This window comes from Rickettsia akari str. Hartford (genome assembly GCF_000018205.1).
GTDB lineage: Bacteria > Pseudomonadota > Alphaproteobacteria > Rickettsiales > Rickettsiaceae > Rickettsia > Rickettsia akari.
On record NC_009881.1, the window covers coordinates 1 to 115,343 of the forward strand.

A 115,343-nucleotide genomic window follows, 5' to 3' on the forward strand; every position below is an offset into this window, starting at 1 on the left:
ATGACAAAGCTAATTATTCACTTGGTTTCGGACTCTTCTGTGCAAACTGCAAAATATGCAGCAAATTCTGCTCTTGCACAATTTACTTCCGTAAAACCAAAATTATATCATTGGCCAATGATTAGAAATTTGGAATTGCTAAATGAAGTATTAAGTAAAATAGAATCTAAACACGGGATAGTATTATACACGATTGCTGATCAAGAACTTCGAAAAGCTTTAACAAAATTTTGCTATGAATTAAAAATTCCATGTATTTCCGTAATAGGTAAAATTATTAAAGAAATGTCTGTTTTTTCATGTATTGAAATAGAAAAAGAACAGAATTACAATTATAAATTCGATAAAACTTATTTTGACACGCTCAATGCTATAGATTACGCCATAAGACATGATGATGGACAAATGCTTAATGAGTTGTCGGAGGCCGATATAATATTAATAGGTCCTTCTAGAACTTCTAAGACACCGACTTCCGTATTTTTAGCGTATAACGGTCTAAAAGCTGCAAATATTCCTTATGTTTATAATTGTCCATCTCCTGATTTTATAGAAAAAGACATAGATCAATTAGTAGTAGGGCTCGTAATTAATCCAAATAGATTAATAGAGATAAGAGAAGCTAGGTTAAATTTATTGCAAATTAACGACAATAAAAGCTATACAGATTTTAATATAGTACAAAAAGAGTGTCTAGAAGTCAGAAAAATTTGTGATCAAAAAAACTGGCCGGTGATTGATGTGTCAACTAGATCAATAGAGGAAACAGCAGCTTTAATAATGCGGATATATTATAATAGAAAAAATAAATATAATAAATAAAAAGATTTTCATTATTTACAAGTAGAGGTGAGTAATTTATAATCTCTTATATTACTTCGTCATTGCAAGGAAAAATTGAAAATTTTGACGAAGCAAAATGTGCTCTAGGTTATACCGTGGCTTGACCACGGTATCCAAAAAATGATTTATAGTATTAATTATTTTAATATGTTTATTGGATCCCGGGATCAAGTTGCTGGATTACAACAGAAAAGCATCATCACGCAACACATAGAGGATAAAATGGCAAATAACGTAACGGATAGCTCTTTTAAAAAGGAAGTATTAGAATCGGATTTACCGGTATTGGTTGATTTTTGGGCAGAATGGTGTGGACCGTGCAAAATGTTAACACCGATAATAGATGAAATCAGTAAAGAATTAAAAGGCAAAGTAAAAGTACTTAAAATGAATATTGATGAAAATCCTAACATTTCTTCAGAATACGGTATTCGTAGTATTCCAACGATAATGTTATTTAAAAACGGTGAACAAAAAGATACTAAAATAGGTTTGCAGCAAAAAAACTCTCTTTTAGATTGGATTAATAAATCTGTTTAATAGTTATGTCACTTAGCCATTCAAAAGTATTTATAGAAATAACAAATGGTTATGTAGAAGGTGTAGATACTCATAAAAGAGCTCAAGGTTTAAAGGCTTTTTTCTTGAAAAAAGGGGTTTGTCTTTCTCCAAATATACCTATATTAAACGATATTAACTTTTCTTGCCAAGAAGGAGAAAAAATAGCTTTTATAGGAAGTAACGGTTCCGGAAAAAGCTCTCTTTTGAAGCTAATCGCTGGAATATATCCGTTAAAATCTGGTACAGTTAAGGTTCATGGAGATATTGCTGCAATTATAGATATGGGAGTCGGTTTTGAGCCGGAACAAACTGGCCGTGAAAATATAAAAATGTTGATGCTATATAATAATATGTTAGATAAATATAGCAGAAAAATTGAAAATGAGATTATAGATTTTTCGGAACTAGGTAATAAAATCGACTTACCGATAAAAAATTATAGTTCAGGAATGTTATCACGACTTGCTTTTTCTGTATCAATATTTCAAAATCCCCAAATTCTATTACTTGATGAAATTTTTGCAGCAGGAGATAGCTGTTTTGTAGAGAAATCTATTAATTTAATGAAAAGTAAATTTAAAAATACCCCTATTTCAATAATAGTAAGTCATCAAGAAGAAATTATAAAAGATAATTGCGAGAGATGTATTTTATTGAAAGACGGAAATATTATAGGTGATGGTACACCATCGGAAATGTTTAAAATCTATAATCAACAACAAGGGAATTCATAAATGATAAGGTATTTTTTTTCTAAAAAATACTGGCGGGCAATAGCATTACTAGTTAAAGCTTCTATAATTAGGCAAAATAAGGATTCTTTTTTAGGTTCTTTATGGGGTTTGATTCAGCCTTTTATCCACATAATTGTAATTTCATATTTTTTCGGTTTTTTATTAAGACAACCGAGAGAATTTATGGTAATGAACTTAGTCGGCGGTATTCCTTTATGGAGTTTTATAGTAAGCAGCCTAACGATTTGTTCAAGTTCTTTAGTTACACGTGATCAAATAATAAAAAAAGTTAGAATTTCTAAGACTTTTTTTCCTGTTGCGGATAGTTTAGGGCAATTATATACTTTAATTTGTTCATTTTCGGCAATGTATTTTGCTTTTATTTTATTATTTCCAGAAAAATTTTCTTGGCAAATAGTATTTATGCCGATATTACTTTTGCCATTAATAATATGTGTGATTAGCGGTTCTATCGCAGTAGCATTTTTAACGCCGTATATTCGAGATATACCACAAATGTTGAGTGTTATTCTTGGAGTTATTTATTGGAGTATACCGATAGTTTATCCTTATTCACTAATTCCGGAATCTAAAAAAATATATTTTGAATTTAATCCGTTCTTCTTAGTTATAAGACCCGTACAAGCGTTGGTGATTGACGGAACATTACCGGATATGATGTTAATAGTTAAGTCCGTTATAGTCGCATTCATTACTGTTTGTATCAGTTATTTAATTTATAGACAATTTTCTAAAAAAGTTATTTATTATTTATGAAACTTGGTTTTAATCTAGATTTTAATGAATTAGATTTAACCGGACTTAAAAAATTAGATCAAATATTTTTAGATTATCTCTTTAAAGCCGATAAATCTCTGCATAAAGATTTAATGTTATTTAGATCAACTCCTCTCTATATTATTCCACAAGATTATTCCGAATTTTTGCTAAAAATTTCTCCTCAGTTAGACGATTTTTTAGCAGAGTTATTTTGTATTTCAAAAGAAATAACGATATCAAGACTGAAACATAAAGATTTTGATATTATTTATGAATGTAAAAGAAAATTTGTTCAGCGTGTTGCCATAAAAAAATATCCACCGGAAAAAATAAAAGATATTGATTTTGAAGATGTGTATTTAAAGCTAACTAATTTAATAGGTACGAATTTCACTTCTAGAGAATTTGCGAAGCAAATTATTATATGGCAACAGGATGAAGAGAATTTTGCAGAAGAATTAGACATAGCAACTAGGTATGCAGCGTGCAGGGTTTATGATCACTGTCATTCCTCTTCATTGTGCCATTCACGCGAAAGCTGGAATCTAGAAAAATTAAGTCTGGATCCACGTTTTCACAGGGATGACATAAGAAACGATGACATCCTATTCAACATCCACCAAAAACTAGATAAAGAAAATCTAATAGATGATAATAAAATATTAAGATATCAAAAAAATGAGAGAGTAGATTTTGACTATACAGATTCTTTTTTAAATCTAGATGAAGCATTAAACGATTCTCATTATTGTATTTATTGTCATAAGCAGGGTAAGGATTCTTGCTCCAAAGGGATAAGTGTCATTCCGCGACTTGATCACGGGATGATAACCGGTGGCTGCCCGTTAAAACAAAAAATTTCTGAAATGAATTATGTTAAAGCACAGGGTTTTAATCTAAGTGCTCTTGCAATCATTGTTATTGATAATCCGATGGTAGCGGCAACGGGTCATAGAATTTGTAATGATTGCTCTAAAGCTTGTATTTATCAAAAGCAAGATCCGGTAAATATTCCATTAATAGAAACAAATATTTTAGAAGAAACGCTTAAATTACCTTACGGTTTAGAGATATATCTACTTCTTACTCGTTGGAATCCGCTTAATATTTATGCACCTCTACCACAAGAATCTACTAATTATAATATTTTAGTTACCGGTCTTGGTCCTGCAGGTTTTAGCCTTAGCTATTATTTATTACGATCAGGTCACAATGTCACGGCTATTGACGGTCTTAAAATTACCCCTTTATCTTTTGATGTTTATAAGCCTATAAAATTTTGGCATGAATATAAAAATTTGTTATCGGAAAGAATACCGAGAGGATTTGGTGGGGTAGCAGAATATGGGATTACAGTTCGATGGGATAAAAACAATCTTGATATATTGCGGTTAATATTAGAGAGAAATAATAATTTCAAATATTATGACGGAGTAGCTTTAGATTTTAATATAACGAAAAAACAAGTTCTAGATTTAGGTTTTGACCATATAGCTTTTTGCATTGGAGCAGGTCAGCCGAAAGTCTTAGATATAGAAAATTTTGAAGCTAAAGGCGTAAAAACGGCTTCTGATTTCTTAATGACTTTGCAAAGCGGAGGGGCATTTTTGAAAAATTCTAATACTAATATGCTAATTAGGATGCCGATTGCGATAATAGGCGGTGGTCTTACTTCCTTAGATGCAGCAACGGAAAGTTTATATTACTATAAAAAGCAAGTAGAGGAATTTGCTAAATATTATATAGAAAAAGATTTAGAGGAAGAAGATAAAGAAATAGCTGAGGAATTTATTGCTCATGCAAGATTATTTAAAGAAGCTAAGAATAATGAAGAATTAAGAAAGGTTTTTAAAAAGATTGGAGGAGCTACTGTTTATTATCGTGGAAAACTACAAGATTCGCCAGCGTATAAATTAAATCACAAGGAGTTAATATATACATTAGCACTTGGTGTTGATTTTAAAGAAAATATGCAACCTTTAAGGATTAATGTTGATAAATACGGTCATGTGGAAGGGGTGGAATTCAGTGTTATCCAGTGGCTTGACCACAGGATCCATCAAGAAGCACATTGTAATAATGATTTTCTAGATCCCATGGTCAAGCCACTGGATGACACTGTGGTACTTAAAGCCAAAACCGTGATTATGGCAATCGGTATAGAAAATAACACTCAATTCGATGAAAATAAATATAGTTATTTCGGTGATTGTAATCCTCAATATTCGGGTAGTGTAGTGAAAGCTATTGCCAGTAGCAAAGAAGGGTATGATGCTATTAACAAAAGGCTTATAAATAATAATCCTAGCTTTAAAGGTAGTTACAAAGACTTTATAACGCAGCTTGATTATTTGCTCACTTCTAGGGTTAATAAAATAAATATTCTAGATGATAAAGCTTTTGAGTTGATAATTCACTCGCCGCTTGCTGCTAAAAATTTTAAGTTTGGACAGTTTTTTCGCTTACAAAATTATTCTGAAGATGCTTCTAAGTTAATAGAGCCGGTAGCCTTAAGCCCTGTAGATATTGATGTAGAAAAAGGTTTAATTAGATTTGTAATTTATGAAGTCGGTAATTCTACTAGCTTATGTAAAACATTATCCGAAAATGAGAAAGTAGTATTAATGGGACCGACAGGCTTGCCGCTAGAAATACCTCAAAATAAAAAAATAATTATTGTTGATTCTGAAGCCGGTAATATAGGCTTATTAAAAGTTCTAAAAGAAAATAATAATGAAGTTATATTTGTTACCTATCCTGATATAAAGAATCGTAAGTTAACTTCTGTAGATATAGTAATAATTAATGATTCACCTGAAGTAGCTGAAGAGTTACAAGAGTTAAAAATATTTGATGAGAATACGGAGCTAATAGTTAGCGTTAATGCATCGATGCAATGTATGATGAAAGGGATTTGCGGACAATGTATTCAAAAAGTCAAAGGAGAGCAGGAATATATTTTTGCATGTAGCAGGCATAATCAAAATGCAGAAATAGTGGATTTTAAGAGCTTGAAAACTCGTTTACGCCAAAATTCTTTACAAGAGAAAATGTTTCGTCATTGAGAGGAAAAACTGTAAGTTTTGACGAAGCAATCTAAAGTTACTTCTCAAAACGACAAAATGCTCTACTACTATCTTGATTAAGAAAATCGATAATTTGCATTACTATAGAATTATTTTTATATTTCTCGGCAACTTGTTTTATACGCTCAGCAAAATTACCTTCACCTGAGAAGATTTCTTTGATAGCTTTTAAAGCACTTAAAGACTCTGCTTTATCAAATCCTTTTCTATTCATACCGATTAGGTTTAAACCCTCAAGCACAGCACGTTTGCTACTTACAAGCCCAAACGGTATTACATCTGCTCCGACCGGTGATAGCCCGCCAATCATCGAATATTTGCCGATTTTAGCATATTGATGAACTGCCGATAATCCACCGATTATTGCATAATCACCTACCTCAATATGACCTGCTAGGCTTACGTAATTAGCAAATACTACGTTATTGCCGATTTTACAATCATGACCGATATGAACACCGACCATGAATAAATTATTATTTTCTATTCTTGTTATCATTCCGCCGCCTTGGCTTCCTGCTTGTACCGTAACATATTCTCTAATAGTATTATTAGAGCCGATTATCGTGCTTGATCGCTCATTAGTATATTTTAAGATTTGCGGAGGTTGACCGATTGATGCAAAAGGATATATTACGGTATTTTTGCCGATTTCGGTAATCCCTTCAATCACTACATGGGATTTTAGCTCGATATTATCATGAAGTACAACTTCAGGACCTATAACACACAATACGGTCCGATTTTTACGTTTTCACCGAGCTTTGCACCTTCTGCAATTATAGCTGTAGTATGGATGTTATTTGCCACTACTTTTTCCTATGATTTATCTTTAATCATTGCAGTAAACTTACTTTCTGCAGCCATTTCACCTTCAACCGTAACAGTACTTGAAAATTTCCATACGTTAGTTCTTTGCTGATCAATAACAGCGTGGATATGCATAGTATCCCCGGGCTGAACGATTCTACGAAATTTTGCATTTTCAATAGCCATCAAAAACACATCTTTATTTTTAGTAGAACCTAAAGATTTAGCAACTAATATAGCAGCAATTTGTGCCATAGCCTCAACCATTAGAACACCAGGCATAACAGGTCTTGTCGGAAAATGCCCTGTAAATTGCGGTTCGTTAACAGTAACGTTTTTAATACCTAATATTGATTTATTAAGGTCAATTTCAAGTACCCTATCTACCAGTAAAAATGGATAGCGATGAGGTATTAAATCCATGATTTCGGTAATATCTATGATCATTTATTTAGGTCTCTTCTTTAATGTAAATTTTCTATCATTGCGAGCGGGTATTATTGCGTGGAACGGTTTTTTCATCATTGCGAGAAGAATTACGCAGTAACTCGACGAAGCAACCCAGTTAAAAAATTCTGATTTAAAGAATTTTTTTATTATTTTCTAGATTGCCACGTCGGCTACGCATCATCGCAACGATGACTCAGTATTTTTTCAATAGCAAACTACTTTTTTAATTTGCTATTAGATGTCTTGACTAATTGTTTCATAATAACAGATTGTCTATGCCAGTCCATAATAGGAACTGCAGGGCTACCACCAACAATTTTACATGCTTCTATATTTTGTAGGACACCGCCTTGTGCCGCCACCTGTACCCCGTCGCATATATTTAGATGTCCAGCGATGCCTACTTGTCCTCCAAGAGCACAATACTTACCGATCGTGCTACTTCCTGCTATACCTGCCTGTGCTACGATAATAGAGCCTTTACCTATTTTTACGCCATGCCCGATTTGGACTAAATTATCTATGCGGCATAAATCTTCTATAATAGTATCTTGAAGCGAACCTCTATCAATAGTAGTATTGCTACCAATTTCAACATTATTGCCGATTTTAACTACTCCTATATGAAATATTTTATGATGTACGCCTTTTTCGGTAGAAAACCCAAACCCCTCTTGTCCAATTTTTGCCCCTGCGAGTATTAAGGCGTCGTCGCCTATAATTGCATAATTTATTGAAACGTGTTGCTCTATTCTAGCATTTTTGCCGATATTTACGCCTCTACCTATAAAACTTCCGGATTCTATAATACTATCATCACCTATAATAACATCGTCTTCAATAACTACATTATGACCTATATAACAATTTTTTCCGATAGTTGCCGAATCTGCAACAATAGCGGATTTCATTATTTTAGCATGGTATGATTTAATAGGAGCATAGAAAAAATCTATTAATTTGCCGTAAGCAAAATATGAATTCTCAGCACGTATTAAAACAGTATTTGGATTTGCTTCTCCAGTAAAATTTTTCGGCACTATACAAGCAGCAGCTTTAGTAGTTTTTAAAAATTCGGAGTATTTATGATTACTTAAAAAGCTAATGTCGTTTGAAGATGCTTCTTGTAGAATCTTAATATCATGAATAACTATATCTTCATGAACCTTAGGAGGTTCTATAATATCGTGTAAAAAATCTATAATTGCCATTAGTTTTCGTGGTCCTAGATTTTTATAAAAATTACTACTTACCATATTAAACTTTAAGCAAATTAATCATTAGCTACAGTATATAAGTGATAGTTTTATTATGCAACAAAATTTACAGGTTGCATAAAAGGTATTGCTAAGTAGAGAATGATATCGTCATTGCGAGGAGGCGTTGTTGCGTGGACCGGTAAAACCCACTGTGTCACCACGTAGCTTGAACACGGGGTCTATAAAAACAATAAAAAATACTAATAATTTTAGCATTTTTAACTGGATCCCGTGGTTAAGTCACGGGATGATAGAGGTAAAATTGACCAACGCAACTATTAGTAGTGTAGTTTATAAAAGTCACAAATATTAATTTACGTTTTATTAAGAAGAATTAAATTAATATATTCTATTTTAGTACAAATTATTATCAATTTTTACAAAATATTCATAATCTAATTTTTCTTAATAAAGCCTAAATTATATTAACTAAATCAAGGTATTGAAAATGTTAGAAATAAATAACTTAGCCTTTGCAGGTGGTGGAGTAAAAGTCATAGCATATGCATGGGCTCTAAAGGTATTAAAAGACAAAGATTGTTTAAAAAATATCCAAAAAGTAGTTGGAGCTTCTGGTGGTGCAATAGCTGCTTTCTCAATAGTACTAGGATATCAATCGGAAAAAATTGAGGATATACTTAAGAAAATTAAATTTTTAGATCGTACTAGTAAATGGGACCAAGTGTATAATCTTGTATTCTATGGATGGTTAAATTCTGAGAAATATCTAGAAGAATTTTTAGGGCAATTATTAAAAGACAATGGATTTGACCCCGATATTACTTTTAAACAGCTACATGATAGTCAAAAAACAAATATAGATTTATATGTAGTGATACTAATCTCAGTACTCAATTTCCAGAAATTATATCTTATAAAAATGCTCCTGATGAGAAAGTCATAAAATTGATATCAACTTGTGAAGTATCGAATACTAATGTATAAATTTCCATGTATCAATATGATTTGCATGTTTCTCATACTAATACATAGTGTACGATAATCATCGTACTTAATGTTAGTTATTTCAAACTTAGTATTTGGCAATACTACTATTTCCTTTTCTCCATCGTGTAATATAGCAGAGATATAAGCTACCTACTAGAGGGGAATTCATTTCAATTTCATATTAATTTGATTCGGTTTTAATTCACCTGAAATATGATTATTAATAATACTATGCTCAGAAGTTGTAGACATAAACCGCTCCGTATAATATTCATTTCCTATGTTAAATATACCCACCTCTGATTTTTCTCTTGTTTCTCCACGCCAAGTAGTAAGCTTTTAAACTTGCCTTTGACTCATTTGGTATTGATCATTAATTAGTATTATTAAAGCACATTGCATTTCATAAGATTCTTTTGTTTTATCATACAACATCATATATACGGTTTCTTTGAAATCTTTACAATGCAAAATTCTCTAAAAGTTATACTGTTATTATCATCTAATTCTGCTTCATTGTAAGCATCGACATATTCCTCAAGCTCGACTCCATATTGTTCTTTTAATTCTTCCAGCTCATTTTAGAAGTAGATTGCTTCAATATCTCTGCTGCTGTTTCGTAATCTATTGCATCGTCATTATACATAATGCTTTACACCTCAGTTCATTAGATTTTATTATATCTAACTTACTTATTTATCAAAGTTAGAAGGATATTTATAATAAAGTAATAGACTAGACTCAAGAAAAATTAATTAACATTATGAATTATGCAATAATTTAGTTTTCGTACGCAGAGCTTAATCAATTATCTTTATCCTTAGCTCTTCCTTTTCTCTACCTATTTTCACGATATTACCGCTACTTATTTCGCCTGCTAAAATCATCTTGGCTAAATTATTTTGTATTTCCCTCTGGATAAGGCGTTTTAAGGGTCTTGCTCCAAAACTTCGATCATAGCCTTTTTCGGCTAAATAATTTAAAGCAGATTCATCAAATTCAAGAATAATATTTTGTTGTAGCAAAATTTTTTTTAAGCTTCCAAGCTGTATCTTAACTATATCATGAATATCATTATGATTTAGCCGATGGAATAATATAATTTCATCTAACCTATTAAGAAACTCCGGCTTAAATACTTCTTTTACATATTCCATAACCTCATCTTTTACTTTATATGTATCTTCGTCCTCTTTCTGATTAATGAGTATCTCAGCACCTAAATTAGAAGTTAAAACTATAATAGTATTTTTAAAATCAACTGTGATACCCTGACTATCGGTTAATCTTCCTTCATCAAGTATTTGCAGCATAATATTAAATATATCGTGGTGGGCTTTTTCAACCTCATCAAATAATATTACCTGATATGGGCGGCGTCTTACTGCCTCTGTTAGCACTCCACCTTGATCATATCCTATATAGCCTGGAGGAGCTCCTATCAGACGAGAAATAGCGTGCTTCTCCATATATTCCGACATATCTATACGAAGTATCGCGTTACGGTCATCAAAAAGAAAACCGGCTAAGGCTTTGGTAAGCTCAGTTTTACCAACTCCTGTCTGTCCTAAGAATAAAAATGAACCAAGAGGGCGGTTAATATCCTGAATACCTGCACGTGATCTTCTAACTGCATCACTGACCCCTTTAATTGCTTCATCTTGTCCTATGACCGATTCACGTAGTTTCTTCTCCATCACAAGTAGACGCTCACGCTCACTTGATAGCATCGTATCAATTGGAATACCAGTGATACGAGAGATAATACTTGCTATATCGCTTTCCGATACAATTTCTTTTAATAGCCCTTTATTATCCATACTTTCGGCTTCCTGAATCTTTTTCATAATCTCAGGTATAATTCCATATTTTAGCTCACTAGCTTTAGCGAGATTAGAGTCACGCTCGGCACGCTCTAGATTGATTCTTGCTCGTTCTAACTCTTCTTTAAGTTTTTGGGCTTGCTGTAGTTTAGACTTTTCTGCATGCCATTTAGCGTTCATATCATATGATTTAGATTCTAATTTTTCGAGTTCCTCGGTTAAATGTGTAATTTTCTTTTTAGAATGCTCGTCATTTTCTTTTTTAAGTGCTGCAAGCTCAATTTTTATCTGAATAATACGGCGATCTAGCTCGTCCAGCTCTTCAGGCTTACTTGACAATTCTATTTTCATACGGCTACAAGCTTCATCAATCAAATCGATAGCTTTATCAGGTAAATAACGATCGGTAATATAACGGTTTGATAACGTCGCTGCTGAAACTATCGCACTATCGGAAATTCGCACTGCATGATGCAGCTCGTATTTTTCTTTAATGCCTCTAAGTATTGATATAGTATCCTCAACCGTCGGCTCACTCACGTAAACAGGCTGGAAACGGCGAGCAAGTGCTGCATCTTTCTCGATATATTTACGATATTCGTCTAGAGTAGTAGCACCGATACAGTGCAGCTCACCACGAGCAAGCATTGGCTTTAGTAAATTCGAGGCATCCATAGCACCGTCGGTTTTTCCCGTACCGACTAATAGATGCAATTCATCGATAAATAAAATAATTTCACCGCTTGAGTCTTTGATTTCACTAAGTACTGCTTTAAGACGCTCCTCAAATTCACCTCGATATTTAGCACCTGCTATTAATGCTCCAATATCAAGCTCAATAATACGGCAATTCATAAGCGACTCAGGTACGTCCTTACTAAATATACGTTGTGCAAGCCCCTCTATTATAGCAGTTTTACCGACTCCGGGCTCGCCGATCAATACAGGGTTATTTTTCATACGTCGTGATAGTACCTGCACTGTTCTTCTTATTTCTTCATCACGTCCGATTATCGGGTCAAGCTTACCGCTTTCGGCAAGCTCTGTCACATCTCTGCCATATTTCTTTAGAGCATCGTAACTATTTTCTGCTGATTCGGTATCTGCTTTTTTGCCTTTACGAAGCTGTAAAATAACTGCTGCTAATTTTTTACTATTAATTCCATTATTCGTTAAAATTTTACCGGCTATAGTATTATCATAAGTTAATGCTTCAAATATACGCTCTATGGTTACAAAGCTATCCCCACTGTCTTTAGCAATGTTACTAGCTTTTTCTAAAACTTTAAGAGCTTCAGCAGAAGAATAAACTTGTCCCACTCCCTCAACCTGAACTTTTGGGATTTTATTTAGTGCTAGCTGCACTTGATCTTCTAATAAGTTTATATTACCGCCGGTATTATTAATAATGGTTCGAATTATACCTGTTTCTTCACTTAAAAGACTAGATAATAAATGCAAAGATAATATTTGCTGATGATCGTTTTTAGCAGCAATCGATTGGCTACGAGCTATCACTGATTTAGCATGTGCAGTAAATTTATCAATATTCATATAAATAACATATTTTGATTAATAAAGTTAAATATTTTTAACTAGACTATTTTCATATAATAATTTTTAATTAAAATAACAAGAGATGAACAAATACATATAGTTTTATAATGCTTTCATCATTAAAAAACAATTTGATAACGATAAGGCGTTTTTATTAAATCATACACAAGAATTTTTAACTATATCCGGAGTAGGCGTTCATTTAGACACAAATAGATCTAAAATTGAAGCAGCTGTTGAAAAAGGAAGCTTTACCGAGGCATTACATGTTTTAGAAATTTTACGTCATAAGAAAACCGGTATAAAGCTTACTAAAATTTAAGGAAAAAATGGCGACACTTCAATATTCATACATGACGGTCGTAACAATCCTAATGAAAAAATTGTTTTAGGCACTGAAACTTTTGAAATGCAATATTTAAACGCTATCAGAGGAGCTATAAACATAGCAAAAACTGAAAATCAACCTGGGCTTGTGCTGAAATTAAATAAAGAAGCAGTAAAATTTATTAATAGTTTTAATGCTTTGAATATGGAAAAATCACAAGCAAATATCTCAAAAAATATGAAAGCTGAAATTGACAAGGTTGCTGAATTGCTAGGAAAAAATGGTATTAACAATGTTTGTAAATAAATGTTGCTAAATATTTTCAAAATTTCAATGATGATGGAAAAGAGCATATTGTAGTCGAAGCGGAAGTAGCTTTTAAAGGCTTAACAGAAGAACAAAAGTAAGAATATCAAAATAGAGAAAGTAAAAACTGGTATCAATAAACAAAATTAGAGAGCTTTGTTATTACTTTAGTATTGCCATTGAAGAAGTAATAACAAAGCTCTCTAATTTTGTTTATTGTTTTAAAATGTAATACCTGAATGGGAGAGGAAGCGTGTTGATCAGTACGTAGATACAATTCAAAACGGTAAGCATGTTATCCAAATCCAGTTACGACAAATTGTTGGCATGAAAAATGCCTTTGAGAAAATTTGGGAAATAACTGATAGAGATGGTAAAAATTTTGAAACATTGCTTACATCTAAACATTCAGGTACATTAGCCTTGATTTCAAATGATATAGATTCTAGACAAAAAATTACAGACTTAAATGCACGCCAATCCCAAGAATTGCTTGAAGACGGCGTTACTATTCATACTAATACATTAAACTCAGGTCCTATAGGAGCTGGCAATGATCCAACAATTGTTGATCAGACAAAAGCAGCTATGGAAAATATCGGGTGGAAAAATACTAATACTCCTCTTAATTTTATTTAGGCTTATAGGAGTAATAAATAATTTTTCAGGAGTGAGGGATATTTTAAACAAAATCGCAGAAAATTTACCAACTGAAAAAGGAAGTGATGAATTAAAAGCACATATTAAACCTAGAAGCAAATTTGAACGTTTTTTTTAGTATAAATAAACCTAAAGAAGATGCAGCAGAAATAATTAACAATGCAAATTTAACGGATCAGGAAAAAGAAATATTAAAAAAAAGCTGTAACATTAAGAGAAAATATTGAGCAAGCAGGTAGTATTTATGAAGGCGGTGCAACAATAGGTTTTACGGCACTAAAAAAGAAAATAAAAAAGCCATTCCAAAAAGTAGAAAAGAAACACTTTCTGGTATAATGGAGGTAACGGCTAAAACAAATAAAATGGAAGATAAAAAAATGGATGCAAAGATAGATGCAGAATATGAAAAAAATCATCATAAAGAACCTACAATGATACGCAGTGATAAGAAAGTTGTTAAACCGTTAACTAAATCTGTGTCACAGCTTAAACCAAGTATAACCCCACCGGTTAAATCTAATAAAAGTCACAATATAGGTATGGAGAAATAATGTCAGAAATTGCAATTGTAACAGGCGGTACTAGAGGAATAGGTAAAGCTACCGCTTTAAAATTAAAAAATAATGGTATTACGGTAGTTGCTAATTTTTTCAGTAATTACGATGCTGCTAAAGAGATGGAAGAAAAATACGGTATCAAAACTAAACGCTGGAATGTTGCGGATTTTGAAGAATGCAGGCAAGCAGTAAAGGAAATTGAAGAGGAATTTAAAAAACCGGTAAGTATTCTTGTTAACAATGCCGGTATTACCAAAGATACAATGCTACATAGAATGATTCATCAAGATTGGCATGAGGTCATTAACGTTAATCTCAATTCTTGCTTTAATATGTCTAGCAGCGTAATTGAGCAGATGCGAAACCAAGATTACGGTCGTATAGTAAATATCAGTTCAATTAATGCTCAAACAGGACAAATCGGACAGACTAATTATTCTGCCGCTAAAGCCGGAATCATCGGTTTTACTAAGGCTCTTGCACGTGAAACTGCTTCTAAAAATATCACTGTTAACTGTATAGCTCCAGGATATATTGCAACCGAAATGGTAGGAGCAGTACCTGAAGACGTGCTTGCTAAAATCGTTAATAGTATCCCCAAAAAAAGACTAGGACAGCCTGAAGAAATAGCTAGAGCCGTAGCATTTTTAGTTGATGAAAATGCCGGCTTTATAACAGGCGAGACTATTTCCATCAATGGCGGCCATAATATGATTTAAACAATTAACTAACTACTATAGAAGAGAGGAAATCATGGGATGATATAAAGAAAACTACTCCAGGTAATGTAGAATATGATTTATGGCAAATAGAAAAGCAATTAGCTGAATCTGAAATAATAACCGAGAAAGTAAAAACCGGACAATTAACAAGTATAAATATACATTACTTTTTATTTGATTTCTTAAAATCATATTTTTCGATGATTTCTTTATCAGGCATCAGAAGAGGAATTAAAGCTTTTTTTAATAAAGAATATTCTGAAGATACACTTACGATAGAAGAGCAAAGCTGCTTCTTCTTATTCTTGGCATATAAAATATTTAGATACTGCAATGAGGCATGCCTCAAATATTTTGGTGATAATGATAAATATAGAGAGCTGATAAAACAAGTTCTCAAGGATTATCATCATTTATTTTTGAGAGAAGAGGCAATGAATGTTTGTATTAAAAATGGAACTGATAGAAACAAAGCGTTAGATGCAATAGAGTTAGAGTCATCTGATAAATTTTTTGTAGATTGCTTTCAAAAAGTATTTCCTAATTTAAATCTAATTAAAGTTATGGTAAAACTTAAACCTAAACCGCAATTTAAACATGGGGCTGTGTTTAAATCTGACGCAATAGATGTATTATTTCTAGATATAGATGAAAATGGTGTTATAACGATAGTAGGTGATATTAAACAATAAATTTATTTAAAAAATGACTAGCATATACCACATTCTTGACCGTGTTCCTGCTATTTATAAGCAGGATATAGAAATAGAGTATGAGAATTTAGCGATGCAGTTAATCAAATCCGGTAAATTACGGATAGATACCGATGATTGCTGCAATTTTGCAAGATTTATCGAACCTGCTCTTAATATAAGCTTGATGGTTAGTAAAGAAGAGCTAACAAGCCCGAATTTAATCCATGAAACTACCAAGCTTTTTCAAAATGTATATAGAAATGCTGCTTCAGATCAGAAAATAAAATCAATTTTTGACAATTTAAAAAATCAAATACAAAAATTGCAGCCGGTTAAGAAAGAAGTAACCGAAATGTTGGCACGTCTTTTTGTTCAGTCGGCTCATCCGATCGTAATAAGATGGCTTCTTCTTAATAAGACGGAAGTATTTCTCACCTATTCGCATAATATCGGCGATATGATGGATATGGTTAGCTGGCAACGAGTGGGCGGTAATAGCGGTATGCAAAGCACTAACGGCAAGGACGTAGCTATTTTTGTTTCATGCGGTGGTAATCCTTTTGCTGAAAACAATAAAGAGCATCAGACTTACGGTAATGGCTGGCCTGCCATTGCTAGGCTTCAGATTATCGCAGCTCAAGAACTTGGGCATTTTGCCGATATAAAAAGAGATGATAAAGGCAGACAAATAACGCGCCATTCGGCTAATTTCTCCTGTACTAAAGCTACCGATAAAGTACGAATTGCTAGAAAAAGTGATATAATAAATTGTCATAATTTGCTGAGTAAGCTCCTTAAAGCAGGTATGAAAAAACAGCTAGATTATGAAACGAAACTTAAATTTTATAATGCAAATAAAGTCGGCGGTTTAAAAGTTTATACTATAAAATTCATGATTTTTATATATAAATTTCGGCTTTTAAATTATAGTCGTAGGAATAATCTAATATTTGTAAGAAAATTTAAAACCGATAAATATATGGCATTAATGATTGATGCTATGTTTAAAGATATGCAAGCTAATTTGTCACCAAACGCTGAAGTGTATAAAAATAAAAACCCTGAAATTCAAGAAGCTGTAGCCTGTATTGAGGCACTCGCTAGAGTACCGCAACAAGTTGTAAAATGGGGATATTTAACTACCAAAGAAACTATGCATGACCTCTATAAAATATATTATAACGAGGTTATACCTTCTTTAATTACTAGCTATAATGCTGTCACCGGTGAAAATTATAAACGTTATTTTAAAAAACCAAAAAGTAGCTTCTTTTCTAAAATCAATATCTTTAGTAACAAAAAGCTAATACTAAAACCGGTTAGGGAATTATGATTATACAGATGTGAAACGCAGAATAGTAGACGAAGATACACTTCAAAAAGAGCAAGGAATTCACAATGAGAGGAACGTAGCGTATACTTAAATACATGAATACTGCAGCTCTTATAGAATGACATAGCACATTTTTGAAGTTTATCATCGAGTATATATTGTTTTTATAAGAATTTAGTATTACATTTAATATAAACATTATATATAAAAATGATATGACAAGCCTATCTATGACTCTACCAAATAATATAGCTAAAGCTAGTAATATTGCTAAAAAGCTAGAATTATCTAGAACGGCATTTATTCGTCAAGCCATTATACATGAACTAAATAATCTTCAGTCTCAATTTGAACAAGATGATATCATAAAAAGCTTTAATGCAATGAAAAAATCTAAAAAATATCTAGAAGAAATGACAGAAATGACAGAAATCACTGAAAACTTAAATTCATAATTACTAGGTCCTGTGGAGGAAAAATGGTGTGGCAAAAAGAAATATTAACACGTGGCGGTATTTATTTGGCTAGGCTTGATCCTGCTAAAATAAATGAAGTTGGGAAAATACGTCCTGTCATAATATTAAAGTCATAAACAATATTAGACTTTATTCCTCCTATAATTTTTATTTGTCCTCTTAGCGGCCAATCACAACCGGAATTTAGTAATCTTCATTAGATTTCTTGTATAACGCAGCTAATAAGGAGGAATTTATAGGAGCCACGGAACGCAGAACCGCAGTGTACACTTGGTACATGAGGATTCGAGTACCCGGTCGACGCACAAATTATCCTTAGAAGTAAGTGATGCACTAATAGAACATTGCAGGTCAATAAGCATAACAAGAATTATCTATCCAAGATTAGCACAGGCTACTGCTTATACAGTAAATCGTATTTTACGTATTATACAACAATGGGTTGGTGCATAAAACTACGGTATCGTACAATTTTTTAATGTCATTTCTGTGAAAGTAGGAATCTAGAAATAACTTCAATATTGATATATACATATTTTAATAAAATAAACAGATACAAAACAAGTTTTTTATCTGTTTTACTAGATTCACACCATTGTTGCATGGATCAATTTTACCTATGTCATCCTGTGGCTTGACCACAGGATCCAGTTAAAAATACTAAAATTATTAGTATTTTTTATTGTTTTTATGTACCCCGTTGTCAAGTCACTAGGTGACACAGTGGGTTTACCGAGCCACACAACAATTGGGGTCAAGCTACCAGATGACACTAATGCTATTAGAACAATATCTTTAACTTTAATGAACCTTGATGGCTAGTATATTTGCTACGTGAATTACAGTTATACGTTGCAAGTAGCTCAATATTCTTATGAGCCGTCAGTAAACTTGCACCTACATTTATAACCGACTTTCTGTGTGCTACTGCTTGTAGTGTGCTCACAGTAACTATCTGCCCAAATAAATCTAGCTTTCACCTTAGGTTGCTTATTGCTAAAGCTATTTACTATGGAAGCATGCAATCCCGGTACTATTTGAGTATCATTTGATAATCTCGTAGGATCAGTTAATTTTATGTCCGCAATACCAGTAGTTAAGTTACCAGATTTACCTGCAACATACATATTATTCACCCCTGTACCGGTTTCGGTATAAGCATTATCTTTATCTGTATTATATCTAATACAGATATTAGGCATTAAATTTATACCGTCCATGATAGAGAATTGATAACCGACATTACCATCAAAACCGTAAGCTTTGCTTGTATATTTACCGATAGCCGTTTTATAGCTATTAGGTCCGACCGGTCTTAAATCCTTCTTGTTGATGTGACTGTTACTTGCTGAAAATATTTCTTGTAATATAAGACAATTAATAAATTGTTGTTGACTGTATAGAGAAATCATATCGCTTTCTGCTGATAATTTATCACCGGTGCTTGAACCTTTAAACTTAAAGTGAAAGTTGAGCTTGGTGTTGCTAAAAAGTCACAGTTCATTCAGCTATATGCAATATCAACGAGGCTATTTTCCCCGATGTAAAGATCACAATTGATAGTACCGCCGGATACCGTGCCTTTATAGCTAGGATTACCTTTATATGCATCTTGATTACTTGAAACGAAACTACCGGGCAACCCATAATCCTTTTTTAGTCATTATATGGTTTTCTTCATAACCTGCTGCAACGGATATCATAGTACCGCTTGATAAGTGATTCTTAATATTAGCAGTTGCTGCTTCAGCCGTAACATTTGCTACACTAACCGATCTTGTTCCTTGCGCAGTTAAATGCTCTACTACTTTTTTTGCATTATCATGTACAACTTGAGCTCAGTTTACTACAAATAATAAAAATTGCTCTTGCTTTATTTTCCTCACTACGATGTTATCACCATTAGCAACTTTAGCCACTTCGTTAAGCTCAGCTTTATTATTTATTAATTCTTTAGCAAGTTCTACAGCGTGCTTTTCAGGATTTTGCATAACAAGTACAGATTTGTCTCTAATCACTTCTTTTTGTGCTCCCGCTACAAAAGTATTTTTCGTATAAACAACGATAGTATTATTGATTGCCTCAGCTAATGTTTGCGGCTCAGATTTTTTAACATATTCCTCAGCTACTCTTATTTCATTAGCTTGACGTTGCTGATACTCTGCTTGCAGTCTTTGCTGCTCAGCCCTTTCGTTAGCTTCACGCTGAGCTTGAGCTGCACGCACCTGACATTGTACTAGTTCCTGTGCTAATATTTGAGCATAAGCATTTTTGACTTGTTGCTCCGCTGCTGCATCATCCTGAACTTTTTGTTGTTGCTCTGTGCTAATCCTTGAAACTGTCTATTGGCTTGGACTTGTTGCTGTTCAAATCCTCCAGCCTAATTTTGTACTTGTAGCCGCTGTTGATTTAATGCGTCAGCTGGAGCTTGAAGTGCATCTTGTTGTCGTTGTAACGGTTCAGCTTGAGCTCGTGCTTGCTGCTTTGCTAAATCAGTTGAATGTGGATTGTTTATTATTTGTTCGAATAGTACTATCTACGGACGTAATCTCTCAGTCTCAACTTGTACTCTTGCACATTCTACCGCTCATCACTGAGTGAATGCTTGAACTTGTTATGCTTGAGCCTGCATTGCTTGTGTTTGTGCATTAACTCTTGCTCGCTGCTGTACTACTTCTTGATCCACTGCTGGCCCTGCTTGCTGCACTTGTAGTCCGTTCCTAAAGTTCATAGTGCCTATAGCAGGATTATAATTATGCCATTCATGAATAAATGCACCGCCATTAATCCTAAAAATAGATAATGCTGATACTGCATCTACAGGCTGAGCACCGTTAATATTAATTATAATATTCGTACCAGCTATTACGCTAGGGAGGTTATTTTGAAAAAATACACTATATCCTACGGTTACATTAAATGTAATATTACCGGAAAATTCTACATCACCGTTAAAAATTAAGTCACATTTAAGATCAAATGTTGAACCGTTAATTTTAGCATTTCCATTGATTGTAAAAGGATTAGCATGAACATTATAAGTTCCAGCATCAAAGTTAACTTGAGCAACATAAATATTTTTACGTAGGTTATGAACATGATTACCAATAAATGCTAACTTCTCAATCCTTTTATTTACTGCACCAACTTCATAAATATTTGGAAAATTATTTCATTAGTTCAGCCGCTCATTACTATAGAATCAATAGCACTAATATCATTGCCGGTAATAATTAATTTAACATCATTTAACGATTCTAAAAGATCGATTTGCACTTTCGCGTTTTTATTGCCATATACTAATTCTTCTCCTAAAACCGCCTTGCCTGTAATACGGTAATTATTAGCATCACGATTAATAATATTATTAATCATGACATTAATGTTACCCTCAAACCCAGGAGTAATTATAATTCGTCCAATTCCTTTTCGATCGCTAATACCGTTATGCCAATTGTCAATAAGGGGACTTGCACTATAACCGTAAATATTAATATCATTAATATTTATGTTTTTATTAAAATTAATTAAATGAGCTCTTCTTAAAATAAATAATCCCAGTTTTGCGGTTGATGCTGAGCTCCATTATTACTTCTCCAATCTTGAGACATGTCTCCTCCTCGAATTGGATCCATTACATTATGTAAGTAAGTATTATTCTCGTGCGGAACAGCAACAACAACCGATTCAAAGCTTGCCATGCTTGCAAGTAGCACGATACTGCTGGTTGCTAGTAAAAGCTTATTAAAAAGTTTTTTTCATATTAGTCATAATTTCCCCTATAACTTATTGTTTTTAATGTTTTTACCACTTAACTTAGCGGTCATTATACACTATTTATTTATGATGCACAATAATTAATAAATAAATTTACTACTAGTTAATATTAATTATGATTAAGTTATTTATAAAATTTAAAGATAATAAATCGGTTTAATGAAATGGTATGGGGCTATGGTGTTTGTTTGATAGGTAATCGTTATGAGCTACGCAAGCATTGCCTGCGTGGCTCGGTAAAATCCACTGTGTCACCTAGTGACTTGACCACGGGGTCTATAAAAACAATAAAAAATACTAATAATTTTAGTATTTTTAACCGTATCCAGTGCAAGCCACGTGATAATATTAAAGGTTACTGGATGCCACCCGCATACGCATGAAGACATAATAGCTATGAAGTAACATCTTATTCATCATCTATATTAGAAAACTCATCTTGTAACTCTTGCGAAAATATATCCTCATCACCGTTAGAATCATTTGATTTCTTAATGGAGTTTTTGAAATTATTTAAGTCTTTATTTTCAAATATTTTGATAGATTTTAAAGTCTCGTTTGGAATTATAACTATAATATTTTTACTTAATTCATCTAAATAATCAGTGGTAACGGACACTTTCAGTACTCCTCCATATTTGCTCTGCTTGCTACTTACTACAAAATCTTTTAAAGATTTACTTTTAAAATAGTTTTCAGAAGTAAAGACCATTGTGATAAAAAATAATACTAACGAGATAGTAGTACCTACAGCAAATCCTGCTAATGACCCTAAGAATCTGTCAATAAAACCGTTTCTCATAAACGAAATTATAGCAAGAAATTTATAAACTATAAAAACACATAAAATTAAAGAAACAAGATAAGATATAATACAGGCAATAATTATTCTTATAACCTCATTCTCCATATATTTCCCGATTAGTTCAGAAATATATGGATATAAGAAATATCCTAACATTATATAAGTAATAAAACCGAGTATTCTAGTTGAAAACCCAATTATACCTTGATATAATCCGAAAAATGAGAAAAGAGTAATAATAGAAAAAATAGTAATATCAAAAAATGTGATCATTATTGTTAACTTCTATTGAATAATAGGATTTAAATCTTATATACTTTAAGATGTGATCTATAAAGATATTTTAAAGCTAGTTAAATTCTTTCTTGGCGCAAATTGTAAGGTTTTTTTGAAATAGGAAATACTATTACTGCAAGAATCTTATTCATTTTCGCTAAAACAGCTCTTTAATTATCAGTTACAATATTTTTATAGATCACCTCTAACATTATAATTAAAGTTTTATTTATGGGCGATAAAATTTTTCATAACTTATCCAGTAAAACACTCGTTGCTACACCGCATGTAATTACAAAAGGCATTTACCATAAATCCTTAATTTATATGCTATCACACACGGAAGAAGGAGCAATAGGGTTAATATTTAACCGCTTAGTAAATCATATAGATTTAAAATCATTTTTTAAAATAAAAAATGACGACATAACAACCCCAGTTATGGTTCCTATATATCTTGGCGGACCCGTAGAACATGAAAAAGGTTTTTTTCTTCATTCTAGCGATTATAATAAAAATTTGTTATTGGATTTCCAGAATGATTTAGCAGTAAGCTCTAATTTAGAAATTTCAGAAGATATCGCTTTCGGTAAAGGACCTAAAAATAGCTTATTCATTGTCGGGTATACAGCATGGAAACCAGGGCAGCTTGAAGAAGAATTAGAAAGAAACCTATGGTTGGTTATGGATTGTAATAAAGAATTTATTTTTGCCGATAATCCCGAAGATAAATGGCATAGTGCATTAAAACATTTAGGCATTGATGAAATATATTTCTCAGCACAAATAGGAAATGCTTAAAGGTTATCTGTTAACCATTTTTCGGTAAGCCTAAGCAATAATGCTTTAAAAATTTTCCATGGCTGCTAATTAAATACACAAAATTAGAATGTTGTAATTCATATTCGTTTGTTTCTACATCAAGTATTTTAGATGCATAGAAGACCTTAAATTGATCTGCTAATTGTTTAATATCTGCTACTTTCCCCGTTAAACCTATAAAATTACCATCTATTTTTTCTAAATATTTTTTTAATACCTCACTTGTATCATGCTCAGGATCTAGAGTAATAAAAACTACTTGTACTGAAATACTCTCTTGCTTCAAAATCTTAATAATATCTTCTACTCTTTTTAGTGCTTGATTGTCATGCAATGAATAGGTAGTACCAAAATAAATAAAACTTAAATGACCGTGCAAATGGGTACTATCAAATTTCTTTCCTACTTGATCTATAAGAGTAAACTTAATTTTAGGCGAATCGTCTATATTACTAGTTTTTGCACCAATCTGAAACTTAGACGGAGTTAATGAAGAATAAAATAAACATAAAAATAGTATGCAAGTAATCATAGATAAGGCTATAAAAATTTTTATAATATACATTTGGTTTTTATTATGTCGCATAATCTAAGTAATTATTAATATTTATTTATAATAAAACTTATTCTTATCATATATGCAATAAAAATCATCTTTTATTATATTAAAGATCGTAATATCCAAATTGTGATATTTTTATCATATACATATTTTTAGTTAAAATCAGTTGGTTCATTTATTAACTAGGTTGAAATTTTTTGAGTTAATCTTAAAGTTAAGATTATTAAATAAAACACAACTAGGAAACAGATTAATCATGTACAATTATACCGTTTATGTAAAACATTTAAATTATAAATTTAAAAAATAAGATAATATGGCAATAGTAGATAGCACTATTGCTGAAAAGCATTTATTGCAAATACTAAATGACAACCACAATGAAACTCAACCGACACAAACACTCCTCAATCAAAATTCGTTTGAAATAACAGAGAGTATTGAACACAATAAAGCAGAAAAGCAATACAATGATGTTGAAAAAAGAAGAAGTAAAAGAGGCATAAGAAGCAGAAATGGACAATTTTATATACGATATGCTAGAGGATAAAAATTTTATCGACTTAATTAATAAAGATAGTGAGAAATATGAATCTATTATTGATATGAGTAATAAAGCTATAATTATATTAGGACGAGAGAAAGCAGATTGAAATCTCATAGCTAATATTCTTAAAGACGGTGAATTAATATTAGCAATTAATGAGTATGGAGATTGGGACTTCTCAAAAAAAAAGTCTAACAGACAGTTCAAATATTTTAGATAGTTTTTATATAAAAAACGACAGGTATTTAACATATAAAAGTTCTTATTTGGATGCTTCTAATTCATTCTCTGAATCTACTATTGATAAATTTTTGCTACAAAAATCTAAGTACGACTCCTACTAAATTTATATAAAAATATTGAAACCAAAATATAGAAAGTAATATAAGTTTTGAAGACAATGCCAAAACTATAGGAATTTTCTTAGAAATCGTTAAAAAATTAAATCAACTTTTAGAAACGCCGAAATCAGAAAATAAATTAGAGAACCGTCTAAATTATCTTAAATATTTATCTGACATCAAATTTTCTGAAAAAGAAAATTTAGTTACAATTAATTCTGCAAAATGGTTTAACGATTTATTTAGTAACCTTGGGGCACTAATAAAAAAGAAAAGTTATTAGAATCATTTAAGCATACAATATGCAAAGATAAAGATTCATTCTATAACAAATTAAATGAGACTATTGAAAAATTTTATGAAGATATTAAAAATAACGATGTTTTAGCTTTAAAAGCAATCAAGCATATATTTAACTTAAAAAACTTTTTACAGCATATTAATAATTCTAACCCTAATGTTGAAAATCTAGATAATATTAAATTATTTTAAACAAAGAGCTTTAAGAATTTTAATAATGTATTAGGATAAATCATAGCATTAGTAATTTAGAAAAACTAATAGGCTTAGCCGGTAAGCAAGAAGCTAAATCTCTTGGGAAGTATATTACAGCCTCTAAATCTATTACAGAAATACCTCAAAATCTCGATAAAGTAATATATGATACGCTTTTACATAATCCTGTGTTACCTGATCAAGAGCTACATATTTACAATTTATTAGAAAAATTACTAAAAGAATCTCATAAATCTATTATTGATTGTTATAAAAACGAAAACTTATATAAACATCAATTAGCAGAAATTTATTGTCAACAAGCACAAAGCTATACAGCTAATGGCTCAACAAAACTATCTGAAGGATCAATAGAATTATATGAAAACGCTTCTAACCTTGGTTCTGAAGAGGCACATATAACACTTGGGACGATTGAATTTAAGAGCGGAAATTATGTAAAAGCTTTAGAATATTTTAAAAATACTACTCGTATATCTTATGCACAAGAAGATTTTAGTAAATCATTACATCTCAAAGAATCAGAACTAAAAAAGAACATACAGCAAAAGAATTCACAAGATACAGCTAAATTAACATCAGAAATAATTGAATTATACTCAAAACAAGTTGATTCTTTATAACCAATATAATCTAGATATACAAGTACAAAGTCTGCAAGATTCACTAAAAGTATGTTGCCTTAATACAAAAGCCCTCATAGAAGAACAATGAAGACCTAAACCTTATGGAATATTATATGAGTTGTCTAGAGAGTGAACATCAATGATTTCTGCACCGTGTAGTCAACTTAAATTTATACAAGAAGCTGAAAAATACAAAAATTTAGCAGAAAAATTTAAAGAAGAAAAACTAGAAACTTATTATACGCATATTACGACAAGTCAGTTACATGATTCATACTTTAAAGAATCTTTACTTAAATGCGATGATTTAAAAACCTTAATTCTTCATTTAGACCATATTATGATAATAATGAAGATTCTAGCAATATGTTAGGTGCTTGTTATAATTTCTCATAGTATCCTCAATGAGAAAAATTTAATATCTCTTAATACTATTTTTATAGACAAGTAGAAATGTGGTGCTAGTATAAAAATAGCTATATTTAACGATGAATTAGGTTATGACAAATAATCAATTTTCTGAAGATACCAAAAAAATTGCTGATCAAATAAAAGATGCATTAATGGGTATTAGTGATGATCTTGTACTTGAGAGTAAAGAGGTAGAAGAAATTTTTGAAGAATTAAGCCAAAATGAAGAATTTGAGTATGAGATAGAACGAATGCTTGCTATCTTAAACGAGCACGCTATGGATTTAACTCAACTGCAAAGCCGAATTATCTTATTAATCCGTAAATATTTAGGTAAAACTAAAAACTTAAAGCTTAAAATGCTTAAAATGGATGAGAAGCTCATTAACAAGAATGTTGCTGAAGTCAGTAATTATTTAATGCATCAGCATTCTAAAATAGTTAGAGATGCTAATAAAAACCTTGCAAACCCAAAAGACAAATTACAAGGTTTAACCAAACAAGCTAGAATAGACTTAAAGCGTTTAATAAAGAGCTTTGCCGTTTATCAAGTTTATATGTTTATGAACCCAAAAAGAATAGCAGGTGAAACAAAGCTAATGAACTTCGCCTATAACATGATAAGAGGAGGAATGAAGCTCGCTAAAAAATATGAAGGCGGCAAGGAAAAAGACATTAAATCATATTCACCTAGACTTATTAAAAAACTTGAAAAAGCTCATGCCGGCTTTAAAAAAAGTGGCGATATCTCAATTTAACTATTGTATCTTTTTATAAAGAGCGTACACTCAATGAACATTATGGTAGGGATCAAGCTTTCAACTTAAATTATCAATGTAAACTTAATATTTCAGAACTAATAACTTGAGTACATCTTGGCTGCAGTACTCAAGAAAAACACCACGCTCAACCTGTAAAACTTAACATACAACTCTTCCGCTTTGCTACTGTAATGGATAATATCAACGATACTGTTTGTTATGCAGAAATCGTACGGCTAGTACAAAAACTTTCTCAAGAAAATCACTTTAATCTTATCGATATCGAGCATTTAGCCACACAAATATATGATATTATTTATCAAAATTTATATATATATTACCACATATTAAAAAATTTAAAAAATCTAGGATGTGCGATATTGGTAGGACACCCACGAAAATCTTATATTTCTGCTTTTTATAATTCCAAAGCATCGGAAAGAGATTTAGAAACAATAACAATATCAACATCTTTAACAGAGCATGGAGCTGATTATTTATGATTGCATAATGTTATAGAGCATCAAAGATTTTTTGTAGCAAACCATATGCTTAAACAGTCATCTCATGAAAAATAGAAAAATCATCGGTATAATGGCATGTGACCCACAAGGAGTGATATGTAATAAATGTCAGATGTATTAGTCTTATACTCAGGAGTTTGAATATTTTTATCAGACTGTAAAAAATAATATTATAGTTATGGGACGAAACACCTTTAACTCTATACCTGCAAAGATTTTAAAAAATTGTATTTGTATTGTTTTTTCAAAGAATGTACCACCACAACTTTATAGTCACAATATATTTTTTATTAAATCTTTAGATGAGTTTGGCGGGTAATAAAACCTTTGACTGATAAGAAAATTTTTATTGTTGGAGGGGCAGAAATAGCAATTCTTTGCCTAGAGCAAAATCTTATTGATGAATTTTTACTTACCAAAATAAATAAAAATTATGATGGAGATACTTTTTTCCCTCTTAATCTTTAGCAGAATGGCATCCTGTAATAATAGATAAAACAAATGATTATCAAATTTACAAATTTATTAAAAAAGAGGTAACATGAAATTTTTAGAACAGCTTAATATTGATCTTGAAGAATATAACCTTTTAAATCATCCATTTTATCAATTATGGAATATGGGAAAATTTACTCATTCCACTTTACAAATTTGCGCAAAAGAATATTATCATCACGTTACAGCTTTCCCACGTTATATTAAGTGCAATACATTCCAAATGTAGTGATATACAAGCTAGGCAAATATTACTTGGTAATCTTATAGAAGAAGAACAAGGTGAAGAAAATCACCATGAACTATGGAAATGTTTTGCGGAAGGACTTAGATGTTTAAGAAACCAGCTCACTCCAGAACCTAAATTAGACTCAACTCAAAAACTTGTTCAAGGTTATTTGAAATTAACAGAGAAATCTTTTTCTATAGGTCTTGTAGCACTTTATGCTTATGAGCGTCAGATTCACGAAGTATCTGACTATAAAATTCAAGGGTTGCAAAAATTTTATAGGATTTCAGATTACAGAACTTTACAATTTTTCATCGTGCATAGTAAAGTTGATCAATGGCACACACAAGAATGTGTAAATGTGATTAATAATTTAAGCTCACAAGAACAAAAATTATTATATCAAGGAGCGATAAAAGGTATAAAACTACTATGGCAATTTCTAGACGATATACCTCGAGTAAATGAAGAGTTGGTATACGAATGTCAATTTTAAAAAGAGCAAGGAGTTCACAAGGAGAGGAGCGGAACATATACTTAATACGTGAACCACAGCTCTTTAAGAACGACATAGCCAATTTTTGAAATTCACCTAGTATACAACGTATCAATAATTTAACTATTATTCTCTTTCATAAAATGAAAAATATCTTCCTACATTCCTTAAGCCTCGCAAATTATCGTAACTTTAAAAATCTTGAATTAAAAACAGATAATACACCAATAATTTTAATAGGTGAAAACGGTAGTGGTAAAACTAATATTTTAGAAGCTATATCGTTGTTTTATCCAGGTAGAGGACTGCGGTCGGCTAAACTTGACGATATATGCAAAGCTTCAGAAGATTATTGCATCGTTAAAGCTTTATTACAAAGTCAATTAGGACTAGCAGAGTTTAGTACGCATATCAAACGCAACTCAAATAGGCGAATAACCGAATATAATGAAAGTAAAATAGCTAATAATGAGTTAAGTAAATTCACTAGTATGGTATGGCTGACTCCACAAATGGAAGGAATCTTTACAAGCGGTAGCAGTGATAGAAGAAAATTTCTCGATAGAATAGTTTATAATTTTTATCCAAAGCATGCAGAGTTAGTTAGTAAATACGAATATTACATGCATGAGAGAAATAAAATTCTAGCAGAAGACATAAGAGATGATAATTGGCTTAAAATTATTGAAGGAAAGATGGCTGATATGTCTAGTCACATTGCTAATAATCGCTTAAAAACCTTAGAATTTATGCAGCAAGCAATAGATGAACTTGAAAATGAGTTTCCAAAAGCCGATTTATCGATTGACGGCATTGTTGAACAAAGAATATTAGATGGCGAAGAAAATCTTGTTAATTTTATTACTGCAGAACTTTATCAAACAAGAAGCAAAGATAAACTACTTGGTCGTACTAGCTTTGGAGTTCATAAAAGCGACTTTTTAGTAAAGCATCAAAAGAAAAATATCTTAGCGAAATTTTGTTCTACTGGTGAACAAAAAGCTATACTAATTGCAATAATCCTTGCTGAAATGAATTATGTTATAAAGCTAACTAAAATAGCACCAATTTTACTTTTAGATGAGGTCTTTGTGCATCTAGACGATACAAGACGTCAATATTTAATCGAATTTTTTACCACTTTAAGCATGCAACTATGGGTTACAGATACAAATCTAGAGGGAATAGAAAATTTTGCAAGTAAAGCACAATTGATTAAGTTATAGGTTATATAATAATGTCATTCCTACTTAGAACAATCCACCGCTTTCGTCCTACGATTTGATCGCGGGATCCAGTTAAAAATACTAATGATTTTAGTATTTTTTATTGTTTTTTTTAGATACCGTGGTCAAGACACGGTATGACGACATTGTAGCATTTTTCTAGAGGCCATACAACAACGCTTTATAAAATATATTGCTTAATCTTTTAAAACTTCTTAGAATCATTTTTTTATTTAAGAAAATATATGACAAAACAAGCTAATAAAATATCCTATGATGAAGTACCTTATCCTCCATTTACTTTCAGCTATACCTCCCCGCCGTATTTAAGAACTATCGGCAAACTATTCCGGCTAAACCCTTCACCTCTTGAAACTGCTAAAGTACTTGAGATCGGTTGCGGAATCGGCGTTAATCTTTTTAACTTTGCTGAAACATATCCTAAATCACAGTCTCTAGGTGTTGACTTATCCAAAACGCAAATAGAATTAGGTCAAAAAATTATCAGCGATTTGAAAATAAAAAATATCGAACTAAAGGCATTATCTATATTGGACCTTGATGAGTCATACGGTAAGTTTGATTATATAGTTTGTCATGGCGTATATTCATGGGTTCCTCAAGAAGTACAAGATAAAATACTCGAAGTCTGTAATACACTGCTAAATCCAAACGGTATAGCATTTGTAAGCTATAATACGCTGCCTGGCTGGAATATGCAGAGAACAATACGCGAAATGATGATGTTTCATTCAGAGTTGTTTAATACTAGCCATGATAAATTACAGCAAGCTAGATTACTTTTAAAGTTCATAAATGACTCATTAGAAAGTTCTGCAACTCCTTATGCTAATTTCCTCCGAGATGAAGCAAAATTATTATCTGAATATACTGATTCATACGTACTACATGAATATTTAGGTGAAATTAATACAGGTATATATTTTCATCAATTCATAGCAAAAGCTCAAAAAAATCATTTAAATTACTTAGGTGATACATCCATTACGGCAATGTTTATCGGTAATTTACCTACTAAGGCAGCAGAAAAGCTACAAGCCGTTAATGATATTGTGCGTACTGAGCAATATATGGATTTTATCACTAATAGAAAATTTCGCTCGACATTATTATGTCATCAAAACATACATATAAACAGAAAAATTGAATTTAACAATTTAAAAGAGTTTTACACTACCATGAATATTAGACCGGTAACTCCGGAAAAAGAAGTGGATTTAACTAACGAACAGGAAAATATTAGCTTCTATTATGAAAATTTACCTGAGCCTTTTATTTCAACCACTTCGTCGATTGTGAAAGCTATTTTATATGTATATACTGAAAATATTAGCAATCCGATAAGCTTAGAACAAGTAGCAAAAGAAGCTTTTAAAAAGCTTGGTAAATATCAACTACAAGATTTCTTAGCAGCATTAGAACAGCATTTTATCACATTCATTTTTCAAGGTTATCTCAAAATATTTGAAACCAAGCCGCATGCTATAGCTACTATCACTGCAAAACCTAAAACTAGCGAATTTGCAAGATACCAAGCAAAGCAAGCACATTCCAATAATTCAACTCACGTGTTGAGTGTTACTAATAGAATTAACGATATGATAGGTATACCTATACACGAAAAATATATTTTGGAAATGCTAGACGGTACGCATAATATTGATGATATTAGGAAAGTAGTTCTTGAAAAAATTAATTCAAAACTTTTAACTGCTCGTGACGATAAAGGACAAGAAGTAACTGATCCAAAATTGTTAAAAGAATTTGTTGACTATATAGTTACTGTGTCTCTTGAGAAATTCCGGATGAACTATCTGTTAGTAGGGTAAGTGAGCATGACCCTGTCGTCATTGCGAGCGACTAAAAGGAGCATGGCAATCCAGAAGAAATATACTTCGAGTAATGAAGAGCCACTATACGAAGTTCAACTTGAAAAAGAGCAAGGAGTCTTCCGAGAAGCTGAGCATATACTTAATACGTGAGTATCCTAGGATTTACAAATACAACGTAGCCAATTTTTCAAGTTCAACGAGTATATCTATGCTACTAATTTTTCACGTAATACTTCAACTAACTTATTAATTGCTTCGGTTGGGTGGATGTTTTCAAGGATAGCAAGTTCGCCTGCAAGTCTATTTAAAGCTGATTCGTATAGTGTTCTTTCACTGTAAGAACGATCATTATCAACATTTTTATGTAAGTCCCGTAATACTTCGGCTATGGCTACAATATTACCAGAGTTAATTTTGCCTTCATATTCTTGGGCTCTTCTACTCCACATTCTATTTCCTTGTTTTGGTTTACCTTGAAGAGTTGAGTATATGAGATCTAAATCTTTTCTGCTTGCAACAGCTCTAAGACCAACAACCGCAGCCCTACTAACAGGCACTTTTAATGTCATTTTATCCTGTGAAAAGGAAATTACATATACCTTAATTTCAGTACCTGCAATAGTATTATATTCAATATTCGTTATTTCACCAACTCCATGTGCAGGATAGACAATTCTTTGCCCTATTTTAAACCCGGATTTTTGTTCAGTTTTATTTTCGGATTGTGTTGTATTTGCCATTATGAATTCCTCCGTAGTGGTTTTAGTGCCTAAGAACTTAATGTTAGACTACTATTTCTGTAGCATAGCACATTTTGCTTCTATTATAAAGTAGATATTTTTATTGAAATAAAATTGATACGCTTTTATTGTATAGAAAGTTAATAGTTAAGGGAAAATTATGCGAAGTATTTTTATCGTGCCGATATTTTTATTATTTTTGAGTAGTTGTTCAGAAGAAAAAACACAACATAAGCACCAAGAAGAGAAACAAATGATAGAGCAAGAGAATCTGCAAAACAACGACACTTCTCAAGAAATGAATCAAGGAGCAGTAAATTCTGAAAATGCAGCTGAATCGATAGTACCTGCTAACGATAATAATCAGACTGATGAAGTATCAACGCCGGCTTCACAAGCACAAAAAAATCCTGAAATAAAACCTGTTAAAGTTACTTTTGAAGTTGATGTTAATGATATGGTTCTCGGTAACAAAAAATCAAATGTTATAGATGAAGTATCAACGCCGGCTTCACAAGCACAAAAAAATCCTGAAATAAAACCTGTTAAAGTTACTTTTGAAGTTGATGTTAATGATATGGTTCTCGGTAACAAAAAATCAAATGTTATAGTAGTCGAGTATTTTTCTCCTACCTGTCCGCATTGTGCTTATTATCATCAAACAATTTTTCCGGAACTTAAGAAAAAATATATAGATACTAATAAAATTGCATATGTGGTTCGTGAATTTATTGCTACAAAACAAGATTTAGATGCTGCAATTTTAGCCCGCTGCAAGGGTGATATAAATAGTTTTGTACAGTTTCATAATATCATATTACAACAACAAGATAAATGGGCATATAGCAATAAATACAGAGAATTATTAACTGATATAGGTCAGCTTGGCGGTGTTCCTCCGGAAGAATATAAGCAATGTTTAAATAGTGATAAAATTACTGAAACGCTCATTGCTAACACTAATTTTGTAGCAAAAGCACCAAAATTTATAGGTACTCCTTCTTTCTTCGTTAACGGAGTACAAACCGGAAATTACAGTATAGATAGTATTTCTACGGCAGTCGATAAAGCTTTAGAGGAACAGAAAGAAAAAGCAAAAAATGAGATGAGTTTGTAATTTAATACTACGAGTAATTAAAGAATTACTAGATGAAGTTTAATTTGGAAAAAAGCAAGTAGTATATAGAGCGAGGAGCGGAGCATAGATAAACTACGTGTGCACCGCGGATCTTAGTAATATGACGTAGCCAATTTTTCAAATTAGACGAGTATAGTATGAATACGGAAAAACTAAAAGATATCAAAGCAAGAATTAAAGACTTAAAAACTTCTAAGATTTCTAATTCTAAGGTTCAGCAAGAAATTAGCCCATTCACTATCTCTGTAGATTTAGTTTCAGGTACAATGGTAGGGGTCGTGATTGGAATATTTACGGATAAGTTTTTTAATTCTAAACCATTATTTCTTATTGTATTTACAATAATAGGAATGATTGCCGGCTTTAACATTATAATACAGAAAATAAGGAAATGACTCACAGCCCTTTAGCACAATTTGATATCAAAAAATTGATAGACATCAAAATGTTCGGTTTTGACATCAGCTTTACTAATTCGAGTATCTATATGTTACTTGCTAGCATCTTGGCTCTAACTTATTTTTACTTAGCTTTTTATAACCGAAAATTAGTACCTTCTAGACTACAAGTAAGTGCTGAAATAGTTTATAATCTTGTAGCTGATATGTTAAATCAGAACATAGGAGTAAAGGGACACAAGTTTATTCCGTTAGTTTTTAGTTTGTTCATTTTTGTTTTATTTTCTAATTTGCTTGGTATGACACCTTATAGCTTTACTGCTACTAGTCATATTATCGTTACTTTTACCTTAGCAATTATAGTATTTTTAACGGTCACTATAGTTGGTTTCGTAAAACACGGCTTACGTTTTTTAACTCTTTTTTTACCATACGGTACTCCTTTATGGTTAGCACCATTGATGATAGTAATTGAACTGTTTACATATTTAGCAAAACCGGTTAGTTTATCATTGCGACTTGCTGCTAATATGATGGCGGGACATGTTTTATTAAAAGTAATAGCCGGTTTTACCGTTTCATTAATGATTTACTTGAAATTTCTACCAATCCCTATTATAGTGATACTAATTGGGTTTGAAATTTTTGTTGCAATACTTCAAGCTTATATTTTTACTATTTTATCTTGTATGTATCTTAATGATGCTATTAATTTACACTAGGCCTGTCACACAACTTGCTTCTAAAGGTAATTTGTACGTCAATCCGATGCTAAAATCCTCACGTACTTTTTTGTACGCTGCGGTTCTGTGCTTGGTATTTCCTTCAAAGTCCTCTTTATCAGCTTCGTTGTGCAAAAAGCCTATTATACAGATAATTAGATAAAATTTTTGATTAATTAAAAGTTAGGTTTTTTATGGACATGGTTTCTTTAAAGTTTATTGGTATAGGGCTTATGGCTATCGGAATCTACGGTGCGGCTCTAGGTGTTAGTAATATATTTAGCTCTCTACTTAGTTCAATAGCACGAAACCCTTCAGCTGCAGAAAATTTACAAAGAATGGCTCTGATTGGTGCAGGGCTTGCTGAGGCAATGGGACTTTTTTCCTTTGTAATTGCTATGTTACTTATTTTTTCTTAAAATTCATTTTAAATAAGATGCCTCAATTTGATGTTGCTACCTATTATTCACAAATTTTTTGGCTTATTGCTACTTTCGGCTTATTATATATCTTTGTTTATAAATTTATAACTCCAAAAGCCGAAGAAATTTTTAATAATAGACAGACAAATATTCAATGTAATATTACACAAGCCGATATGCTAACCCAAGAAGTAGAAAAGTTAAATAAATATTACAACGTGGAAATAGACAAAACAAATACCGAAATAGATAGGCTTAAAAAAGAAAAAATAGACTCTTTAGAATCAGAATTTTTAATTACAAGAAAGAATCTAGAGCAAGATTTAAAAAACTCTATAAATCAAAATATTGAAGGTATAAATTTAGCTGCTCAGCAATTTAGAACTAATAAAAGCGAAGCAATAATAAAGCTTGCAGTTAATATTATTGAAAAAATAACCGGAACTAAAGCAGATATGAATTTACTGCAAAGTATAAAAGTAAAATAATGAATTTCCTAGATGAAAGCTTTTGGCTCGCCGTTAGTTTTGTAATTTTTGTATATTTAATTTATAGACCGGCAAAAAAAGCCATTTTAAATTCTTTAGATGCTAAGATTTTAGAAGTACAAGAAAAAGTTCTAAAATCTGAAAAGTTAAAAGAAGATGCTGCTTTGCTCTTTGAACAAACCAACGCACAAATACAAAAATTAGAAGCTTTACGCTCTCAAATGATAGAAGAAAGTAATGAGGTTACCAAGAAACTCATTCAAGAAAAAACTAAAGAAATTGAAGAATTTTTAGAGCATAAAAGATCTGATGCTATACAGTTAATTCAAAACCAAAAATCAACTGCAAGCAAAGAGCTACAAGATGAATTTTGTGATGAAGTGATAACACTTGTTTCCAAATATTTCCAATCAGCTAGGCTTTCAGAAAGTAATATTGCTAAAAATTTAATGGATAAATCTGATTCTTCTTGTGATGACAGTAAAACTACATAGTCATACTAACCACGACCTAACAATTTCTTTAGCATCGCTTTATCATCAACACATATCCGTAATATCGAGCCGTCAATAAAATATTCTGGATGCTCGGTTGCTATTTTTTTTTTATTAATGCATGGTAGAATATAGCAAATTCTTTTACACAAGTGCAATTTTTATTAGTATTATAAATAGCTATTAAACAAATTGCTTCAAAATATAACATTTTTGCTATTTCTATATTCTTATCATTTCCTAAAATTGAGAACTTACTATTCTATTTATCTTTAACAGCATTAATAAATATTTTATTTAAGACTCTTTTTTGTATTTTTTGTTTAATTTATAATAAGCAGTTCCAATTTTATTAAGAAAGCCAGCAATATCATGGTGATTACTGTGATACCATTATTGTCTTATCTTTAATGCTGCTTTATGGTATTTTAGTGCTTTTTCAGTATCACCTAGTTTATCAGTTTATCGTAAACTGCTCCAACATTATTAAGAGAAATTGCAATATCCATATGATTTCCTTTAAATCATACTTTATATATTTTAAAAGTTTCTTTATGATATTTTAATGACTCCTCAAATTTATATAATATATAGTCTTGATAACAACCTATTTTTTGATATAAATTTGCCTTTCTAAATTTATCAATTTCAATATTATAATTTAATATTTTAATCACATGAGGATAAAGTATTTTTGCACTATTCAAGTCTTCATTTGGAATATTAGTTAATTGGGGTAATAAATCATCTAAGGCTTCTATTAGTTTAGCATGAATTTCTTTTTTATTTATTATATGATCTAAGTTGTCGCTTATATAATTTTTTATTGAGATTTGTACTAACCTATGTAATTGCAAATTATTTTGTCCATTTTGGCATATCACGTTTACTATAGGTAATGGTTCTAATCTTTTTATAGATTCTTGCAATTTCTCTTCATCTATTAGAAACAATTCTTTAAAAAAATCTATGTTAATAAAATCAGAGTCTAAGTACACTAAACTTTGCGTTTTCAACCAAACTTTTTGAAGCAAAATAAATTAAAAGTTATTACTTTCAATTATTATTTTTATTAAAATTAGATTGTTTGAGATAATGAGTTTATAGGAAAACATAGAATGGTGACCCCTACGGGACTCGAACCCGTGTTCCCACCGTGAAAGGGTGGTGTCCTAACCGCTAGACGAAGGGGCCTTCACTTTGAAAGTAGGCAAATAGATATATTAGTCATACCGTGGCCATGACCAGCTAAGTTTTTTTGTTGTCATTCCGTGATTTATTCACGGAATCCAGTTAAAAATACTAACATTAGTTTTTTTCTGGATACCGTGGACAAGCCACGGGATGACAGTGATGGAATTAATCTACGGCATGACGGTAAGTTAGGAGTTTTATACAGCAACTTTGCAAATATTGCAAGTATAAAAATTATAGGTTGACCTTAAGCTTAACACTACCTTGATGACTTCTATAATGTTTATTTAGATAATAATTATAATCCAACGAAATAGTAGTATTCTTGATACTACCTATAATACCCGTTCCTAAATTATAGGATGTTTTCGGTTGCTTCGGTATTAGATAATCCTGTTTGAATTTATGATCAAATATTTTAACAACTCTATTTATTCTTTGGGTTTTCTCTTTAAAAGTATGTTCTACCGCTCCTTGGAACGTTATACCTAAATTATTAAATTTTAGAACATCTTTTAAAGGTACTTTGACTTTAGTACCGACAATTCCGGACAATATATTATTCTCTTTCATTGTAAGAGCTATTTCTTGTACGTTAATACCAGTTTCATTATATACCCCATCTCGTGACTTCCCATATCTTAAGCCGATATTTGGGGTAATAACACACTTGTTCTGCAAAAGATAATTATAATTCAGTAATGCTTCCGCGTTATAACTATGATTACGATGTCTTACATTACTTCCAATTTTAGTATCACCATATGAATAAGTTGTCTTATCTTTAATAAAGTTTTTAGAAGCAGATACTAAAGCTTGTAGTGCAAAATTCCTCGGTAATTCTTTTTGTCCGTAAATAGAAATCACATGACTATCAATAAGTTCTTTGTCATTATCTTTACTATTTTTAAATTTAAATACTGAATGAACATTACTGTAAGCTATACCTAAAATATTATTGTCGATTTCAACGTCAAACCCAATAGTAGCACCTTTGTTAGTACCTCTATAACCATTCATATTTTCTACGCGTCCATGATTATTAGTGCCGTACATACCACGCATCCACAAACCTCTTGTTATACGAGACTCTTCTTCATCACCGGCTCCTACCGCTACAATATTATTAGCAATATTCATAGATGTATCTAATCTGTTACGAATCATATTATTTACAATAGTATTAACAACTTTCGCTTGATTTAAAGTAGGTGCATTTTCTGAAATTTGCGTTTGCATTTCTTGTTTTGCTTTCTGTTCAAGAGGAATAGCCATATCAACTTCCGTTATTTTAATGTTACCCCCATCGGAATCGGATAATTGCTCTATTATTTCTTCTTCCTCTTCAAATCCTGAATCATACCTTTCTTCATCTTCGCTACCACCGCCTAATTCTAAAGATTCCTTTTCTCTATCGTCATCTAATGCCAATGCACACTCATTACTTGATACATGTAGTGCAAGTAACTCTTTATCTCCTGCTTTTTGAATACCAGATTCTGTTACTTCTGTGTCTTCTTTTTCTTCATGGCCTGCAGGTAAGGTAGATTCTGATTCACAATCTGACACTAACATTTCTTGTAACAATGACTGAGCAAAAATATCTTCAGCTTCCTCGCTCGTATACTTCTCTAGAAGTAACGAAGAAATTTTTTTATCATGTTCTTGTAATCGTGCATTTATTGCTAAAAGCATTCTTTCATCTAATTCCTCTACATCCTGTATACTATTACTTATATAAGCCATTGCTTCTTTAATATGAGTAAGTTCTTCACTTCTAGAACTTGAACCAAGCAATTCTTCCATTGTTTGTATTTTGTTGTTTAATACTTTTATATAGGTATATACAGAACCTTTATTAGACTCCGTATCTAGATGCTTTATCTCACCTTCTAACAAAATCTTTTCTTTCGACATCTCAAATACTTCGAGCATTAACTTCTTAAATTTTGGATCATCGTGATTTAAAGTATCTAACTCCAATTCCTTAGCTTTATAATCTGGTGATGATACAGATCCAGCTAAATCAAGAGCTTCTAGACTGTTTGATCTAGGTTCTTTTAACTGCTGCGATTCTTCAAGAACTACCAAATCCAAACTATTAATGGAATCAGTCACTTTTTTAGGCGTCTTATAATATTTCCTTCTATGCTCATCACGAATGTCTTGCATTAATTTAAAGCTATTATTATGTTGCCCAAATAACCTAGCTGCATTTTCTACTGCCTCTTTTGCCTTAGTACTATTTGGAGTTTTTATCGCCTTTTGAATAACTTGGTTATGTGCCGTTTCAGCTTCTACTAGTTTAGCTTCTTTCTCTTTACGCCTATTATATGTTAATATAGGTCGTATTTTAGGATGAACTTCATTTGCCACTGCTCTAAATTCATCATCACTTAATGCTGATGCTTCTGATAATAACAAATTTGTTACTATCAGGGACTTTTCTTGCTGTATTTGGTTTAGTGAATGAAATGACGCTAGGTTATTTAATTCCTCTACATATTGAGGTATTACCGAAGCACTGGTTGGCAAGATCCCAAGTGCTAAATCAATGCTTTTAAGCCCCTCTTCTTCCGGATATAAGTCTAAATATGTTGTAGAGTTAGGATTTGAACCTTCGTTTGAACGATTTGCTTGTATTTGCTGCTGAACTTTTATTGGCATTAAGTACCCATATCCATCCTCCGGCAAAGTTCTCTGAAGCTCATGACTTAATTGCATGGTTGACTTTGCTGTTAACAACTGCTTAGAAATAGTAGCAGTAGAAGAAGTTGTTGACGAAGTAAGAACTAGTCCCTCTAGTTTTTTTATACTTTCTTCAATCTTATCATTTGTTACCATTGCAACATGATTGCCAATTTGCTCTTGCAGTTTTTTTAGTTTTGTTCTACTTGCTGCCTTCTTTGCATCATTCAATATTTTTTGAGCTTCATCTGCCGCCGCTTTTATAGCTTTTTCTTGCTTCTTTATTTTCGATAATTGTTTTTGTGCTTCTTTTTTTTGATTTTTATCCTCTATAGCTCCTACTGTTAATTCTAATTCTTGCAACCTGTTCGATGTTGTATTAGCATTTGATATTTGCTGCATTTTTTTTGCAATATCTTCCCTTATTTCTACTATATCTCTTGCTTTTTCTTTTTGATAATTTTCTTCTTTTCTTTTCTTTTCTCTTTCAGTTCTTTGCTTATCCACCACTTGTTGCTGTTTTTTTGTTTTTTCTACAGCAATATGTCGTTGATTTCGCTCTAATTGAACTTCCTCTCTTTCACTTACTGGATCTTTGTATTCTGCACTATTTCTTTTTACTTCATTTGCTTCCGCTCTCCTTTTATCGACTACAGCTTGTCTAGCAGCATTGACTTTTTGCTGTTGAGTAAGCAGCTCTAGTTGTTGCTGTTGATTTAAGAATGGCCCAGCAAGCGGCATCTCCGTAACCGTAGCTTTTCCTTGGAGTTTTGTTAAAACTACCCCACCTACTTCTCTAGATAAACTATTTGCTTCATCATTTTTATTTGTTAATTTTTGTTGAAGGTCATCTATTTTTTTATTATTTTCTTTTATTTTTGCACTATCTTTATCCAATTCATACTTATCTTTTACTCCTCCTTTCTTTTTGTTCCAACTGGCTAGACTCTTATTTTCTTCATCTAATTCTTTTATTTTTATTCCTATCGCTGCAGCTTCTAACTTTAGTGCTTTTGTTTTTTTCTGTGATAAAAATATCTGTTTTTGTAGCCGTTGTAACGGTTTTTTATTTTTTTTGCCTTTGGTATTTTTAATTGTTGATTGTACTTCAGCTAACTTGATTCCTAATATCTCATTAACTCGTAATATATTACTTACCATTCCTGCTGCAATTTCAGTACTGCTTTTTGTTATAGGCAACGGATGTGCTGTCGGTATCGGAGAAACCGTTGATTTACTAGGCTGCACTGTCTGTTGCGATTCGCTACTGCTAAACGATAATCTTCGTACTGCCTTTGAGTTTGTATTTGGTGGTGTAGATTCTAAATTATCATTTGGTTTAGAATCTGAAGTAGGCTGCGGAGTCGTCGGTGTTGATGATGGAGTACTAAGTTCCGTAGTATAATGTTCCGGTGATGCCAGAGAATCTGAAGTAGGCTGCGGAGTCGTCGGTGTTGATGATGGAGTACTAAGTGCCGTAGTATAATGTTCCGGTGATGCCAGAGAAGTATTTGGTGTATTAGGTGCAGTGACAAAGTCATTTGAAGCTGGGCTAACAGTAGGCGACGATGCTGTTATCATCATTTCTGGTTTTTTAGGCGTTTGCTCTGTTAGTGCATGAGTATAATCATCTTGATTTTGCACTACTTTTTCAGCATCTCCAAGTGTTTTTCTTCTACTAATTGGTCGTGCTTTTCTTGCTTTCCCGACATCAGACTTACTACGTGCTACCACTCTATAATGATCATCTATAGGAATATCTTTTAATGGATTAAATGTTTTAGATTGCTTAGATATTGCCATTTCTCTTATTTCAGATGCAGTATATGTGTTTACTTCCGGTTCCGGTACAATTACTGTTCCTATTTGTGGCGAGGTACTTGTCGTATCTTTATTTAGTGATAATCTCCTACTGAGTTCGGTCCGAAATGCTTCTTTACTCATCGCCATTCCTTCAATAGGCATTGCCATTACCGCTCCTACTGAAATAGAGGCAAGCATAGAATATTTTAAAAATCTTGATTTTTTTAGTAAATTTTGTTCTGTTAACTTATTCATTACAAATATCTCAATTTAAATTAAAATTAATATACGTAAACATTAGGAATGATTAGGAATGATAATAAATGAGTTAATAAAAAGCAATATATAAGTTAATTTATCTTAACTTATTAATTACAAGAGAATTTTATTCTAATGATTGAAAATATAATAGATATAACGTACAATGTATTTTTAACTGTTGATTGGAAATGCCACAATATTTTAAAAAACTTTGTCAGCAGAGTATAATTTTAAATATTTGGTATTTTGTTAGTTTTATTTACATCATTATTGTTTATTTTTTACTTGATTTTAAGCTTTCATTTATAACAACTTTTTTCATTTTTTGTGCTTGTCTAATATCAATCTTTACTAGAATATCTAATATATTTTTACAGTTTGCTTACGGAGTGATTATTGCTTTTATTTTTTGCGTATTTATCTCTAAATATTGTGTGACAAATTTACACGGCGTAACACTTCATAAACCAATAATAACAAAAATTAGCTGTAAAATATAATCAATAACACCGACTATTATAGGAGGACCAGTAGTATTAGGTAGTATAAAGATATAAAAAATTAATCGTGATTTACGAAAAGTAAAGATTGGCATACCGAAGAAATATATACAAGAAATTATGGTAAATGGCAGAATTATTTTGCTTTTTAAACTCTATAAGCCGCAAAATAGTATACTCCCCGGGGATATGATTTTGGTTTTTATGCTTATCTATCGGATATAGGTGGCAAACTGCTATGCCATGTCGCAGCTACAAATTATAGAACGTAACGATACAAATTTTGATAGCTTTATTTATAGAGTGCGTTCTTATATTTATAATAATTTAATAAAAAAGCTAGGAAATGATAAAGGAAATTTTGCAGCTGCGATATTACTCGGTAATACGAAAGGTTTAAACATGCAAATAACGCAGGATATAAGACAAAGCGGTATATCACACGTGCTTTGCGTTTCAGGTTTGCATTTATCTTTAGTTGTGATGATTATTTTCCTTATTACAAGATTTTTATTAAATCTCTCAAATTATTTTGCATATCATTTCAATATAAAATTAATCTCTGCTTATTGTTCACTAATAGGAAGTTTTGGTTATTTAGAGCTAAGCGGTATGCAAATTGCAGCAACTAGAGCCTTTATTACTGCTGCAATCTTTATTTACTGTATTATTATCGAACGTTCTTGCTTTCCTCTTCGTTCACTTACAATTGCAGCTTTTATAATATTATCGTTAAATCCAGAATATATTTTTCATCCAAGTTTCCAATTATCTTTTATCGCCGTATTATCACCTATTACAGGTTACGAGTTTTACTGAAAAAATTCGTGGTTAATTAGGGAAAATAAAGGCATTTTTGGAGCAGTAAATTATTATATGGCTTCAAATATTTATTCAAGCTTCTTAGACAGTATTATCACAGCTCCGGTGGTAATTAATCAATTCTTCATATTTTCCACCTACTCAGTACCGGCTAACCTCATTGTTGTTCCAATAACATCAATAGATTAATTATCATAGGATTTTTTATTGAAATAATCATAAAATCAGCTGCCTATTTTAATAGCTTACCGGGAGCTGTATGGTATTTCGGTTATATTACCAATTTCAGCATACTACTTTTTTATTCGTTTTTTTTGATTTGTATATGGAAAACCTCGTGGCGTTTGCTTGCTCTTGTAATTATGATAATATCTTTTATATTTATGTTCTACTCTCCAAAGCCAAATTAATATTTGACACGAGTAATATGGCAGTAGGCATTAAAGACAAAGACGAAAAGCTTGTAATTTATGCCGATAAAATTCCTACATTTAATAGCACTTATTGGGCTACTTGATTTGGACAAAAAGAGAGTATAGTGTTACCTTTAAAAGATAATATTTTCATAGCTAATCACGGACAGAAAATTGTCATTAATAATAATCATCATTGTAAAAAAGCCGAAATTCATATCAATCTCAATTACAAAGCTAAATGCCACGGGAGCTTAATAACGATTAATCACGATTTAAAAAAGCCCTGTTATACTTATCTTTTGCAATAAAAAGGAATGTACGGTAAAATCTACTCGAGGTCATCACCGCGTAAGCTGGGATCCCTAGGCTAAAGCGAGATAAATCGAGTATTTTAAAAGCTTTAAAATACTGGATTCCCGCCTACGCGGGAATGACATAAAGGAACGAGTTGATAACCCTAGAGTCTTTTTAAAAACTACCAGATACTATAGGTAAAATCAAATAATGCAAGTTATACATACAACTTTAAAAATCCCTTCAAAAGGATATAAAAAAATCTTGAGCCTTTTAAATAAAAAAGGACAAGCAAGACTTATTGGAGGCTGCGTACGAGATGCGTTACTTGAAAAAAGCAGTTATGATATCGATATAGCTACTAATTTAATACCGGATGAAGTAACAAATATTTTATTGAAAGCTAATATCAAAACTATCCAGACCGGTTTAAAATTTGGTACGATTACGGCTATTTTAAATAATGAGCAATTTGAGATTACAACTCTTAGAAAAGATATCGAATGCAACGGTAGACATGCCAAAGTAGTATTCACCGACGATTTTGCCGAAGATGCTGCAAGACGAGATTTTACTATTAATGCTTTAAGCTATTGCCCATTTAAGAACGAGATATATGATTATTTTGAAGGCTTTAAGGATTTGCGGCAGGAAAAGGTTGTATTTATAGGGGAAGCTCTAGATAGAATTAAAGAAGATTACTTACGAATCCTACGCTTTTTTCGGTTTTCTAGCTATTATACGAATCAGCTTGATGACGGCATCTTTAAAGCATGTAAAGCTTTAAAAGACGGCTTAAAAACTTTATCACGAGAGCGAATTAAAAGCGAAATGGATAAAATTATCGTTTCAAAAAGAGCGGAACAAATTTTAAAAGCTATGTTTGAAATAGGAATATTAGAACTAATATTCTCTATCCAAAATTATGAAATAAAATTTTTTGAGCAATCTAAAGCATTAGAATTAGCAACTAATTATGCTTTATTACTATATAATTTAAAAAACATAAATTCAAAGCTTCTTCTCGATTGGAAATTCACAAAACAGGAAGTAATACAAATATTATCAATAATAAACTTTTTGAATAACGCTGAATGTGATATAAAAAAAATTTGGTTTGAAAAGAAGAACTATAAGGAATATTTATTGGCAGCTAGCATAATCGGTAAATTAAACCATTCACAAGTAAAAGAATTTATCCATAAATATGATCCATTATTACGTCCGAAATTCCAAGTAAACGGTAATGACTTATTAAATATGAATATAGAAAAAAAAGAGATAGGAGCAAAACTAGAATATCTAAAAAATTTTTGGATAGACCAGGATTTCAAGCCTAGTAAATCTGAGTTGTTGGAAAAGTTATGAAGATTAAGATTTATAATATACTTCTAATGTCATCATGCGACTTGATCGCGGGATCCAAAAAAATGGATACCGTGGTCAAGCCACGGTATAACACCGGAAAGATTCTAACTTTACTATTCCTTACATTCTTCAGCCTTACTAGCTACGCTAAGCCTAAGATAGTTGTAAGTATTACGCCAATTGCTAGTATTGTTTCGATACTTGTTAAGGATAAAGCTGATATCGAGAGTTTAGCAGTAAACAATGATTGCCCTCATCACCATAATATAAAGCCAAGTGATCTTGCTAAAGTTAAAAATGCCGATATAGCAATTTATATTAATGAACAATTTGACAGTTTTGCCGAGAAATTAATTGATAATCATAGCAAAAATATTATTAAAATCAGTAATATTAAATCTTTAACCACTATAAAAGATAATTGGCATATTTGGCTTGATCTTAATAATACTGCAATTTTACTACAGGAATTTGCACGAATATTTAGTAAAAATTTTCCTGAGCTACAAGAAGATATTAATAATAACCTTTCAGCAGCGCTTAAAGAATTAAGCAAGCTACAAGAAATTAGAAATAATGAATTTGCAACGATAAAAGACGTAGTTTTATTAAGTGATAGTAGCGAGTATTTTTTTCTTAATACTAATATTAAAACTGCAAAATTATATAGTAAAAGTCAAAAAAGCCTACGATATATAAGCAAGCTAGAAGATTTAATTAAAGAGTCTAATAACAAATGTCTTATTTTAAGTAACGAACAAAATTCACGATTATACGACAAATTAAACGCTAAAATAATAATATTAAATAGCGAAAACTGGAATGTTCAGAATATTCATTCAAACACTTTTCAGAACCAATATTTACAAATGATTAATCAAGTTAAAAAATGCATACGCTAAATAACGAGGCAGAGACAAAAAAACTTGCAAAACTCTTTGCACAAAGCTTAAAGCCAAATGATATAGTTTTACTTAACGGTAACCTTGGAGCAGGTAAAACATTTTTTTGTCGTGAAATTATTAAACATTTTTGCGGTGAAACTACGAGCATTATAAGTCCGACTTTTAACTTACTGCAAACATATAAAGCATCCAACTTTACTATCTATCACTATGACCTGTATCGTCTTAAATCACCTGAAGAAATTTATGAACTTGGACTTGAAGAGGCATTAAACTGCAATTTAATTTTAATAGAATGGTCTGAAATTATTAAGCATTTACTCTCGCAGCCTTTAATCGAAGTCAATCTAGAAGTATTAGACGAAAACAAACGTTTGTGTAGCATTATAACAAATTCGTCAGAATATTCCAGTATTGATTTTTTACAAGCTTCTCTGTTATTTGGTACAAAACTTGATATTCAATTAGATAAAAGCCATACTAGAAAAGTTAAGTTATAGTCTATTACTTTACACAGTCTAATATATTATTTAAAAAATCTTTACTCTCTTTCTCTGATAAAAAACCGCTTTTACTTTCATTTTTTGCCTGCATTTTCCAATACATATCTTCAAGCTGATTAAATTGCTCATATTCTTCGGGTGATATAAGAAGTTTGCCGTATTTATTTATAATTACTTGTGATTTTACTGCTTGAGTCATTGATGATCCAATTTTAATATCTAGCTAATCAATTAGCATGTAATAAAAACCCATTTGCAATAGGCAGTAACTTTAATTCCGGTAACATCGGCATAATTAAATCTATTCCCGCTTTTTCGTTACTATTACCGTGTACTAATATAAAAGAGCCATCTTGAACTTTTTCGCCTTTAGCAAGCCATGCATTGCTGCCAAGCGGAATAAATCCTAAATCTTTTAGCTTTTCTATTAATGTTTGATCAGAAACTAATCCTGGAAAACGAAAGAAAGGCGACGGAGCAATATTATAACGTACTAATATTTTCCCTACTTCTAATACTTCATTTTCAAAATCATCTTTATTGGACAGAAGAAAATTATCTTCAAGAGGTTTATCTTTAAAGTGAGGATGGCTAAATGAATGATTAACCCATGTTATTTGTAAATAACCATTTTCTTGTTGTTTTAATAACCATAAGAACTCTTCTGTATGATTATTAATCCATAAGCCTGAAACACATATAGCAATCGGAATAGGTTTATTCAGTTTGCTCGATAATGCTACGATCTTTTTAAAAAAATCTTCTTCAAAGCTTTTGGAAGAAGGACACATATCAATCGTCAAGAACTGCCCTTTTACTTTATACATGCTACTCGTAGCACCGTAATTTTGTAACATATAAGGTGCAGAGTTATATTTATTTAAAGCCTTAATATACGGCGTTTCATTTAATTTTTTTAGAAGATTTTCTTTTTCTGTTTTATTCGTAGGTAAAATTACTAGCTCTTGTAAGGTTAGCTCAGTTTTAAAAGAATGTGGATCTACTAAAACGAAATATAATTTTTCATTATTTAAATAAGAACGAATAGCGATTTTTATTTTTTTATTCTCAGAAATTACAGGCAAAAATACCGGTTTATAATCAGTTATAATCGCTGCTTTTTCATCCGCATAACTTAAATTAAAAAACAATATTATAAAAATAAAACTTAAAATTCTTTTCATTTATTCGTATCCATAATGCTCGTATAAAATTCTGCAATTTTCTCTTTTAACTCTGCGGGGTCATGCATCAAATTAACGGCACCTCTAAACTCTGCTGAACTTGGTAAACCGCTACTATACCAACTAATATGCTTACGAGCAATAGGTATGCCAACAGATTTGCCATAATAATCAAGTATTGCCTCACAATGCTCGGTTACGATATCTAGCTGCTCTGCTATAGATGGATCAGGTTTTCTTTCACCGGTTTTAAGGTAATGATCAATTTGTGAAATAATCCAAGGTTTGCCGTATGCTCCTCTACCGACCATAATACCATCTGCACCGGATTTCTGCAGGGCTTCTTTTGCTTTAGCAAAATTAGTGATGTCACCGTTAGCAATAACCGGAATTTTTACTGCTTCTTTAACTGATCTTATAAAATTCCAATCGGCATTACCGGAGTAAAACTGACATCTCGTTCTACCGTGAACGGTGACCATTTGAATCCCTGAGTTTTCAGCAATTTTAGATAAAGTCGGAGCGTTTTTCGTATTATCATCCCACCCCATACGCATTTTAACCGTTATTGGAATCTTCACCGCTTTAACGGTAGCTTCAAAAATCTTAGATGCCAGCTGTTCATCACTCATTAGAGCCGCACCTGCATAACCGCCTACTACTTTTTTCGCTGGACAGCCGAAATTAAGATCGATAATTTTCGCTCCCATATCCTCGTTCATTTTAGCAGCTTCAGCTATTACATTAGGCTCACAGCCTGCTAGCTGCACGCATGCACTTGTCGGATCGTCATGCATGATAGCACATTTTTGCATTGACTGCCTAGATTTCACAACCATTGCACGACTTGCTATCATCTCAGAAACTACAAGCCCTGCCCCAAATCTTTTTACCAATTTTCTAAATTCTAAGTCCGTAATATCAGACATTGGAGCAAGCATTACATTTGAAGAAAGTTCTATATTACCGATTTTGATCATAAAAAACCGTTATAAAAATAAACACTCATGATATCATAATTAAGTATTTTTGTCTAATATTACTAATTAAGAATAGACAAAAGCCGATTAATCTATTATAAGCTTATCGTTGTATTTGGTTTTTTAGTCATTGCGAGGAAGTGTTGTTGCGTAGATACCAAGTCGTCATTGCGAAGAACAAAGCGAAGCGTCAATCCAGAAAAAGATTAAAAAATTCTGTAAATCAGAATTTTTTAACTGGCTTGCTTCGTCGAATTACTACGTAATTCTTCTCGCAATGACGGAACACGGAAAAACAATTCAACTCAACAATATCCGCGTGCAATGATGATTTAGGCATCCTCTGGATAAATGAAGAGTAGATGAAGTTTTATTTGGAAGATAGAAAGGAATTCACAAGACTAGGAACATAGCGTGCTTATACGTGAGTACCGCAGTGCTTGTAGAACCAACGTAGCAAATTTTTCAAATAAAACTAGTATATATGGCCACGTAGCTCAGTCGGTAGAGCAAAGGACTGAAAATCCTTGTGTCGTTGGTTCAATTCCAACCGTGGCCACCACCACTCTTTACTTTAAATCACGTTTTTATATCCTCGATTAAATATCTATTGTATTTTTAAACTTATTTTTATAATGTTAATTATGTTTAATAAGAGTACATTATGTTTGCTAGGTATAAAAGAATTTTTTGAAATAGAGTCTGATGAAGTATTATATGATAAACTAAACAACTCTCGGCTATAAGCTGAGATGTTATAAATAGAAGTGTAATCGATTAGAAATAGGTCATCATTAATAGTTGCACCTTCTTGCTCATCAATATACTGCTGTATCATTTCATCAGTAATATTACCCAAACTAACTGCCATATAACCTCTAGCCCAAAAATGATTGCCCCAATACTGCTTTCTCAAATAAGTAAATTCTTGCAATAATATTCTTGAGCTACTGCATTTTCAATACTGCACAAGTTTGCTAGGTGTTATTTGCGGTCTATACTAGATAAACATATGAACATGATCACAAGCTACTTTGCCTGAAATTATCTGTACTTCATGTTCCATACAAATACTCCTAAATAAATCTCTAGATCTCTCTTCGCTACCTTTCACGTTAATACACTCTTGCTATACTTTGGTACCCACATATTGTGTACTTTTAAATCATACTGGATATGGCTATTTTTTTCTATAACTTCTCATATCTCTTTATAAATTCGTCGCCAAGGCAACTTCATTATATCTTACATTCGACTAAAGGCGATTGATTGTTCATCCCAAATCGGCATATTAAGATATTTTTTACTGTAAATTATAAGATTTTTTGAGATAGGAACAAACTATTACTGCAAAAATCTTATTAATTTTCGTTAAAAAATATCTAAAAATAGAAATAATTTAATTCTCCTTCACATAACCTAACATATTTATAAAGAGATATGAGAAGTTATAGAAAAAAAATAGCCATATCCAGTATGATTTAAAAGTACACAATATGTGGGTACCAAAGTATAGCAAGAGTGTATTAACGTGAAAGGTAGCGAAGAGAGATCTAGAGATTTATTTAGGAGTATTTGTATGGAACATGAAGTACAGATAATTTCAGGCAAAGTAGCTTGTGATCATGTTCATATGTTTATCTAGTATAGACCGCAAATAACACCTAGCAAACTTGTGCAGTATTGAAAATGCAGTAGCTCAAGAATATTATTGCAAGAATTTGCTTATTTGAGAAAGCAGTATTGGGGCAATCATTTTTGGGCTAGAGGTTATATGGCAGTTAATTTGGGTAATATTACTGATGAAATGATACAGCAGTATATTGATGAGCAAGAAGGTGAAACTATTAATGATGACCTATTTCTAATCGATTACACTTCTATTTATAACATCTCAGCTTATAGCCGAGAGTTATGTGCTCCTTCATAGAGCCTAATCGTTATCCTTATTTAAACAATAACCGATAAAACGAACGGTTTTAATAATTAAATTGTCTTTCCCTAAGACTCTCTAACTTCTATTTATATGAACATCTATAAGATGTTCATTAAAAGTCTCTTCGCTTTCCAATAAGTATTTTATTATTTCTTGACGCGAAAATACTTTATTTGGAAACTGAAAAAAATCGTAAGATTTTAAACTTAGTAGGACATAGATGAATATTCAGTCCGTCTTTGTATAATTTTTCAGTCTTTAAATCAATATTTATTAATAATATTATCCTGTAAAACTGACTTAGAACGTCTCAATAAGCTCTTTAAAGTACCTACTATTTGCTCAGATAAAAGGGGCTTATAAATATAAAAATTAGTACATTATCATCTATTTTTGTTAAATTTAATTGCTTGTTTTGTAATAATAAATATTATGGGCGTTTTAGAAAATTTATTAATTTTTCTAACGTTATTTTTTGTTATTAAAGGATTTTCTTGTAATTCTGCACTAATAATCATGATAGCAAGCGGATAACTAAAAAATAAGTTAATGCTTTTTCTAGAGTTGAAGCCATAATTATATTAAATCATGCTCTCTCATTACTTCAAGAAATATTAATACTTTTTTATTTTTTCTTCTATAATAAAACCTTCAGGTAATACCTTATCAAACACTGAATTAATCTCCATTAATATTTAGGAAATAATTAAAAACTTTTGTAATGATTTTCTGATTTTATTGGGTTTTATGGCAAATTTTTTATAAAAAGAAACAAAGGAATAATAATTTTTAAAGATAACACTTGAATTTAATGGTTTTAGTTGCTATAAGTAGCTTTATTTTAAAGTTTGTTTGTTGGAGATTTTTATATATCATGAGCTTTTATGAATCAGTTTTTATTATACGCCAAGACGTATCATTAAACGATATAGATAAAATCGTTGATGATTTTGTTAAAATTATTAAAGATAATAATGGCACTATCATAAAAAAAGAATATTGGGGGATAAGAACTTTGGCTTACAAAATTGGTAATAATAAAAAGGGACATTATTATTTTTTAGGTATAGATGTTACTTGTAATGTAAAAGAAGAGCTAGAAAGAAAAATGAAGCTTAACGAAAATATCATTAGATTTCTTACAATTAAAACAGATTCAATTAGTAGTGAACCTTCACCAATATTAAAAAATCAGAGTACGGAGAATACTCCGGTAATTGATGTAACGATTAATAATTAAATTTGTCAGAATTAAGGTTAAAGAATGTTAAAAAGTAATAATGCTAGTGAAACAGTTACTCACAAGGTAGGAGATAAAACTGCTAAAAAAGTGTTTTTTAGAAGACGTAAAGGATGCCCCCTTTCTGTGCATAATGCCCCTGTTATTGATTATAAAAATCCTGAGCTTTTAATAAAATTTGTCTCTGAAGGCGGTAGAATGCTACCAAGTAGGATCACAAATGTTTGTGCAAAGAAACAAAGAAAGCTAAATAATGCTATTAAAATTGCAAGAATTTTAGCGTTATTACCTTTTGTATTTCAAGCTAAATAAAGGCATAATACATGGAAATTATATTAATAAAACCCGTAAGAAAATTAGGTAAAATTGGCGACATGCTCAAGGTAGCAGACGGATTTGGTCGTAATTATCTTTTGCCGCAAAAATTAGCTATTAGAGCTACTGAGCCTAATAAAGAGCTAATAGTGAAACAAAAGCACGAATTTGAAGCAAAAGATAAGCAAATAAGAGAAGAAGTAGAAAAAATTAATGCTCTTATTAAAGATCAAAAATTAGTTTTCATCCGTCAAGCATCAGATGACGGTAAACTTTTTGGTTCAGTCACTAATAAGGAAATAGCCGATAAATTATCTAAAAATGTATCTTATAATATCTCTCATTCAAATATTATTCTTGATAAACAAATTAAATCTACTGGAGTTTATACAGTTGAAATAAGACTCCATGCGGAGCTTAATGATATAGTTACGGTTATTGTTGCAAGATCAGAATCAGAAGCACAAGATTATTTGCGCGAAAAAAAGACTGAAACTTCAGAAGATTTAGCTGAGTCAGCATAAATTTTTTCTATCGTCATTGTGAACGAACGAAGTGAATGCGGCAATCTAGTTAAAAATTCTGATTTATAGAATGTTTTTAGTTGTTTTTCTGTATTGTCACATCCCTTTCCTCCTCGTGATGATGATTCGGTATCAATACAGCAACGTCCCACCTATGCTGGAATAATATAATTCGTACAGTACCGAATTAGCTACGATATCCTTAAAAATAACTTTCAACAATACTAACATTTTTCAACCATGCTATACGAAAAATTTGAGTATAATATCAATAATCTAATAGGTAATTTTGGTTTATCTAAAATAGCGGTTGCAGTCTCCGGTGGTAGCGATTCGGTAGCACTTCTTTATCTTGCTAATATTTGGGCAGAAAAAAATAATATAGAATTATCTGTTATATCGGTTGATCATAACTTACGGGAACAGTCGAAGCAAGAGACTTATTATGTCCAAAATATCAGTAATAGTCTAAATCGCAAGCATTATAGTTTATCTTTTGATCATCAAAATAATTTTTCCAATTTACAAGAAAGAGCAAGAGCAGGACGTTATGATTTGATGACAAATCTATGTCTAGAATTCGATATATTAGTACTTTTAACTGCTCACCATGAAGATGATTACGTAGAAAATTTTTGTTTAAGATTAGAACGTAATAGCGGTATATTTGGGCTTAGTAGCAGTAATATTAATTGGTATAATAATATACAAATAATTAGACCGCTATATAATATTCCAAAAAGTGAATTAGTAGAGTATTTAGTCAGTCATAATATAAAGTGGTTTGAAGATGAGTCAAATTCATCTGATAAATATAGACGCAATATTATTAGGCAAAAATTAGCTAAAGGCGCAGGCTATATTAAAGCCGAGATAATCTTACAACAGCTTAAAATTAATGATTTACTGGATAATAAATTTAAACCAGAGTTAATATCAGCAATAGCTGAAGCAGTCAAAATTTTCGAATATGGATTTGCTTTTCTTGATTTAGTTAAATTTGATAAGTTTTCAAATGAGGTAAAAGTACAAATAATTAATTTTTTACTGATAATAATTAGCGGACAATTTAGAGCAGCTCGTTTTTACTCAGTAGAACCTATTTTAAAATTAATTACTCAAGACGTAAACTTTAAGAATACACTTCATGGCTGTGTAGTTAAGCGTATACAAAACGAGTTGCTTATATACAGGGAATTCGGCAAAAAATTACCTGAGAGTAAAATATTACTAGATAAATCCATTATTTGGGATAATAGATTTTGTATCACGAAAAATCAAGAAAATCCTGATTGTGTTATAACTTATTTATCATTAGAAGATTATAAAACGATAAAGAAACAATTAGATTTAGCACATTTGAAAGATCTATCCTGCAAAAACCACAATGCAATTTTATTTACCTTGCCTATAATTAAAATACTTGAAAAAGTTATAGCAATACCACATATATCATATTATGATAACGACATGCAGAACTTTGAAGTATCGTTTGCTCCAAATTTTGTATCTCGTTTCACCCATTTTTGCTAACACCGGTATTAAATTATAGTACCGGTAAAAGTTTTTATTAGGTTTTATATCGATGAATAATCAAGGTAGAAGTGTTTTAGCTTGGGCAGCACTTTTTGTTTTTGTAATATTACTTTTTAATGTATTCCAATCTGACGGTTTACTTGGCGGAAGAAATAATATAACTTTCTCGGATTTTTTAACACGAGTTGATGAAAAGACCGTTAATTCGGTAAAAATTCAAGGTAGAGTAATTGAAGGCACTTCAAATGACGGCTCTACTTTTAACACTTATGCTCCTGATTATCCTGATTTAGTAAATCGTCTTACTAGTAATGACGTTAATATTGAAGTTGTGCCTCTTGAAACAAGAATGAATACCTTTTTAGGCTTTTTAATGTCTTGGTTTCCTATGCTTTTATTGATAGGTGTTTGGGTTTTTTTCATGCGTCAAATGCATGGAGGTGGGAAAGCCATGGGGTTTGGAAAATCTAAAGCTAGGTTGCTATCAGATAAAGGACCAAAAATTACCTTTAAAGATGTTGCAGGTATCGATGAAGCAAAAGAAGAATTAACTGAAATAGTAGATTTTTTAAGAGATCCAAGCAAGTTTCAAAAGCTTGGCGGTAAAATACCGAAAGGCTGCTTACTTATAGGGCCTCCTGGAACAGGAAAGACCCTTCTTGCTAAAGCAATTGCAGGTGAGGCTAATGTTCCATTTTTTAGTATATCCGGCTCTGATTTTGTTGAAATGTTTGTGGGTGTTGGTGCAAGCCGTGTGCGCGATATGTTTGAACAGGGTAAACGTAATGCTCCTTGTATTATCTTTATCGATGAGATTGATGCCGTAGGTCGCCATAGAGGTATAGGTATGGGTGGCGGCAATGATGAGCGTGAGCAAACCTTAAACCAAATGTTAGTCGAAATGGATGGATTTGAAGCAAATGAAGGAGTTGTGATCATTGCAGCTACAAACCGTCCTGATGTTCTTGATCGTGCATTACTACGTCCCGGGAGGTTTGATCGTCAAATTGCCGTTGCAAACCCTGATATAAACGGTCGTGAGCAAATTCTAAAAGTACATTTAAAGAAAATTAAATATAATAGTACGGTATTAGCACGAATTATTGCTCGTGGAACTCCGGGTTTTTCCGGTGCTGAACTTGCTAATTTAGTTAATGAAGCTGCTCTTATTGCTGCAAGGCTTGGTAAAAAAGAAGTAGACATGCACGACATGGAAGAGGCAAAAGATAAGGTGCTAATGGGAGTTGCACGTCGTTCTATTGCAATGTCGGAAAAAGAAAAAAAAATGACTGCATATCATGAAGGAGGACATGCATTAGTCGGGCTTTATTGTCCTGCAGCATCCCCTATTCATAAGGCTACGATTATACCGCGTGGTAATGCTCTTGGGATGGTACAAAGACTTCCCGAAACTGATGAATATTCTCAGAATCGTGAACAGATGGAATCATCTATAGCAGTTTATATGGCAGGAAGAGTAGCAGAGGAAATTATTTTCGGTAGAAATAAAGTTACCTCAGGAGCTTCATCGGATATAAAAGGTGCAACTAATATTGCAAGAGCGATGGTTACAAAAGCAGGTTTAAGTGATTTAATAGGACCGATATTCCATGGTTCAAGCGGTGATGATATGTATGGTAGACAACCTAATAATGAAACTTCAGAAGCTACTGCAGAGTTAATTGATGCTGAAGTTAAAAGAATTATTACGCAAGGATATGAATTTGCGAAAGATATTTTGACAAAACATATAGATCAATTGCATACCTTAGCTAATGCTTTAATTGAATATGAGACATTGTCCGGTCAGCAAATTAAAAACTTACTTAGCGGTAGAGCTTTAGATTCAGAAGAGGAGAATAAATTTCCTTTTAATGATTCATCTACTATAAAAACAGATAAAGAAAAATTACCTGAAAAAGTAAAAACAAGTAAGGCTAAAAAAGAGAGTACTAATATATAGTTTAATTTGTTAAATAACTTACTTTATGTATAAGTTTATAGATTTATTTTGCGGTATCCGTGGTTTTGGAAAAGCCTTGGAAACAAAAGGGCTTGAATGTGTTTTTCTTCTGATATAGGCAAAGACGTACAAGAAGCATATAAAAGAAATTTGGGTGATAAGCTATACGGTAATATTACGGAAATATCAGCACACAAAATCCCTAAACATGATATTTTATGTGCCGGTTTTCCTTACCAATCTTTTAGCATTTTAGATAAGAGGCTTGGTATAGGAGATAATAATTATAGACTCTTTTATGAAATAATCAGAATAGCACAATATCACAAACCTTATATATCATTACTTGATAATGTTAAAAATAATTCTGACTATTAATAATGGTAGCGTAATTGAAACTATAGACCAAAAATTAGATGTACAACGTATATAGAAATGTGTTACATGCTTCATTATGGGGTACCGCAAGCAAGAGAAATAGTTTCTTTTGTTTATTTACGAAAAGACTTGAACAGTGAATTATAAACTCAAATATGTAAAACCGGAGGAGTCTCTTATGGAAGGATTTTTCTGAATGATATTTTAGCAAAGGATGTTGATAAAAGGTTATATATTAATAGAGATGATGTTATTTTAGATAAAACGCCAATTTAAAAGCAATTAAAGCAAATTAGGATTGGTCAAGTGAATAAAGACAGTCAAGGTGAAAGGATTTACAGCTCTTTCGGTCTCATTCGATAACTTTACCAGCTTTTGGTTGTGGTGTTGGTGCTAGAACCGGTCTTTATTATATAAATGATAAGATAAGAAGACTATCAATCAATGTATGTAAATATTTAATTGGTTTTCCACAAGATCATTATGTTGCAGATGGATTAAAGGGCTATAGGCAATTAGGTAATTCAGTAATTACACAAATAATAGCAAATATATATGACGTAATACGAGCAGCTTAATGGATAATGGAAACGCATCTATAGGTCAAAATGTAGATACTTTTTTAAAAAATAGTATCAGTGAACATATTGATATAATAGATAAGATTGGAGATCTTTTTAAGATAGAAGGCAATTTTTTACATACTATAATACAGTAATATATGCAGAAAACTCTGATGTTCAAATGAACTTTAGCTGCTGTCATAACATAGATGTTAGTATTAAGGCATATAAGAAAGAATCGCGTATAATCAGCTTACGAGAGCATCTCTATAAATAATTTTTGCAAAACATTTAACTTAAATTGTTTAGATTACCTACAGAACTTGATCATTAACAAATCAAGCAATGTTAAATTAAATTTTATTCCACTTGAAGAGCAAAAAATGGTATTTTTAATTTTTTAGCCTATTGCAAAAGAAATTGTTAAATGGTCATTCTCAGATGAAACTGCAAGAGAGTTATTAGTTTTATATCAAAGAGAAGAAAAATTAATAAGTATATATGTAATGAAAGATATTCTAAAAGCTCTAAATTGTGGTATTATTTTTACAAATAATGGTAATATTTATAATAGGTAATTATATTGTAATTCAACGAAAAGGAGGTAATGGCTCTTTAAGTAAAACAATCCTTAAAGATTCAATCAGACGTCCTGGCAATAACATGCAACTAAAATTAAAAATCAAAGATTTTGTGAATGGTATGCAAGATTGTGAATTAGCTAATTATTTTGTATAGTCCTAAAAATAAATTTTAAGAGAGTACTTAAATGGCAGAGTTAAGATTACCGCCAAATTCAGTAGTAAAAAAAGGAAAAGAGTATAAAGAACAAGAGGAAATGTTTAAACCTAGAAAGGTAAAAATTTATAGGTATGATCCTGATCTTGATGAGAATCCTACTATCGATAGTTTTGAGATAGATTTAAGCAAAACCGGACCGATGGTTTTAGATGCTTTAATTAAAATCAAAAATGAAATCGATTCTACTTTAGCTTTTAGGCGTTCTTGTCGGGAAGGAATTTGCGGTAGCTGTTCCATGAACATTGATGGTACAAATACTTTAGCATGTATAAAACCAATAGAAGATATATCAGGCGATATTAAAATCTATCCGCTTCCTCATATGAAAGTAGTAAAAGATTTAGTACCTGATATGTCGCATTTTTACGCACAATACGAATCTATAGAACCTTGGCTTAAAACCGATAGCCATACCCCTTCAAATTCTGAAAGGTTACAGTCGATTAAAGACCGAGAAAAGCTTGACGGTTTATATGAGTGCATATTATGTGCTTGCTGTTCTACTTCCTGTCCTAGCTATTGGTGGAACAGTGATAAATATTTAGGTCCTGCGATTTTACTACAAGCATATAGATGGATTGCCGATTCAAGGGATGATAATACCTGTGAACGTCTTGAAGCTTTAGAAGACCCATTTAAGCTTTACCGTTGTCATACGATTATGAATTGTACTAAGACCTGCCCAAAAAGCTTAAATCCTGCTAAAGCTATAGGTAAAATAAAAAATTTAATTGCAGAACGCCGCGGCGTATGATGTTTAATAATTATTTTCTGTTGGATATTTCTTAGTTCGATATCTTGCGCTTTTGCTGTTGATTGTAATAATGCCATGATACAAGGCGACATGAATTATTGTGCCGGCGCAGAATATAAGAAAGTTGATAAGAAACTAAATCAAATATATCAAGAAATATTAAAGCATCTTTCGAACAAGAAAAAGTTAATTTACTTAAAAAATTCTAAAATTGATGGATTAAGTACCGAGATGCTGATTGTGAATTTTGGAGTTCTGGGGTTTATGGTGGTTCTGTATCTCCAATGATACTGGTTATGGGTCTTATACCGAAGAGCGTATAAAAGAATTTGAATCTATTCTGAAATGTGAATAAGGGGGCCCAAGTTGTCCATTTATAACCAAGACGAAGAACTTAGGTTCTGTAAAAGAGCTAAAATAGATTAATGCATAATTTGTAATACTTTAAATAATGTTCCCATTTGTTTTGGGGATATTAGCCTCTCTACCTGTTTTTCTATTATTCCTGCTTGCTTAGACACTTTTTCAAACTCTACTTCTAGAGGTAATTTGGAAAGATGTCTATTGTTCAGCTTGTTTTGCAATGTTTGCTTGCGCAATAAGATACCGTTTTCTATTAAAAAATCTCGTTGAGCTATTGTATCTATTACGTTTATTTTATTATTTTTAGCTACTGTTTTTAATGTATAAAAATCCACATGTGCCGATAAATCAGCTTCTCCAAGATTTTCAAGGATGGGGCAATATTGATGGTTTTTGACCGCTTGTAATGTTGGATTATATTGATATCCAGTTCTATCATTCGGAGCTATATCATAGCCATAATCTATTATTAAGCAACTACCGCTTAGTGTTTTTAGATGCTGTGCTATAAATTTTATAATTTCTATCGATTTATAAGATTCTTCAAGTACTGCTCCGTCTTTTGCTTCAATATGAGTTCTTAGTAGATATTCTTGTAATGGTTTATTAATGCTTATTTTATCGTATTTAATTCTGCCGTCTACCGGTTGCACTACAAATATTCTTTCATACCATAATTCCTTGACTTTAATATATTGTTTTATCGTCATAGCATCAAAGAATTCATTAGCTATTATTATAGTAGGTTTTTTTGGTATATCTTCTACAAATGATCGATGGCTAATCGGTAAATTAATATCTTGTAAATTAGCCTTCTGATGAGCAATAAAATTTTGATTAATTTCTATTAGTTCAATTGATAAAGCTTTGTAAAATTCCGGTACTAATTTTGCAGTGCGTAGTAAATCACGCATTAATAGACCACGACCAGGACCAAGCTCTACTAAACTAAGACTTTTTGGGCAACCGATTCTTTGCCACTCTTTGATACACCATAAGCCGATAATTTCACCGAATAGCTGTGAAATTTCAGGAGCTGTAACAAAGTCCCCTTCGCCAGCCAATGATTTTACTTTCTTATAATAGGAAGTAGGATTTAAGTTTAATACCTCCTGCATGAGGACATCGCAAGTAATATAACCGTTTTGTTTAATTAATTGTCTTATTTTGGATTCGATTGACATATTAAATAACTTCCTAAAATTAACATAGGTACAGATAAAATTTGTCCCATAGTTAAGTTATCTAAAATAAACCCGATTTGTATGTCTGGTTCTCTAAATATTTCAATAGCGATTCGGAAAAGAGCGTAAAAGGTTAAAAAGAGTCCTGAGTTTAAACCGCAGTTTTTAAGAGTTTTATTCTTAAATGTTGCATACGCTAAGATACAAAATAATACTAAACCTTCAAAAAAAGCTTCATATAACTGACTAGGATGTCTTGGCATCAAATCACTATTCGGAAAAATCATACCAAAAGAAGCATTTGTAATACGTCCGTATAGTTCGCCGTTAATAAAATTAGCGATTCTACCTAAAAATAATCCGATGGGTACTACAGCGGCTATTATATCCGTGAGACTTAAAAAATTAACTTTATATTTGCGACAAAACAAATAAGCAGCAATAATCACCCCTAAAGCTCCGCCATGGAAAGACATACCGCCTTCATAAGTTTTTAAGATATCTATTGGATGTAAAAAATATCTAGAAGGGTTATATAATAAAACAAATCCTAGTCTGCCTCCGACTATTATGCCTATAACGGCATAAGTAATGAAATCTTCTAGAGTTTTTTTGTTAATTTGAGGTTTAAATTTTTCTATAATTTTGTTTGCATAGAACCAGCTGAGCAAAATTCCTACTACATATGAAAGAGAATACCAAGAGATAGCAAGTGGACCTAGATAGAAAATAATTGGATTGATATTAGGAAATGTCATAGATCAATAAGTTATTTAATTCATTTAACATCTGAGTTACGGGAAATTATGTAAGTCATTGATGAAGCAATCGAGTTTTTTATTATTTTTATGGATTGTCACAGCCACTTCGTGGCTTCGCAATGACAGTATCTATATTTGTTTAGTAATACCAAATTCTTTTGAGTTAAAATTATTGATAAAAATAAAATGCTTAGTCATAATAAAAAAGATTTATATTTATAATAATAATGATAGGTAAAATATGCAATATTTAATGGATCTATATCATACCGCAAGTACTGAGTTAGTATTATTGTTTGTTATGTTAGTATCTCTTATACCGGTGATATTTCTAATTAAAAGATTAATTTTTATCCCTGTACAAAATTATTTAACTAGACATCATGATTATAAGTATGAAAGGATACTAAAAAAATATCCTATATTTCGTTATTTATTACATACTTTATTAGCACTTTACTTTGTAGGTTGGGGAAATATTTTCCATATTACTTCTTTTAAAGCACATGTATTACTTGGAATCAAAGATATTATAGTAATCTTATATACTAGTATATCAGTGACGATGTTATTATTAACGCTTATAGATGCTTTTGCAGATCTGTATCACGATAGGATCAAAGTTGTTGCAAAAAATGCACCGCTTAGCTTATATTTTCAAATATTGAAAATTATTGTTGTAGTTATTGCAGTAATGGTAACTATTTCATATATGTTAAATATTTCGCTTAGTACATTCTTAACAAGTTTAGGTGCAGCCGCAGCTCTTTTAACATTTGTTTTCAAAGATACCGTTTTAGGGTTACTTGCAAGTTTGCAATTAACTACTCAAGAAATTATTAATATTGGAGACTGGGTACGTATAGGAAAAATTGAGGGAACAGTTGAAAAAATTACTATTTCCGTAGTAACAATTAGGAATTTTGATCAATCTATTTCTACAGTTCCTACTTACAGCATTTTAAATTCTAATGTAACTAATTATAGAGGAATTAGTGAATCAGGAGCACGAAGGGTAAAGAGAGTATTTAATATTAATATGGCAACTATTAACTTCTGTGATGCGACTATTTTAAAAGAACTAAAAAAATCTCCTCATATATCAAAGGATGTAATAGATAAAATCACTATTGATAAAGAACAGAAAGATTTAACAAACATTAAGCTGTTCAAATTATATATTCAGGAATATCTAAAAAATAATCCGGCAGTTTATACTGAAGGATTTACTTTTTTAGTAAGACAACTTGAACCTACAATTACCGGGTTGCCTATAGAAATATATATATTCATTAAAGAAGTGAATTTAGTAGGTTATGAAAATATACAAGACAATATTTCTGAACATTTAATTTCTATACTTCCTGAATTTAAATTAAAAATATTTCAGAATATAGGAGTGGTATAATATCCCTGAAGTTAAATTTGTATACAAGATGGAAGCCGCACTTCATCTTGTATATATACTACTTGATTATTTTCTCTAAATGCTTTAGAACTTAAGGCTTTAAAAATATGAAAATTTAAGACCTAGGAATGAATAATAATATCATTAATTTAATAGCCGCTATTGTACTGTCTTTAAGTATAATTTTCGGTTGGCAGTATTTTGTTATAAAACCTGAACAAAAAAAACAGCAACAGCAAATAGCAGTGCAGAAAGCAGCAAATTTAAAGAAACAACAGTTAAAAGCTTTGGTAGAGCCTGCAACTGATATTGTTGTGCAAGAAGAAAGTCAAGTACAGCGTATTAAAATAGAATCTGAATCACTCACCGGTTCTATTTCACTCAAAGGACTTAGATTTGATGATTTGATATTAAAAAAATATAAGCAAGATTTATCTAAAAATAGCTCTGATGTTGTATTATTTTCACCTACTAATACAGAGCATTCTTATTTTGCCGAAATTGGATTAGTTAGTAATTTATCTAGTGTAAAACTTCCTAATAACGATACAATATGGAGTAGTGACGGTGAAATATTAAGTCCTGAAAAACCCGTTAATTTATTTTGGGTCAATGAAGACGGAGTTAAGTTTTTAGTTACTATTACCGTTGATAAAAACTATTTATTTACTATAGAACAAACCATAGTTAATAATAGCGATAAAGAGCTTCCAATTCAATCATATGGCTTAATAAATCGTAAATATACTGCCGTAGAAAAAGCCGTAAATATACTACATCAAGGACCTATCGGTTGTATAGACGAGAATCTTAAAGAATATTCGTATGATGATATTAAAGATAAGAAAAGCGAAAAATTTGCAGCAAGCAAAGTTGACTGGATAGGCATTACTGATAAATATTGGCTATCTGCTTTAATTCCCGATAAATCAAGTAATTATAGCTCAAATTTTAATTACGCTGTTAAACAAGGTATTGAAAAATATCAGGTAGATTTTATTTCACCGGTGCAAATAATAAAACCCGGTGAAAATTTTGCCATTAAAAGCAGAATTTTTGCCGGAGCAAAAAAAGTAGACTTACTGGATCAATATGAAAAACAATATGATATTAAATTATTTGATAGAGCTATTGATTTCGGTTGGTTTTATATAATTACTAAGCCGGTCTTCTACGCCATGAATTTTTTCTATGGCTATGTCGGTAATTTCGGTGTGAGTATATTAATTGTTACGGTCATAATTAAGCTCTTAATGTTTACTTTAGCCAATAAATCTTATCGTTCGATGAAAAAAATAAAAAATTTACAACCGGAAATCGATAGGATAAAAAATTTATACAGTGATGATAAAGCACGTTTAAATCAAGAAATTATGGCTTTATATAAAAAAGAAAAAGTAAATCCGGTAGCGGGTTGTTTGCCTATACTTGTTCAAATTCCGGTATTTTTCTCTATCTATAAAGTATTATATGTAACTATTGAAATGCGGCAAGCACAGTTCTATGGTTGGATTAAAGATTTATCCGCACCTGACCCTACTACTATTTTTAATTTATTCGGCTTATTACCGTTTTCACCACCGTCATTTTTAATGATTGGAGCATGGCCTATTTTAATGGCTATTACTATGTTCTTACAGCAAAAAATGAGTCCTGAACCTGCGGATCCGATGCAAGCTCAAGTAATGAAATTTATGCCGCTAATTTTTTTATTTATGTTTAGTAGTTTTCCTGTTGGGCTTTTAATATACTGGTCTTGGAATAATATTCTATCCATAATTCAACAATATTATATTAATAAATTTAATTAATGAGAATAGATAAAAATTTACCTAATTATCTAACTATTGCTCGAATAATGGTAATTCCGGTTATTATACTGGCATTTTATATAAATAATTCACTTGCACGTAAAATTGGAGCATTATTATTTGTTTTAGCTAGTATTACGGATTTTTTTGACGGTTATATTGCAAGAAAATATAATTTAGTTACGAGTTTTGGCAAGATGTTTGATCCTATAGCAGATAAGATACTAGTGGGTTGCGTTATTATAATGCTACTAAAAAAAGGTAACATAGATGAGATACCTTGTCTATTAATTTTAGCACGAGAATTTTTAGTTAGCGGTCTTCGGGAATTTTTAGCTTTGGTAAAGGTGAGTGTGCCTGTATCGAGACTCGCTAAGGTAAAAACGTTTTTACAAATGTTTGCTTTATCGATATTGATACTAGGATCCAAAGGTGCAGGCATTATTTATTTAGATATAGTAGGGGAAATAATTTTATGGATTGCCGCTTTTTTAACAATCATTACAGGTTATTCTTATTTTAAAGCATGTAAGAAATATTTTTAACATAGGAGACTTTTATGATATATGTAAAATATACAATTTTAGTGTTTATTATGGTGTTTAGTGTAAATCTTTACGCTACTCACAATGATATAATTGCCAATAAGAAAATTGTAAAGGTAGAAGTAAGTAATGAACATTTAAAAACATTAAATGAAGCTTCGACTCTTTTAATTAGTTGTGTAGATTTTAGATTAATAGATGAAACAGATAAATTAATGAAGCAATTAGGGTTAGAAGATAATTTTGATAAAGTATCACTGCCCGGTGCATCGCTTGCCCTCGTTAATGACAAATATACTTATTGGGGGAAAACAATAGAAGATACTATCGAGATTTTACAAGAATTACATAACATCAAACAAGTTGTTTTTCTTGATCATCGCGAATGTGGAGCTTACAAAATACTTATAGGTCAGGAACAGCTAAATACCAAGGAAAGAGAAACGGCAGCCCATGCAGAAATTTTAAACAAAGCACGTGATATAATAAAAGAAAAATTCCCCCAATTAAAAGTTTATACTTTTCTGATGGATCTTGATGGTGTAGTAGAGCAGATTTATGAAATACCTAGCTAAAAGTGGCGTTGTTGTATGGCTCTTATGTCATTACTGCGACAGCAGGAATCTAGGCTTCATAACCGTTACCATGTGGCTTGACTATAGTACCGGATAGTTTAAAAAAAAACTCTCGATGTTATGCCCGTGAAAGCGTGGATCCAGGCTAAGAAATCTTAAGTTTAAAGATTTTTTATTATATTATTTTTTTCAAGGTAAAATTTTTAAAAAGCTTTAAAGTACTGGACTCCCGATGTTGCAGGCGCGACATAGGAACAGGTTTTCTCTACCAATACCATACATCTACAAGTTCAGAAAAAGATTTTATTTTGTATCGCTATCCTTATTGTTATTAGAATCATCAGTATTATTTTTTGGTTCGTCTTCTGCCGTTAGTTTAGAAATAGATAGTTTTTGTTTATATTTTTGTTGCACTGCTAAAAAATTTTGAGCCTCTTTGGAAAGGCTCTTATATAGTTCACGTTTCTTCTTATTAATAGCAACTATTTCTACTCTATATTTTTGTATTTCTTCCCGTACTTCCGGTTTTATAGTACCGGCATAAGCAGAAAAATCATCTATAATTTTTTGTGTTGTAGCGTCGTTGCTTTTTGTTGCATCTTTTTTTGAGCCGTTGGACGTTGTACTATTGGCAAAGCAGCTTGTACTAAGTAAAATAGCTATTCCAAATATTATTTTTTTTATCATATAAACCTTAAGCCTTATTCTTAATAAGTGGTATTGTTGTGTGGATATCTATGTCACTCCCACAAGGCATTGTTGCATAGACTGGTAAAACCTACTGTGTCACACCGTGGCTTGCTAACCAGGTCCATAAAAACAATAAAAATACTAATAATTTTAGTATTTTTAACTGGATCCCGTGGTCAAACCACGGGATGACGGAGGTAAAACTGATCCACGCAAGAACACCTTTCCGCTTTCGCGGAAATAACATAAGAACCACGCCTATGCTTGTATGCAATGATGACTACGGTATCTACGCGAAAACTTCTTAATAAGTAAACCATTTTTAAGTCTAACAGTCAATGAAAAGATATAATAGAAATTATTTGTATTTTGTTGTTTGGTGAGTATAACTATACTAATAGTTGAGAATAAATATAAAGTTATGAAAAATATATAATATTATAAATCATGCTCAAGAGTTTTACGATAGAACGATTAATGCAGATTTATCCGGTAATTATAAAGTATTGACTAGCTATTTAGCTAAAAAAGCCCATATTTTAGATGCCGGTTACGGAGTCGGTCGTGATACAAAGTATTTTTTAGGTCAAGGTTATCAAGTGAGCGCTTTTGATGGCTCAAGTGAAATTGTTAAATTAGCCACGAAAGAAACCGGAATAGATGTACTGCACTCAACTTTTCAGGATATCGATTTTAAGGAGTCGTTTGGTGTGGTTTGGGCTCAAGCAACTCTCTTGCATAGATCTTATAATGAAACAATCAATGTGTATAAAAAATTTACGCTGAATTAAAGTTGGAATGGATTTTTTATGCTTCTTACGGGTACGGTTCTGATATTATATGCAAACTGATGGTCGTGATGTTTATAATATGAATAAAGATACAATAAAACTGTAAAAGACCTTATAGCTTGTAGATTACATGTGAAGCCTTAGATGCAAAGCGGCAATTAACCTAGACGGTGCCGGTTCTGCTACATTCTTTATGGACAGAAAAATTATAAATAATGTTACAGGAAATGAGTATGAAGCTTTAGGTGAACTACAATACGTCCCGTATCTGATGCAATAGTTATTATACTAAATTAATATGGACTAAATTTATGTTGCCTTAGCATGGAATGATATAATTCCTGCTAGGCATTGCCAGCGTGGATCAAGTTTACCGCTGTCATCCCGTGGCTTGACCACTGGATCTAGTTAAAAATACTAAAATTATTAGTATTTTTATTATTTTTATGGACCATGTGGTCAAGCGAACTAGGTGACACAGTAGGTTTTACCGGTCCACGCAACAATACTTGCCTGCGAAGAAGGCCAGGAATCCAATAACTAAAAATATAATTTTTATATTAAAAGCGCGCATAATTTTGTTTTTTTGAGATTCCCGTTTTTGCGGCAATGACATCGTTTCATACAATAACGCAGCTTTTAGTGAGGCATGACATACTAAAATTTAGCTAGAATGATATTTGAAATTTGGATGAATCTAAGATTTTATATTTTCCTGCTACATAGCTTTTTTACGTTTTTCTAAATATTTTTCTTTTGTCATTATTTTTTCGGGAGCTACATAATCTAAAAATACTTTTCCGTTTAGATGATCGATTTCATGCTGGATAACTCTTGCTAAAAATCCTTCTGTGATGCCTTGGATTTGATGTCCATTTATATCATATGCGTGACAATGAATCTTTTTGAATCTTGCAACTGGACCTGTAGCATTTTCAACCGAAAAAAATCCTTCATAATCTTCATGTTTATCAATATCTACCTGTTTATATGATGGATTAATCCATATAGTTTTAGGCATTGTATCCTTAAGATCAGGACGTCATTTTTTTAACTCTTCATTTTCATTTACTGCAAATATTATTATATATTTTGAGATATCTATTTGCGGTGCAGCAAGCCTTGCACCATTTTCTTCTTGATAATATTTGTTTCTAGATATAGATATATCGCGTAAATCTTCTGCAGATAAAGGGAAGTTTAACGTTTTTGCCTTTATTCTAATAGTTTTATCCTAAGAATTATTTAGAGTCTCTAAGTTTAAGGTTACATATTCCAGTAATGAAATATTTGTTTTCATTTTTCATATTACTTTTAGAACCTGTTATGCAAATTATAGCAGTTAATAATAGAGTTATTTTTAATTTGGACATATATTTTATTGTGATAATTTATAAATAGAAAATTATAGATAGAAATTAAAATCAAGTAAATAAATTATCATATTTCTTTTATACATCTCAGAGTTAGACATTTTATTTAATTTACTTTGAGAAAAAATCAATAAGGTTTGACTTCTCTAACATATTCTAGTATAGTGCTTATTTTCAAAATAAATAGAAAAATTTAATTTATGAGTACTCCTAAAAGTGACAATTGTCTCTCGGAACTAAGAAAGGTAATTTGGCCTATAGAACGATATGAAAATAAGAAGTTTCTTCCTATGGCGTTTATGATGTTCTGTATTTTATTAAACTACTCAACGCTTCGTTCAATTAAAGATGGGTTTGTAGTAACGGATATAGGGGCGGAAGCAATAAGTTTCTTAAAAACATATATAGTACTACCTTCTGCCGTAGTCGCTATGGTAATTTATGTTAAGCTCTGCGATATTTTAAAGCAAGAAAACGTATTTTATGTTATTGCTTCATTTTTCTTAGGGTATTTTGCGTTATTTGCTTTTGTGCTTTACCCTTATCCTGATTTAGTTCATCCTGATCCTGAAACCATAGAATCTTTAAGTTTAGCTTACCCTAATTTTAAATGGTTTATAAGAATAGTTGGTCAATGGAGTTTTGCATCTTTTTATACTATGGCAGAGCTTTGGGGAACAATGATGCTTAGTTTATTATTTTGGCAGTTTGCTAACCAAATTACCAAAACCGATGAAGCTAAACGTTTTTACTCAATGTTTGGTTTACTTGCTAATTTAGCATTGCCTGTAACATCAGTGATTATTGGATATTTCTTGCATGAAAAGACTCAAATAGTTGCAGAACATCTAAAATTTGTGCCTTTATTTGTTATAATGATGACAAGTAGCTTGTTGGTAATATTAACATATAGATGGATGAATAAAAATGTTCTAACCGATCCTGGACTTTATGATCCGGCATTAGTAAAAGAAAAGAAAGCTAAAGCTAAAATGTCATTAATAGACAGTTTTAAAATGATCTTCACCTCTAAGTATGTAGGTTATATTGCGTTGTTACTTATTGCTTACGGTGTTTCAGTAAATTTAGTTGAAGGTGTTTGGAAATCCAAAGTAAAAGAATTGTATCCGACGAAAGAGGCGTATACTATATATATGGGTAAGTTCCAATTTTATCAAGGTTGGGTTGCAATTGCTTTCATGCTTATAGGTAGTAATATTTTAAGAAAAGTATCATGGCTAACTGCAGCTATGATAACTCCATTAATGATGTTAATTACCGGTGCAGCATTTTTTACATTTATCTTTTTTGATAGTGTTATTGCTATGCATTTAACAGGTATTCTTGCTTCAGGTCCTTTAGCACTTGCTGTTATGATTGGTATGATTCAAAATGTTTTAAGTAAAGGTGTAAAATATTCCTTATTTGATGCCACTAAAAACATGGCATATATCCCGCTTGATAAGGATTTACGAGTAAAAGGGCAAGCTGCTGTTGAAGTTATCGGAGGAAGATTCGGTAAATCAGGCGGTGCTATTATTCAATCTACATTCTTTATTTTATTTCCTGCATTTGGTTTTGTAGAGGCGACTCCTTATTTTGCTTCTATATTCTTTGTAATAGTAATATTATGGATATATGCTGTTAAAGGTTTAAATAAAGAGTATCAAGTTTTGGTAAATAAAACTGAAAAATAGAATGTGTTAAAATTTAATATTATAACAAAAGTAAGCTGCTCGACTCTGAAACTTGCTTTTTTTATAGTCGTGGAGTTTATAATATGACAGATACAAAACCCAAAATTAAAACTCCAAGATCGCCATATGTAAAAAAATATAATAGTTGGCGAGTAAGGATTTTATATTCTATTATTATAGGTTATGCGACTTTTTATTTGTGTCGTCAGAATTTTAATATAGCAACTCCTGCTATAAGAGAATATTTTGGGGTTACTAAAACGCAAATTGGTTGGATATTAACTGCTTCATCTATTATGTATGGAGTGAGTAAAGCTTGTAATGGGTTTATTAGCGACAAAGTTAATGCTCGGATATTTATGGTTTTGGGTCTTTTAGTTGTCGGAATCATTACTATTCTAATAGGTTTTTCATATTCTTTGTGGTTTATAGGAATTTTATGGATATCCAGTAACTGGTTTCAATCGATGGGGTGGCCCCCTGCAACAAAAATGCTTACTCACTGGTTTGCTTCAAAAGAACTTGGCACTAAATGGGCTATGGGTACAACCTCTAATCAAATAGGTGGTGCCATTGCTATGATAAGCTGCGGTTATTTAATCGATAAATTTGATTGGAGAGCTGCTTTTTTCGTTCCTGGTGTAGTCGCTTGTGTAGTATCGCTTTTTTTATATAATAGGCTTCGTAATTCCCCAAAAGAAGTAGGTTTATCTACCGTAGAGGAATATAAAGAATATCCGCCTGAATCTATAGGAGATTATGAGAAGCTATTAACTCCACAATTACTTAGAATGGTCTTTTGTAATAGGCTAATATGGTATGTTTGTTTAGCAAATATGTTTGTTTATATAATACGTTCCGGAGTAATTTATTGGGCTCCAACATTTTTAAAAGATTTACGTAATATAAGCCTTGCAAATGCAGGATTACAAATTGGTTTATATGAAATGATAGGTATTCCCGGGGCGTTGATAGCTGGCTTTTTATCGGATAAATTATTTCAAGGACGTCGCGGTCCTATTGGAGCGATATGTATGGTATTGCTTAGCTTATTGTTAGTCTTGTTTTGGACAATTCCTATTCAAAGTGAATTATTAAGTATAGTAATTCTATCTTTAATAGGCTTTTTTGTTGCAGGACCTCAGCTCCTTGTAGGTATAGCAGCTGCTGATTTCAGTACTCGTCAAGCTGTCGGTACGGCTAATGGATTATCAGGGTTATTTGGTTATTTAGGAGCCTCTATTGCAGGAATCGGCGTAGGATGGATTAGCGATCATTATGGTTGGAATGGAGTATTTATATTTTTCAGTATTTCTGCTCTTTTAGGAGGAGGGTTGTTTGCTTTAACATGGAATCGTTCAGCTAAAAAATAAATTTAATCATTATATAAAGGTTACAAAATGACAATACAATATACTTTTTCAATGATTAAGCCTGATGCTATCAAGAGGAATAAAATAGGACAAGTTAATGCTTATTTAGAAAATGGAGGCTTAAAGATAGTGGCTCAGAAAATGAGATTTTTAACTAAATATGAAGCTGAGTGTTTCTACGATGAACATAGAGCAAGAACGTTTTTTAATAGCTTAGTTGAATATATTACTTCAGGAGCGGTAGTACTTCAAGTTCTTAAGGGAGAAGATGCTATAATTTTAAACCGTACCATTATGGGTGCAACTAATCCTGCTGAAGCTGAAGCAGGAACTATTAGAAAAGATTTAGGCGAATCAATTGAGGCTAATAGTATTCATGGTTCAGATAGTGAAAACAGTGCGAAAAGAGAAATCGCATTTTTCTTTAACAAATCTGAAATTATAGAATAATTAATGCTAAAATATGACGTAATAGTTATAGGTGGCGGACATGCAGGCGTGGAAGCAGCAGCAGCTTCTGCACGTCTTGGAGTTTCTACTCTCTTAATTACGTTAAAACCGGACAATTTAGGCGAAATGTCTTGCAATCCAGCAATTGGTGGCATTGCAAAGGGTACATTAGTTAAAGAAATCGATGCCCTTGATGGGTTAATGGGTTATGTTATAGATCAAGCAGGTATACATTATAAAATGCTGAATGAGACTAGAGGACCGGCAGTTTGGGGACCTAGAGCTCAAGCTGATCGAAAGCTTTATAAAAAAGCGATGTATCAAATATTAACAAATTACCCTAATCTGGATATACTATATGGGAAAGTAGAAGATATAGAAATTAAATCTTCTAAAGTTGCAGCGATTGTTTTAAATAATGATAGCAAAATTCCTTGTCAAAAAATTATATTAACTACGGGTACTTTTCTATCAGGTCTTATTCATATTGGAAAAAAAAAAATTCCTGCCGGTAGAGTAGATGAAGAGCCTTCGTATGGATTATCAAAGACATTAAAAAAAGTAGGATTTAAAATTGCCCGTTTAAAAACAGGTACACCACCAAGAATTGACGGGCGTACTATTGATTATAGTAAAACAGCTTTACAGCCTGGAGATAAAGCTCCTCGTCCTTTTTCTGAATTAACAAATGTTGTCAATGTTCCTCAGATAAATTGTTTTATTACAAAAACAACCTCAGAAACTCATGATATTATACGTGAGAACCTTAATAAATCCGCAATGTATTCGGGGCAGATAGAAGGAATAGGACCGCGATATTGTCCTTCTATTGAAGATAAAATAGTCAGATTTAGTACAAAATCAGAACATCGTATATTTTTAGAACCTGAGGGGTTAGATGATTATACGATTTATCCAAATGGTATTTCTACTTCTTTGCCTGAAGATGTACAACATAAATTAATCAAAACAATACCAGGATTAGAAAATGTAAAGGTTTTACGTCTAGGTTATGCTATAGAATATGATTATGTTGATCCACGTGAAATAAGTGTTACGCTAGAGACAAAAAAAATAGCTGGATTGTATTTTGCTGGGCAAATTAACGGTACTACAGGATATGAAGAGGCCGCAGGGCAAGGTATAATAGCCGGTATAAATGCTGCTTTAGCAGTAAAAGATCAAGCACAATTTATATTAACAAGAGCAAACAGTTATATTGGAGTAATGATTGATGATTTAACAACATTTGGTACTATAGAACCTTATCGTATGTTTACTTCTCGTTCAGAATATAGATTATCTTTAAGAGCAGATAATGCTGATTTACGTTTAACGGAATTAGGGATCAACATTGGCGTTATATCAGAAAAACGTAAAAAAATATTTACAAAAAAATATGAAGATATAGAAAAAACAAAATCATTATTAAATACCTTATCTTTCACTACTAGTAAACTTGCTAAAATGGACATACAAGTTGCACAGGATGGTACATATAAAACAGTATTAGACTTATTTAAAATACCTAGTTTTAATATTGAACAAGCTATTAAAATTTTTCCTATGCTTAAAGAAATGCAAAATAATAATATTTTGCAATTACTCTATATTGAAGCAAAATATGCTTCATATTTAACTAGACAACAAGCAGATATTAATTTATTTCAAAGTGAAGAGGCACAGTTAATACCTAAAAATATTGACTATTTTAAAATACCAAGTATATCATTAGAGATACAGGAAAAACTTTCTTCCCATAAACCTACTACTATTGGTTTAGCACGTCGAATTCCAGGGATTACACCTGCAGCAATTACGTCTATTATAATTTATTTAAAAACTAAATATAGTGATGGAAGTTTCACGTGAAATAATTGAAAAATTAGAAATTTTTCAAAAGTTAGTTAAAAAATGGAATAAATCAATCAATCTTGTATCGGGTAATACTATACATAATTTTTGGCAACGTCATATATTAGACTCATTACAATTAATGCAATATATTGATAATAAAGAAATACACTTGGTTGATATAGGAAGTGGGGCCGGTTTTCCCGGTATAGTATTATCTATAGCAGGGGTAGCAAAAGTAAGTTTGATAGAAGCTGATTTACGCAAATGTATATTTTTAGAGAAAGCATCAAAGATATCAAATAATAACATACAAATAATAAATCAAAGAATAGAAAAAGTAGCAATAGATTGTAGTATATTGACTTGTAGGGCTTTTTCTAAATTAAATACAATATTTAATTGTATAAAAAATATTTCAGTACAAGAAAAAGTTTTATTATTAAAAGGAAAAAATTATTTAACAGAAATAGTAGCAGCTAAAGAGATGTGGTTATTTGATTATTTAATACATCAAAGTATTACTTGTGAAGAAGGGAAAATTCTAGAAGTTAGTAATTTAACAAAAATTATATGAAAGTAATTGCGATTGTTAATCAAAAAGGAGGAGTGGCTAAAACTACAACTACTGTAAATTTAGCTACAGCTTTTGCTGCGGTAAATAAAAAAATTTTAGTTATAGATCTTGATCCTCAAGGGAATAGTAGTACTGGTTTTGGAATTCGTCAGCAACAACGCAAAAATACTATATACCAAGTATTAACAAATTTAATAGAATTGAAAGATGCAATAATTTCTACAGATATACCAAATTTAGCAATAGTTACTTCAAACACTAATCTATCTGCGGCTGAATTGGATTTAACAAAATTAAAGGACCGAGAATATATTTTAATGAAGCTGTTGGAAGAAATAAAAATATTATATGATTATATAATTATTGATTGCCCTCCTTCATTAAATTTATTAACGGTAAACGCTTTAGTTGCAAGTGATGAAGTGCTGATTCCAATGCAATGTGATTTTTATTCTTTGGAAGGATTAAGTCATTTGCTAAAAACAATTGAAATTGTAGAGAAAAGATTAAATCCTAAGATAAAGATTGCAGGTATATTATTTACAATGTATGATAAGCGTAATCGTTTAACTGAGCAAGTAGAAGATGATGTGAGAAAATGCTTAGGAGAATTGGTATTTAAAACCGTTATTCCAAGAAATATTAAATTATCTGAAGCTCCTTCATACGGAAAACCGGCTATTATATATGATTATAAATGTTCGGGAGCAGTTGCATATATAGAACTTACAAAAGAAATTTTAGAAAGATATGGCGAAAAATAAAGGGCTAGGCAGAGGGTTATCTTCATTACTTGGAGAAGAAGTTATTTCTATAGAATCAGAAAGAATACAAACAATAAATATCGATAAAATAAGACCAAATGAGAATCAGCCTAGAAAAAACTTAGAATATGATAAAATAAAAGAATTAGCAGATTCTATATTGAATAATGGTTTATTACAGCCTATTATTGTTGATAATAATTTCCAAATTATAGCAGGAGAGCGACGCTGGCGTGCGTGTAAATTAGCAAAAGTTTTAGAGATACCAGTAATTATAAAAAATTTAGATGCTAGAGAGAGTATGGAAATAGCATTAATTGAGAATATACAAAGAACTGATTTAACAGTGATGGAAGAAGCTCGTGGCTTTAAATATTTAGTAGAAAATTTTAATTATACGACAGAAAAATTAGCTGAAAGGCTTGGCAAAAGTCGTAGTCATATAGCTAATTTGTTGAGGCTTAATAATTTGCCACAATCTATTCAAGATAAACTAAATGACAATATATTAAGCATGGGACAAGCTCGATGTTTAATAAATCATGAACACGCAGAAGTAATAGCCGATCATATTATAAAGAATGATTTAAATGTACGTCAAACAGAAGAGCTAGTAAGGCAATGGTATAAAAATGAGTGTAAAAAATCTCCTAAAAATAATCACAAAGTAGAAAAGCGTTTTTTAAAGGACAACGCTGCCGATAATGATTTAGAATTATTAGTAAAAGCTTTGTCAGAAAAATTTGGCATAGAAATAACAATAGAGAATTATCAATTAGGCGGAAAATTAATATTTCATTATAAAGATTTGGAAGAATTAGACTTAATATTATTAAAATTAAATTAAAAAAGTATTAAGATTAAAGTATATATACAGTATTTTCTTTCTTAAGATAAATACCCAAACTAGAAAAATAATGGTAGGCATACAATGTCTAATTTTGAATTATATGATCATACAGCAATAAATTCATACAATGCAGTAGTAAATATATGTATCAGTACAAATAATAATATAAGGAAATAAGTAATTTATGTCATATCAATATGTTTATGAAATGGTTGGTTTAAGCAAAATTATAAATGGTAAACGAATTTTAAAAGAAACAAATTTATCATTTTTACCAAAAGCTAAAATCGGTATAATAGGTCCAAATGGAGCAGGTAAATCAACTTTATTAAAAATAATGGCAGGTATTGATAAAGAGTTTGAAGGTAAAGCAATAGCTAAAATCGGTATAAAAGTAGGATATTTACCTCAAGAACCATATCTTGATTCTAGTAAAAATGTGTTTGATAATATCATAGAAGGCCTTTATGAAAAGAAAAAACTTATTGACGAATTTAACGATATAAGTAACAAATTTGCTGCTGAAATCACTGATGAAGAAATGCAACAGCTTTTTGATAAACAAGCAAAATTACAAGAAAAAATAGATAATTGTGATGGATGGAATCTGGAACGTGAAATAGAGATCGCAATGCTTGCTTTACGTTGCCCACCAAAAGAAGCAGATATTACAAAAATTTCTGGTGGAGAAAAAAGAAGAGTTGCTTTATGTAAATTGCTTTTAGAGAAACCTGATATGTTGTTACTTGATGAACCTACAAATCATTTAGATGCAGAATCAGTTTCTTGGCTTGAGGGTTATTTAAAGCATTATGAAGGTACTGTAATAGTAATTACCCATGATCGTTATTTTTTAGATAATGTTACAGAATGGATACTAGAAATAGATCGTGGAAATTGTATAGCGTGGGAATCAAATTATAGTTCTTGGCTTGAACAGAAGCAACAAAAATTAGCTTTAGAAAGTAAAGAAGACAATGATAGAAAAAAACAATTGAATCGTGAACTTGAATGGATTCGTCAGACTCCAAAAGCTAGACAATCAAAAAATAAAGCACGTATTACAGCATATCAAGAGTTATTAAATAAACAACAGAAACAAAAAATTGATCCTACTCAAATAATTATACCTAATGGACCTCGTTTAGGCGATCTTGTTATTGAAGCAGAACATATAGCTAAAAAATTTGATAGTAAAATATTATTATCAGATTTTAGTTTTAAAGTTCCACGTGGAGCTATTGTAGGAATTATTGGACCGAATGGAGCAGGTAAGTCTACATTGTTTAATATTATTACAGGTAAAATAACGCCGGATAGTGGTAGTATTAAAATTGGTCAAACGGTAAAATTAGGGTATGTTGATCAATCAAGGGATCATTTAGATGATAATAAGACTATATGGGAAGAAATTTCAGAAGGTTTAGATGAATTACAACTTGGTAATAGAATAATTAAAAGTAGAGCTTATTGTGCAGCTTTTAATTTTAGAGGCGGTGATCAACAAAAAAAAGTTGGACAACTTTCAGGTGGAGAACGTAACAGAGTACATTTGGCGAAATTACTAAAAGAAGGAGCAAATGTTATATTATTAGATGAGCCGTCTAATGATTTAGATATTGATACGTTAAGAGCACTTGAAGATGCTATTTTAGATTTTGCAGGTTGTGTATTAGTAATTAGTCATGACAGGTGGTTTTTAGATAGAATAGCTACTCATATTATATCATACGATAAAGACAATAATGCCACATGGTTTGAAGGAAATTATCAAGATTACCATGAATATATGTTAAGTACTAATGGGGAAAGTATTTTAAATCCAAAATATAAACATAAGAAGTTAATATAAATATGTCTTTAACACAAATATTATTAATTTTATTTGTAGGAATATTGGTAACAAAACCGCATGATATTTTTATAATTATTAAAGAATTAAAAAAAATAAAAGCATATTTAATTAATATTAAGTCGTCTATTATAAGAAATATAGATGAGCCGTTAGAAACAGAGCAGATAAATTTTTATTTAAAGAACATTATTAACCTAGAAGGTTATTATCATGGTAATTACGATTTAACGACAATAAAAGAAAAATATTATACACTGATAATTAACAATGACTTAATAAAAAATGAATCAGTACCTGATATAACAGAGCAACACTAATCCATGCATCACTCAATAATTAAATCTAAGAATTATGCAAAAAATAGTAAAACTTAACAATATCAAAATAGGAAATGATTTACCGTTTGTTCTCATTGCAGGGCCTTGTCAGATTGAAGGAAAAGATCATGCATTGTTTATGGCAGAAAAACTTGTTAAATTAACTAGCAAGCTGGATATTGCATTTATTTATAAATCTTCTTTTGATAAAGCTAATAGAACTTCCGTAAATGGAATTAGAGGAGTTGGTATTGAGAAAGGTTTAGAAATTTTATCAAAAGTAAAATCTGAATTCGATTGCCCTATTGTTACTGATATTCATTCAGAGAGTCAATGTACTGAAACAGCCGAAGTAGCAGATATTTTACAAATTCCGGCATTTCTATGTAGACAAACTGACTTGCTACAAGCTGCAGCAAAAACAGGTAAAATAGTAAAAGTCAAAAAAGGGCAGTTTCTAGCTCCGTGGGATATGAAAAATGTACAAACAAAACTACAAGCTTTTGGAGTAAAGGATATATTATTTACAGAGCGGGGAGCATGTTTTGGTTATAATAATTTGGTATCTGATATGCGTAGTCTTGCAATAATGGCAGAATTAAATGTACCTATAGTTTTTGATGCAACACATTCCGTTCAGCAGCCTGGAGGACTAGGAGGTAGTACCGGAGGGGACAGAAAATATGTAGAGCTACTTGCAAAGGCAGCAATTGCTGTAGGTATCGCCGGTATGTATATGGAAGTACATCAAGATCCCGATAACGCTCCAAGTGATGGTCCATGTATGATGAAGTTAGATAATCTAGAGTCCATACTTATCAAACTAAAAAAATATGATAAAATTACAAAAGAAAAATAACCTCAAATTTTATTTTTCAAAAAACATATACAATATCCTCTATTAATTCAATTTAAAAATGGAAGTGATAATTTTTTGCAAAATAAAAAATAGAATTTTCTTATCCTCAGAATTTCACCAATTCACCTTTAAGTGCTTGTTGTGAATTTATTTACCCAAATTTTCAAGTAGTATTAATGTTTATTTATTCAACTTACGGAGCAAAATGTTTGTATTTGGAGTAATATAAATTATTTTAGGTAAATATATATGTTTAGTTTGTGTGGAGCACCAAATAGACACGATGTTTAAAAAATATATATGATTTTTGACGTAGTATTTTAATAATATTTTAGAACAAAAAAACACTCCAAACATAATTATTCTTGAAGCATATAATATATTAATGAAATTATGTAATATTGAAGAGATATTAACTCCAAACACAAGCTTCATATATAAGTATGAATATAAAGATATTATAGCTTGGCTTTCTAATAACACTCGGTCTATATTTAATGAAATATTAGTAAAACCAAATAGCGGGCTTGCAGAGTTTATCCAGGAACTGCTTGGGATTTTAGTAACTAACCCTTTATAACGGAAGATATACAATATACAGCAAATTATTTAAGAAATAACAAGATTATCGAGCGAGTATTTTTGGACAATTGCGATATCAATGATAAGTAAACAAAAATTTTAGCCGAACTATTTAGGCTTAACAAAACAATAACCAAACTTTCTTGAGTAAGTAATAAAACAATCACTAATATCGGAATAAAAACTTTATTAGAGATAAAACATAATAATCACAGCATAAGTTAGCAGAATTAAAAATCTCTACTAAGTTTAATGATAATTCAGAATTTTAGCTCGTTTCCGAAGTAGATATTTTAAATGAAAATTCTGTAAATGCATATTTAAAGAAAACAAAAGCTCGAAACCTCGATTCTGAAATCGAAAATAAAAATTTACAACCTCTTTAAAATTACTATGAGTTAGAAAGAGCGTTCATAAAGAACGTTAATAATCTTTTAAGATTAATTGCAGAATGCCATCATGAAATTACTAAAACAGGAAAGGATAAGAAGGAGAATAATAGAAATAATAATGAAGAAATAGCCTATCCTCCTTATGGTGATAATGGTGAAGTTGATATGCTTGGTATTGCCTCTCAACATAATGAGTAACATTAGATTATAGAAAATGTTTGTGAATTTTGCTAGAAGTTGGACGTTGCGATGTCATTCCTGCAAAAGCAGTAATCTAGAAAAAAGAGGTATACATACAGCAAATTTTTGAAATTAAAAGCTCTATTTATATCGCCTTATGCTGGATTTCCACCTACGCGGGATGACACGTTACACCGAAAAAGAATTACCGCAGCCGCATTTTAGTTTAGCTTGCGGATTACTAACGTTGAAATATGAACTACCGAGTTCCTCTATAAAATCTAAAGTACAATCTAGCATAAATTTTTGAGAGATAGGATCAACAATAATTGTAGCATTATGTTTAGTAATAACATAATCATCTTGATCTATATCATCTTTTGAGACTAGTTCGTAATTATACATAAGTCCTGAACAACCGCCGCTATCAACAGAAACTCGCAGTACTAAATGCTTATCTTTTTCTAGCTCTATTAACTCACAAACTCGTTGAAAAGCTCTATCCGTAATTGTTATCGTCACCAAAATTACCTTGTAAAAGTCTTGTGAATTATATAGTATAACGAATATTTTTTCAAGATGGCGTTGTGGTGTAGCTTTGGTACAGCAGTTCTATGTCATTCCCGTGTAGGCGAGAATCCAGAATAAATAGCCTAATAATAAGCAGGTTTAATAAAATAAATCTATAAAAACAAGTTGTTATAGATTTTACTGGATTTCCGCCTACACGGGATGACATAACAGACTCATAATAACGCCTTTCAAAATAAAGGATAACGATGCTTGCTTCATACGCTTCTGATCCTCTTAAAAGTAGGGGAAGATTATATAAAGAAATTCCTACCTCTTATAGAAACGAGTTTGAATGCGATCGTGATCGCATTATTAATACCAATGCATTTAGACGTTTACAATATAAAACTCAGGTTTTTATTAATCATGAGGGAGACCATTACAGAAATAGGCTGACTCATTCCCTAGAGGTTTCGACTGTTGCACGTTCGGTTGCTAATACTTTAAATTTATCAAGTGATTTAGCTGAGACAATAGCACTTGCTCACGATCTTGGGCATACGCCTTTCGGTCATGCGGGAGAGAGAGCTCTAAATGAATGTATGAAAGAGTATAGCGGCTTTTCCCATAATGCTCAATCTTTAAAGATACTAACACTACTTGAAAAAAGATATGCGGCTTATAACGGAGTAAATTTAACATGGGAAGTTTTAGAAGGAATCATAAAACATAATGGTCCTATAACTGGTGAAATAAATGAATATATAGCGGAGTATAATAAACAAAATGATTTAGAGCTTAGTACTTATGCGTCGGCTGAGGCTCAAATAGCATCACTTGCCGATGATATTAGCTATATTTCGCATGATTTGGAAGATAGTATTGGTGCTAAAATTATCGATTTTAATAGTCTTGCTGAGCTTAAATATATTGATCAGCATGTTTTTGAACTCAAATCAAAATTTAAGAATATTAGCTCCTCTTGTCTGATTTATGAGGTAGTACGTAAGCTAATGCATGAATTGATTACCGATTTATTATGGCAAACAAAAGAAAATTTAAATAAAGAAAAAATTATTAATATATATGAAATACGTCACTTAAATTATCAGATAGTTGATTTTACCGAAAAAACTAATGACCGTATTAAGGAAACTAAAAAGTTTCTGCATGAGCGAGTTTATAAAAGTAATAAAATTACGGCCATCAGCCTTAAATGTACTAAAATCGTACAAGGTCTATTTAAGGTTTATATGGATGATATTAATTTATTACCGGTTAATTGGAAAATGCTAATAGACTCTGATGACACATATAGTAAAGCTAGAGTTATTGCCGATTATATAGCAGGTATGACCGACCGTTTTGCTATTCAAGAATATAATCAGCTTTGTTCACTGAATTTTAATAATATCTTAAAACTTAATTATGAATATATTTAATAAATTAAAACAAGATATAATTGCGGCAAGCAGGCAATTATATAATAATCAAGAAATAGCAAATAATGCTACTATTGAAACTCCAAAAGATAATTTTAACGGCGATTTATCCAGTAATATTGCAATGATTATTGCTGCTAAAGAAAATATTTCGCCTCGGGAAGTTGCTTTAAAGTTTAAAGAAATCCTTATAACATTACCTTATATTGCAAGTATAGAAATAGCAGGACCCGGCTTTATTAACTTTACTATAAAAGCCGAAACTTGGCAGATAGCAATTAAAGATATTCTACAGCACGAAGAAAAGTTTTGTGAAATTGATATAGATAAAAGCAGAAATATTAACATCGAGTATGTTTCGGCAAATCCCACCGGTCCAATGCATATAGGGCATGCTAGGGGTGCGGTATATGGTGATGTGTTAGCTAGAATTTTGCAAAAAGTAGGTTATTTCGTTACAAAAGAATATTATGTTAATGATGCAGGTTCGCAAATAAATGATTTAGTTAGTACGGTATTATTACGTTATAGAGAAGCGTTGGGCGAGACAATTACTATCCCTGACGGTTTGTACCCAGGCGAGTATTTAATTCCGCTTGGGCAAATTTTGGCGGAAGAATACGGTAATAAATTATTAATGATGGATGAAGAGGAAAGATTCAAAATAGTGAAAAATTTTGCCGTAGAAAAGATGCTTGATTTAAATAGAAAAGATCTAGCAGACCTTGGTATTAAACATGATATATTTTTTTCTGAACAGTCATTGCATGATAAATGCGCAATAGAGGAAACGGTGAAATTACTTACCGGTATGGGGCTGATTTATGAAGGAATACTCCCACCTCCTAAAGGGAAAGTTCACGATGAATGGGATAACAGAGTTCAAAAGTTATTTAAATCTACTAACTATGGTGATAGTCAGGATCGTCCTATAGAAAAAGCTGACGGAAGTTGGTCTTATTTTGCTTCCGATCTTGCATATGCTAAGGATAAAATAGATAGGGGAGTGAGCCACCTAATTTATGTACTTGGTGCTGATCATAGCGGGTATGTTAAAAGAATTGAGGCAATAGTTAAGGCTCTAGGCAAAGAGCAAGTTAAAGTAGACGTTAAAATCTGTCAATTGGTTAATTTTGTTGAAAACGGTGTGCCGGTTAAAATGTCAAAACGTCTTGGAAGCTTTGCTAGTGTACAAGACGTAAATCATGAGGTAGGGAAAGATATCATAAGATTTATGATGTTAACAAGGCAAAATGATAAGCCTCTTGATTTTGATTTAGTAAAAGTGAAAGAACAATCAAGAGAAAATCCCATTTTTTATGTACAATATGCACATGTAAGAACAATATCAATTTTATCAAAAGCTAGAGAATTAATGCCTGAATCTTATAATAACTTTGAAGCCTGCAAGTATGATTTATCTTTATTATCCTCAGAAGAAGAAATTGCGATCATAAAACTTTTAGCTAGTTGGACAAAAACATTAGAAACATCTGCAAAATATTTTGAACCGCACCGCATTGCATTTTATTTAATAAATTTAGCTTCAAAATTTCATTCTATGTGGAATTTTGGTAAAGAACATAGCGACTATAGATTTATAATTGAGAGCAATAAAGAATTAACTACTGCTCGTCTTGCTCTTGCAACTGCAATACAGAAAGTTATAGCTAGTGGTCTTGAAGTGATAGGTGTAGAACCTATGGATAGGATGTAATATGAGGCAACTAATCCTGTCATCCAGTGGCTTGAGCATGTGATCCAGCATAAAGCGAGATAAATCAAGCTTTTTGTATTCGTATTTTTTTACTGGACCCCGTGGTCAAGGTACTGGGTGACAGTGGTGAAACTGAGCCATACAATATGATCAATAATGTTTTTGTTAAAATATGTCTAGTATGCTTGATATGTATATCAGGTGTTTATTTTAGTTATCAATATTATCAGAATAGTAAGCCGGTAATTACTATTTATCCTGATGAGCTGCCTACAAAAATAAGACCATCTATAATAGAAAATAACCAAATAGCAGCAGTACATAGTACGATATATGAAAATCTTATTGCTAAAGATACAAATATTCAAACCGTAATATTGCTTCCTGACCCTGAGAAACCTATGAGTATAGATTCTCGTAATCAAAGTCAAAGTGATGAATCTTTTGATGAAATATCCAACCTTATTGCATTAATAGAGCCAAGTAATAATGCCAAAAATGAAACTGATTTAAATATAATAAAGCTTGAAAATGGAAGTAAGAATAAGGTTAGTAATGCTAAAAATTGTAAAAATAATGAAAGTTATAAAGTACAACTAGGTTCAGTAAAATCTGAAGCAGAAGCAATGCAAGAAGGGGAAAGAATAAAAAAGAAATTCCCAAAAATTTTTAAAAATGTTGTGATCACAACCAAAAAAGTTAAATATGACGACGGAAAATTTTTCTATTTAATCTTAGCCGGTGATTATGGTAGTCTTAGTCAAGCTAAAGCGGTTTGTAAAAAACTAGCATATAATAAGCAGAGTTGTGTGTTGAAATAATATAATTGGAATAATTTATGATAGAAGATTTTGATGAAATGACAATTGAGGAAGATGTAGCATTTTCAACACTTGCAGATAAAAGATTGAAAGAAACTAAATATTGGATAAAACATGAAGATGCTTGGGATATTTCTGGCATTGTTAGTGAGCGTTGTTGCGTGGATACACAGTAATCATTGAGAGGAGCGAAGCGATGTATCAATCGAGAGAATAATTAAACAAATTCTGTAAATCAGAATTTTTTACTGGATTGCTTCGTCGAATTACTACGTAATTCTTCTCGCAATGATGATAAATAAAAATTAAATAACTTATGAAAGAAGCTAAAATAGAAAATATTGACTTTGGTAATGCATTATCGGAGCGTTATCTTGCTTACGCGTTGTCAACGATTATGTCACGTTCGCTTCCTGACGTACGCGATGGACTTAAGCCTGTACATCGTAGGTTATTATACGCAATGCTACAGCTAAAGCTTGAGCCGAATTCCGGCTATAAGAAATGTGCAAGGGTGGTTGGTGACGTAATAGGTAAATACCACCCGCACGGTGATGTGGCAGTGTATGATACTTTGGTACGCCTTGCTCAGCATTTTTCGTTACGTTATCCTTTGATTGACGGGCAGGGTAATTTCGGCTCTATCGACGGTGATAATGCAGCAGCTATGCGTTATACCGAATCACGTATGACGGAAATATGTACTTTATTAATGGTAGACATTGATAAAGATACGGTAGATTTTCGCCCTACTTATGATGATTCCGATTTAGAACCGATAATAATGCCGGCAAGTTTTCCGAATTTACTAGCTAACGGTTCTGAAGGGATAGCAGTCGGTATGGCAACCAATATACCGCCGCACAATTTACATGAGCTTTGTGATGCTCTAATACATTTAATCGACCACCCGAACGCTGAAATTAATGATATAATGAACTTTATCAAAGGTCCTGATTTTCCAACAGGCGGTATAATTATTGATAAAGCTGAAGTTATTAATGCTGCATATAATACCGGACGCGGTAGTTTTAGAGTGAGAAGTAGATGGGAAAAAGAGGCGTTAAGTTACGGTACATATCAGATAGTCGTAACCGAAATACCTTATCAGGTTCAGAAATCAAAACTTATAGAACAAGTAGCCATATTACTAAAGGATAAAAAAATCCCGCTTGTTAGCAATATTAGAGATGAATCAACCGACATTATAAGGTTGGTTATAGAGCCAAGAGACCGGAGTTGTGATCCGCAGATAGTTATGGAGTCTTTATTTAAGCTAACTAATTTAGAAAGCCGCATTCAGCTAAATATGAATGTGATTGGCAGTAATAACGTGCCTAGAGTAATGAATATTTTAGAGGTTTTACAAGAGTTTTTAGCTCATAGACAAAATATTGTTACTCGCAGGTCAACTTATCTTGTGAATAAAATCAAGCATCGTTTAGAAATTCTAGCAGGGCTTAGAATAGCTTATCTAAATCTTGATGAGATAATTAAAATTATTCGTGAAGAGGATGAGCCGAAAGCGATAATGATGGAGCGGTTTAAACTAACCGAAATACAGGTAGAAGCAATATTAAATACTCGTCTTCGTTCGCTACGCAAGCTTGAAGAGCATGAAATTATTAATGAGCATAGTAATTTGCAGAAGCAGCAAGCTATATTAGAAGAGATTTTAAATAATCCTAAAGAGCTATGGAAAATAGTTAAAAAAGAAATCAAAGCAGTACAAATGCAATTTGGATTAAATACCGTAATAGGAGATAGACGTACAAGCTTTGAAGAAGTAACGCTTACGAATCAAGTAGTTGATATAACAGCGTTTGTTACTAAAGAGCCGATTACTATTATCTGCTCAAAAATGGGGTGGGTGCGTTCACTAAAAGGTCATAACACCGATTTATCGAATATTAAATACAAAGAAGGTGATGCAGAGAAGTTTATTTTAGAAGCTTATACAACTGATAAAATATTAATAGTTAGTTCGGAAGGTAGGTTTTTTACTTTGCTTGCCGATAATATTCCCAAAGGTAAAGGAACCGGCGAATCTATAAAGCTGCTTGTGGATATAGGTAATAACGATATTACTAATATTTTAGTCCATAAACCTGATCAGCTTTTATTACTCGCAAGTAGTGTAGGGAAGGGGTTTTTAGTTAATTCAAACGAAGTAATAGCTCAAACAAAAACAGGGAAGCAGGTTATGAATGTACCGGATGGTCATGCATGTATAGCTTGTTTACATGTAGCGGGTGATGCCGTTGCCTGTATCGGTGAGAGCCGTAAATTATTGGTATTTAATGTAGATGAAATACCGGAAATGAAAAAGGGGCAAGGCGTAACGCTGCAAAAATTTAAGAATGCAAAGTTACTTGATATTAAAATATTTAATAAAGAAGATGGCTTATGTTGGAACAACAATGGAAAAGTAAAACTTGAGAAAAATATCATTGCATTTTTAGGACAAAGAGGTAGTACTGGTAAATTACCGCCTATGGGTTTTCCCAAAAATAATAGATTTTCATCATAATTATAATATAGATTGAGTGTATACAAAAAAATAGCATATTTTATATTGTGTGATACAAGCGACTTATCTATAAATTCGCTTGTATCGTTCTATTATTAAAAATTTTTAAATGCATCTTATCTATTTAAATTAGTAGATGTTACTATCTCCTACTCCTATAATATCAACCTGATTATCCTGATGACTTTCCTCTAACTGATAATATGTCAAATCTTCATTATTATTACCGAAAAGGTTATAAACACCAGTTAATAGCTTATTACTATCTTTAACAAATTGCATTATAGTAAAATAATCCTCTCTCATTATATCTATTAAAGATTTTCAGATAGCGGTAGCAGCAGCCATAAGTGCCGGTACCTTTTTATTGCATCAAATTTACTTATAACATGGTTGGTCTTGAAATTTTTTTTGGTAAAACCTATACTCATTAAATTATGGATTGTAGTAATATATTTATCTATAATATTACTTATTTCCATCATGTTGTTAAATACGTTTAATATAGGAGAGAAAAAATTTTCACGGTCTTCTGACGCTGGTTTTTCTATGTTCTGAGTTACATCTATCTTTTATCTTGAGAGAATTATCCTGTTTCACATTAAAAAACTTCAATGATGCCTTAAAATCCACGTCTTTTGTATAGACTTTCTGAATATTTAAAGCATGTAATATTGTAAATATTTTTTTAAGTTGGAACTAGAAATAAAATTATATGCATTTTTAAATAATAATTTAGTATCGGTTGCATATCGTGTAACTGCTTTTAATCCATTTACAAAGGAATATCCTGATGTTGTAAATTGAGCATGATTCATAGTGTTACTCCTGTTTTAAAATAATACAAATCATATATCACATGATTACCATATATTATGGTTGCAACACAATATATGGTAATCAGAGAGCGTCAATATCTAAAAATAAAATATATAATTTTATTTAATCAAAAGTCAGTATAACCGGAATTTTTCAAAGTTCACTTGGTACTTTAAAGTACAAAGCTAAGTATAATTTGACAAGAATTAGAGAGATGTAAGCTAATATGATGGTTTAAAGGTTTAGTAGAAGAGTAGACAAAACTATAAAATTAATGCGCAAGATACAAGAAAATTTTTACTCTATGTCATTCCCGCATTCGCGGGAATGACATAGAACTGGTTCCGCGAGCCATGCAACAACGCCTAAAAGCTGGAATCCAGTAAAAGCCAAAAAATCTTGATTTTAAAGATTTTTTAGCTTGGATCCCTGCTTTCTCATGGATGATATAGGAGAGCTTTTTAAAAATTATCCAATACTACACATAAGATTGCTCTAAGCATTGATTATAGTAGTAATGGGAATTAATAATCAAAACTTAAGCTTTGTACCTATAAGACCAACAGTACCTCGTGTTGTTTTAATAGGTGCTTCAGGGTAATATACAGGTTTACCTTTAGCTTGGAAATGAGAAATTTCAGCATATGGTAATAAACCAGGCATAATCTTATATTCAGTAGCGAGGCTCACAGCATCGACGGTGTTTTTATATCTTGAAGTTTTAATATATTCTAGACTTGTCTTTATAGGTCCTTGTCCATAAGCAACTGCGCCATTGTAATAATAGGTATCACGACCGACTTTATAATATTCCTTAGCGGTTAAGCTTCTACCTAAATTACCGTAAGAAGCCCCACAAGAGAAATTACCATAAGTAAATACAGCTCCAAGATTATATGCTTTTAAATTAGAAAGCTTATAGGTATTTAATACTTCTATTACCTTAGTGTCTTCCATTTTAGCATGAACAAGACGACGAGCAGGTTTACCATACTCTCCGGTAACAGATAATTTCAAGTCTGCATCTTCGCTAATTTCATGTTCATAAGTTAAGCCGGCAGAAAAAGCATCTCTAATATTCTGATTTATAGCCATAGTCTCGCCATTTCCTAAGGAAACCGTCTTTATTCCGGTTCTAGCAACACTAACCCCGTTTCTTCCTGAGCCTTCAAGAGTTAAATTATTTATATTTTTGTTACCGCCCGTATTAGCAGTATCGGGAGTATAAGAGATACCAGCCTGGAAGCCTTTCATTTTAGGTGTGAAAAAATTGAGTCTTCTAGCTTTTTCAGTTTTTTCATTGATTTGATTAAAAGAGTTCGAGTATGATTCAAGATAAAAGCTAGCACTAGTATCGAAATCTGGTTTTAAACCGTGAAACCTCATATATTGCCCATCAAGTAGAGCATATCTATACCATCCTCCGGTACCTGCGGTTACTTGAGAGCCTGTAATACGTAATTTAGAACTTGCATCGACAGGAGAACCTAATTCTACTTTACCGTAACTAGTTTTAATAAAGATATGTGATCCGTTATAACTTGCAGAGGTTTTTACTTTTGTAGTAGGCTGAAGCACTATTTTAGCACCTACTATTACATCATTGATAGTTTTAGAAACAGTTGCCGCAAACGCTCCTTCCGTGTAAAACCCTAACGTTTTCCTGTTATCAGTTACATTTTTATCAAATAAAATTAAATGATTCTGTTTAATATAACCGCTTTCAAATAAATAAAATCCTTCTAATTTTATTTCAGTATCAGAATTAGAAATAACAGGTGTCGAATTTTCTTCGGCAAGAGTAGCCGATGCAAAGCAAATAATACTTGCAGCTAATAATAATTTTTTCATCTTTAATAAAGTCCCTATAAACTTAAATAATCAAATTTACTATACAAAATAAATTTTTAGTATTGATATAAATATAAATCAACTACGCTAAAAGATAATAATACTTTTTAGAATTGACAATAAAAAACTATTTTAATTTGTAATAATTTAATTTAAAGTATATAATGTTGTATTATTATCACTATCTCAAGTAGTCCTAGACTTATAGTGTAAAAGAAAAATTTTGTATTATAAATGATTATGAGTTATAATCGTTGGTTTATTAATTAAATTAAGTTTTGATTATGGCTATAATGTCAGATAAGTGGATAAAGGAAGCTGTTATAAATCAAAGTATGATAAGTCCCTTTGCGGAAAAGCAGGTAAGAGTTCATAATAAAGAAAAAATTATTTCTTACGGTTTATCTTCTTACGGTTATGATGCTAGAGTATCTAATGAATTCAAAATATTCACCAATATAAATTCTACTACGGTTGATCCAAAAAATTTCAGTGAATATAATTTGGTTGATAGAGAAGTAGATGTGTGTATTATTCCACCTAATAGTTTTGCTCTTGGCCGAACTATAGAATATTTTAAAATACCGCGTGATGTATTAGTTATTTGTGTCGGCAAGTCCACTTATGCAAGATGCGGTATAATAGTAAATGTGACTCCGTTAGAACCGGAGTGGGAAGGACATGTAACTTTAGAGTTTTCTAATACTACTCCATTACCTGCCAAAATATATGCAAATGAAGGAGCTTGTCAGTTTTTATTTTTAAAGAGTGATCAAATTTGTGATACTTCATATGCCGATCGTCAAGGAAAATATATGAAGCAGGTAGGCGTAACTTTACCGTTAACCTAACTTTTTTATGTAAGAACCTGTTCACGATCTTGATTTTAAAGCTAATTAAAATCTTTTTAGCCGCAAATTATAAGATTTTTTTGAAATAAGAATACTGTTCCTACAAAAATCTTATTAATTTTCGCTTAAAAATCTGTTTCATTATCAATCAAAATAAAATCGTGAATAGGCTCTAAAAAATTATATTAAATTTTTAATAAGGATTTTTATGAGTACAATAAACACCGATACTAATGAGGCAATGCCGCATATTTCCGTTAACGCACAATATATAAAAGATTTATCTCTTGAGAACCCTTCTGCCCCGTCTTCTCTTGCGGCTTTAGATCAACGCCCTCAAATTGATTTATCTCTAGATATAAATATTACTAATTTATCAGAAGAAAATTTCTATGAAGTAGAGTTAAATATCGAAGCAACTGCAAGAAATGAAAAATATAAATTATTTCATATAGAATTAAAATATGCTGGAGTATTTAATTTAATTAATATTGATTCTGAACAACATCCGATTTTATTATCTGTTCATTGTCCGGCAATGATATTTCCATTTGCTAGAAAAATTATATCTAGCTGTACTCAAGATGCAGGATTCCAGCCTTTAATGATTGATCCTATAGATTTTGGTGCCTTATATCATAAGAAAATGTCAGAGCATCAAAACTAAGAAAATCATTTAATTATTTAATAAATTTCGTTTTCAACGCCATGGTTCTTAGGTCACAGATAGAGTTTAATAGTAAAAATTTTATCAATTTGATTAAATATTCTTTACCGATATAATTAATGAATGTATAAAGCACTAGATAAAAAATTATAATTTAGTTAACAATGATTAAGTGTAATTAAGTTATAGCACAATATAAAAATTGAATTTTATGGAGAAAAATAATGAGAGTTTTGTTAATTGAAGATGAGCTGGAAATGGCTAACTTAATTGAGCTAACTTTAGCTTCAGAAGGTATAGTTTGCGATAAAGCTTCAGTTGGTGTGGAAGGTTTAAGGATTGGTAAAGTCTGTGGTTATGATCTAGTGATTTTAGACATTATGTTACCGGATATTAATGGTTTTGAGATATTATTAAGATTGCGTGCTGCAAAAATAAAAACCCCAATCTTAATTTTATCTAGCTTAACGGATACGGATCAAAAGATTAACGGTTTCTATTCTGGAGCCGATGATTATTTAACCAAGCCGTTTGTAAGAGAGGAATTAATTGCTAGAATTAAAGCTATAGTTAGACGTTCGAAAGGTCATGCAGCATCAATATTTATGTTTGATAAGGTTAGCGTAAACCTAGATACTAGAACTGTAGAAGTTGACGGCAAAAAAGTACATTTGACGAACAAAGAATATGCTATTTTAGAGCTATTAATACTACGAAGAGGAACTATTTTAACTAAAGAAATGTTTTTAAATCACTTATATAGTAGTGTTGACGAACCGGAAATGAAAATTATTGACGTATTTATTTGTAAACTTCGTAAAAAGTTAAGTGATGCTGCTGGCGGTAGAGATTATATCGACACAGTATGGGGACGCGGTTATATGCTAAAAGAATATGATGAATTACAACAAAAAGAAATTTTAGCACAAGGAGCATAATTAATGCCTTTATCTACTTCTTTGCTTGGTAAAACAAGTACCTATAAAGATAGTTATGATGCGACTTTATTATTTAAAATTCCACGTATAAATAATCGAAACGCACTTGGAATAAATAGTAATAATCTTCCGTTTTACGGTGTAGATATTTGGAATACATATGAACTATCTTGTATTAATAAGAAAGGTAAGCCATGGGTTGGAGTAGGCACTTTTTATATACCGACGGATTCTGAAAACATAGTAGAATCAAAATCATTTAAACTATATCTAAATTCTTTTAATAATTTTGTTGTTGAATCAGTAGAAGAACTAGAAAGAATTATCTTGCAGGATCTAAGTAATGTTACACACGCTAAAGTAACAGGACGCATATTTCCTATAAATACAAAAATAGCATTTGGTGTTCCAAGCGGTAAAAATATCGATGCTTTAGATATAGTATGCAATAATTACGGTCCGCCCGATAATAGTTTAGTTGAGTATGAAGAGGTTTTAGTAGAAGAAGAGATTAATTCTAATTTACTAAAATCAAATTGCTTAGTCACTGGTCAACCTGATTGGGGTTCAATCGTTATAAAATATAAAGGAAAAAAGTTAAAACATGATTCTTTTCTGAAATATTTAATATCTTTTAGAAATTATCATGAGTTTGCAGAGCAGTGTGCTGAGCGTATTTTTACAGATATTAAAAATGCTATAAAGCCTGACTTTCTTTCTCTTTATATAGTATATACTAGGCGCGGAGGAATTGATATTTGTCCCTATCGTTCTACCGACAAAAGTTATAGTTTACCTAGCGATAAACGACTTATTAGGCAATAATCACTTTTCTAATCCATAAAAAATCCACTCGATGTCATATAGTGGTCAAAGCCACGGTGTTCAAAAACAACTTAAAATACTAATAGCTTTAGTATTTTAGACTGAATTCTGCCACAAGCTCGCAGGATGGTTTTTAACGTAATTGCAAGAAAATTACATAAGTAGTTGTACGTATGCAATCTCAAGAGTTTGTTATTATTTTATGAGTTTGCCACAATGCTTACGGCTGCAAAGCAATGACAATTTGCTATCAACGCAAAATAAGCGGGACAACAATCAAAGAATAATTCACGTAAGCAAGCTTTTCGCAGGATAGAAGTTAGTATAATTTGATGATTCTTTCATAGGATTTTTTGTGTAGCCTTGTAGGCTTTCCACTATTTTATTCAGGTCTATTTGACTACAGATCCCCAATAATACGGGATCACGAGGACGAATAGAATTCATATTCCAATGGCTACGAGTTCTAATAGCATCTATAGTAGCCTTAGTAGTGCCTATTAATTTAATTATTTGATGGTCTTGGATGTTCGGATAATTAGATAATAACCAATATATAGCATCCGGTTTATCTTGACGTCTTGCTATAGGGGTGTATTTAGCATGCTGTTTTTTCTGATTTTTCATCAATTCATCGGCAGGACTATATGAAATTTGTAAATTAGCATTAGAATCTTTACTGCAACGCTCAATTTCCTCTAAAGTTAACTGACCGTTTGCAATTGGATTTAAACCTTTTATAGATTGTGCTACTTCACCGTCAGCCATACCTTTTATTTCAAATTCATGAATACCACAAAAATCGGCAATTTGTTTAAAAGTTAAAGAAGTATTTTCAATTAACCACATAGCCGTGGCTTTTGGCAGAAGCGGTAATGTTTTTTGCGAATTCATGATCATTGTTTTTGGCTTAATTCAAGGAACTATAACAAATAGAGTGATTTAAGTCAATCTTCATTTAGAAACTTAACTATCTCCTCAACTACTTTCTTAGCATCGCCGAATAACATAAAAGTATTATCGTGATAAAATAGCTCATTTTCTATACCTGCATATCCTGAAGCCATAGAACGTTTAATAAACAAAATCGTACGTGCTTTTTCAGCATCGAGTACCGGCATACCATAAATTGGACTGTTCGGATCATTTTTGGCAGCAGGATTAGTTACATCATTTGCCCCAATCACAAGCACTACGTCAGTGGTAGCGAAATCTCTATTAATTGCTTCAAGCTCAAGTACTTTATCGTAATCTATATTAGCTTCTGCAAGTAAAACATTCATATGCCCCGGCATTCTACCTGCTACCGGATGTACGGCAAAACGTATATTAATATCTGAACATTCTAATATATCAACCATCTCTTTTATAATATGCTGAGACTGGGCTACTGCCATACCGTAACCGGGAACAATTATCACCGATGATGCATTAAGTAGTAAATGTGCCGCATCTTCAGGGCAGCTTGTTTTTACTATTTTATCGTCGTCTATATCATTGTGAAGTCCGGTAGGTGTAGGTAAAAATGCTCCAAAAATAACCTTGATTAATGAGCGATTCATAGCCTTGCACATTATATGGCTAAGTATAGCTCCGCTACTACCAACTAATGCTCCGGTAATAATAAGTAGGCTATTGCTAAGCGTAAAGCCTATACCTGCTGCCGCAAAACCTGAATAAGAGTTTAGCATTGATAATATAACGGGCATATCTGCACCACCTACCGGTATTATTAGTAATACTCCGATTAACAGCGATAAAAAGACTATTAGATTAAATAAAAATATATTTTCTGAACGAATAAAAGATATTACGAGAATAACTAATATTATTGCCGTTAATAAGCATATATATTGCTGACCGTAGAATTTTAACGGGCTACTTTTCATTAATCCTTGTAGTTTTAGAAAAGCTATAACCGAACCGCTAAAAGTTAAAGCACCAATAGAGACGCCTACTGATATTTCTATTAATGAATTAATCGTTAAACTTCCTGCTATTCCTATAGAAAAATTTTCAGGAGCAAGTATCGTAGAGTAAGCTACAAATACCGCAGCAAGACCGACAAAAGAGTGAAAACCTGCTACTAATTGAGGTATTGCCGTCATGGAGATTTTAAGTGCAATAATCCTTCCGATTATAGCGCCTAACAATATGGTTGCTATAATCGGTAATTTATGAGTAAAATCCGGAAGAAAAAAAGTAACGCCGACTGCTATTACCATTCCCAAGGTACCTATGGTAGTACCTAAACGTGCTTGTTTCTGTGAGGATAAGAATTTGAGCGATAGAATAAAGCAAACAGCCGCAACTAAGTATAATAACTGGATAATTTGTAGGGACATAGAGGTAATCATTATATGTTATTCCCGAGTTGCGTTGTTGCGTGGAAACTTATATCACGCCCGCGAAAGAAGAAACTAATCATAACATGAGATAAATCGAGCTTTTAATTTTAAAAATTTGCTGTATCTACACTTTTATTCTGGATTCCCGCTTTTGCGCTGGGGCATGACATAGAAAAGTGCCGTATATTCTTAAAAAGTAAATCCTATACCTATAGAAACTATTAAAGGATTAAGTTTCACTTTAGAGGTAATGGTTTTAGTACCTACTAAATTCGGTTTATACTCAAGTTTAGGATTTAAGAAAAATTGCCTTACGTCAATATTGATTAAAGTCTCATCTTTAGCATAAAAATCTACACCTATTTGTCCTACGGCACCGTATCCGTTTCTAATTTTAAGACCGGTAGCTTGCGTAAGCATATAAGAACCGTGATAACCTATGCCTATATACGGTCTTATTCCACCGTAAGGGGCTATATGAAATTGTCCGGTAACCGTTGCAGGAATCATATAAATAGGTTTGTGTTTTCCTAGTTTGACATTATCAACGCTATAATTATGAGCAACGGATGCAAGGGATGTATATTTAGTGCGTAAAACATTAAAGCCAAGCGATAATTCAGTAGCTAAATAATTGTTAAAGAATATAGTAGTAGATGCATCACCTCCATAACCGTTTTTTGCAACTTCTCCCACTGGAACAGGTTGAGGAGAGGTAGGCGTAGGTAGTACTTTTTGCTTAGCACTTGAGAAAACACCTCCTAGACGCATCTTGAAAACTAAATTTCCTTCGTTTTCGTAATACGGTGTACTATCATAATCAGGAGCAGAATCTACATCATCATACATGATTTTAGCAAAACTATTAATACTTATGCTGGATACAAACAAAATTATCCCTAATTTTTGCACTATTCTTAACATATTAATTATAACCTTTACTTGCTTAAAATTGATTACCGTATTAGTATATAAAATTTTTATTTATATATTTATACTATCGTTATAAATGATAGAATTCTTTTATGCTAAAAGTCAAGACATTTAAGTAACATTATAGAAATTATTGGAGCATATTAATGAATGATGCATTAAAAACATATTTAACAGGTATAGGTTGGTTTTTACTTAGTTTAGCAAGTAGTAGTGCCAATGATGTAATGTCTAAATATCTTGGGACTCGTTTACATAGCTTTGAAGTAGCTTTTTTTCGATTCTTTTTCAGTAGCATAGTTTTACTACCTTTTGTTGTGTATTACAGTAAAAATACCTTAAAAACAAGTCGTCCTTTTGTACATATATTAAGAGGATTATTATTATTTTTTGGTATGACTTCATGGACTTACGGTTTGACTATAGCTCCTGTTACTACCGCAACCGTTGTAAGTTTTTCTATCCCTTTATTTACTTTAACACTTGCCGTATTTTTTCTAAACGAAAATATTATTTGGCAAAGATGGGTAGTTACCGTAGTAGGATTTATAGGGCTTGTTGTTACGCTTAAACCGCATGCCCAGGATTTTAACCCAGAAATTTTGTATTTTGTATTAGCGGCTATTTCATTTGCTATGCTTGATATTATTAATAAAAAATTCATAATAAAAGAATCAATGATTAGCATGCTATTTTATTCGGCAATAGTAACTGCTATAGTGTCGCTACCTGTGGCATCGCAGTATTGGCTAACTCCTAGTGGTTTTGAATTAGCTTTATTATTCGTACTTGGTAGTAGCGGAAGCTTAATATTATTCTTTCTGCTTAAAGCTTTTTCCATGGTAGATGCAACCGCTACCGCTCCTTATAGATATTTAGAGCTCGTGATTTCGGCAATAACGGCATATTTCATATTTAACGAGTTTCCTGATAAAAATACACTTCATGGAGCAGTAATAATAATTCCTGCCACCTTATTTATAATATACTCCGAAAAAAAAGCTATGAGTAGAAAACATGAATCGCAGTAAGCTAGTATTTTCAAGCGGTATCGCTAACACTTTTGAATGGTATGATTATGTATTATTCGGTTATTTTGCACCCATAATAGGAGCAAAATTTTTCCCTAATTATGATGCTAATACTGCTTTACTGCAAGCTTTTTTAGTTTTTGCTATAGGTTATTTGGCAAGACCGTTGGGTGGCATATTTTTTGGTGTTATTGGTGATAGATTGGGACGCAAAGTAGCCTTAACTAGTGCGTTATTTTGCATGTCTTCCCCAACCGTATTAATAGGAATATTACCTACGTACCATACTATAGGTATAACTGCGACTATATTAATGATTTGTGTACGCATTCTACAAGGATTATCAATGGGAGGAGCTTTGACCGGTTCTATTTCTTTTGTTATTGAACATACTAGCCATAAACACCGAGGCTTTACCGGTAGTATTTCAATGTCTAGTATATGCTCCGGTTTATTGCTTGGTTCTTTTGTTTCTTATATTGTTAAGAATATCCTAACAGCTTCACAATTTGATAGTTTTGGCTGGAGAATACCTTTTTTACTTGGATTTTTTATTCTTTTTGCAGCATTTTATATTAAAAAAAATACACACGAAACACCGGATTTTAAAAATCTAAGAGAGCAGAAAAAGATTTTACAATCACCGTTAAAAAGAGTCATTACCAATCATTGGTTTGATATATTAATCTCGATTTTTATCAATGCTCCCGGTTCGATAATATTCTATCTAACTACAATTTACTTGGTATCGTTTTTAAAAATTAGCCGTAACTTTACTGAAAATGAGGTAAATAGCTTCGCTAGTGTATGTTATGTGATTATGATAGCCGTAACTTTATTAAGCGGTTATCTATCCGATATTATAGGTCGCAGGAAAATTTTTGTAATTAATCTGATAATAATTATTGTAACAACACCCTTTTTATTTCATAATTTTGAGAGCGGGGATTTCACAAGTGTAATTATTTCACAATTTATACTTGCTATACTGGCGGCTAGCTATATCGGTCCTGAACCGGCATTACAAGCAGAATTTTATCCTACAAATATACGTAACACTGCTCTCTCTATTTCATATAACACTGCTACAAGTATTTTTGGTGGTACTACGCCTCTTGTCTTTGAATACTTAGTACAAAAAACAGGGAATGTCACCTCGGCAATTTATTATGTCATATTAAGCTGTATTTTTGCATTGATCGCCTTATCTTTTTACAAAAATAGAAGTTTAGATACAATATGAAAAAATTACAAAACCTGCAAACATAGTTGAGTTTAATGATAAAATTGTAGTCTTGACACCTAAGAGTTCTTACTATGGCAATGCTTACGAACACAAAATAACTAAAAATGATTAGTTTTTGCTAGTATCTCACATGGTAGTATAAATCACTCAAAAACTGTTGAAAAAATAACTAGTAACGAGGCGATTTCAAGGATAGATATAGACTTATGCGGTACATGCCATCGCATTACTACAGCTGTAACGACTGACCAACTACGGCAAGAAGAAAACCGATCTTTAGAAATGAGACCTGCTTCTGCAAATGAGATAGCACAATTACAAAAGTGAGTACAAGATAATAAAATGATATTATCATGCCAAACCAAAGAAAAAACTAAAGATTCTAAGTGATTATTTGCAGAAAGAATTTGGGATGTATGCTAATGAAACTACAGCAGCGTCTTCTGATGAAGTACATACAGGTGAAGCGAATGAAAAGCTAGAATAAGAGCTGTGTTGTAAATAGTAAACGAATTTCCAAAATTCTTCTTGATTTAATAACAAATATGTGGCAAAAAGGGTTAGAAATAAAATTCTAAGCTACTATAGCTCAGGGGTAGAGCACTTCATTGGTAATGAAGAGGTCGGGGGTTCAATTCCCCCTAGTAGCACCACTGAAAATATATGTTATGATCAATATTCTTCTTTTTGTGCATATTACCATTGCAATATTGTTAATTATAGTTATTCTGATGCAGCGTAGCGGATCTGATGGAATTAGTAGTATAAGCGGTGGTAATAATATGGGGGTAGTTAGTGCTAAAACAGTCAGTAATTTTCTTACTAAAAGCACTATAATACTTACAACATTATTTTTAATAAATGCAATAGTACTTGCTAATCTTTCCTCAAAAAAGAAATCTGATTTAGTTTCTAAGATTAATGAAATTGAAGAAAATCAAGCAGAAAATAGTTTACCTATAGCTAAATAGTTACAGCTTTATCTTGATAATATCTCTCATACTTGTCATTGTCTACCTTTGTTGGTATTGCCAGCATGGATACACGAACGGTCGTTGCAAAGAGGCATTGTTGCGTAGACCGGTAAAACCTGCTGTGTCACCCCGTGGCTTGACAGAGGTAAAACTGATCTACGAAACAACAACTTACGAGGAGCAAGACGACGTGGCAATCCAAAAAAATAATTAAAGAAATTCTGATTTACAGGATTTCTTACTGGATTGCTTCGTCAAAACTTACAGTTTCTTCTCGCAATGATGACAAAACCGAATCATGCAACAAAGCTGCATGACAATAATTCACACAATAATTTTAGCAATGTCTATAGAATTTAATATAAAAGGCAAATTTTATGTCATTTTATGTACGTTTTTTACAGTCCTTATTATAGTAGGAAACTTAATATATCAAAAATTTGTTTACCTTAATATTTTTAATTTTTATATTCTTGAATTATCTATAGGAGCAATTTTTTACCCGTTAACTTTTTTATTAACAGATTTAATAGCTGAGTTTTATGGTAAAGCAAGAGCAAATTTTTGCGTGAAGCTTGCTATCATTTTTAATATAATAGTAGTTTTAATAATAAGTCTTATGGACAAATTGGAAGCGACTAATTGGTCTAAGGTTGATAACATAACTTTTAATCAAGTTTTTGGTTCATGTTATATATCTTTTTTAGCATCAACTTTTGCCTGTTATATAGCTCAACTTGTTGATATTAATATCTATTTATGGATACGTAAAATTACTCAAGGTAAATATTTATGGATAAGAAACAATTTTAGTACGGCAATTTCTTTATTTATTGATACTTTTATTGTAATTGGGATTATGAGCTTATTTAATATTGTTCCTTATGACCAATTACGTCATCTTGTACTCAATAGCTATTCGTTTAAACTATTTTTTACCGTATTTAGTACACCGATATTCTATTTGGCAGTTTGGTTGATACGCTTATCTATTAAGAGGTTTGATAAATCAGGATAAGATTCTCAAAAAACTATCCTGTATTTATCTTTACAAATTGACTTTTAACTTAACAAGTCCTTGATGGCTTTGATATTTTCTATGAGTATAATAATTATACTCAAGTAGAACATTTATATTTTTTCTGCTCATAAGCATATTACTACCTATATTATATCCAAGCTTAGGTTGCTTCGGTATAATAATTGTTTCTTGTAATATTTGTCCTTTAAAAGTTGCTTTTGCATTCACTTTTGTATTTTTATGATTGAAGTGACGCTCAATATTACCATACAAACTCGGTGTTAATACTACATTACTTATGGTTGCTATAGGTTTAAACACTATTTTACCGCCAATACTACTTTCAAATAATTGATTTGATTTCTTTTGAATCACTAAGTTTTCTATATCTACATTATACTCTTTATAGCTGCTAGCTCTTGAATAATCATATTTAAAACCGATATTAGGAATAAAATGTAAATCGTCTTTTGTACGATATTTATAATTTAATAAAGTTTGGAAGCTGAAATTATTGTTTTGATATTTTCCAACGATATTATTAATACTTTTAGATTTATTCTTAATATAATTATGACCATAAGATGTTATAGCCTGTAATGAGAAACCTTTATTGAGTTCTTTTAGACCGTAAATGCTGAAAAGATGAACGTTAACCGCTGTTTTTCCTAGTTTTTCATTATATTTAATTTTAGATTCTAAACGGCTATAAGCTATTCCGATCACATCATGACTATTGATAAATTCAATATCAGCTCCGATAGTTATGCCGGTGGTACGACCTTGATATTTTGGAATATTCTTCCAAGTTCCTTGTTTGTTCATACCGTATAAGCCGCTAATCCATACTCCTCTTGCGATAGTTGGTTCTTCATCACCGGTAGCTATTGCAGAAACCTTTAATCTATCACTTAAAATATTATGATGAACAGGTTTGTGAAGAGTTGAAGTAGCCTTAACTAATATTGCTACTTTCCTACTGGTGTCATCAGATACTTGTTGTCTCTGTGCTGCCTCATCTTGTTCCACGATTGCTTCAGTTTTGAATGACACACCAATATCTTCATCTTCACCTTCTAAAGCTATATCGTTTTTTAATTTTTCTTCCTCGGTTTCTTCTTGTTTACGTGTGGTCTTTTCTGTTTGTTCATCTTCTTCGGCTGCTAGACGTTTACGTTCTTGCTCTTGGCAGTTCTGCTCTTCTTGACGCTGACGGTTTTCATTTTCTTTGTGTTCAGCTTCATCTTCTGCATTTTCTGCTTTACGTTCTACCTCATCTTCTACCATTTTGCGATTTACTTCGTCTTGACGCTGACGGTTTGCTTTTTCTTTGTATTCAGCTTCATCTTCTGCATTTTTAAACATTGCAGCCATATCTTCTAGATATTCATCCTCTGCATTTTCTGCTTTACGTTCTACCTCATCTTCTACCATTTTGCAATTTACTTCGTCTTGTTTACGCTTCAGTTCTTCTTGACGCTGACGATTTGCTTTTTCTTTGTGTTCAGCTTCATCTTTTGCATTTTTAAACATTGCATCCATATCTTCTAGACGTTCTGCTTGTGCATTTTCTGCTTTACGTTCTACCTCATCTTCTACTATTTTGCGATTTACTTCGTCTTGACGCTGACGGTTTGCTTTTTCTTTGTATTCAGCTTCATCTTTTGCATTTTTAAACATTGCAGCCATATCTTCTAGACGTTCTGCTTGTGCATTTTCTGCTTTACGTTCTACCTCATCTTCTACTATTTTGCGATTTACTTCGTCTTGTTTACGCTTCAGTTCTTCTTGACGCTGACGGTTTGCTTTTTCTTTGTGTTCAGCTTCATCTTTTGCATTTTTAAACACTGCATCCATATCTTCTAGACGTTCTGCTTGTACATTTTCTGCTTTACGTTTTACCTCATCTTCTACTATTTTGCGATTTACTTCGTCTTGTTTACGCTTCAGTTCTTCTTGACGCTGACGATTTGCTTTTTCTTTGTGTTCAGCTTCATCTTTTGCATTTTTAAACATTGCATCCATATCTTCTAGACGTTCTGCTTGTGCATTTTCTGCTTTACGTTCTACCTCATCTTCTACTATTTTGTGATTTACTTCGTCTTGTTTACGCTTCAGTTCTTCTTGACGCTGACGATTTGCTTTTTCTTTGTGTTCAGCTTCATCTTTTGCATTTTTAAACATTGCATCCATATCTTCTAGACGTTCTGCTTGTGCATTTTCTGCTTTACGTTCTACCTCATCTTCTACTATTTTGCGATTTACTTCGTCTTGACGCTGACGGTTTGCTTTTTCTTTGTATTCAGCTTCATCTTTTGCATTTTTAAACATTGCATCCATATCTTCTAGACGTTCTGCTTGTGCATTTTCTGCTTTACGTTCTACCTCATCTTCTACTATTTTGCGATTTACTTCGTCTTGTTTACGCTTCAGTTCTTCTTGACGCTGACGGTTTGCTTTTTCTTTGTGTTCAGCTTCATCTTTTGCATTTTTAAACACTGCATCCATATCTTCTAGACGTTCTGCTTGTACATTTTCTGCTTTACGTTTTACCTCATCTTCTACTATTTTGCGATTTACTTCGTCTTGTTTACGCTTCAGTTCTTCTTGACGCTGACGATTTGCTTTTTCTTTGTGTTCAGCTTCATCTTTTGCATTTTTAAACATTGCATCCATATCTTCTAGACGTTCTGCTTGTGCATTTTCTGCTTTACGTTCTACCTCATCTTCTACTATTTTGTGATTTACTTCGTCTTGTTTACGCTTCAGTTCTTCTTGACGCTTTGCTGCTGCTTCTTGTTGTTTACGCTCTGCATCTCTTACCTCAGCATTCTCTAAGTTTTTTTTAGCTTGTTTTATCTCTTCTTGAGCATCTTCTAGCTCTTGTTTTTGTTTATTTGCTAACTCTTCTTTTTGTTTTGTTGCCTTTTTATCATAATCATCATCCCACTCATCATCAGAATCTTCGTCAGAACTATCCGCCTTCCTCTGTTTAGCAATTGTATTCTTGAATTTAATACGTTCTAATTTTTGTTCAGCTTTTTTAAGCTGCTCTCGAGCCTCGAATATTTCCTTAGAAATTAGTGGACTAGATTCTGCATTATCGTTTTTATTTTCTTTCTTCTTGTTTAAGTACTCTAAAGTTGTTTCTATTTTTCCTACTGCCTTTTTAGCATTTGTGAGCATTTCATCTACGTAGTCTTTGACAAGTTTTTCTTGTTGCTTTGCGATTCCGATTTTTTGTAATTCTGAAAGTAGTGTGTGATATTTTTGTTGTTTTGCTTTAAATTGTGATGCGTCTGCAGTTGATGTGAATTTTCCAGCTTTATTTTTTTTGCTCTTTAGTGTATTAGTTTCGTCACTTAGTGCATTTAGTGCTATTATTTCTTTCGGTGATAAATAATTCTGCCAATTATCATCCATATTATCTTGAGATTTTTTAGGTATTATTTTAAATGCTTGAACTGAATTTTCTATTAGTTCTTGTCCTTTTTCTTTTGCTAAGGCCAGTTGATCTTCAGCTCCTTTTAAATATCCTTGGCATGCTGTTGCATTTTTTATTGTATTGTCTTTTAGGAGACTGCTCATTTCACTAAATTTTCTTGTTGCAGCGTTAACTGCTTGCTCTAACTCATTCTTTGCTTTTGTTATTCTGTCAACATCGTTATTATTTGCATCCTGTGCATTTTGATTATCCTCTTTCCATCCTTTATTATTCTCATCGTGTGTGTTTGGATTATCATTTTGGTTATTTGGATTATGCATATTCTGTCTAACCCGATCCCACGCATTCAAATCTCTTGGTGTTTCGTGCTTTCTTCTTTCTAGCTCTTTTTGTATTGTTTCTGGATCTGATTTCCTTTGTACAAGTGCCTTCTTTAGTGCATCTACGAAAGGATCACCTTCTGTATTTTTGTTTAATTTTTGATTTCGTTCTTGTCTTCGCTCTCTGTCTATTTTGGTTATAAGAGCTTTTCGTATCCTGGTATTATGAGTCAATACGTCTACGATCAATCCTCGTTGTTCTGGAGTAGTGTTTTCTAAACCTTTTGCTAAAGTTTTACTTACAGTTTCATTACTTTCATTGCCATCAATATATATTATAGCTTTAGTTAAATTCTTTATTAAATCTGTTTCTTTATATTTTTGTAATATTCTAGTTAAATCTTGTTCAGTTATCGTACCATCATCATGGAGAAAAATTTTCTCTAGGATTTCATTATTTAAGTTATTTACTTGCTCTCTTACTTTTTTTGCTGAAAAAGGAACATTTTTTAAGTTTGTGTTGATCTTATTTTCATCGAGTATAAAACCTACTAATTGATTACTTGAAATTGTATCTAATTGCTTAGATAATTCTTTTAGTTTATCTTTTAATATTGCCTTACTGTGTCCGCATAATAAAATTTCAGAATTGTCATTTATAAATTTCAATTGTCCTAATATATCACCCTGTTGACTTAAAATTTTAGGTAGTTCTTTAGGTAATTTTTTTGATATATCTGTTGATACAGTCTTACCGTACGCACCTAGAATTTCAGAATTTTCCTTTATAAATCTTAATTGTCCTAATATATCACCCTGTTGACTTAAAATTTTAGGTAATTCTTCAGGTAGTTTTTTTGATATATTTGTTGATTCGGTCTTACCGTACGACCCCAGAATTTCAGAATTTTCCTTTATAAATTTTAATTGCTCTAATATATTCCCTTGTTGACTTAAAATGTCTTGTTTCCTTTGTGCATCGAGTTGCTCTAATGATAAAAGACGCAATATTGCCTCTTCATGACTTTCCTCAAAGAGCTTATTATCTAAGAAATCTCCTGTTTGTTTGTTTTTATTTGTAAACTGAGCTATATAAGGGTCATTTATAAACTCTTGGTATATTTTTTTTGCGTTATCTAAGATTGAATCTTCTCTCTTATTAAACAATGTAATAATGTTGTGCACACTAGTGTCAAGGTTCTGAAGTGTTAATTCTTGGCGTATCAAATATGCTATTACTTTTGGAAATTGTATTATTAGATTTTGTTTCCTATCATGTATATCAATTAATTTAGCGTATCTTTTACCTAGCTCTGTAGTAGGGGGATGCACTTCTGGTATTTTTGTTGATGAGGAAGATTTTTTACTGCTACCAGTGCTTTTTGATGACTCTGGTTGAGTAGTTTGTCCTCCACTACCAGTATTGTTTGATGACGCTGCTTGATATGTCCATCCCGGTGGAGGAAGAGGTGGTGGTGGTGGAGGTGGTGGTGGATTGCCGGCTGCTTCTGAACCGGTGGTAAATAAATTTATTGATATACTAATAATGAAAGAGTATGTCAACAATACTGATTTTAATTTGCCTGTTATACTCATTACTTAACCTCAATGATTATTTTTTGATATATAAACGAGGAGCATTATATAACATTTAATAATATTTATCAAGAAAAACATTATTTTTAATTTAACCTATTGGTTACATTAAAAATAATTGTTGCCATCAATTAGCGGATAAGTTAGGAAGATTAAGAAAAATATACTAAGATAAAACTTGAAAAATTGCCTACAATGTTTTTGTAAGTCCTCAGAGCATATCCGTAAATTAGTTTTAATTAATAATTAAAGGGCTTTTTTTAGTAAAAACTGATAAGATTTTTGCTGGAAATATTGTTCATATTTCAAAAAAATCTCATAATTTGCAGTAAAAAAGAACTGAATTAGCGGTTAAAATTTGTTTACTGATAGGCATCTCAGATGCTGAATGTTTAATAATGGCTGCCGTTCCATGGCTTATTTCCAACTTGTGTTGCAGTATACTCAACCACTAATAAGCTAAAATCCTATAGTGGTTGAGTTACAAATTGACTTTTAACTTAACAAGTCCTTGATGGCTTTGATATTTTCTATGAGTATAATAATTATACTCAAGTAGAACATTTATATTTTTTCTGCTCATAAGCATATTACTACCTATATTATATCCAAGCTTAGGTTGCTTCGGTATAATAATTGTTTCTTGTAATATTTGTCCTTTAAAAGTTGCTTTTGCATTCACTTTTGTATTTTTATGATTGAAGTGACGCTCAATATTACCATACAAACTCGGTGTTAATACTACATTACTTATGGTTGCTATAGGTTTAAACACTATTTTACCGCCAATACTACTTTCAAATAATTGATTTGATTTCTTTTGAATCATCAAATTTTCTATATCTACATTATATTCTTTGTAGTTGCTAGCTCTTGAATAATCATATTTAAAACCGATATTAGGAATAAAATGTAAATCGTATTTTGTATGATATTTATAATTTAACAAGCTTTCAAAACTTAAATTATTGTTTTGATATTTTCCAATTATATTATTAATATTTTTAGATTTATTCTTAACATAATTATGACCGTAAGATGTTATAGCATGTAACGATAAGTCTTTAATGAGTTCTTTTAGACCGTAAATGCTGAAAAGATGACCGTTAACAGCTATTGTTCCTAGTTTTTTATTATATTTAATTTTAGATTCTAAACGGCTATAAGCTATTCCGATCACATCATGACTATTGATAAATTCAACATCAGCTCCGATAGTTATGCCGGTGGTACGACCTTGATATTTTGGAATATTCTTCCAAGTTCCTTGTTTGTTCATGCCGTATAAGCCGCTAATCCATACTCCTCTTGCGATAATTGGTTCTTCATCACCGGCACCTATTGCAGAAACCTTTAATCTATCACTTAAAATATTATAGTGAACAGGTTTGTGAAGAGTTGAAGTTGCCTTAGCTAATATTGCTACTTTCCTACTGGTGTCATCAGATACCTGTTGTCTCTGTGTTGCCTCATCTTGTTCTGCGATTGCTTCAGTTGTGAATGACACATCGATAGCTTCATCCTCGCTTTCTAAAGCTATATCTTTTTGTGATTCTTCTTTGGTTGTATTATTGCTTTCTTTTAATTCTTCATCAGTTTCATATCCTTTATCTTCTTCATCACTAGATCTTAAGTCTATATTATCTGATGATTTATCATTTTTGCTATCGTTAGAACTCAGTAACCTAGGTGATAAAGCGGTTTCTGAATCGAATTCCTCTGACTTTTTATTACTATCTTCAGGTTGTGTATTATCCTTTGTTGAGGATTCGTCATTTGCAGATTCGTTTGCCTGTAGGAATAATCGTAATTGTTTCGGATCTAAACGTCCTACTTTCTTTTCCTGGTTATTATTTTCTGATTGAAGATCAGTACCATATTTTTGTTCTAGTTCAGCAGACTCTGCTAGTAATTGTTCAACACATAGAAACAATTCTTTATCTTTTGCTAACTCTAAAAGTTTGGATTTATAAATATTATGTACTTCTTGTCCTATTTCAGTTCTAGGACCTATAAAATCAGAGTTAGCAGTATTAAATGCCTCTTTTACTGTTTCTTCTGGATATTTTGCTAATTGCTGTGTATAAATATTATGTACTTCTTGTCCTATTTCAGTTCTAGGACCTATAAAATCAGAATCAGCTGAAGTAAACGCCTCCGTTAATTTTTTACTAAGTATAATATCATCTTCAACATATTTAATAAATTCTTTATCTTTTGTTAATGCCAACAGTTTAGAAGTATAAATATTATGTATTTCTTGTCCTATTTCAGTTCTAGGACCTATAAAGCTAGAGTGCATAGTGTCGATTGCTTCTTGGATTTTTGCAAAATACGTATTATTTTGATGAACTTTAGATAAATTTTTTGAATGCTCAAATGCTACTGATTCCACTATAGCTTTTTGAAACAAATCGGCATCAGAGTATTTTGCTTTATGTCCTGCTGATTTTTGTCCTGATAAAGCAAATTCTTTATATCTTACAGCTATATCTGAGCTAAAGTTATAAATTTTTGGAGTTGTTTTAAAAGTAGATGTAGATGTCTTTACATTTAATCTAGCAATTCTACTGATCCAATCTTTAGTAATCCCTAAAGTTGTTAGATAAGCTAATTCCGCATCTTTTAAACCGGAGGGTGGCGGTGGCGGTGGCGGTGGCATGTTTCCGGTATTGATGTGTTTTTTAGCTTTTACTTGTGAGTACTCTTTAAGAGCGTTTAATATTATAGTCATATTTAATTTACTAGCAAGAACTCTTAGCTGTTCATCGCTCATACATGTAAATGAAGGCAAAACTAATCTTAATTGATCTAAATTATTATTACCTTCTAGTTTGATAGTATTAGCTTTTAAAAACTCTTTTAATAATTCAGGTTCTTTTTCCTTGACTATCGCAATAAACTCATTGTGAGGTAAATTTGCTTTAATTAATTCTTCAAGTTTTATTGTGCTTAAAATAGCTTTTCTTAAATCATCAAGTTTAGCCTGTGCTTGATCAGTGTCAATTGTTTTTCTTAAGTTGGTATCTTCTGTTATTAAAAAAGTAGCTTGTTGTGCTGTAGTTAATGTTTTAGGGTTGTTAATTAACTCTTCAACTTTATTGCCAAATATATCTTGATCTAAGTTTTTTGCGTTAGCATATGCAAACTCTAATTGTTCAAATAGAGTTGTTTTGCTCTCGAATTCTCTCATCAATTTTAATTGATTTAATTCATGTTTAATAGGCTTCTTTAATTCTTCAGATATTTTGCATGACGATAATAAAATACGTTTTACAGCATCATCAGTGTCTTCATTGAAAAGATTTTTAATTATGTCTTCGCTTGTTGTTGCTTTCTTACCATTTACGGTTATATATTGTATATACGGGTCTTGAACAAGTTTGTTAAAAACATCTTTAGCTTTTGCTTCGATTTCAGGGGTTGAAATGCTAAATACATTTACAAGAGTTTTTTCATCAGCTCCTTGGTTGGCGTATGATGTGGTTAATATTTGACGTATAACATTTGTAAGATCAGCTTGTCTTTTTATAAGCTGATCCTGTAAATCATAAGCTTTTTTACCTCCTGTCTCAGTTCTATATTCTACATATAATTTTGCATAAGCTGTCTCTGGCTCACTTCTTTCTGTGCTGGTTGCACTAGAAGCTGTAGGTTGGGGTAACACTTTTGGTTGAACAGTAGTATTAAGAATAAACTGAGTATATAATGAGTGTATGTGAGAATATTCTGCTTGTAACTTATTTAAATCCAAATTGTTCGAGTTGCTAATAAAGCCTTGAGAATTTAAGTGAGGAGGTGGTGGCATACTCCCATTTAGTGGTAGAGGCGGCGGATTTGGAATACCACCACTTAGTGGTAGAGGCGGCGGATTTGGAATACCACCACTTAGTGGTAGAGGCGGCGGATTTGGAATACCACCACTCAGTGGTAGAGGTGGTGGATTCGGCATACCACTTTGTGTTTGTGCTAAATTATTTGCATTATTACCTACTGCTAATCCTAAAATTTTATTGGTTTCATTGCTTAGTGTATTATTATCAGATAATATTACTTTAATTGCTGAATTTAATGCTTGTTTATTTACTTCTTTGGCTAGTTTAATCATATTGTCTTTAGTTAAACTATCTATTATTAGTCCTTGATTTTTTAGTTCTATATTTATTTCTGCTACTATTTTTGGCGTTAAAATATACTCGCTTTTTACAATATGTGATTGCATTTTATTTTTTAACTCTAATTGCAGAGCTAAAAATTTTTCTACTAGACTCCTATCTTTACTTGCTGCTAGTTTGATAAGATCTAATCGTGCCTTTTCTTCAAATTGACTATTAGATATATTTCGCGTTGCATAGTCTTGAATTCTTTCAGCAAATTTAGTTTTTTCTTCAGAAGAACTATTTTCTAATAATGCTTTTAGAATAGGTCTATTTTTAACGTCAATATTGGTCTTGAAATCTAATTGTCCCATATCGTCGCTAAATAATACCCTTTGAATAGTATCATCATTAAAATCACTTAATATACTAGTTACTGCTTCTTTTTTATAACTACTATCTACTGTAAGATTTAATGCTGCTATAGGATCTGTTTTAATAAGATTTTTAAATTCTTCAATATTTTCTTCTTGTTGTATTATTCTATTTATATTGTGTTGAGGCTGCGTTAAATTACCATTATTTTCTTTATTATTAAAGTGAGCTTTAAAAGTACTTATAGGATCAAAATAATATGATTGTTTCTCTTTTCTACCCGTGGTAACTACCGAAGATGTTTCTGTAGTGTTTATACCTTGATTTGACATATACCAATTATCACTTTTGGTCTCAATCTTTTTTGTTGAGCCTACGGTAGACGGTTTAGTAGTATTATTGTTATTTAACAGCTGGTTTGCATTTATTCCATCTGTGATTTGCTGTATATAAGAATTCGCTTTTATTTTCCCTATCCTAAATTCTTGCTTTAATTCTTCAACTGCAGGGATAATATTATTATCTATATAATATGCTTTTTTATTAAGCATTTTCTGAGTTGCTATTGATGCAATATAGTTTGTTGCCTCACCTTTATCACAACCAAATTTCTGCTCTAGCTCTTTTTCTGTAGGAATACTATTAGCAGCTATATATTGCGGCTTTTCTTTGTCCATAACTTTAAGTCTTATTGACTTAATATAGGCATCTCTATTATCATCACGAGATATACCAAACCTATTTTTTAACTCTTTTTCTGTAGGAATATGTCTATCCGCTATATATTGTTCCTTTGCGTTTTCCATAATTTCAGTTCTTATTGATAAAACAAAAGATTCTGCATCATCTTTATCCATGTTAAGAGCAGTCTTTACTTCTTTTATTTCAGGGATAATATGATTATTAACATAATGTCTGTATTTAATATCTCTTTTTATTGAGCTAATATATAGATCGATTAACGCTTTTTTGTCTTTTTCTGCACGACGTACATTTTGATCTTTTTCTACATTATCGTATATTTTGCTAGGGTCATAACTTATTCCAAGAATTGTTGCTGCTTCCATATATGTAGGAACTATGCCTTGCTTAATATATTCTTGTTTTTTTGTATCAAAATCCTGTTGTTTTATTCTTTGGATGTATAATAAAATTTCAGCTCTTGCTTGTCTTGCTTTATGTCTAGTATTATCTAAAAAGCTTGATAAATCTGTTTCCTTATACTGTATTCCTAGATCATCTTGTGCTTGAGTAAAACTAGGAATTAAGTTTGCTTCTTGCCATTTTTTTATTTTTTCATTTGGAGTAAAATCCTTCCAAATATTTTGTTGCTGTTTTGCATTGTGCTTTTGCCATGTCGGGGTTTTACTAACTAAATCCTTAAAGCTTGCCGCTCTAGTACTTGTACTCAAAAAGCTACTAGTAAATAAACAGGTTGACATGAAAAAAGTTAAAACATATTTTTTTGAGTAGGAATTTTGTAATTTCATTCAAACCTCGATCAGCTATTATCTTTTTTTAATATAAACTAAAGAGTGATATAATATTTATTAACTTATGTAAATTATTAATTATTAGTTTTGTTTAACTAATAGATTTTTAAACTAAAATGTGTTTAATACATCACATACTAATTGCATCTCAATTTTTGGTAAATAAAATATGCAAATTCAATTGCACTTGTATAACACTCTTAGCCGTACTAAAGAGGTTTTTAATCCTCAAGATCAAGCTAACATAAAAATGTATGTGTGTGGACCGACTGTTTATGATAATCCTCATATAGGCAATAGTAGATCGGTAGTAGTATATGATTTACTTTATCGTATAGTTATAAAAATATTCGGCAGTAGAGCAGTAAAATATGTACGCAATATTACCGATGTTGACGATAAAATTATTGATAGAGCTGAACTACTTGGCATTACTATTAATGAGTTGACTGATAAAGTTACACAAGAGTTTCATACAAATATGGCATATTTAGGTTGCATGCTACCGAATATTGAGCCGAAAGCTACAGAGCATATTGATGTAATGATCGAAATAATAGAGCGCTTAATAGCAAAAGATCATGCATATATTACAGATAATCATGTTTATTTTGATGTTTTATCAGCTCCAAATTATACGGAATTATCTAACCGAAATTTAGAAGAAATGTTTGAGGGAGTGCGTATAGAAAAGAGCAAAACCAAAAATCATCCACAGGATTTTGTATTATGGAAACCGGCAAAGCCAAATGAATCCACAAATATGAATTTTGAAAGTCCTTGGGGATTTGGTCGCCCTGGATGGCACATTGAATGTTCAGCCATGAGCTATAAATATTTAGGTGAGAATTTTGATATTCACGGTGGCGGAGCAGATTTAGTCTTTCCGCATCATACTAATGAAATTGCACAAAGTAGATGTGCTTTTCCGGATTCTACCTATGCTAAATATTGGGTACATAATGGCTTTCTAACGGTGAATGGTGAGAAAATGAGTAAATCTCTCGGTAATTTTATTACAGTAAGGGATTTAATGGATAAGGACATTTCAGGAGAGGTAGTAAGATTATTCTTATTAAGTAGCCATTATAGGCGTCCACTTGATTATAATGATAAAGCTATAGAAGATGCTAAGAAGACTTTAGATTATTGGTATAGAGCCATAGAAAATATTAATGTACAAAAAATAGATTTACCTCACAATTTCATGCAAAGCTTACTTGATGACATGAATACGCCGCTTGCCGTTAAAATAATTAATGACTATGCTAAAGGTGTTTTTATTGCTAAAACTGAAAAAGAAAGACAGCTTAATGCCTCTGTTATTATTACTTGTGCTAATTTTATTGGTTTAATGAATCAGACTCCCCATGAGTGGTTTAATAGCGGTGTAGATTCACTCTATATAAATGAGCTTGTAAATAAGCGTTTGGAAGCAAAAAAACAAAAAAATTGGTTATTAGCCGATCAAATTCGTAACCAGTTATTAGAGGGAAAAATAATTCTAGAAGATAAATCTGATGGTACCACTATTTGGCGAAAAGAATAAAAGCTTGTAAATTATGCAATATACTTATATAGTTTGCAGGCCTATTGTAGAACGTCATTGCGAGGAAATTGTGTAAAATAATTGACGCAGCAATCTCAGGATATTGGATGAGATTGCCGTGCAGTCTACTGCTGCTCACAATGACGATTAAGCAAAAAATTCGCACGTAAGATATATGTTAGTTCATGTATAGAGCTGTCATGCTAGTTCCTTGATCACGGCATCTAGTAAATATATGGTAATAGGTTGTTTTTGGATCCTGTTGTCAAGCCACGGGATGAAAAATATACACAATATCTTACGGAGGTATAAACTAACAATCAGGAGAATTTAAAAATGTCAAACATATCATCTGTTAACATTAAAGAATTATTGGATGCAGGAGTGCATTTCGGTCATAAGACCTCACGTTGGAATCCTAAAATGGCATCTTATATATATGGTGAACGTGATGATGTTCATATAATCGATTTAAGACAAAGCGCCGCTTTAATGAGTGTTGCTTTGAATGCAATATATGAAACCGTAAAAAAAGACGGTAAAGTATTATTTGTAAGTACTAAAATACAGGCTAGTGATATTATAGCGGAATACGCCGAAAAATGCGGACAATATTACGTAAATCATAGATGGCTTGGCGGTATGCTAACTAACTGGAAAACTATTGCGGGTTCAATAGAGAAACTAAATAAGTTAGAAAAAACCTTAGAAAATGCAGAAGCACTTATAGGTTATACTAAGAAAGAGATACTCGATATGAGCCGTAAGAAAGAGAAGTTACTTCTATCTCTTGCTGGTATTAGAAATCTTAATTCTAAACCTGATCTTCTAGTAGTGATTGATACTAATAAAGAGCATATCGCAATTAATGAAGCAGTAAAGCTGAATGTGCCTATAGTTGCAGTAGTAGATACTAATTCTAATCCTGATAATGTAGATTATCCGATTCCGGGTAATGACGATTCTATAAGGTCAATAAGACTTTATTGCCGTTTATTTGCAGATGCAGCATTACAAGGACTTGAAGAATCAATGAAAGCTTCAGGGGTTGATATGGGCGCTATGCATGAGCATACAGATAATGCGTTAATTTCTAAAAATGTTTCTAAATTAAAACAAGCTAAAAAATTCTCTAAAACAAAAAATATTGATGAAGAGACAAATA

General features: G+C 31.6%; 103 protein-coding genes, 3 tRNA genes and 9 pseudogenes (1 of these 115 running past the window's edge). 84 read left to right on the forward strand and 31 right to left on the reverse strand.

Annotated features, from left to right (window positions below; all coding sequences use genetic code 11):
* The 5 genes from A1C_RS00005 to A1C_RS00025 all read left to right on the forward strand — a co-directional run bounded on the left by A1C_RS00005 (position 1) and on the right by A1C_RS00025 (position 5,983).
* Positions 1-822, forward strand: a complete 822-nt coding sequence (locus A1C_RS00005; protein WP_012013208.1) for a pyruvate, water dikinase regulatory protein — start codon at positions 1-3, stop codon at positions 820-822.
* Positions 823-1,053: 231 nt separating this feature from the next.
* Positions 1,054-1,383, forward strand: coding sequence for a thioredoxin (trxA, locus tag A1C_RS00010; RefSeq protein WP_269479059.1), 330 nt, complete (start codon positions 1,054-1,056; stop codon positions 1,381-1,383).
* Between the two features lie 5 nt (positions 1,384-1,388).
* The gene (locus A1C_RS00015) at positions 1,389-2,138 is read left to right on the forward strand and encodes an ABC transporter ATP-binding protein (protein WP_012013210.1); all 750 of its coding nucleotides are present in this window, start codon (positions 1,389-1,391) and stop codon (positions 2,136-2,138) included.
* Positions 2,139-2,915, forward strand: coding sequence for an ABC transporter permease (locus tag A1C_RS00020; RefSeq protein ID WP_012013211.1), 777 nt, complete (start codon positions 2,139-2,141; stop codon positions 2,913-2,915).
* Positions 2,912-5,983: an FAD-dependent oxidoreductase gene (locus A1C_RS00025; protein ID WP_012013212.1), complete on the forward strand. Its 3,072-nt coding sequence runs from the start codon at positions 2,912-2,914 to the stop codon at positions 5,981-5,983. Before A1C_RS00020 ends, A1C_RS00025 begins: the two co-directional genes overlap by 4 nt.
* A gap of 37 nt (positions 5,984-6,020) precedes the next feature.
* Here A1C_RS00025 and lpxA read toward each other — a convergent pair.
* The 3 genes and pseudogenes from lpxA to lpxD all read right to left on the reverse strand — a co-directional run bounded on the left by lpxA (position 6,021) and on the right by lpxD (position 8,520).
* Positions 6,021-6,814, reverse strand: a pseudogene (gene lpxA, locus A1C_RS00030) (acyl-ACP--UDP-N-acetylglucosamine O-acyltransferase).
* A 9-nt stretch (positions 6,815-6,823) separates the two neighbouring features.
* Positions 6,824-7,261: a 3-hydroxyacyl-ACP dehydratase FabZ gene (fabZ, locus tag A1C_RS00035; protein ID WP_012013216.1), complete on the reverse strand. Its 438-nt coding sequence runs from the start codon at positions 7,259-7,261 to the stop codon at positions 6,824-6,826.
* Positions 7,262-7,479: 218 nt separating this feature from the next.
* Positions 7,480-8,520, reverse strand: a complete 1,041-nt coding sequence (lpxD, locus tag A1C_RS00040) for a UDP-3-O-(3-hydroxymyristoyl)glucosamine N-acyltransferase (RefSeq protein WP_012013217.1) — start codon at positions 8,518-8,520, stop codon at positions 7,480-7,482.
* Positions 8,521-8,971: 451 nt separating this feature from the next.
* Here lpxD and A1C_RS06305 point away from each other — a divergent pair, with 451 nt between their 5' ends.
* Positions 8,972-9,427 carry a patatin-like phospholipase family protein gene (locus tag A1C_RS06305; protein ID WP_012013218.1) on the forward strand — a complete coding sequence of 152 codons (456 nt, stop codon included), beginning with the start codon at positions 8,972-8,974 and terminating at the stop codon, positions 9,425-9,427.
* Positions 9,428-10,271: 844 nt separating this feature from the next.
* Here A1C_RS06305 and clpB read toward each other — a convergent pair.
* Positions 10,272-12,848, reverse strand: a complete 2,577-nt coding sequence (gene clpB, locus A1C_RS00050; RefSeq protein WP_012013220.1) for an ATP-dependent chaperone ClpB — start codon at positions 12,846-12,848, stop codon at positions 10,272-10,274.
* Between the two features lie 412 nt (positions 12,849-13,260).
* Here clpB and A1C_RS08275 point away from each other — a divergent pair, with 412 nt between their 5' ends.
* From A1C_RS08275 to A1C_RS09335, 9 genes and pseudogenes are all read left to right on the forward strand, one after another.
* A complete protein-coding gene (locus A1C_RS08275; RefSeq protein WP_232279055.1) occupies positions 13,261-13,485 on the forward strand; it encodes a hypothetical protein in 225 nt (74 codons plus the stop codon).
* A gap of 327 nt (positions 13,486-13,812) precedes the next feature.
* Positions 13,813-14,124: a hypothetical protein gene (locus A1C_RS06310; RefSeq protein ID WP_232279056.1), complete on the forward strand. Its 312-nt coding sequence runs from the start codon at positions 13,813-13,815 to the stop codon at positions 14,122-14,124.
* Positions 14,125-14,246: 122 nt separating this feature from the next.
* On the forward strand, positions 14,247-14,372 hold the full coding sequence (locus A1C_RS09035; RefSeq protein WP_012013222.1) for a hypothetical protein: 126 nt from the start codon (positions 14,247-14,249) through the stop codon (positions 14,370-14,372).
* 108 nt (positions 14,373-14,480) lie between these two features.
* Positions 14,481-14,696, forward strand: a complete 216-nt coding sequence (locus A1C_RS00065) for a hypothetical protein (RefSeq protein WP_012013223.1) — start codon at positions 14,481-14,483, stop codon at positions 14,694-14,696.
* A complete protein-coding gene (locus A1C_RS00070; protein WP_012013224.1) occupies positions 14,696-15,421 on the forward strand; it encodes an SDR family oxidoreductase in 726 nt (241 codons plus the stop codon). The genes A1C_RS00065 and A1C_RS00070 overlap by 1 nt, the downstream gene beginning before the upstream one ends.
* Positions 15,422-15,624: 203 nt before the next feature.
* Positions 15,625-16,116, forward strand: a complete 492-nt coding sequence (locus tag A1C_RS07945; RefSeq protein ID WP_012013225.1) for a hypothetical protein — start codon at positions 15,625-15,627, stop codon at positions 16,114-16,116.
* Between the two features lie 13 nt (positions 16,117-16,129).
* Positions 16,130-17,452: a DUF2748 family protein gene (locus A1C_RS00080; protein ID WP_012013226.1), complete on the forward strand. Its 1,323-nt coding sequence runs from the start codon at positions 16,130-16,132 to the stop codon at positions 17,450-17,452.
* A gap of 215 nt (positions 17,453-17,667) precedes the next feature.
* Complete coding sequence (locus A1C_RS00085) at positions 17,668-17,907, forward strand: hypothetical protein (protein WP_052290649.1); 240 nt, start codon at positions 17,668-17,670, stop codon at positions 17,905-17,907.
* Positions 17,908-18,121: 214 nt separating this feature from the next.
* A pseudogene (locus A1C_RS09335) lies at positions 18,122-18,255 on the forward strand (palindromic element RPE1 domain-containing protein); the annotation flags it as partial.
* A gap of 454 nt (positions 18,256-18,709) precedes the next feature.
* Here the strand turns inward: A1C_RS09335 and A1C_RS06325 are convergent.
* The 5 genes and pseudogenes from A1C_RS06325 to A1C_RS00115 all read right to left on the reverse strand — a co-directional run.
* Positions 18,710-19,349, reverse strand: a pseudogene (locus tag A1C_RS06325) (autotransporter outer membrane beta-barrel domain-containing protein); the annotation flags it as partial.
* Between the two features lie 83 nt (positions 19,350-19,432).
* Positions 19,433-19,570, reverse strand: coding sequence for a hypothetical protein (locus A1C_RS07515; protein WP_012013231.1), 138 nt, complete (start codon positions 19,568-19,570; stop codon positions 19,433-19,435).
* A 196-nt stretch (positions 19,571-19,766) separates the two neighbouring features.
* The gene (locus A1C_RS06330; RefSeq protein ID WP_012013232.1) at positions 19,767-20,153 is read right to left on the reverse strand and encodes a hypothetical protein; all 387 of its coding nucleotides are present in this window, start codon (positions 20,151-20,153) and stop codon (positions 19,767-19,769) included.
* Positions 20,154-21,108: 955 nt separating this feature from the next.
* The gene (locus A1C_RS00110; protein WP_012013235.1) at positions 21,109-21,303 is read right to left on the reverse strand and encodes a hypothetical protein; all 195 of its coding nucleotides are present in this window, start codon (positions 21,301-21,303) and stop codon (positions 21,109-21,111) included.
* 811 nt (positions 21,304-22,114) lie between these two features.
* Complete coding sequence (locus A1C_RS00115) at positions 22,115-22,783, reverse strand: CvpA family protein (protein ID WP_012013237.1); 669 nt, start codon at positions 22,781-22,783, stop codon at positions 22,115-22,117.
* A 234-nt stretch (positions 22,784-23,017) separates the two neighbouring features.
* Between A1C_RS00115 and A1C_RS00120 the strand changes: the two genes are divergently transcribed.
* Positions 23,018-23,587: a YqgE/AlgH family protein gene (locus A1C_RS00120; protein ID WP_012013238.1), complete on the forward strand. Its 570-nt coding sequence runs from the start codon at positions 23,018-23,020 to the stop codon at positions 23,585-23,587.
* A 10-nt stretch (positions 23,588-23,597) separates the two neighbouring features.
* Here A1C_RS00120 and A1C_RS00125 read toward each other — a convergent pair whose 3' ends face one another.
* The gene (locus tag A1C_RS00125; RefSeq protein ID WP_041816731.1) at positions 23,598-24,194 is read right to left on the reverse strand and encodes an SCO family protein; all 597 of its coding nucleotides are present in this window, start codon (positions 24,192-24,194) and stop codon (positions 23,598-23,600) included.
* Between the two features lie 292 nt (positions 24,195-24,486).
* Between A1C_RS00125 and A1C_RS07950 the strand changes: the two genes are divergently transcribed.
* The 11 genes and pseudogenes from A1C_RS07950 (at position 24,487) to A1C_RS00180 (ending at position 32,192) form a co-directional block, all read left to right on the forward strand.
* Positions 24,487-24,720 carry a hypothetical protein gene (locus A1C_RS07950; RefSeq protein WP_012013240.1) on the forward strand — a complete coding sequence of 78 codons (234 nt, stop codon included), beginning with the start codon at positions 24,487-24,489 and terminating at the stop codon, positions 24,718-24,720.
* A gap of 369 nt (positions 24,721-25,089) precedes the next feature.
* Positions 25,090-25,341, forward strand: a complete 252-nt coding sequence (locus tag A1C_RS09175; protein ID WP_088124008.1) for a hypothetical protein — start codon at positions 25,090-25,092, stop codon at positions 25,339-25,341.
* A 400-nt stretch (positions 25,342-25,741) separates the two neighbouring features.
* The gene (locus tag A1C_RS00135; protein WP_012013242.1) at positions 25,742-26,197 is read left to right on the forward strand and encodes a hypothetical protein; all 456 of its coding nucleotides are present in this window, start codon (positions 25,742-25,744) and stop codon (positions 26,195-26,197) included.
* Between the two features lie 142 nt (positions 26,198-26,339).
* Positions 26,340-26,573 (forward strand): hypothetical protein, encoded by a 234-nt coding sequence (locus A1C_RS00140; protein ID WP_012013243.1) that lies wholly within the window; start codon positions 26,340-26,342, stop codon positions 26,571-26,573.
* Between the two features lie 127 nt (positions 26,574-26,700).
* The gene (locus A1C_RS00145) at positions 26,701-27,369 is read left to right on the forward strand and encodes a DUF5394 family protein (protein WP_012013244.1); all 669 of its coding nucleotides are present in this window, start codon (positions 26,701-26,703) and stop codon (positions 27,367-27,369) included.
* 167 nt (positions 27,370-27,536) lie between these two features.
* A complete protein-coding gene (locus A1C_RS00155) occupies positions 27,537-27,875 on the forward strand; it encodes a dihydroneopterin aldolase (RefSeq protein ID WP_232279116.1) in 339 nt (112 codons plus the stop codon).
* Between the two features lie 64 nt (positions 27,876-27,939).
* A pseudogene (locus A1C_RS09180) lies at positions 27,940-28,441 on the forward strand (dihydrofolate reductase).
* A gap of 74 nt (positions 28,442-28,515) precedes the next feature.
* Complete coding sequence (locus A1C_RS08290; RefSeq protein WP_232279117.1) at positions 28,516-28,620, forward strand: hypothetical protein; 105 nt, start codon at positions 28,516-28,518, stop codon at positions 28,618-28,620.
* A gap of 19 nt (positions 28,621-28,639) precedes the next feature.
* Positions 28,640-29,116, forward strand: a complete 477-nt coding sequence (locus A1C_RS00170; RefSeq protein WP_232279118.1) for an iron-containing redox enzyme family protein — start codon at positions 28,640-28,642, stop codon at positions 29,114-29,116.
* 143 nt (positions 29,117-29,259) lie between these two features.
* Positions 29,260-30,342, forward strand: coding sequence for a DNA replication/repair protein RecF (recF, locus tag A1C_RS00175; RefSeq protein WP_012013247.1), 1,083 nt, complete (start codon positions 29,260-29,262; stop codon positions 30,340-30,342).
* 245 nt (positions 30,343-30,587) lie between these two features.
* The gene (locus A1C_RS00180; RefSeq protein WP_012013248.1) at positions 30,588-32,192 is read left to right on the forward strand and encodes a methyltransferase regulatory domain-containing protein; all 1,605 of its coding nucleotides are present in this window, start codon (positions 30,588-30,590) and stop codon (positions 32,190-32,192) included.
* A 209-nt stretch (positions 32,193-32,401) separates the two neighbouring features.
* Here A1C_RS00180 and A1C_RS00185 read toward each other — a convergent pair whose 3' ends face one another.
* On the reverse strand, positions 32,402-32,935 hold the full coding sequence (locus A1C_RS00185; protein ID WP_012013250.1) for a CarD family transcriptional regulator: 534 nt from the start codon (positions 32,933-32,935) through the stop codon (positions 32,402-32,404).
* A gap of 160 nt (positions 32,936-33,095) precedes the next feature.
* On the opposite strand from A1C_RS00185, the gene A1C_RS00190 reads away from it, so the two are divergent.
* The 6 genes from A1C_RS00190 to A1C_RS00215 all read left to right on the forward strand — a co-directional run bounded on the left by A1C_RS00190 (position 33,096) and on the right by A1C_RS00215 (position 36,597).
* Positions 33,096-34,052: a DsbA family protein gene (locus A1C_RS00190; protein WP_041816733.1), complete on the forward strand. Its 957-nt coding sequence runs from the start codon at positions 33,096-33,098 to the stop codon at positions 34,050-34,052.
* 158 nt (positions 34,053-34,210) lie between these two features.
* Positions 34,211-34,468, forward strand: coding sequence for an AtpZ/AtpI family protein (locus A1C_RS00195; protein WP_012013252.1), 258 nt, complete (start codon positions 34,211-34,213; stop codon positions 34,466-34,468).
* The gene (locus tag A1C_RS00200; protein ID WP_012013253.1) at positions 34,465-35,193 is read left to right on the forward strand and encodes a F0F1 ATP synthase subunit A; all 729 of its coding nucleotides are present in this window, start codon (positions 34,465-34,467) and stop codon (positions 35,191-35,193) included. Before A1C_RS00195 ends, A1C_RS00200 begins: the two co-directional genes overlap by 4 nt.
* Before the next feature lie 194 nt (positions 35,194-35,387).
* Entirely contained in the window at positions 35,388-35,612 is a 225-nt protein-coding gene (locus A1C_RS00205; RefSeq protein ID WP_012013254.1) for a F0F1 ATP synthase subunit C, read from the forward strand.
* Positions 35,613-35,629: 17 nt separating this feature from the next.
* Positions 35,630-36,103 (forward strand): F0F1 ATP synthase subunit B family protein, encoded by a 474-nt coding sequence (locus A1C_RS00210; RefSeq protein ID WP_012013255.1) that lies wholly within the window; start codon positions 35,630-35,632, stop codon positions 36,101-36,103.
* A complete protein-coding gene (locus A1C_RS00215; RefSeq protein WP_012013256.1) occupies positions 36,103-36,597 on the forward strand; it encodes a F0F1 ATP synthase subunit B in 495 nt (164 codons plus the stop codon). Before A1C_RS00210 ends, A1C_RS00215 begins: the two co-directional genes overlap by 1 nt.
* A gap of 524 nt (positions 36,598-37,121) precedes the next feature.
* Here the strand turns inward: A1C_RS00215 and A1C_RS07525 are convergent.
* The 3 genes from A1C_RS07525 to A1C_RS00240 all read right to left on the reverse strand — a co-directional run bounded on the left by A1C_RS07525 (position 37,122) and on the right by A1C_RS00240 (position 42,537).
* Positions 37,122-37,613 carry a hypothetical protein gene (locus tag A1C_RS07525; protein WP_157211884.1) on the reverse strand — a complete coding sequence of 164 codons (492 nt, stop codon included), beginning with the start codon at positions 37,611-37,613 and terminating at the stop codon, positions 37,122-37,124.
* Positions 37,614-37,716: 103 nt separating this feature from the next.
* A tRNA-Glu gene (locus A1C_RS00235) sits at positions 37,717-37,791 on the reverse strand.
* A gap of 234 nt (positions 37,792-38,025) precedes the next feature.
* Positions 38,026-42,537 carry an autotransporter domain-containing protein gene (locus A1C_RS00240; RefSeq protein WP_012013259.1) on the reverse strand — a complete coding sequence of 1,504 codons (4,512 nt, stop codon included), beginning with the start codon at positions 42,535-42,537 and terminating at the stop codon, positions 38,026-38,028.
* Between the two features lie 926 nt (positions 42,538-43,463).
* Between A1C_RS00240 and A1C_RS09185 the strand changes: the two are divergent.
* The 5 genes and pseudogenes from A1C_RS09185 to tsaE form a co-directional block, all read left to right on the forward strand.
* A pseudogene (locus A1C_RS09185) lies at positions 43,464-44,039 on the forward strand (ComEC/Rec2 family competence protein); the annotation flags it as partial.
* Positions 44,040-44,190: 151 nt separating this feature from the next.
* Positions 44,191-44,382: a hypothetical protein gene (locus A1C_RS07965; RefSeq protein ID WP_198282978.1), complete on the forward strand. Its 192-nt coding sequence runs from the start codon at positions 44,191-44,193 to the stop codon at positions 44,380-44,382.
* 403 nt (positions 44,383-44,785) lie between these two features.
* Entirely contained in the window at positions 44,786-45,943 is a 1,158-nt protein-coding gene (locus tag A1C_RS00255; RefSeq protein ID WP_012013262.1) for a CCA tRNA nucleotidyltransferase, read from the forward strand.
* Positions 45,944-46,005: 62 nt separating this feature from the next.
* Positions 46,006-46,845 carry a metal ABC transporter solute-binding protein, Zn/Mn family gene (locus tag A1C_RS00260; protein ID WP_012013263.1) on the forward strand — a complete coding sequence of 280 codons (840 nt, stop codon included), beginning with the start codon at positions 46,006-46,008 and terminating at the stop codon, positions 46,843-46,845.
* Positions 46,833-47,348: a tRNA (adenosine(37)-N6)-threonylcarbamoyltransferase complex ATPase subunit type 1 TsaE gene (gene tsaE, locus A1C_RS00265; RefSeq protein WP_012013264.1), complete on the forward strand. Its 516-nt coding sequence runs from the start codon at positions 46,833-46,835 to the stop codon at positions 47,346-47,348. The genes A1C_RS00260 and tsaE overlap by 13 nt, the downstream gene beginning before the upstream one ends.
* Positions 47,349-47,352: 4 nt before the next feature.
* On the opposite strand, the gene A1C_RS00270 is transcribed toward tsaE, so the two are convergent.
* Genes A1C_RS00270 through dusB form a run of 3 tightly spaced genes read right to left on the reverse strand, consistent with a single transcriptional unit; the run spans position 47,353 to position 49,515 of the window.
* Positions 47,353-47,550, reverse strand: a complete 198-nt coding sequence (locus A1C_RS00270; RefSeq protein ID WP_012013265.1) for a hypothetical protein — start codon at positions 47,548-47,550, stop codon at positions 47,353-47,355.
* Between the two features lie 28 nt (positions 47,551-47,578).
* On the reverse strand, positions 47,579-48,535 hold the full coding sequence (locus A1C_RS00275) for a polysaccharide deacetylase family protein (RefSeq protein ID WP_012013266.1): 957 nt from the start codon (positions 48,533-48,535) through the stop codon (positions 47,579-47,581).
* Positions 48,532-49,515: a tRNA dihydrouridine synthase DusB gene (gene dusB, locus A1C_RS00280; protein ID WP_012013267.1), complete on the reverse strand. Its 984-nt coding sequence runs from the start codon at positions 49,513-49,515 to the stop codon at positions 48,532-48,534. The genes A1C_RS00275 and dusB overlap by 4 nt, the downstream gene beginning before the upstream one ends.
* 486 nt (positions 49,516-50,001) lie before the next feature.
* On the opposite strand from dusB, the gene A1C_RS00285 reads away from it, so the two are divergent.
* Positions 50,002-50,077 (forward strand) — tRNA-Phe (locus tag A1C_RS00285).
* Positions 50,078-50,287: 210 nt separating this feature from the next.
* Here the strand turns inward: A1C_RS00285 and tnpA (A1C_RS09660) are convergent.
* Positions 50,288-50,719: pseudogene (gene tnpA / locus A1C_RS09660) on the reverse strand (IS200/IS605 family transposase); the annotation flags it as partial.
* A gap of 236 nt (positions 50,720-50,955) precedes the next feature.
* Here tnpA (A1C_RS09660) and tnpA (A1C_RS06375) point away from each other — a divergent pair.
* Positions 50,956-51,445: pseudogene (tnpA, locus tag A1C_RS06375) on the forward strand (IS200/IS605 family transposase).
* 389 nt (positions 51,446-51,834) lie between these two features.
* On the opposite strand, the gene A1C_RS09050 reads toward tnpA (A1C_RS06375), so the two are convergent.
* Positions 51,835-51,969: a hypothetical protein gene (locus A1C_RS09050; RefSeq protein ID WP_012013270.1), complete on the reverse strand. Its 135-nt coding sequence runs from the start codon at positions 51,967-51,969 to the stop codon at positions 51,835-51,837.
* 356 nt (positions 51,970-52,325) lie between these two features.
* Here A1C_RS09050 and rpsF point away from each other — a divergent pair, with 356 nt between their 5' ends.
* The 11 genes from rpsF to A1C_RS00350 all read left to right on the forward strand — a co-directional run bounded on the left by rpsF (position 52,326) and on the right by A1C_RS00350 (position 59,813).
* On the forward strand, positions 52,326-52,691 hold the full coding sequence (gene rpsF / locus A1C_RS00305; RefSeq protein ID WP_041816805.1) for a 30S ribosomal protein S6: 366 nt from the start codon (positions 52,326-52,328) through the stop codon (positions 52,689-52,691).
* 24 nt (positions 52,692-52,715) lie between these two features.
* On the forward strand, positions 52,716-53,003 hold the full coding sequence (rpsR, locus tag A1C_RS00310; protein WP_012013272.1) for a 30S ribosomal protein S18: 288 nt from the start codon (positions 52,716-52,718) through the stop codon (positions 53,001-53,003).
* A gap of 11 nt (positions 53,004-53,014) precedes the next feature.
* Positions 53,015-53,530, forward strand: coding sequence for a 50S ribosomal protein L9 (gene rplI / locus A1C_RS00315; protein ID WP_012013273.1), 516 nt, complete (start codon positions 53,015-53,017; stop codon positions 53,528-53,530).
* Positions 53,531-53,770: 240 nt separating this feature from the next.
* Positions 53,771-55,063: a tRNA lysidine(34) synthetase TilS gene (gene tilS, locus A1C_RS00320; protein WP_012013274.1), complete on the forward strand. Its 1,293-nt coding sequence runs from the start codon at positions 53,771-53,773 to the stop codon at positions 55,061-55,063.
* Positions 55,064-55,115: 52 nt separating this feature from the next.
* On the forward strand, positions 55,116-57,029 hold the full coding sequence (gene ftsH, locus A1C_RS00325; protein WP_012013275.1) for an ATP-dependent zinc metalloprotease FtsH: 1,914 nt from the start codon (positions 55,116-55,118) through the stop codon (positions 57,027-57,029).
* Positions 57,030-57,125: 96 nt separating this feature from the next.
* Positions 57,126-57,407 carry a DNA cytosine methyltransferase gene (locus tag A1C_RS00330; RefSeq protein ID WP_012013276.1) on the forward strand — a complete coding sequence of 94 codons (282 nt, stop codon included), beginning with the start codon at positions 57,126-57,128 and terminating at the stop codon, positions 57,405-57,407.
* A 461-nt stretch (positions 57,408-57,868) separates the two neighbouring features.
* Positions 57,869-57,985 (forward strand): hypothetical protein, encoded by a 117-nt coding sequence (locus tag A1C_RS08300; protein ID WP_232279119.1) that lies wholly within the window; start codon positions 57,869-57,871, stop codon positions 57,983-57,985.
* Positions 57,985-58,125, forward strand: coding sequence for a hypothetical protein (locus tag A1C_RS08305; protein WP_012013277.1), 141 nt, complete (start codon positions 57,985-57,987; stop codon positions 58,123-58,125). The genes A1C_RS08300 and A1C_RS08305 overlap by 1 nt, the downstream gene beginning before the upstream one ends.
* A gap of 379 nt (positions 58,126-58,504) precedes the next feature.
* Positions 58,505-58,708, forward strand: coding sequence for a hypothetical protein (locus A1C_RS00340; RefSeq protein ID WP_012013278.1), 204 nt, complete (start codon positions 58,505-58,507; stop codon positions 58,706-58,708).
* Between the two features lie 31 nt (positions 58,709-58,739).
* Complete coding sequence (locus tag A1C_RS00345) at positions 58,740-59,525, forward strand: succinate dehydrogenase iron-sulfur subunit (RefSeq protein ID WP_012013279.1); 786 nt, start codon at positions 58,740-58,742, stop codon at positions 59,523-59,525.
* 90 nt (positions 59,526-59,615) lie between these two features.
* Positions 59,616-59,813, forward strand: coding sequence for a lysozyme inhibitor LprI family protein (locus tag A1C_RS00350; RefSeq protein WP_232279058.1), 198 nt, complete (start codon positions 59,616-59,618; stop codon positions 59,811-59,813).
* A gap of 134 nt (positions 59,814-59,947) precedes the next feature.
* Here A1C_RS00350 and A1C_RS00355 read toward each other — a convergent pair whose 3' ends face one another.
* Together A1C_RS00355 and lgt are read right to left on the reverse strand one after the other, a co-directional pair.
* Positions 59,948-61,072, reverse strand: coding sequence for a class I SAM-dependent methyltransferase (locus A1C_RS00355; RefSeq protein WP_012013281.1), 1,125 nt, complete (start codon positions 61,070-61,072; stop codon positions 59,948-59,950).
* Positions 61,051-61,830 carry a prolipoprotein diacylglyceryl transferase gene (gene lgt / locus A1C_RS00360; RefSeq protein WP_012013282.1) on the reverse strand — a complete coding sequence of 260 codons (780 nt, stop codon included), beginning with the start codon at positions 61,828-61,830 and terminating at the stop codon, positions 61,051-61,053. The genes A1C_RS00355 and lgt overlap by 22 nt, the downstream gene beginning before the upstream one ends.
* Positions 61,831-62,074: 244 nt before the next feature.
* Here lgt and A1C_RS00365 point away from each other — a divergent pair, with 244 nt between their 5' ends.
* The 4 genes from A1C_RS00365 to A1C_RS00380 all read left to right on the forward strand — a co-directional run bounded on the left by A1C_RS00365 (position 62,075) and on the right by A1C_RS00380 (position 66,172).
* Positions 62,075-63,241 (forward strand): mechanosensitive ion channel domain-containing protein, encoded by a 1,167-nt coding sequence (locus A1C_RS00365; RefSeq protein ID WP_041816734.1) that lies wholly within the window; start codon positions 62,075-62,077, stop codon positions 63,239-63,241.
* Between the two features lie 128 nt (positions 63,242-63,369).
* A complete protein-coding gene (gene yidC / locus A1C_RS00370; RefSeq protein WP_012013284.1) occupies positions 63,370-65,052 on the forward strand; it encodes a membrane protein insertase YidC in 1,683 nt (560 codons plus the stop codon).
* Complete coding sequence (gene pgsA / locus A1C_RS00375; RefSeq protein WP_012013285.1) at positions 65,052-65,597, forward strand: CDP-diacylglycerol--glycerol-3-phosphate 3-phosphatidyltransferase; 546 nt, start codon at positions 65,052-65,054, stop codon at positions 65,595-65,597. Before yidC ends, pgsA begins: the two co-directional genes overlap by 1 nt.
* 14 nt (positions 65,598-65,611) lie before the next feature.
* On the forward strand, positions 65,612-66,172 hold the full coding sequence (locus tag A1C_RS00380; RefSeq protein WP_012013286.1) for a carbonic anhydrase: 561 nt from the start codon (positions 65,612-65,614) through the stop codon (positions 66,170-66,172).
* 303 nt (positions 66,173-66,475) lie between these two features.
* On the opposite strand, the gene A1C_RS00385 is transcribed toward A1C_RS00380, so the two are convergent.
* Positions 66,476-66,859 (reverse strand): hypothetical protein, encoded by a 384-nt coding sequence (locus A1C_RS00385; RefSeq protein ID WP_012013287.1) that lies wholly within the window; start codon positions 66,857-66,859, stop codon positions 66,476-66,478.
* A gap of 509 nt (positions 66,860-67,368) precedes the next feature.
* Between A1C_RS00385 and A1C_RS08310 the strand changes: the two genes are divergently transcribed.
* The gene (locus A1C_RS08310; protein WP_012013288.1) at positions 67,369-67,653 is read left to right on the forward strand and encodes a class I SAM-dependent methyltransferase; all 285 of its coding nucleotides are present in this window, start codon (positions 67,369-67,371) and stop codon (positions 67,651-67,653) included.
* 718 nt (positions 67,654-68,371) lie between these two features.
* Here the strand turns inward: A1C_RS08310 and A1C_RS07550 are convergent.
* A pseudogene (locus A1C_RS07550) lies at positions 68,372-69,026 on the reverse strand (peptide deformylase).
* A 200-nt stretch (positions 69,027-69,226) separates the two neighbouring features.
* On the opposite strand from A1C_RS07550, the gene tlc1 reads away from it, so the two are divergent.
* The 11 genes from tlc1 to A1C_RS08315 all read left to right on the forward strand — a co-directional run bounded on the left by tlc1 (position 69,227) and on the right by A1C_RS08315 (position 80,202).
* The gene (tlc1, locus tag A1C_RS00400; protein WP_012013291.1) at positions 69,227-70,723 is read left to right on the forward strand and encodes an ATP/ADP exchange transporter Tlc1; all 1,497 of its coding nucleotides are present in this window, start codon (positions 69,227-69,229) and stop codon (positions 70,721-70,723) included.
* An 83-nt stretch (positions 70,724-70,806) separates the two neighbouring features.
* Positions 70,807-72,096, forward strand: a complete 1,290-nt coding sequence (locus A1C_RS00405; RefSeq protein WP_012013292.1) for an MFS transporter — start codon at positions 70,807-70,809, stop codon at positions 72,094-72,096.
* Positions 72,097-72,123: 27 nt separating this feature from the next.
* On the forward strand, positions 72,124-72,546 hold the full coding sequence (ndk, locus tag A1C_RS00410) for a nucleoside-diphosphate kinase (protein ID WP_012013293.1): 423 nt from the start codon (positions 72,124-72,126) through the stop codon (positions 72,544-72,546).
* A 3-nt stretch (positions 72,547-72,549) separates the two neighbouring features.
* Positions 72,550-74,418 carry a tRNA uridine-5-carboxymethylaminomethyl(34) synthesis enzyme MnmG gene (gene mnmG, locus A1C_RS00415; RefSeq protein ID WP_012013294.1) on the forward strand — a complete coding sequence of 623 codons (1,869 nt, stop codon included), beginning with the start codon at positions 72,550-72,552 and terminating at the stop codon, positions 74,416-74,418.
* Positions 74,402-74,977: a 16S rRNA (guanine(527)-N(7))-methyltransferase RsmG gene (rsmG, locus tag A1C_RS00420; RefSeq protein ID WP_012013295.1), complete on the forward strand. Its 576-nt coding sequence runs from the start codon at positions 74,402-74,404 to the stop codon at positions 74,975-74,977. Before mnmG ends, rsmG begins: the two co-directional genes overlap by 17 nt.
* Complete coding sequence (locus A1C_RS00425; protein WP_012013296.1) at positions 74,974-75,741, forward strand: ParA family protein; 768 nt, start codon at positions 74,974-74,976, stop codon at positions 75,739-75,741. Before rsmG ends, A1C_RS00425 begins: the two co-directional genes overlap by 4 nt.
* Positions 75,728-76,588 carry a ParB/RepB/Spo0J family partition protein gene (locus A1C_RS00430; RefSeq protein WP_012013297.1) on the forward strand — a complete coding sequence of 287 codons (861 nt, stop codon included), beginning with the start codon at positions 75,728-75,730 and terminating at the stop codon, positions 76,586-76,588. Before A1C_RS00425 ends, A1C_RS00430 begins: the two co-directional genes overlap by 14 nt.
* 187 nt (positions 76,589-76,775) lie before the next feature.
* The gene (ettA, locus tag A1C_RS00435; protein WP_012013298.1) at positions 76,776-78,443 is read left to right on the forward strand and encodes an energy-dependent translational throttle protein EttA; all 1,668 of its coding nucleotides are present in this window, start codon (positions 76,776-76,778) and stop codon (positions 78,441-78,443) included.
* 2 nt (positions 78,444-78,445) lie between these two features.
* The gene (locus tag A1C_RS00440; RefSeq protein WP_012013299.1) at positions 78,446-78,763 is read left to right on the forward strand and encodes a DUF2672 domain-containing protein; all 318 of its coding nucleotides are present in this window, start codon (positions 78,446-78,448) and stop codon (positions 78,761-78,763) included.
* Positions 78,764-78,797: 34 nt separating this feature from the next.
* Complete coding sequence (kdsA, locus tag A1C_RS00445; RefSeq protein ID WP_012013300.1) at positions 78,798-79,622, forward strand: 3-deoxy-8-phosphooctulonate synthase; 825 nt, start codon at positions 78,798-78,800, stop codon at positions 79,620-79,622.
* A gap of 385 nt (positions 79,623-80,007) precedes the next feature.
* Positions 80,008-80,202 (forward strand): hypothetical protein, encoded by a 195-nt coding sequence (locus A1C_RS08315; protein ID WP_012013301.1) that lies wholly within the window; start codon positions 80,008-80,010, stop codon positions 80,200-80,202.
* A 763-nt stretch (positions 80,203-80,965) separates the two neighbouring features.
* Here the strand turns inward: A1C_RS08315 and A1C_RS00455 are convergent.
* On the reverse strand, positions 80,966-81,298 hold the full coding sequence (locus A1C_RS00455) for an iron-sulfur cluster assembly accessory protein (protein WP_012013302.1): 333 nt from the start codon (positions 81,296-81,298) through the stop codon (positions 80,966-80,968).
* A gap of 257 nt (positions 81,299-81,555) precedes the next feature.
* Between A1C_RS00455 and A1C_RS00460 the strand changes: the two genes are divergently transcribed.
* The 5 genes from A1C_RS00460 to parC all read left to right on the forward strand — a co-directional run bounded on the left by A1C_RS00460 (position 81,556) and on the right by parC (position 87,799).
* Positions 81,556-82,731 (forward strand): deoxyguanosinetriphosphate triphosphohydrolase, encoded by a 1,176-nt coding sequence (locus tag A1C_RS00460; RefSeq protein WP_012013303.1) that lies wholly within the window; start codon positions 81,556-81,558, stop codon positions 82,729-82,731.
* On the forward strand, positions 82,718-84,448 hold the full coding sequence (gene argS / locus A1C_RS00465) for an arginine--tRNA ligase (RefSeq protein WP_012013304.1): 1,731 nt from the start codon (positions 82,718-82,720) through the stop codon (positions 84,446-84,448). The genes A1C_RS00460 and argS overlap by 14 nt, the downstream gene beginning before the upstream one ends.
* A 146-nt stretch (positions 84,449-84,594) precedes the next feature.
* Positions 84,595-85,269: an SPOR domain-containing protein gene (locus A1C_RS00470; RefSeq protein WP_012013305.1), complete on the forward strand. Its 675-nt coding sequence runs from the start codon at positions 84,595-84,597 to the stop codon at positions 85,267-85,269.
* 17 nt (positions 85,270-85,286) lie between these two features.
* Entirely contained in the window at positions 85,287-85,445 is a 159-nt protein-coding gene (locus tag A1C_RS07555) for a hypothetical protein (RefSeq protein ID WP_012013306.1), read from the forward strand.
* 140 nt (positions 85,446-85,585) lie between these two features.
* Complete coding sequence (gene parC, locus A1C_RS00480) at positions 85,586-87,799, forward strand: DNA topoisomerase IV subunit A (RefSeq protein WP_012013307.1); 2,214 nt, start codon at positions 85,586-85,588, stop codon at positions 87,797-87,799.
* 129 nt (positions 87,800-87,928) lie between these two features.
* Here parC and A1C_RS08320 read toward each other — a convergent pair whose 3' ends face one another.
* Both A1C_RS08320 and A1C_RS00485 read right to left on the reverse strand, forming a co-directional pair.
* A complete protein-coding gene (locus A1C_RS08320) occupies positions 87,929-88,105 on the reverse strand; it encodes a hypothetical protein (protein ID WP_012013308.1) in 177 nt (58 codons plus the stop codon).
* 1,044 nt (positions 88,106-89,149) lie between these two features.
* A complete protein-coding gene (locus tag A1C_RS00485) occupies positions 89,150-90,469 on the reverse strand; it encodes a porin (RefSeq protein WP_012013310.1) in 1,320 nt (439 codons plus the stop codon).
* Between the two features lie 284 nt (positions 90,470-90,753).
* Between A1C_RS00485 and dcd the strand changes: the two genes are divergently transcribed.
* From dcd to queF, 4 genes are all read left to right on the forward strand, one after another.
* The gene (gene dcd, locus A1C_RS00490) at positions 90,754-91,320 is read left to right on the forward strand and encodes a dCTP deaminase (protein WP_012013311.1); all 567 of its coding nucleotides are present in this window, start codon (positions 90,754-90,756) and stop codon (positions 91,318-91,320) included.
* 208 nt (positions 91,321-91,528) lie between these two features.
* Positions 91,529-91,987 carry a protein-export chaperone SecB gene (gene secB, locus A1C_RS00495; protein ID WP_012013312.1) on the forward strand — a complete coding sequence of 153 codons (459 nt, stop codon included), beginning with the start codon at positions 91,529-91,531 and terminating at the stop codon, positions 91,985-91,987.
* Positions 91,988-92,211: 224 nt separating this feature from the next.
* On the forward strand, positions 92,212-92,925 hold the full coding sequence (gene ctrA / locus A1C_RS00500) for a response regulator transcription factor CtrA (RefSeq protein ID WP_012013313.1): 714 nt from the start codon (positions 92,212-92,214) through the stop codon (positions 92,923-92,925).
* A gap of 3 nt (positions 92,926-92,928) precedes the next feature.
* Positions 92,929-93,750 carry an NADPH-dependent 7-cyano-7-deazaguanine reductase QueF gene (queF, locus tag A1C_RS00505; protein ID WP_012013314.1) on the forward strand — a complete coding sequence of 274 codons (822 nt, stop codon included), beginning with the start codon at positions 92,929-92,931 and terminating at the stop codon, positions 93,748-93,750.
* A gap of 288 nt (positions 93,751-94,038) precedes the next feature.
* Here queF and A1C_RS00510 read toward each other — a convergent pair whose 3' ends face one another.
* From A1C_RS00510 to A1C_RS00520, 3 genes are all read right to left on the reverse strand, one after another.
* Positions 94,039-94,644, reverse strand: a complete 606-nt coding sequence (locus tag A1C_RS00510) for a cell cycle transcriptional regulator TrcR (protein WP_012013315.1) — start codon at positions 94,642-94,644, stop codon at positions 94,039-94,041.
* A 53-nt stretch (positions 94,645-94,697) separates the two neighbouring features.
* Positions 94,698-96,095, reverse strand: coding sequence for an NAD(P)(+) transhydrogenase (Re/Si-specific) subunit beta (locus A1C_RS00515; protein WP_012013316.1), 1,398 nt, complete (start codon positions 96,093-96,095; stop codon positions 94,698-94,700).
* 192 nt (positions 96,096-96,287) lie between these two features.
* On the reverse strand, positions 96,288-97,022 hold the full coding sequence (locus A1C_RS00520) for an OmpW family outer membrane protein (protein WP_012013317.1): 735 nt from the start codon (positions 97,020-97,022) through the stop codon (positions 96,288-96,290).
* Positions 97,023-97,177: 155 nt separating this feature from the next.
* On the opposite strand from A1C_RS00520, the gene A1C_RS00525 reads away from it, so the two are divergent.
* The 6 genes and pseudogenes from A1C_RS00525 (at position 97,178) to A1C_RS00550 (ending at position 101,300) form a co-directional block, all read left to right on the forward strand.
* A complete protein-coding gene (locus A1C_RS00525; protein WP_012013318.1) occupies positions 97,178-98,062 on the forward strand; it encodes a DMT family transporter in 885 nt (294 codons plus the stop codon).
* Positions 98,049-99,305 (forward strand): MFS transporter, encoded by a 1,257-nt coding sequence (locus A1C_RS00530; RefSeq protein ID WP_012013319.1) that lies wholly within the window; start codon positions 98,049-98,051, stop codon positions 99,303-99,305. Before A1C_RS00525 ends, A1C_RS00530 begins: the two co-directional genes overlap by 14 nt.
* A gap of 285 nt (positions 99,306-99,590) precedes the next feature.
* A pseudogene (locus A1C_RS00535) lies at positions 99,591-99,795 on the forward strand (hypothetical protein).
* Positions 99,796-99,886: 91 nt separating this feature from the next.
* A tRNA-Thr gene (locus A1C_RS00540) sits at positions 99,887-99,961 on the forward strand.
* Positions 99,962-99,976: 15 nt separating this feature from the next.
* Positions 99,977-100,279, forward strand: a complete 303-nt coding sequence (gene secG / locus A1C_RS00545) for a preprotein translocase subunit SecG (protein WP_012013322.1) — start codon at positions 99,977-99,979, stop codon at positions 100,277-100,279.
* 346 nt (positions 100,280-100,625) lie between these two features.
* A complete protein-coding gene (locus A1C_RS00550; protein WP_041816808.1) occupies positions 100,626-101,300 on the forward strand; it encodes a queuosine precursor transporter in 675 nt (224 codons plus the stop codon).
* Between the two features lie 30 nt (positions 101,301-101,330).
* On the opposite strand, the gene A1C_RS00555 is transcribed toward A1C_RS00550, so the two are convergent.
* Positions 101,331-106,664, reverse strand: coding sequence for an autotransporter domain-containing protein (locus tag A1C_RS00555; protein WP_012013324.1), 5,334 nt, complete (start codon positions 106,662-106,664; stop codon positions 101,331-101,333).
* Between the two features lie 481 nt (positions 106,665-107,145).
* The gene (locus A1C_RS00560; protein WP_088123962.1) at positions 107,146-112,626 is read right to left on the reverse strand and encodes an autotransporter domain-containing protein; all 5,481 of its coding nucleotides are present in this window, start codon (positions 112,624-112,626) and stop codon (positions 107,146-107,148) included.
* 172 nt (positions 112,627-112,798) lie between these two features.
* Between A1C_RS00560 and cysS the strand changes: the two genes are divergently transcribed.
* Both cysS and rpsB read left to right on the forward strand, forming a co-directional pair.
* Positions 112,799-114,178, forward strand: a complete 1,380-nt coding sequence (cysS, locus tag A1C_RS00565; protein WP_012013326.1) for a cysteine--tRNA ligase — start codon at positions 112,799-112,801, stop codon at positions 114,176-114,178.
* A 336-nt stretch (positions 114,179-114,514) separates the two neighbouring features.
* Positions 114,515-115,343: the 5' portion of a 30S ribosomal protein S2 gene (gene rpsB / locus A1C_RS00570; protein ID WP_012013327.1), read on the forward strand. Its footprint extends 59 nt past the window's final position; 829 of the gene's 888 nt are visible here — the first part of the coding sequence; its start codon is at positions 114,515-114,517; the stop codon falls past the right edge of the window.

Bases quoted from the DNA above. Each gene is read 5' to 3' on its own strand.
- A1C_RS06305 (WP_012013218.1), top strand. From the start codon at position 8,972: ATGTTAGAAATAAATAACTTAGCCTTTGCAGGTGGTGGAGTAAAAGTC.
- A1C_RS00350 (WP_232279058.1), top strand. From the start codon at position 59,616: ATGAATTATTGTGCCGGCGCAGAATATAAGAAAGTTGATAAGAAACTA.
- rpsR (WP_012013272.1), top strand. From the start codon at position 52,716: ATGTTAAAAAGTAATAATGCTAGTGAAACAGTTACTCACAAGGTAGGA.
- A1C_RS00520 (WP_012013317.1), bottom strand. From the start codon at position 97,022: ATGTTAAGAATAGTGCAAAAATTAGGGATAATTTTGTTTGTATCCAGC.
- ndk (WP_012013293.1), top strand. From the start codon at position 72,124: ATGACAATACAATATACTTTTTCAATGATTAAGCCTGATGCTATCAAG.
- A1C_RS00260 (WP_012013263.1), top strand. From the start codon at position 46,006: ATGGATACCGTGGTCAAGCCACGGTATAACACCGGAAAGATTCTAACT.
- A1C_RS00185 (WP_012013250.1), bottom strand. From the start codon at position 32,935: ATGGCAAATACAACACAATCCGAAAATAAAACTGAACAAAAATCCGGG.
- tsaE (WP_012013264.1), top strand. From the start codon at position 46,833: ATGCATACGCTAAATAACGAGGCAGAGACAAAAAAACTTGCAAAACTC.
- A1C_RS00365 (WP_041816734.1), top strand. From the start codon at position 62,075: ATGCAATATTTAATGGATCTATATCATACCGCAAGTACTGAGTTAGTA.
- A1C_RS00460 (WP_012013303.1), top strand. From the start codon at position 81,556: ATGCTTGCTTCATACGCTTCTGATCCTCTTAAAAGTAGGGGAAGATTA.
- A1C_RS00190 (WP_041816733.1), top strand. From the start codon at position 33,096: ATGCGAAGTATTTTTATCGTGCCGATATTTTTATTATTTTTGAGTAGT.
- A1C_RS00550 (WP_041816808.1), top strand. From the start codon at position 100,626: ATGTCTATAGAATTTAATATAAAAGGCAAATTTTATGTCATTTTATGT.
- A1C_RS00140 (WP_012013243.1), top strand. From the start codon at position 26,340: ATGATTTCTGCACCGTGTAGTCAACTTAAATTTATACAAGAAGCTGAA.
- A1C_RS00510 (WP_012013315.1), bottom strand. From the start codon at position 94,644: ATGAATTCGCAAAAAACATTACCGCTTCTGCCAAAAGCCACGGCTATG.
- ctrA (WP_012013313.1), top strand. From the start codon at position 92,212: ATGAGAGTTTTGTTAATTGAAGATGAGCTGGAAATGGCTAACTTAATT.
- lpxD (WP_012013217.1), bottom strand. From the start codon at position 8,520: ATGGTAAGTAGTAATTTTTATAAAAATCTAGGACCACGAAAACTAATG.
- tilS (WP_012013274.1), top strand. From the start codon at position 53,771: ATGCTATACGAAAAATTTGAGTATAATATCAATAATCTAATAGGTAAT.
- recF (WP_012013247.1), top strand. From the start codon at position 29,260: ATGAAAAATATCTTCCTACATTCCTTAAGCCTCGCAAATTATCGTAAC.
- dcd (WP_012013311.1), top strand. From the start codon at position 90,754: ATGGCTATAATGTCAGATAAGTGGATAAAGGAAGCTGTTATAAATCAA.
- A1C_RS00275 (WP_012013266.1), bottom strand. From the start codon at position 48,535: ATGAAAAGAATTTTAAGTTTTATTTTTATAATATTGTTTTTTAATTTA.
- yidC (WP_012013284.1), top strand. From the start codon at position 63,370: ATGAATAATAATATCATTAATTTAATAGCCGCTATTGTACTGTCTTTA.
- rpsF (WP_041816805.1), top strand. From the start codon at position 52,326: ATGAGCTTTTATGAATCAGTTTTTATTATACGCCAAGACGTATCATTA.
- A1C_RS00195 (WP_012013252.1), top strand. From the start codon at position 34,211: ATGAATACGGAAAAACTAAAAGATATCAAAGCAAGAATTAAAGACTTA.
- A1C_RS00215 (WP_012013256.1), top strand. From the start codon at position 36,103: ATGAATTTCCTAGATGAAAGCTTTTGGCTCGCCGTTAGTTTTGTAATT.
- A1C_RS00080 (WP_012013226.1), top strand. From the start codon at position 16,130: ATGACTAGCATATACCACATTCTTGACCGTGTTCCTGCTATTTATAAG.
- cysS (WP_012013326.1), top strand. From the start codon at position 112,799: ATGCAAATTCAATTGCACTTGTATAACACTCTTAGCCGTACTAAAGAG.
- A1C_RS08305 (WP_012013277.1), top strand. From the start codon at position 57,985: ATGGATAATGGAAACGCATCTATAGGTCAAAATGTAGATACTTTTTTA.
- mnmG (WP_012013294.1), top strand. From the start codon at position 72,550: ATGCTAAAATATGACGTAATAGTTATAGGTGGCGGACATGCAGGCGTG.
- fabZ (WP_012013216.1), bottom strand. From the start codon at position 7,261: ATGATCATAGATATTACCGAAATCATGGATTTAATACCTCATCGCTAT.
- A1C_RS00355 (WP_012013281.1), bottom strand. From the start codon at position 61,072: ATGTCAATCGAATCCAAAATAAGACAATTAATTAAACAAAACGGTTAT.
- A1C_RS00020 (WP_012013211.1), top strand. From the start codon at position 2,139: ATGATAAGGTATTTTTTTTCTAAAAAATACTGGCGGGCAATAGCATTA.
- A1C_RS00005 (WP_012013208.1), top strand. From the start codon at position 1: ATGACAAAGCTAATTATTCACTTGGTTTCGGACTCTTCTGTGCAAACT.
- kdsA (WP_012013300.1), top strand. From the start codon at position 78,798: ATGCAAAAAATAGTAAAACTTAACAATATCAAAATAGGAAATGATTTA.
- A1C_RS00115 (WP_012013237.1), bottom strand. From the start codon at position 22,783: ATGATCACATTTTTTGATATTACTATTTTTTCTATTATTACTCTTTTC.
- A1C_RS06310 (WP_232279056.1), top strand. From the start codon at position 13,813: ATGAAAAATGCCTTTGAGAAAATTTGGGAAATAACTGATAGAGATGGT.
- parC (WP_012013307.1), top strand. From the start codon at position 85,586: ATGAAAGAAGCTAAAATAGAAAATATTGACTTTGGTAATGCATTATCG.
- A1C_RS00125 (WP_041816731.1), bottom strand. From the start codon at position 24,194: ATGCGACATAATAAAAACCAAATGTATATTATAAAAATTTTTATAGCC.
- A1C_RS00120 (WP_012013238.1), top strand. From the start codon at position 23,018: ATGGGCGATAAAATTTTTCATAACTTATCCAGTAAAACACTCGTTGCT.
- dusB (WP_012013267.1), bottom strand. From the start codon at position 49,515: ATGATCAAAATCGGTAATATAGAACTTTCTTCAAATGTAATGCTTGCT.
- A1C_RS00070 (WP_012013224.1), top strand. From the start codon at position 14,696: ATGTCAGAAATTGCAATTGTAACAGGCGGTACTAGAGGAATAGGTAAA.
- A1C_RS00205 (WP_012013254.1), top strand. From the start codon at position 35,388: ATGGACATGGTTTCTTTAAAGTTTATTGGTATAGGGCTTATGGCTATC.
- A1C_RS00015 (WP_012013210.1), top strand. From the start codon at position 1,389: ATGTCACTTAGCCATTCAAAAGTATTTATAGAAATAACAAATGGTTAT.
- A1C_RS00240 (WP_012013259.1), bottom strand. From the start codon at position 42,537: ATGAATAAGTTAACAGAACAAAATTTACTAAAAAAATCAAGATTTTTA.
- A1C_RS00330 (WP_012013276.1), top strand. From the start codon at position 57,126: ATGTGTTTTTCTTCTGATATAGGCAAAGACGTACAAGAAGCATATAAA.
- A1C_RS00560 (WP_088123962.1), bottom strand. From the start codon at position 112,626: ATGAAATTACAAAATTCCTACTCAAAAAAATATGTTTTAACTTTTTTC.
- A1C_RS00405 (WP_012013292.1), top strand. From the start codon at position 70,807: ATGACAGATACAAAACCCAAAATTAAAACTCCAAGATCGCCATATGTA.
- secG (WP_012013322.1), top strand. From the start codon at position 99,977: ATGATCAATATTCTTCTTTTTGTGCATATTACCATTGCAATATTGTTA.
- A1C_RS00525 (WP_012013318.1), top strand. From the start codon at position 97,178: ATGAATGATGCATTAAAAACATATTTAACAGGTATAGGTTGGTTTTTA.
- A1C_RS08320 (WP_012013308.1), bottom strand. From the start codon at position 88,105: ATGAGAGAGGATTATTTTACTATAATGCAATTTGTTAAAGATAGTAAT.
- ftsH (WP_012013275.1), top strand. From the start codon at position 55,116: ATGAATAATCAAGGTAGAAGTGTTTTAGCTTGGGCAGCACTTTTTGTT.
- queF (WP_012013314.1), top strand. From the start codon at position 92,929: ATGCCTTTATCTACTTCTTTGCTTGGTAAAACAAGTACCTATAAAGAT.
- A1C_RS08275 (WP_232279055.1), top strand. From the start codon at position 13,261: ATGCAATATTTAAACGCTATCAGAGGAGCTATAAACATAGCAAAAACT.
- A1C_RS00065 (WP_012013223.1), top strand. From the start codon at position 14,481: ATGGAGGTAACGGCTAAAACAAATAAAATGGAAGATAAAAAAATGGAT.
- A1C_RS00425 (WP_012013296.1), top strand. From the start codon at position 74,974: ATGAAAGTAATTGCGATTGTTAATCAAAAAGGAGGAGTGGCTAAAACT.
- A1C_RS08315 (WP_012013301.1), top strand. From the start codon at position 80,008: ATGAAATTATGTAATATTGAAGAGATATTAACTCCAAACACAAGCTTC.
- A1C_RS00430 (WP_012013297.1), top strand. From the start codon at position 75,728: ATGGCGAAAAATAAAGGGCTAGGCAGAGGGTTATCTTCATTACTTGGA.
- argS (WP_012013304.1), top strand. From the start codon at position 82,718: ATGAATATATTTAATAAATTAAAACAAGATATAATTGCGGCAAGCAGG.
- A1C_RS07950 (WP_012013240.1), top strand. From the start codon at position 24,487: ATGGCAATAGTAGATAGCACTATTGCTGAAAAGCATTTATTGCAAATA.
- A1C_RS00145 (WP_012013244.1), top strand. From the start codon at position 26,701: ATGACAAATAATCAATTTTCTGAAGATACCAAAAAAATTGCTGATCAA.
- A1C_RS09050 (WP_012013270.1), bottom strand. From the start codon at position 51,969: ATGATTATTAGTGCAGAATTACAAGAAAATCCTTTAATAACAAAAAAT.
- tlc1 (WP_012013291.1), top strand. From the start codon at position 69,227: ATGAGTACTCCTAAAAGTGACAATTGTCTCTCGGAACTAAGAAAGGTA.
- A1C_RS00210 (WP_012013255.1), top strand. From the start codon at position 35,630: ATGCCTCAATTTGATGTTGCTACCTATTATTCACAAATTTTTTGGCTT.
- A1C_RS00380 (WP_012013286.1), top strand. From the start codon at position 65,612: ATGATATATGTAAAATATACAATTTTAGTGTTTATTATGGTGTTTAGT.
- A1C_RS07965 (WP_198282978.1), top strand. From the start codon at position 44,191: ATGGAAAACCTCGTGGCGTTTGCTTGCTCTTGTAATTATGATAATATC.
- A1C_RS08290 (WP_232279117.1), top strand. From the start codon at position 28,516: ATGGGAAAATTTACTCATTCCACTTTACAAATTTGCGCAAAAGAATAT.
- A1C_RS00180 (WP_012013248.1), top strand. From the start codon at position 30,588: ATGACAAAACAAGCTAATAAAATATCCTATGATGAAGTACCTTATCCT.
- A1C_RS00555 (WP_012013324.1), bottom strand. From the start codon at position 106,664: ATGAGTATAACAGGCAAATTAAAATCAGTATTGTTGACATACTCTTTC.
- A1C_RS00085 (WP_052290649.1), top strand. From the start codon at position 17,668: ATGACAAGCCTATCTATGACTCTACCAAATAATATAGCTAAAGCTAGT.
- A1C_RS00470 (WP_012013305.1), top strand. From the start codon at position 84,595: ATGATCAATAATGTTTTTGTTAAAATATGTCTAGTATGCTTGATATGT.
- A1C_RS07945 (WP_012013225.1), top strand. From the start codon at position 15,625: ATGATTTCTTTATCAGGCATCAGAAGAGGAATTAAAGCTTTTTTTAAT.
- A1C_RS00385 (WP_012013287.1), bottom strand. From the start codon at position 66,859: ATGATAAAAAAAATAATATTTGGAATAGCTATTTTACTTAGTACAAGC.
- secB (WP_012013312.1), top strand. From the start codon at position 91,529: ATGAGTACAATAAACACCGATACTAATGAGGCAATGCCGCATATTTCC.
- A1C_RS00025 (WP_012013212.1), top strand. From the start codon at position 2,912: ATGAAACTTGGTTTTAATCTAGATTTTAATGAATTAGATTTAACCGGA.
- ettA (WP_012013298.1), top strand. From the start codon at position 76,776: ATGTCATATCAATATGTTTATGAAATGGTTGGTTTAAGCAAAATTATA.
- A1C_RS00440 (WP_012013299.1), top strand. From the start codon at position 78,446: ATGTCTTTAACACAAATATTATTAATTTTATTTGTAGGAATATTGGTA.
- pgsA (WP_012013285.1), top strand. From the start codon at position 65,052: ATGAGAATAGATAAAAATTTACCTAATTATCTAACTATTGCTCGAATA.
- rplI (WP_012013273.1), top strand. From the start codon at position 53,015: ATGGAAATTATATTAATAAAACCCGTAAGAAAATTAGGTAAAATTGGC.
- A1C_RS00530 (WP_012013319.1), top strand. From the start codon at position 98,049: ATGAATCGCAGTAAGCTAGTATTTTCAAGCGGTATCGCTAACACTTTT.
- clpB (WP_012013220.1), bottom strand. From the start codon at position 12,848: ATGAATATTGATAAATTTACTGCACATGCTAAATCAGTGATAGCTCGT.
- A1C_RS00515 (WP_012013316.1), bottom strand. From the start codon at position 96,095: ATGTCCCTACAAATTATCCAGTTATTATACTTAGTTGCGGCTGTTTGC.
- A1C_RS07555 (WP_012013306.1), top strand. From the start codon at position 85,287: ATGATAGAAGATTTTGATGAAATGACAATTGAGGAAGATGTAGCATTT.
- A1C_RS00200 (WP_012013253.1), top strand. From the start codon at position 34,465: ATGACTCACAGCCCTTTAGCACAATTTGATATCAAAAAATTGATAGAC.
- A1C_RS00270 (WP_012013265.1), bottom strand. From the start codon at position 47,550: ATGACTCAAGCAGTAAAATCACAAGTAATTATAAATAAATACGGCAAA.
- A1C_RS00485 (WP_012013310.1), bottom strand. From the start codon at position 90,469: ATGAAAAAATTATTATTAGCTGCAAGTATTATTTGCTTTGCATCGGCT.
- rsmG (WP_012013295.1), top strand. From the start codon at position 74,402: ATGGAAGTTTCACGTGAAATAATTGAAAAATTAGAAATTTTTCAAAAG.
- A1C_RS00110 (WP_012013235.1), bottom strand. From the start codon at position 21,303: ATGATTAATAATATTATTAATCGTGATGCTAATAATTACCGTATTACA.
- A1C_RS00255 (WP_012013262.1), top strand. From the start codon at position 44,786: ATGCAAGTTATACATACAACTTTAAAAATCCCTTCAAAAGGATATAAA.
- A1C_RS00345 (WP_012013279.1), top strand. From the start codon at position 58,740: ATGGCAGAGTTAAGATTACCGCCAAATTCAGTAGTAAAAAAAGGAAAA.
- lgt (WP_012013282.1), bottom strand. From the start codon at position 61,830: ATGACATTTCCTAATATCAATCCAATTATTTTCTATCTAGGTCCACTT.